The following is an 81576-nucleotide window of genomic DNA, read 5'->3' on the forward strand; positions in this document are numbered from 1 at the left end:
GTTCGGGCGCGCCTCCGGGGTCAGTCGTCGAGTGCGTCCGCTTCGGGATCGAGCTTCGCGATGGGGGCGAGCTTGACCAGCAGCTTGCGCTCCCCCACCGTGTCGAACACGACGTGCGCGATGCGCTTCGAACCGGCACCCGTGACGCCCGTGACCCGGCCCGCACCGTACTCGTCGTGCCGGATCCGATCGCCCGGAGCCAGCTCGAGGTCGCCGTTGTCGCGGACCGATCCGACGATCGTGTTCGGGAATCCGCCGCCCGCGGCCTGCGCGGCCTTGGCCTGACGCTTGCGCTCGCGCCACTGCTCGAGCGCCGACTGCATGTTGCCGCTCGCCGGTTCGGACACCGCGGCGGCACCCGATCCGCCGCGCCCGTAGCCGCCGCCTGCGCCGGATCCGAACGAGACCGAGGATTCGACGCCGCGTCCGGAGCCGCCCCGGTTCGGCCGGGCCCCCGAACGGGGTGCGTTCAGCGCGCGCGACTCGGTGCCGCCGCGGCCCGTGACCTCGCCCGGCGACTGGCGCCAGTCGATGAGAGCCTCGGGGATCTCCTGGAGGAACCGAGAGGGCATCGCCACCTGCACGTCGCCGAACTGGGCACGGGTGCTGGCCAGGGTCAGGTAGAGCTGCTTGCGAGAGCATCCCCCTTCGACGAAAGACTGCGTCATCGGCGTGCGGCTCGCGGTGCCTTCGCCGAAAAGGGGTTCCCTGGCGGGCGGCGCGGCAGCGGGCGGACCGGCGGGCCGGCGGACCGGCAGCGCGGCGGAGCGCATCGGGACGTATGGTCGGTACCGAATGCGTGCCGCATAGACTCGGCCGCATGAGCGATTCGATGCTGAATCCGTGGCCGGCGATCCTGGAGGACGCCCGCAACTACCCGAGCCCGCACAACTCCCAGCCCATCAAGGTGCGGCCGCACGCCGCGGTCGACGGCGGATCCGGCGCGGTGCTCCGTGCCACGGTCAGCTACGACCTCGACCTCGGACTCCCCGCCGAATCGTTCGGGATCCCATTCGGGCATGTCTGCGCCGGCGTCTTCCTCGAATCGCTCGCCGTCGTCGCGGCCGCCCACGGCTACGACGTGCGCGAGACCCTCGATCATGCCGAGATGGACTTCGACAGCCCGGAGCGGCAGCACCGCATCGCCGAGATCGAGCTGGTGCCCCGCGATCCGGACGACCCGGGCGAGGCGGCGCGCGATGCCGAGGCGCGGGCAGCCCTCGACCGGTTCCGCACCCGCCGCACCTCGCGGCGCCCCTACGACCGCCGGGCGGTGCCGGCCGAGGTGCGCGCTGCGGCCGCACGCATCTGCGCCGACGCCGGCTACGAGTTCCGCTCCACCGAGGACGCCGCGCTCGTGCGCCGGATCGTGCACGTCAACCAGGCCACCCTCTTCGACGATCTCGAGAACGATGCCGTCTACGGCGAGATCATGCACTGGCTCCGCTTCTCGAAGCGCGAGGCCGCCGCGAAGGCCGACGGACTCTCGGCCGAGGCGATGCTCATGCCCGGCCCGATCCTGCGCTACGCGATGGCGCACCGCGGGCTGTGGCGCGCACCGGTCATCGGCGCGCTGATCCGCAGCGTGTACCTGCGCACCATGCGCGGCGTGCACCAGCTCGGCTGGATCGAGGGGCCCTTCGGCGGCCCCTCCGACTACATCGAGGCCGGGCGCACGTTCATGCGGGTCTGGCTCGAACTGCACCGCCACGGCGTCGTGCTGCACCCCTTCGGCACCGTCATCACGAACCCGCGCTCGCACGCGCTGTTCGCCGAGGCGGTCCGGGCGGACGAGGCGGGGGAGCGGCTGGCCTGGATGCTGTTCCGCTTCGGCTACAGCGAGACCCCGCCGCTCGCGCACCGCCGGCCGGCCGCCGCCATGACCCTGGAAGGGGCACCCGCATGAAACGCGCAGCCGTCTTCACCTTCGTCTGGATCCAGGACCGCCTGGTCCGCATGTTCATGCCGCGCGTGAACACCCACAAGATCCTGCTCGCACCGGGGATCGAGCCGCTGCGCTGGACCCTGGGCCGCTGGCGGGCCTGGCGCACCTTCGAGCGCACGGCGAAGCGGGTGCCCGCCTACCGGGCGTTCCTTGGCGAACGGGGGTTCCCGACGCGGCTGCGCACCCGCGGTGGGATCGCGGCCGCGCTGCGGACGATCCCCGAGATGGACAAGGACAGCTACATCAAGCGCTGGTCGATCCCCGAGCGCTGCGTCGACGGCCGGATCCCGCGCCGCGGCGTGGTGGTCGACGAGTCGAGCGGCAGCTCGGGCACGCCGACGAGCTGGGTGCGCGGGCCGCGCGAGCGGATCGCGACGCGGCAGCTGCTGCAGCTCGGTTTCTCGAACACCGAGAGCAGCATGACGAAGCCGCCGTTCGTGCTCAACGCGTTCTCGCTCGGCGCGTGGGCGACCGGCATGAACGTGACCACCTCGCTCACCGACGTGACCATGATCAAGTCGATCGGGCCGGACGCGACGAAGATCATCGCCACGATGCGCGAGTTCGGCACCGGCTTCACCTACGTGATCCTCAGCTACCCGCCGTTCCTCAAGGCGCTGTTCGACGACGACCGCCTCGACTGGTCGCAGTACGACATCGTCGCGGCCTTCGGCGGCGAGGGCATCAGCGAGAGCATGCGCGACCACATCCTGCGCACGGCGCACGCGGCCTACGGCAGTTACGGGGCGAGCGACCTCGAGATCAACCTGGCGATCGAGACCGACCTCACCGTCGACCTGAGGAGGGCCCTGGTCGAGCACCCCGAGCTGGCGCACCGCATCAGCAAGCGCCACGAGTACGGCGTGCTGCCCATGATCTTCCAGTTCAACCCGTTCAACTACCAGATCGAGACCAACGCGGCGGGCGAGCTGCTCGTCACGATCGCGCGCGCCGAGAACCTGAACCCGCGCATCCGGTACAACATCCACGACCGCGGGCACGTGCTGCGGCTGCGTGAACTGGAGCCCGTGCTCGAGGAGCTCGGACTGCAGCACCTGAAGCAGCGCCAGATGCTCGACCTGCCGCTGCTGTTCCACTACGGGCGCAGCGACCTCTCGGTCGATTTCAACGGCGCCGTGATCGGGCCGGATTCGCTGCGCGACGTGATCAACGCCGACCCGGTGCTGCTGCACGCGATCGAGAACCACCGGCTCATCTCGTTCGAGGACGCGAACGGCGATCGGCAGCTGCATCTCGCCCTGCAGCTCACCGCCGACGCGGATCGGGACGCGCTCGACGAGGACGCGCTCGCCGCCGGGATCTTCGCCGAACTGCGGCGCGGCAACGGCGACTTCCACAATGCGATCCTCACCTCGGCCGATGCGATGCTGCCGACGCTCGCCTTCTATCCGTTCCGGACCGGACCGTTCGCGGGGGACGGCACGAAGCTGAAGAACGAGTACGTGGCGCACCTGGACTCGGATCAGGCTGCGGCCGCGGCGCTCGAACTCCACCGGATCGCGGTGCGCTGAGCGGGTCTGGAACGGGCCGTGCGCCGGGGCCGGTCCCGAGCCCCGGACGGCTGTCGTGGTCGCGGGACGGACAGGCTGCGGTGGTAGACTCGGGCACTGGTCGACTTATCTCGACATCGAGACATTTTTCTGCCTCGGACCCCCAATACTCCTAGCATGTAAGGACAGTACGTGGATCTGTACGAGTACCAGGCACGAGATCTCTTCGAACGATACGGGGTGCCGGTGCTCCCCGGGATCGTCGCGGACACTCCCGAGGAGGTGCGCGCGGCAGCCGAGAAGATCGGCGGCGTGGTGGTCGTCAAGGCCCAGGTGAAGGTCGGCGGGCGCGGCAAGGCCGGCGGAGTCAAGGTCGCGAAGACCCCCGATGAGGCGTTCGAGGCCGCGCAGGCGATCCTCGGCCTCGACATCAAGGGCCACACGGTCAACCGGGTCATGGTCGCCGCGGGTGCAGACATCAAGCAGGAGTTCTACTTCTCCGTGCTGCTCGATCGTGCGAACCGCTCCTGCCTCTCGCTGTGCTCCGTCGAGGGCGGCATGGAGATCGAGGTGCTCGCCGTCGAGAAGCCCGAGGCGCTCGCGCGGATCGAGATCGACCCGATCGCGGGCATCGACGCGGCCAAGGCCGAGGAGATCGCGCGCGCAGCGAAGTTCCCCGAGGAGCTCGTGGGCAAGGTCGTCCCCGTGTTCCAGAAGCTCTACGAGGTCTATGCGGGCGAGGACGCGACCCTGGTCGAGGTGAACCCGCTCGTGCTGACCGGCGCCGGCGACATCGTCGCGCTCGACGGCAAGGTGTCGCTCGACGCCAACGCCGACTTCCGCCAGCCCGGTCACGCCGAGCTCGAGGACAAGGCCGCGGAGGACCCGCTGGAGGCCAAGGCCAAGGCGCAGGATCTCAACTACGTGAAGCTCGACGGCGAGGTCGGCGTGATCGGCAACGGCGCGGGCCTCGTCATGTCGACGCTCGACGTCGTCGCCTACGCGGGCGAGAAGCACGGCAACGTGAAGCCCGCCAACTTCCTCGACATCGGCGGCGGTGCCTCGGCCGAGGTCATGGCCGCGGGCCTCGACGTGATCCTCGGCGATCCGCAGGTCAAGTCGGTGTTCGTCAACGTGTTCGGTGGCATCACCGCATGCGACGCGGTGGCCAACGGCATCGTCGGCGCGCTCGCCAAGCTCGGCGACGCCGCGAACAAGCCGCTCGTCGTGCGCCTCGACGGCAACAACGTCGAAGAGGGCCGCGCGATCCTGAACGAGGCCGCGCACCCGCTCGTGACCCAGGCCGCCACCATGGACGAGGGCGCCGACAAGGCCGCCGAGCTGGCCAACGCCCGCTGAACCGACGACGAGACTGACGAAAGAAGCAACAGAATGTCGATCTTCCTGAACAAGGATTCCAAGGTCATCGTCCAGGGCATCACCGGCGGCGAGGGCACCAAGCACACCGCGCGCATGCTCGCGGCGGGCACGCAGATCGTGGGTGGCGTGAACGCCCGCAAGGCCGGCACCACCGTGTCGCACACCGACGCCGCCGGCAACGCCGTCGAGCTCCCCGTGTTCGCCTCGGTCGCCGAGGCCATGGCCGCGACCGGCGCCGACGTCTCGGTCGCCTTCGTCCCTCCGGCCTTCACCAAGGACGCGGCCGTCGAGGCCATCGACGCGGGCATCGGCCTGCTCGTCATCATCACCGAGGGCGTTCCGGTCAAGGACTCCGCCGAGCTCTGGGCGCACGCCAAGGCGACCGGCAACAAGACCCGGATCATCGGGCCGAACTGCCCCGGCATCATCACCCCGGGCGAGGCGCTCGCGGGCATCACCCCCGCGACGATCACGGGCAAGGGCCCGATCGGTCTCGTCTCGAAGTCGGGCACCCTGACCTACCAGATGATGTACGAGCTGCGCGATCTCGGCTTCTCGACCGCCATCGGCATCGGCGGCGACCCGATCATCGGCACGACGCACATCGACGCGCTCGCCGCGTTCGAGGCCGACCCCGAGACGAAGGCGATCGTCATGATCGGCGAGATCGGCGGCGACGCCGAGGAGCGTGCTGCCGAGTACATCAAGGCGAACGTGACGAAGCCGGTCGTCGGCTACGTCGCGGGATTCACCGCGCCCGAGGGCAAGACCATGGGCCACGCCGGCGCCATCGTGTCGGGCTCGGCGGGCACCGCGCAGGCGAAGAAGGAGGCCCTCGAGGCCGCGGGCGTCAAGGTCGGCAAGACGCCGACCGAGGCTGCCGAGCTGCTGCGCGCGGCGTACAACGCGCTCTGATCCGAGAGATCCCCGCGCAGAGGGGGTGGGCACCGATCGGTGCCCACCCCCTCTGCGTTTCTGCGATTCAGGTCGCGTCGCCCGGAGCGGGATCCTGCGCGGACGCGGGTGCCGGTTCCAGCAGCGCGATGAACCGGCGGAGATCGGCGGCCATGTCGATATCGCGGTCGATCAGCCACGCGGTCTGCAGGCCGTCGGCGAGAGCGTGCACCGAGCGGATGATCCATGCCGGGTCGAGGTCGCCGCGGATCCGTCCGGCGCGCTGAGCGGCCTCCAGCTCGGCGATCGCGTATCCCTCGAGCCGGGCGGTGCGGTGGGCGAAGAACGCGCGCGCCGGGTGGTCGGGATCCGCGGCCTCGGCTGCGAGCTGCGCGTAGAGCTGCACGAGCCCGGGCACTGCGGTGTTGCGGCCGACGATCTCGAGCAGACCCTCGACGATGTCCTCGCTGGTGACGCGGTCTTCGTCGCGGGCGTCGCGGGCGGCCAGGATCGCGACGAAGAGCTCCTCTTTGCTGCCGAAGTAGTGCAGCAGCCCGGCGGGGCTCAGCTCGACCGCGTCGGCGATCTCGCGCACGGATGCCTTGCGATACCCGTGCTCGGCGACGACCCGGAGGGCGGCGTCGAGGATCTCCTCGCGCTTGGCGAGCCCCTTCGCGTACGCACCTCGACGAGCCATGGGTTCAGGCTAGCGGACGCGCGGGCATCGGATCACGAAAACCGATCGATGTTCGGAAATTGTGCGCAGCGCTCTTGCGCGGCCGGCGCGGAGGTGACAAAGTGGTCGCCGAATCCTCAAATGCGAACGATGTTTGGTTTTGGATTCCCCTTCGACCCGCTCAACGAGGAGCACCATGACCATGCCACCCACGGATCCGGCCACCGGCATCGCGCCGACCGGCACCATCACGACCGTGCCACCGGGCTCGGGAGAACCCGCGGCCAGCCCGCCCGCGAACCGGCTGCTGCTGCCGAGCCTGCTCGCGTCCTCACTGACCCTCTTCGCCACCTACGGCGGACTCATCGCGATCCTGCTGCCCACCCAGATCGCGCTGCTCGACGAACGGAACAAGGTGGCGAACCTCGCCGTCGTGACCACCGTATCGTTCGTCTTCACCCTGTTCGCCCAGCCGATCGCGGGCGCGCTCAGCGACCGCACCCGCTCGCGCTACGGCCGACGCATCCCGTGGATGGTGCTCGGCGCGCTGGTCGGCGGCGTGCTGCTGCTCGGGCTCGGGTCGCTGACGGACCTCTTCTGGATCACGGTGTTCTGGGTCGTGATCCAGGTCGCGCTCAACTTCCTGCAGGCTCCGCTGACCACGATCACCGCCGACCGTTTCCCGCGCTCCCAGCGCGGCGGCGCGAGCGCCATGATCGGACTGGGCACCCAGCTGGGCATGACCGTCGGCGTGATGCTCGCCGGAGCGCTCGGCAGCCGGGTCGGCATCGGCTACGCCGTCTTCGGCGTCGCGGTGATCGTCGTGACGGTGCTCTTCGCGCTGCTCAACCGGGACTGGTCGTCGAAGGACGCGGCGGTGGAACCGTTCCGCTGGGGAGCGTTCTTCCGCGGATTCTGGATCGATCCGCGCAGGCACCCGGACTTCGCCTGGGCGTTCGCCGCCCGGTTCCTGCTGATCCTCGGCTACTTCGTCGTCTCGGCGTACCAGCTCTACATCCTCACCGACTACATCGGGCTGTCGTTGAGCGATGCCCAGGGCGCGGTGGTGACGCTCACCCTCGTCGCCTTCGTCCCCACGCTGATCGCGATCGCGCTCTCCGGCTGGTGGAGCGACCGCGTCGGGCGCCGCAAGCCCTTCATCTACGTCGCCACCGTGTTCATGGTGATCGGGCTGGCGATGCCCCTGCTGATGCCGAACCTCACCGGCATGATCCTCATGAGCGTGATCAACGGCATCGGGTTCGGACTCTACATGTCGGTCGACGCAGCGCTGATGACCGAGGTGCTGCCGAGCGAGGGAACCTCCGCGGGCAAAGACCTCGGGATCCTCAACGTCGCGACGAACATCCCGCAGGCCCTGAGCCCGTCGATCGCCGCCCTGATCATCGGAACGTTCGGCGGCTACCCCGTGCTCTTCGTCTTCGGGATCGTGTTCGCGATCCTCGCGGCGATCGCCACCGCCCCGATCCGCAGCGTCAAGTAGCGTGAGCCGCACAGGACGCCTGCCGACCCCACCGGAAGGAACCCGAATGTCGAAACCGCACACCGACGCAGCGCAGGACGAGCGCGCCCTGCAGGCCCACCCCGAGGTGCGCATCGCCGAGGGCCTCGTCCGGGGTCGCTGGCGTCCGACGACGGGCGAGCGGGGGAACGGGCGGTCGGCGGCGTTCCTCGGGATCCCGTTCGCCGAGGCGCCGGTCGGCGAGCTGCGATTCGGCGAGCCGCAGCCGAAGGCGCCCTGGGGCGGCGTGCTCGACGCCGCCGAGTTCGGGGCCACGGCGCAGCGCGGCGATCCCGGGGTGACGCTGATCCCCGAGCCGAGCATTCCGGGCGACTCGACGCTCAACGTCAACGTGTTCACCCCGACGCTCGAGCCCGCGTCCGCCGGAGCCGGCCTGCCCGTGCTCGTCTGGATCCACGGCGGCGGGTACTTCGCCGGATCCCCGGCGAGCGTCTGGTACGACGGCCGCAACTTCAACCGCGACGGTGTCGTCACCGTCACCGTTTCGTACCGCCTGGGCTTCGACGGCTTCGGGGGGATCGGGGAGGCGCCGTCGAACCGCGGCGTGCGCGACTGGCTGCTCGCCCTCGAGTGGGTGCAGCGCAACATCGCGGCGTTCGGGGGAGACCCCGCACGCGTCACGATCGCCGGCCAGTCCGCGGGCGGCGGCGCGGTGATGACGCTGCTCGGCATGGAATGCGCGCAGCACCTGTTCCAGGGCGTGTACGCGATCTCGGGGGCGCTTGCCGATGTGTCGGCCGAGCGGTCCGAGGCGTTCGGTCGGAAGCTCGCCGAGTCCGCGGGCGTCGCCCCGACCCGGGCCGGCTGGTCGGCGGTTCCCGAGGACCGGGTCCTCGAATTGCAGAAGGCTGCGACCGCCATGACGCCGGACTCGATGAGCGAGATCATCGACGAGGGTCTCCCGCTCGGCCCGACGGTCGACGGCGAGCTGCTGCTGCGGCCCACCGCCGAGTCGTTCCGCCTCGGCGTCGGTGCCGGGAAGCCGCTCGTGCTGGGCGCCACCGATGACGAGTTCAGCATGGCTATGACGGATGCGGCGAAGGCGCTGCGCTGGGTGCCGAAGGGGATCCTGCTCGGCAAGCTCGGCGTGCCGAAGGCGGCGCGCGGCGCCTACCTCGCGGCCAACCCCGACGTCGTCGCAGCGGGGAAGGCCCGGCTCGCCGGCCGCGTGCTCACCGACCGGATGTTCCGCACCGCGATCCTGCGCATCGCCGAGGCCCGCGGCTTCGCGCCCACGTGGGTGTACCGCTTCGCGTGGCCGTCCGGCACCTTCGGCTTCGCCGAGCACTGCCTCGACGTTCCCTTCTTCTTCGACTGCCTCGACGGGCCGGCCATGGAACCGCTGGCGGGCCCGAACCCGCCGCAGGCGCTCGCCGACGAGGTGCACGCGGCGGCGGTCGCGTTCATCGCGGACGGTGACCCCGGCTGGCCGATGTACGACGGATCCGGCCGCATCGCGCGCGTCTTCGACACGCCCAGTCGGGACGCGCGCGACGCGTACGCCGCAGTCAGGCCGCTGCTGTGAACCGGACGGCGCCGACGACCCACCAGACCAACCCGACTCGCAAAGGACACGACATGACCGAATCACCGCGCGACCGACTCCCCGACCTCACGACGGAGGAGAAGGCGTCGCTGCTGAGCGGCGCCGACTTCTGGACCACGAAGCCGATCGAGCGGATCGGACTGCCCTCGATCATGCTGACCGACGGACCGCACGGACTGCGCAAGCAGGCGGAGGCGAGCGACCACCTCGGGCTGAACGACAGCGTGCCGGCCACGTGCTTCCCGCCGGCCTCGGGCCTGGGCGCGAGCTTCGACCCCGAGCTCGCCGAACGCGTCGGCGTCGCCCTCGGCGTCGAGTCCGCCATCGAGGACGTCGCGGTGATCCTCGGCCCCGGCATCAACATCAAGCGCTCGCCGCTGTGCGGACGCAACTTCGAGTACGTGTCCGAGGATCCGATCCTCTCGGGCGAGATCGGCGCCGGGCTCGTCCGCGGGATCCAGTCCCAGGGCGTCGGCGCCTCGCTCAAGCACTTCGCCGCGAACAACCAGGAGGACGACCGCATGCGCGTGTCGGCCGAGATCGACGCGCGCACGCTCCGCGAGATCTACCTGCGCGGATTCCAGCGGGTCGTCACCGATGCGCAGCCATGGACCGTGATGTGCTCCTACAACCGCTTGAACGGCGTCTACGCCTCCGAGCACCCCTGGCTGCTGACCGACGTGCTCCGCGGCGAGTGGGGCTTCGACGGCCTCGTCGTCTCGGACTGGGGCGCCGTGCAGGATCGCGTCGCCGGCGTCGCCGCCGGGCTCGACCTCGAGATGCCGTCGAGCGGCGGGCACACCGACTGGCAGGTCGTCGTCGCGGTCGAGAACGGCGAGCTCTCGGCGGAAGCGCTCGACACCGCCGCGGGACGCCTGCTCGACCTCGTCGGCCGGGCGCAGCAGCGCCCGCCGGTCGCAGGGCCGCTCGACGTCGACGCCCACCACGCGCTCGCGCGTGAAGCGGCCGGCCGCTCCATCGTGCTGCTCAAGAACGACCCGGTGGACGGCGCCGAGCCGCTGCTCCCGCTCGCCCCCGATGCCAGCCTCGCCGTGATCGGCGAGTTCGCGCGCACGCCCCGGTTCCAGGGCGGCGGCTCCTCGCACATCAACCCGACACGGGTGGACACGGCCTGGGATGCGCTCTCAGCCGAGGCGGGCGACCGCGCGGCCTTCGCCGCGGGCTTCGCCTTCGACCCGCGGACCCCCGCCGAGGAGCAGGCTCGGCTGCGCGACGAGGCCGCCGCGCTCGCCGCCGATCGCGACATCGCCGTGGTATTCCTCGGGCTCACCGAGCCCGAGGAATCCGAGGGCTTCGACCGCGAGCACATCGACCTGTCTCCCGCGCAGCTCGCGCTGCTCGACGCGGTGCTCGCAGCGAATCGTCGCACGGTGGTGGTGCTCTCCAACGGCTCGGTCGTGGCGGTCCCGTTCGCCGACCGGGTGCCCGCGATCCTCGAGGCCTGGCTGCTCGGCCAGGCCGGGGGATCCGCGACGGTCGACGTGCTGCTCGGTACGGTGAACCCCTCGGCCCGCCTCGCCGAGACGGTGCCGCATCGGATCGAGGACACCCCGGCGTTCGGCAACTTCCCGGGCTCCTTCGGGCGGGTGCAGTACGGCGAGGGGATCCTCGTCGGCTATCGCTGGTACGACGCCCGTCGCATGGACGTGGCCTTCCCGTTCGGCCACGGGCTCTCGTACACGAGCTTCGACTACGGAGAGGCCCGGGCCGCGGTGCAGGACGACGGCGGTATCCGGGTGACCGTGCCCGTCACGAACGCCGGCGAACGGAGCGGTCGCGAGGTCGTGCAGGTCTACGTCTCGATCGACGAGTCTGCCGTCGAACGAGCGCCGCGCGAGCTCAAGGCCTTCGCCTCGGTCGAGATCGCGGCGGGGGAGACCCGCGAGGTCGAGCTCGTGGTGCGCGCCGAGGATCTCGCGTACTGGGACATCCGCGTGGACCGCTTCGTCGTCGAACCGGGGATCTACCGGTTCGAGATCGGGGCATCGAGTCGGGATATCCGCGGCAGCGCGGCGATCGAACTCGCGGGGGAGTCGATCCTGCTCCCGCTGACCGAGGAGTCGTCGATCGCCGAGGTGCTCGCGCATCCCGTCGCGGGCCCCGTGGTCCAGGCCCGGCTCGCCGGAACGCGGGGGCAGATGGACGAAGCCATGGATGCCGGGATCATGGGCGACGAGGCCATCGAGAAGATGATGGCGTCGTTCCCCATCGGCCGCATCGCCGGGTTCCCCGGCATGGGGATCGACCGCGAGCAGGTCGCGCAGCTGATCGCGCTCGCGAACGCGCCGCAGGGCTGAGGCCCGGTCGGCGCACGCGGCCCGCGCGCCATCAGGGGGAGTGCGGGCCGCGCTCGTTAGACTGCACGCAGCATGAGATCAATTCTGACGGCGATCATCGCAGCCATCGAATCAGTCGCCGTCGCGCTCGCGGGCGGCCTCCTGGTCGCGACGTTCGCCATGGTCCTCTGGGGCGCGGGCTTCGGCTTCGCCGCAGACCCCGGCGACGTCGGCGGGGCGGTGGCCGGTGGCTGGCTGCTCGCGCACTTCGTGCCGCTGCACTTCTCGGTGAGCGCGCAGGCCGCGCTCGGACTGGGCCTCCCGGCGCAGGCGCTCCAGATCCCGGTCTCGCTGGCGCCGCTCGGACTGACCGCGCTGACCGTCGTGCTGGCCGCGCGCTCGGGCTGGCGGTTCTCGGCCCGTGGCGGTGTCGGGTTCGCCGCAGTGCTGGGCGGCAGCATCGGGTTCGGCGCCGCCGCCGCGGTCGCGGCGGCGTTCGCCGGGCCGGTGCTCGACGCGCCGCGCTGGGTCGCGATCGCGCTGCCCGCGGCCGTCTACGCGATCTCGAGCGGTGTCCCGTTCCTGGTGCGTGCGGCGACCGAGCCGCACGACTGGTGGCTCGCCGCGGCCCGGGGTCTCGGCAGGGTCCGCGAGTACCTCGGCGTCCGCAGCCTGCCCTCGTTCGGCTGGGCCATCGGCGCGGCGATCCGGATCGCCACCGCGTCGACCGTCGCGCTGCTCGGATTGGGTGCGTTCGGCGTGGCGGTCGGGCTCATCGCGGGCTACGTCGACAGCATCTCGCTGAGCCAGCAGTTGCAGCTGGACCCGCTCGGCGCGATTCTGCTCTTCGTGCTCCAGTTGGCGCTGCTGCCCGTCGCGGTGATCTGGGGCGCGACCTGGTGGACCGGGACCGGCTTCGCGATCGGTCAGGGGAGTTCGGTCTCCCCGTTCGGCACCTACCTCGGTCCGCTGCCGCAGCTCCCGCTGCTCGGCGCGCTCCCGCCGGAGTGGGCCGCCATCGGCGCCGCGGCCCCCGCCGTGGTGCTCGTGCTCGGTCTGGTGATCGGGCTGCTCGCGGCGCCGCGACTCGCCGGTCGCGCCCGCGGGCTCGCGGCGACTACCGCGGTGCCGGTGCTCGGCGGGATCCTCGCCGGGGGCGCCGTCGCCCTGCTCTCGCTCCTCGCTTCGGGCGCCGCGGGGCCCGACCGCCTCTCGGTCACCGGTCCCGACGCGTGGGCGGCCGGCGGATTCGCCGCGCTCGAACTCGGTATCGGCCTGTTGCTCGGCGTGCTGATCGGCCGTCGCGAGGTGCTGATGCGGGCGGTCGGCGAGCTGCGCGTGCCCGACCTCTCGGCGCTGCCGATCCCCGGTCGTTCATCGCGCGCCGGGGCTGTCGCCGACGGCACCGCCGAAGGCGCGGTGGCGCAGGATCCGAGCCCGGCGGATGCCAGCGGATCGGGGACGACCGGGGCGGACGCCGCAGGGCCCCTCGATCTGCCGCTGCCCGAGATCGATGCGCATGAGCTCGCCGCGAGCGAAGCCGCGATCGCCGCCGGATCCTTCGCCGATCAGGAGACCGCGCCGATCGATCCGCTCGAGGCCGACGAGCCCCTCGAACCGCGGGATCCCCCCGCGACGCACCCGGATTCGGGCACCGATCGGGACGCCGAAGAGGAAGCGCCGGCCACCGACACCGTCGCCGCGGATCAGGCCACCGTCGAGATCTCGGAGGAGGCCGTCGCCGCCGCGCAGGAGCAGCCCGAGACAGACGCGGCTCCGGAACCGGCCGAACCCGCGGACGCTCGGGACGAGGACGCGGACGAGCACGTCGACCCGCTGCTGCGCGCCTTCTCCTGGGACGCGGGATCGCCCGATGGCGGATCCGTCCCGGACGCGATCGAGCCCGGGCCCGAGAAGGGTCCGCGCGCACCGTTCCAGCTGCCGAAGGGGCTCCGCTCCCGGCTGCGCCGCGACAGTGTTGAGGACGATGACGCATCGCCGCACCACGGCGACGCCGACGGAGTACGGTAGGGCCGACGCGCGGATTCCTCGCGCGATCCGGCGCGCCGCGCGACGCCGAGCACAGCGAGCGGGAGTGAATCCATGAGCCAGCCCGGTACGGTCCAGGGCGCCCACCTGGTGGGGAGCATCAACTTCGACGATGCGGAGTCGACCATGCGCGTCGCCGCAGAGCACCTCGGCTCCCACCTGAAGCGGATCCCTGACGGTGAGGTGGGGGAGCGATTCCACTGGATCGCGTTCCAGCCCGATCGCATCGCGCAGGCTGCGGGTATCGTGCGGGTCGGCGACACCCCGATCCCGCTCCGCATGCTCGACCTGCGGCCGGTCGCGCTCGCAGAGGGCGTGCGCGCGGCCGACATCGAGCTGCCGCCGCTCGGGTACGCGGACGCCGCGCTCGACTCGTGGGCCGTCTTCGACCGGCTGCAGCGAGCAGGTTCGATCCCGTCCGGCACCCGCTTCCAGGTCTCGCTGCCGAGCCCGCTCGGCGTCGTCGGCAGCTTCGTCGCCGAGGCGGACCGGGCCGAGTTCGAGCCCGTCTACGAAGCGGCGCTCGCGGCCGAGCTCGAGCGGATCCTCGACGCGATCCCGCACGACCGGCTCGCGATCCAGTGGGACGCAGCGCTCGAGTTCGCCATCATCGAGTCGGCCGCCTACGCGGAGCGCGGCGGACGGTCCTACGAGTGGTTCGACGACGCCTGGGCGGGCACGAGCGAGCGCCTGGCGCGTCAGATCGACCGCGTGCCCGCGGACGTCGAGGTCGGCGTGCACCTCTGCTACGGCGACGTCGCCGAGAAGCACTTCGTCGAGCCCTCGGACAGCGCGAACCTGACGCGGTTCGCGAACCTGCTCGTGGACGCCGCCGAGCGTCCCCTGACCTGGCTTCACCTGCCCGTGCCGATCGAGCGGGACGACGCCGAGTACTTCGCGGCGCTCGCCGAGCTGGCGCTTCCCGAGCAGACGGAGCTCTACCTGGGCCTCGTGCACCGGGAGGACGGCGTCGCGGGCGCTGCGCGCCGGATCGCCGCCGCGCAGCAGCACGTCGGGCGCCCGTTCGGCGTCGCCACCGAGTGCGGATTCGGCCGCGCGCCCGAGGGCACCGCGGTGCCGCTGTTCGAGACCCACCGAGCGGTCGCCGCGGCCTGGTGAACCGGTGGGTCCGGGCGGGATTCCGCCCGGACCCACCGCCACGGCCCTGATCAGGCCTTGATGTAGCCGTTCGGGTTCAGCACGTACTTGCGCGCTGCGCCCTGATCGAACTCCGCGTAGCCGCGGGGTGCGTCCTCCAGCGAGATCGGGGTCGCGTTCACGGCCTTCGCGATCTGCACCTTGTCATGCAGGATCGCCTGCATGAGCTGCCGGTTGTAGCGCATCACGGGGCATTGACCCGTGGTGAACGACAGGGACTTCGCCCAGCCGAGGCCGAGCCTGAGCGACAGCGAGCCGACTTTCGCCGCCTCGTCGACGCCGCCCGGGTCGCCGGTCACGTAGAGGCCGGGGATCCCGAGCCCGCCGCCGGCCTCGGTGAGATCCATCAGGGAGTTCAGCACCGTCGCCGGGGCCTCGGTCGCCGAACCGGACCCGTGACCGCGCGCCTCGAAGCCGACGGCGTCGACGCCGCACTCCACCTCGGGCACCCCGAGGATCTGCTCGATCTGATCGCGCGGATCGCCCTTCGAGACGTCGACCGTCTCACAGCCGAAGGATCGCGCCTGCGCGAGCCGCTCCTCGTTCAGATCGCCGACGATCACGCAGGCCGCACCGAGCAGTTGCGCACCGACCGCCGCCGCGATCCCGACCGGACCCGCGCCGGCGATGTAGACGGTCGACCCGGGCCGGACCCCCGCCGTGTAGGCGCCGTGGAACCCGGTCGGGAAGATGTCGGAGAGCATCGTGAGGTCGAGGATCTTCTCGAGCGCCTGATCGCGGTCCGGGAACTTGAGCAGGTTCCAGTCCGCGTAGGGCACGAGCACGAACTCCGCCTGGCCGCCCACCCAGCCGCCCATGTCGACGTAGCCGTAGGCGCTGCCCGGACGGTCCGGGTTGACGTTCAGGCAGATCCCGGTCTTCCCCTCCTTGCAGTTCCGGCAGCGCCCGCAGGCGATGTTGAAGGGGACGGAGACGATGTCGCCGACCTTGATGAACTCGACGTCGGGGCCGACCTCGACGACCTCGCCCGTGATCTCGTGGCCGAGGATCAGGCCCTCCGGCGCGGTGGTGCGGCCGCGGACCATGTGCTGGTCCGAGCCGCAGATGTTGGTGCTGACGGTCCGCAGGATCGCCCCGTGGGGCACCTTGCGTCCGACGTTCGCCGGGTTGACGCCCGGCCCGTCCTTGAGCTCGAACTCGGGATAGGGGGTGTCGACCACTTCGACGACACCGGGCCCCTTGTACGCGACTGCTCGGTTTCCAGACATCTTCGTCCTCTCTGCAGATTTCGGCGGCTCCCGCCACCCCGAGCCTCTCCCCGGACCGGACGGCGCTCAACCGTCCCGAGGGCTGGGCCGGACCACCCGTTTGGGGAGGTGCTTCGGTCAGAGCGAGGCGACACCGATCGCGACGAGCTCGGCGCGCGAGGTCGATCCGGTCTTCTGCAGGAGCTTCGACACGTGGTACTTGACGGTGTTGGGACTGATGCTCAGCGCCTCGGCGATCGCCTTGTTGCGCTGCCCCGCGGCGACGAACCCCAGCACTTCGCGCTCGCGGGCCGTCAGGTCGGCGGTTCCCGATGGGGAGTCCCGCGGCGCGGGCGGATCGAGCGGGATCCGGATCCCGAGGGTGGAGCCCCAGCCGGAGGTGGAGTCGACGTCGAGCGCGCCGTCGAGCGCGATCACGCGCTCGACGATGGGCCGGAGCGCGTCGTGGTTCGCCGTGAGATCGCCCCGGCCGTCGTCGCGGATGCTCATGAGCAGGTGGAGGCCGTCGCAGTCCCACTGGATCCGCACGCGCCGCGCATCACCCGCGTCGATCAGTGCGAGGACGGCGATCCGCACGATCGAACGTGCCGTGTGCGCGACCTCGCCCGGGAGCGCGCGGCCCGAGCGCGGGGGATCCACGAACTGCATCTCGAGGTCGCCGAAGCGGACGAGCGGGCGGAGATCCTCGCGCAGCCGGGTGAACGCGGCCGTCACCGGCTCGAGCAGGCCCGCCTGCTGCTCGTCGACCCCGGAACGGAGCCCGATCAGCGCCTCGACCGCGAGGTCGACCGCCGTCGCGCGGGCTGCCCGATCGTCGAGCCGCGGGGAGCGCAGGACCGCGAGGAGGGATTCCAACGTCACCGCGTGCTGCGCCGCCTGCTCCTCGACCGTCTGCGCGTGCTCGAGGAGCATCGCCCGAGTAGCCGATGCGGGCACCGCGCCGTGGTCCGTCATGCGGTCAGCCTACCCGTCGGGAGAGTCGGGGATGCGGAGTGCGCTAGGCTGAATCGAATCCACGGGAGTCCCTGCGCGAGGGGCTGAGAGGGAGCACGCGAGCTCCGACCGTCAACCTGATCTGGGTCATACCAGCGGAGGAAGGAACCCTATGCGTTCGCATGCCCGTACATTCGCCGTGCTCGCCCTCACCGGAGCACTCGCCCTCACCGCGGCCGGCTGCACCGCGTCCGGCGGATCCGGCGAGAAAGCCGCCTCGGGCGAGGTCACCCTCGTCGTGCACAGCTCGTTCCCGAACAAGGAGTTCGCGAAGGCCGCGAGCAAGGCGACCGGCCTGCAGGTGAAGGTCGTCTCGGCCGGCGACGGCGGCGAGCTCACCAACAAGCTCGTGCTCACCAAGGGCGCCCCGATCGCCGACGCGTTCTTCGGCGTCGACCAGATCTTCGCGTCCCGGCTCATCGACGGCGGGATCACGGAGGCGTACACGCCGAAGGGCCTGCCCGCCGGTGCGAAGCAGCTCGCGGCCGACGACCGCGGATCGCTGACCGCCGTCGACTACGGCGCCACCTGCCTGAACATCGACACGGGCTGGTTCGCGAAGCACGGCATCGCGGCCCCCACGGGCTACGACGCGCTCACCGACGCGAAGTACAAGGATCTTGCCGTCGTGCTCGACCCCACCGCCTCGTCGACCGGCGGTTCGTTCCTCGTCGGCACCGTCGCGAAGTTCGGCGAGAACGGCTTCGCCGACTACTGGAAGCAGGTCGCGAAGAACGGCACCCGCGTCGAGCAGGGCTGGACCGAGGCCTACAACGGCCAGTTCACCCAGGGCGGCGGCACCGGCACCCGTCCGATCGTCGTCTCGTACGCGACCTCGCCCGCCTGGACGCTCACCAAGGACGGCTCGGCGTCCACCACGGCCGCCCTGCTCGACACCTGCTCCAACCAGGTCGAATACGCGGGCGTGCTGAAGGGCGCCGCCAACCCCGAGGGCGCGAAGAAGGTCGTCGACTACCTCGTCTCGCGAGAGTTCCAGGACACCATCGCGGAGTCCATGTACATGTTCCCCGTCGACGCCGGCGCGAACGTCCCCGCCGACTGGACGAAGTTCGCGCCGAAGCCCGCGAAGCCGAACGACCTGCCCGCCGCCGAGATCGGTGCGAATCGCGAGTCCTGGCTGAAGACGTGGAGCACGGCGACCGGCTGGTGAGCCGCTCGACCCGGCGAGCGGGACGCGCGGTCGGCACCGGCCGCGGGTGGGGGATTGCGGCGTGGACCGCCGCGGCCGCGATCCCGCTCGCGTTCCTCGCCGTCTTCTTCCTGCTGCCCGTCCTGTCGCTCATCGCGACGGGCTTCACGACCGAGGGGCGCTTCGACGCGTCCGGGATCCCCGCGGTGCTCGGCGAGCCCCGCACCTGGAGCGTCGTCGGGCAGACCCTCGCCCAGGCCGCGCTCGGCACGCTGCTGTCCCTCGTGCTCGGCGTGCCCGCCGCGTTCGTGCTCTATCGGCTCCGGTTCCGCGGCCGTGCCGCGCTGCGCGGCCTCATGACGGTCCCGTTCGTGCTGCCGACGGTCGTGGTGGGCGTCGCCTTCGAGTCGGTGTTCGGCGAGGGCGGTCCGCTCGCCGCGCTCGGACTCGACCGCACCCTGCTGGTCGTGGTGCTCGCCCTGGCGTTCTTCAACGTCACGGTCGTCGCCCGCACGGTCGGCGGATTCTGGTCGCAGCTGGACCCGCGCCCCGAGCAGGCGGCGCGCATGCTCGGCGCCGGCCCGGGCCGGGTCTGGTGGACGGTCACGCTGCCGCAGATCGCGCCCGCGCTCGCCTCCGCGGCGTCGCTCGTGTTCTTGTTCTGCGCCACCTCGTTCGGCATCGTGCTGATCCTCGGCGGGCGCAGCCTGTCGAACGTCGAGACCGAGATCTACCGGCTGACCGTGCAGTTCCTCGACCTGCGCGCGGCGGCCGTGCTGTCGCTGCTGCAGTTCGCGCTGGTCGCCGCCGTGCTGGTCGTGTCCGCCCGACTGCGCCGCAGGCGCGAGCAGACGGTCTCGTTGCGGCCGACCGCGGAGCGGATCCGGCGGGCCCACGCCCCCGCGATCGCGGTGGTCGCGGCGACCGTGCTGCTGCTGCACCTGCTGCCCATGATCGCGTTGCTCGTCGGGTCGCTGCGCGGCCGGACCGCCGGTGCCGATGGCGCTGCCGAGTGGACCCTGCAGAACTACACGAACCTGTTCGTGCCGCCCGCGGATTCCCCGATCGACGGATCCGTGGCCGACGCGCTCGCGACGAGCCTCGGCATCGCCGCGCTCGCCGCGACGATCGCGCTGCTGCTCGGCGGCCTGGTCGCGCTCGTGGCGTCGCGGCGTCCGAGATCCCGCGTTCTCGCCCGGGGGATCGAGTGGTTCGACGGCGCGATCATGCTGCCGCTCGGGGTCTCGGCGGTGACGCTCGGCTTCGGACTGCTGCTCACCATGAACCGGCCGCTCGGGATCGGGCTCGACCTGCGCACCTCGACGGTGCTGATCCCCATCGCGCAGGCGCTCGTCGCGCTGCCCATCGTGGTGCGGACCCTGCTGCCCGTGCTGCGCGGGATCGACCCGCGGCAGCGGGACGCCGCCGCCATGCTCGGCGCGGGCCCGCTGCGGGTGCTCGGCACGATCGACCTGCCGCTGCTCGGCCGGTCGGCGGGGCTCGCGGCGGGCTTCGCCCTCGCGGCTTCGCTCGGCGAGTTCGGCGCGACCTCGTTCCTGGTGCGTCCCGACACCCAGACCCTCCCCGTCGTGATCGCGCAGCTGATCGGCAGGCAGGGGAGCGACAGCTATGGCACTGCGCTCGCGGGCGCGGTCGTGCTGGGTGCGATCACGGCGGGGATCATGCTGCTGGCGGAGCGGTGGCGCGGAGAGGCGGCGGCAGAATGGTGACCGAGACGAAGGAGCGGCGCATGGCGGAAGCGGACGGGACGGAGCGGGCGGTCGGAACGCGCGGACTCTCCGTGGACCGCGCGACGGTGCGGTACCCGGGGACCGACGCGTCCGCACGGCCGGCGGTCGACAGAGCGAGCCTCGCTGTCGAGGAGCGCGAGATCGTCGCGCTGCTCGGACCGAGCGGTTGCGGCAAGTCGACCCTGCTGCGGGCGGTCGCGGGGCTCGAGCCGCTCGCCGGTGGCCGCATCGCGTGGGCGGGCGAGGACCTCGCCGGGGTCGCACCGCACCGGCGCGGCTTCGGGCTGATGTTCCAGGACGGGCAGCTGTTCGGGCACCGGAACGTCGGGGCGAACGTCTCCTACGGGATGGAATCTCAGCGGATGCCCAAGCCGGAGCGCGCCGCGCGCGTCGCCGAGCTGCTCGAGCTGGTCGGTCTGCCGGGGAGCGAGGGGCGGCGCGTGACGGAGCTATCGGGCGGTGAACGCCAGCGGATCGCGCTCGCGCGCTCCCTCGCGCCCCGGCCGCGCCTGCTGCTGCTCGACGAACCCCTCTCGGCGCTCGACCGCGAGCTGCGGACACGCCTCGCAGAGGACCTGGCACGGCTGCTGCGCGAGACGGGTACGACCGCGATCCTCGTGACCCACGACCCGGAGGAGGCCGAGGCGATCGCCGACCGCGTCGTCCGCATGCGCGACGGCCGTGTGCTCGCGGAGGAGAGCGCGGCGTGAGCGGACCGGGAATCGGGCCGGATCCCGGCGCGGAGGCGGTCGCGCGCGACCTTCTGGTGCGGACGGCTCTGCTGCGCGGACGCCCGCCGCGCGTGGTGCTCGTGGACGGTCGATCCGGATCCGGGAAGACCACGATCGCGGGTGCACTGGTGCCGCTGCTCGCTGGAGCGCTCGGTGCCCCCGCCGAGCTGCTGCGGGTCGAGGATCTGTACCCCGGCTGGGACGGGCTCGCGGCGGGCGCCGCCGCGGTGCCCGCGGCGCTGCGCACGGGACGCTACCGTCGCTACGACTGGATCGCCGGAGGCTTCGCCGAGGAATGCGGGATCGAGCGCGGCCGGCCGCTCGTGATCGAGGGCTGCGGCGCGCTCAGCGCCGAGAACCTGGCCGCCGCCCGGGCCTGGGCGGCGGGGTCGGGCACCGGCATCGGTGCCGTGCTGCCGGTGTGGATCGAGCTGCCCGCGGAGGAGCGCCGTCGCCGGGCGCTCGCCCGGGACGGCGAGGCGTTCCGGCCGTACTGGGACCGCTGGGCGAGCCAGGAGGACGCGCTCGCCGCGTGCACGCACCCGATCGCGCTGGCGCGCGAGATCCTGCACGGCGGGTGAGCCGGCCCGCCCGCCCGCCGAAGCGGCGTTCCGGAGCCGACGGCGCCGACCGCTGCTCCGGAGCGATCCGGATCAGTGCCCGTGCGCCTCGGAGCCCGCGGCCTCGTCGGCCGCGATCTGCTCGGCGTCGGCCGCGGGCGCGGCGCCCGCGCTCGCAGCCCGGCGCTTCGCGAGCGAGCGGCGCACCAGGGGCCAGCAGGCGATCAGCACGCCGGTCGCGATAAGGCTCGTCCAGACCTGGGTTCGGCCGCTCTCGGAGCTCAGCATCACGACGAGCACCGCGGCGATCGCGGCGATGAGGAGGATGTTGAGCCAGGGGTGGAGCCACATCTTCAGCTTCAGCCCGGCGGCCTCTTCAGCCGACATCTTCTGCCGCATGCGCATCTGCGTGAGCGCGATGAAGACGTAGACGAAGAGCGCGACGAGGCCGGCCGAGTTCATGATGAAGTCGAAGACGCCCGACTCGGGCGCCGCGAAGTTGACGAGGGTCGCCGCGACCGCGCCGATCGTGGAGGCGAACAGTGCGAAGGCGGGGACTCCCGAGCGCGTCCTGCGCATCATGAGGCGCGGGGCGTAGCCCTGCTCGGCGAGGGCAGCGAACATGCGCGACGCCGAGTAGAGGCCCGAGTTGAGCACCGAGATCACGGCGGTGAAGATGATGATCTGCATGATCGCGGCGGCGCCGGGGACGCCGAGCAGCGAGAACACGTAGGTGAAGGGTGCGGTCGCCACGTTCACGGGCTCGGGCAGCTCGTCCCAGGGGACGACCATCGTGATGATGAGCACGGCGCCGACGAAGAACAGCAGGATCCGCCAGATCACGGTGCTCGTGGCCTGCTTGATGCCCTTTGCGGGGTTCTCGGACTCGGCCGCGGCCATCACCGCGATCTCGGTGCCGAAGTACGAGAAGATGACGAGCGCGACGCCCGTGAACGCGATGCCGAAGCCGTTCGGGGCGAATCCGCCGTGCTCCCAGAGGTTCGGCACGGAGAAGGTCGACTGCGGCCACAGGCCGAGCGCGAAGAGCAGGCCCGCGCCGAGGAACACGACGATCGCGATGACCTTGATGCTGGCGAGCCAGAACTCGACCTCGCCGAAGGTGCGCACCGAGATCAGGTTGGCGCCGATGAACACGGCGATCAGGATCAGCGACCACGCCCAACCCGGCAGGAACGCGAACCAGGAGTGCAGGGTCTCGCCGCCGAGCACCGCCTCGTAGGCGAGCACGCCGACCCAGAAGTACCAGTAGAGCCAGCCGACGAGGTAGGCGGCCCAGTCGCCGAGCCCGACTCGGGCGTACTCCATGAACGAGCCGATCGCCGGCCGGGCCGCGGCCATCTCGCCGAGCATGCGCATCGCGAGGAACACGAGCAGGCCGCCGATGAGGTAGGAGATGATCGCGGCCGGACCCACCGAGCGGATGATGTTGCCGGATCCGACGAAGAGGCTCGCGCCGATGATGCCGCCCAGCGTGATCATGGTGACGTGCCGCGGGCGGAGCTTGGCCCCGTTCGACGGGGACGGAGCGGAAGCCGGTTCCTGCACGGGTGATGCCTCTTTCGGTTCGACGGCGGCGGGGTTCGCCGTGTGGCATGGTACCCGCGCGGCCGTGCGAAACGAAATTGAGATATCAGTTGCGCCGGACCGCTCGCCGGATCCCGAGGATCGCGCACCCGATCGCGGCGCCGACCGCGTTGAGCACGACGTCGGACAGATCCGGGACCCGACCGGGGATCACCGATTGGCTCAGCTCGATCGCCGCGGTCGCCGCGACGCAGATCGGCAGCGCGAACCACCACGCGCGACGGGGGAGCACCGCGGCGACCGCGAGGCCGAGCGGCACGAACAGCGCGATGTTGGCGAGATCCTCGATCTGCATCGTCGTGAGTGACGCATCGAAGCGGCCGAGCACCGCATTGATCGCGTCGACCGCCTCGATACGTGCCATCAGCACGAGACCGCGCGGTCCGAGCGTCGCGACGCCGATCCCGGCGACGACGAGCAGCAGGAAGACGACCGCGGCGGGACGGGGAGCGTGCTCGGTGCGGACGGTCGGTGCGTGAGCGGACATGCGGAACCTGCTTTCTTCGGCTGGGCGTGCGAGGCACCCACTCCCATGAGACCGCAGCGACTGTTTCGAGAGCGTATGCTCCGCGGCCCCGCTAGACTTGCCGCGTGCTGAACATCGCGGTGCTGATCTCCGGTGGGGGCAGCAACCTCAAGGCCCTGATCGACGCGACCTCCGAACCCGGTTTCCCTGCCCGCATCGCGGTCGTGGGGTCCGACACCGAGGCGCCCGGACTCGCCCACGCCGAAGCCGCGGGCATTCCGACCTTCGTCGTGCGCCCCGCCGACTCCGACACCCGCGAGGAATGGGGCCAGCTGCTCGCAGCCGCCATCCAGGAGCACGGGGTCGGCACCGGCCCCGAGCCCGGCCTCGTCGTGAGCGCCGGACTCATGCGGATCCTGCCGCCCGGTTTCGTGCGCCTCTTCTCGCCCGCGCTCATCAACACCCACCCCGCGCTGCTGCCGAACTTCCCCGGAGCGCACGCCGTGCGCGACGCGCTCGCCGCCGGCGCTCCCGAGACCGGTGTGACCGTGCACGTGATCGACGAGGGCGTCGACACGGGTCCCGTGCTGCGCCAGCGAACCGTCGTCGTGCGCGACGGCGAGACCGAGGACGAGCTGCACGAGCGGATCAAGCAGCTCGAGCGCCCCCTGCTCGTCGACGTCGTGCGCGACATCGCGACCGGAGACCTGAACCTTCCCCAATCGGCCGAATAGGAGACCGAACCTGATGGCAGTCCAGAGCCACGACCCCAGCCTGTACGAGCACCGCGATCTGATCCCGGTGCGCCGGGCGCTCATCTCGGTGAGCGACAAGTCCCGCCTGCTCGAACTCGCCGGGGCGCTCGCCGCCGCGGGCGTCGAGATCGTCTCGACCGGTTCCACGGCGTCGACGATCCGTGACGCGGGCCACCCGGTCACCGACGTCGCCGAGGTCACCGGATTCGCCGAGGCGCTCGACGGGCGAGTCAAGACGCTGCACCCCTCGGTCCACGCCGGCCTGCTCGCCGACCTCCGCCTCGCCGATCACCGCGATCAGCTGGCGCAGCTCGGCATCGAGCCGTTCGAGCTCGTCGTCGTGAACCTCTACCCGTTCGAGGAGACGGTGGCCGCGGGCAAGCCCGTCGCCGACGTGATCGAGAACGTCGACATCGGCGGCCCGGCGATGGTGCGCGCCACGGCCAAGAACCACGCCAACGCCGCGATCGTCGTGTCGCCCGAGCGCTACGACGAGGTCATCGAGGCGGTGCAGTCGGGCGGTACGACCCTCGATCTGCGACGCTCGCTCGCCGCCGACGCGTTCACGCACACCGCTTCGTACGACGCCTCGGTCGCGACCTACTTCCTCGAGCAGGAATTCGTCGGCTGGACGGGCGAGACCCTCGACGAGGCCGGGTTCGACGCGGACTTCGACGCCGATTTCGGCGCGGAGCAGGGCGCCGAGGCGCTGCTGGACGACGACGCGGACTTCGACGGCGAGGACGGGGCCGCGGGCTCGATCGACGCGATCTTCGCGATCGACCCCGAGGACCCGACCGGCACCACCGTCGGCCTCGAGGTCGGGGGCCTGCGCGACGCGGTGCTGCGCTACGGCGAGAACAGCCACCAGCGCGCAGCGCTCTTCACCGAGCCAGGCGGCACCGGGATTGCGCAGGCGACCCAGCTGCACGGCAAGGAGATGTCGTACAACAACTACGTCGACGCCGATGCGGCGCTGCGCGCCGCCTACGACCACGACCGCCCGGCGGTCGCGATCATCAAGCACGCGAACCCGTGCGGCATCGCGGTGGCGCCCGAAGGCGCGGCCGACGAGATCGCGGCGGCCCACGAGCTGGCGCACGCCTGCGACCCGGTGTCGGCGTTCGGCGGTGTGATCGCCGCGAACCGCACCGTCACGAAGGCCATGGCCGAGACGGTCTCCGGCATCTTCACCGAGGTGATCATCGCTCCCGGCTTCGACCCCGAGGCGCTCGCGATCCTCACACAGAAGAAGAATCTGCGTCTGCTCGTGCTGCCCGGCGACTTCGAGCCGAGTCCGCTCGAGCTGCGCCAGGTCTCGGGCGGCTTCCTGCTGCAGGACGCCGACCGTTCCTTCGCCCCGGCATCCGAGTGGGAGCTCGCCACCGGCGAGCCCGCGGACGCCGAGACGCTCGCCGAGCTCGAGTTCGCCTGGCGCGCCTGCCGCGCCGTGAAGTCGAACGCGATCCTGCTCGCGCAGGGCGGCGCCTCGGTCGGCGTCGGCATGGGCCAGGTCAACCGGGTGGACTCGTGCCGCCTCGCGGTCGAGCGTGCGGGGGACCGCGCCACGGGCTCGGTCGCCGCGTCCGACGCGTTCTTCCCCTTCGCGGACGGCCTGCAGGTGCTGCTCGACGCCGGCGTGCGCGCCGTCGTACAGCCGGGCGGCTCGGTGCGCGATCCCGAGGTGATCGAAGCCGCGAAGGCGGCCGGTGTGACGATGTACTTCACCGGGGAGCGCCACTTCTTCCACTGAGCTCCGTGCTCGCGCCGAGGGCGCCGGATCCTGCGGGAACCGGCGCCCTCGGCGTTCCTCCGGCGTCGGCCGACGGTACCGTCGGCTGACCCGGGAGGCACCCAGGGACGACGCGGAGCGCCCGCGTCGGTCCGTACCGTCTGAGGTATGGAGACACAGCCAAGCGACCTCGGGCTCATCGCCCGCGTCACCCACCTCAGCAAGCACTACGGCTCGGGCGAGCACCGCGTGGTCGCCCTCGACGACGTCTCGATCGGGATCCGACGCGGTGAGTTCACCGCGATCATGGGTCCGTCCGGCTCGGGCAAGTCCACACTCATGCACGTCATGGCCGGCCTCGATACCGCGGACACCGACGGCGGCGGGCGCGTCTGGCTCGGGGATCAGGAGATCACCGGCATGCGCGACGCCGAGCTCACGGTCCTGCGCCGACGCCGGGTCGGCTTCGTGTTTCAGGCGTTCAACCTGGTGCCGACGCTCGACGCGCAGGACAACATCACGCTCCCGTTCGAGCTCGACGGCCGTCGGCCGACGCGCGAGGAACGGGACTGGATCGACAGCATCGTCGACGCGCTCGGGCTGCGCGAGCGTCTCACCCATCGCCCGCATCAGCTGTCCGGCGGACAGCAGCAGCGCGTCGCGATCGCGCGCGCTCTTGCACGCCGCCCCGACCTGCTGTTCGCTGACGAGCCGACCGGCGCGCTCGACTCGCGCACCAGCCGCGAGGTGCTGGCGCTGCTGCGGGACGCGGCGCACCGTTCCGGTCAGAGCATCGCGATGGTCACGCACGATCCGATCGCGGCGAGCCACGCCGACCGGATCCTGTTCCTCGCGGACGGCCGCATCGTCGACGATCGCGGCCCCATGAGCGCCGAGGACATCTCGCGCACGATGCTCGGCATGGAAGCGGTGGCGCGATGAGCGGGCGCGGCTTCGGCGCGGCGGCCGGGGGTTCCGCCCGCGACCACGGTGCCACGATCGTCGTGGCGGCGCTCTCGGCGATGTTCGCGGCGACGCTGATCCAGACGGTCGGGATCCTGACCGCGGCGATCGATCCGCAGCTGGTCGAGGAATCGGGCACCATGCGGATGATGCTCTTCATCGTCGCGACCGTGTTCATCCTGATCGCGCTCTACGTCGGGTCGATCGTCACCGCCAACACGTTCTCCACGATCATCGCCGGGCGGGCGCGCACGATCGCGCTGCTGCGCCTCGTCGGGGCGAGCTCGCGCCGCGTGCGCTCGCGGGTGGCATTCGAAGGGCTCATGGTCGGCCTGATCGGCGCGGCGATCGGGTTCGCGGCCTCCTGGCTGCTCTGCACGGTCTTCGTCTCGGTCGCCCCGGGGCAGGGCTGGCTGCCGGCCGGGCACGACTACCCGCTGTTCGACCCGTTCGCGCTGGTCGGCGTCGCCGTGGTCGCGCTCACCACCTGGGTGTCGGCCTGGGTGGGTTCGCGGCGCGTGGGCGCGGTGTCGCCCATCGCGGCGACGGGGGCCTCGGTCGAGCTCGATCCCGAATCGGCGCAGCACCGCACCGGACGCACGGTGTTCTCGGTGATCCTGCTCGTGCTCGGCGCGGGCGTGCTGGCGCTCGGCGTGCTGGTCGGCCTGGTGTCGCCGCTCGGGCTGCTCGTCGCCTTCTTCGGCGGGCTCGCCTCGTTCACCGGCATCGCGATCGGGGCCCACTGGATCATGCCGCCACTGCTCCGCCTCTCGGGCCGACTGCTCGGGCGCGGGGTCACCGGCCGGCTCGCCGCGGCGAACGCGGTGCGGTTCCCCGAGCGGAGCGCCCGCGCCACGATCGGACTCGTGATCGGCGTGACGCTCGTCACGATGTTCGCGGTCGCGCTGCAGACCTACCAGCAGATGACCATGCAGGTGTTCGACGGCAACCCCGCGATGAAGGAGGCGCTCGAGAGCACCTTCGCGGTCACGATGGCGATCCTCACCGGTCTCGTCGGCTTCTCCGCGGTGATCGCGGCCGTGGGCATGGTGAACTCCCTCTCGCTCAGCGTGCTGCAGCGCACCCGCGAACTGGGCCTGCTGCGGGCCCTCGGATTCACCGGGCGTCAGGTACGCGGCACCATCACCGCCGAGAGCGCGCAGATGACCTTCGCCGCACTCGTGTTCGGGCTGCTGCTCGGCACCTTCTACGGCTGGGTCGCCGCGCAGAGCATGCTCGGGCAGCAGGCGGGGCTCATGCCGCCGTCGATCCCGTGGGGCATGATCGCCGGGGTCGCGGTGTTCGGCGCGGTGCTCGCGATGATCGCCTCGGCCGCACCCGCGCGCCGCGCGATCCGCGTCTCGCCGGTCGCCGCGCTCGCGGTGGACTGAGCGGCCGCATCCGCGGGTCGGAAAACGGGTATCAGAGTGGACGAGGAAGGGGCTGAGCGATGATCGTGCCTCGGCTGCTGCTGGCCTGGAGCGCCGGATACGATGGGGGTATGGATATTCTCAGGTCGATCCTCGTGGTGCTGCACATCGTCTGCTTCGGCGTGGTCATGGGCGGCGCGCTCGCCCAGCTGCCGGCCGTGCGCGAGGGTCGCGCGAAGATCTCGAACGGGCTGCTGCACGGCTCGCTCGGTCTGCTGGTCACGGGTCTGGCGCTCGTCGGCACCATCTACGGCCTCGGCGGTCACCCGAACAACATGAAGATCGGCGTGAAGCTCATCGTGCTGATCGGCCTCATCGTCCTGATCCTCGTGAACCGCAAGAAGCAGAAGATCTCGGGCGGCGTCCTCGGCGCGATCGCGGGCCTCGCGACGCTGAACGTCGCACTCGCGGTGCTCTGGCACTGAGCCCGAGCGCTCCGGCAACGCGGAAGCCCCGCCGTCCCTCGGGACGGCGGGGCTTCCGCGTTGTTCCGGTGCGGATCAGCGCCAGCGAGCGCCCCACTCCTGGGACTCGCCCGCGCCGGTGCGCGTCTGGGGCACGCCGAGCGGGTTGTCGTCGCGCAGCGCCGCGGGCAGGAACGCCTGGGTGACGTTCTGGTAGGCGACCGGTCGTACGAAGCGCTGGATCGCGGCCGTGCCCACCGAAGTGCTCGAATCGTTCGAGGTGGCGGGCCACGGGCCGCCGTGCTGCATGGCCGGGGTGACGGCCACGCCGGTCGACCAGCCGTTGAAGAGCACACGGCCGACCTGCAGGCTCATCGCCTCGACCAGCGCGGCGATCGCCTCGGCGTTCGCGGAGCCCGCGCCCTCGGCCTCGCTCAGGTGCAGGGTCGCGGTGAGGTTGCCCTCGAAGAACTCGGGCAGCAGCGCTGCGAGGTCGGTGCCGGCGGGGACCTCGACGAGGATCGACAGTGGGCCGAACGCCTCGTGGATGAGGCGCTCGTGTCCGGCGCGGAAGTCGTCGAGGGACACGGCGACGATGGTCGGCGTGGCCCAGCCCTGACCGTCCGCGTCGAAGCGGACGCCGCCCTCGACGACGGGACGGACGCCGGGGGTGCCGAGGATCGTGTCCCGGCGCTCGGCGAAGCTCTTCGCGATGCGCGGGTCGAGCAGGCGGTGCTCGGGGATGCCCTGCGCCGCCGCCGCGATGGGCGCCTCGAGCGCTTCGACGGAGGGGACGAAGACGAAGCCGGGCTTGGTGCAGAGCTGGCCCGCCGAGCCGGAGACGCTCGTGACGAAGCCGCTCGCGATGTCGTCGCCGCGCTCGGCGATCGCTGCCTCGGTGACGAACACCGGGTTGACGCTGCCGAGCTCGCCGAAGAAGGGCACGGGTGCCGGCCGCGCGGCCGCGATGTCGGCGAGCAGGCGGCCGACGGCGATGGAGCCGGTGAACGCACCGCCCTTGACGCGGGGATCCTTGAGGATCGCGACGCCGGCCTCGCGGCCGTGCACGAGCTGGAAGGTGCCATCGGGCATGCCGGCCCCGGCGAGCGCTGCGCTGACGACGGCCGCAGTGGCGTCGGAGAGTTCGGGGTGCCCCGAGTGCGCCTTCACGATCAGCGGGCAGCCGGCCGCGAGGATCGCTGCCGAGTCGCCGCCGGCTACGGAGAAGGCGAAGGGGAAGTTCGAGGCCGAGAAGTTGATGATCGGGCCGAGCGGGCGCAGCACGCGGCGCACATCGGGGCGGACACCGAGGGCGAAGGCCCCGTCGGCCTCGTCGATGCGGGCGTCGAGGTGGACGCCGGTCACCAGGGTGTCGGCGAAGAGGCGCAGCTGGACCGCCGTGCGGGTGACCTCGCCGCTGAGGCGGGCCTCGGTGAGGCCGGTCTCGCGCATCGCGATCGCGACCAGATCCGCCTTGTTCGCCTCGAGCGCGTCGGCGACCGCGACGATGGCGCGGGCGCGATCCTCGGGAGCGACGGCGGCGTAGGCGGGAGCAGCGGCCGCGGCGCGCGCGACGACTGCCTCGAGCTCGGGGGAGAGGGTTTCGGTCATTGCTGGGTTCCTCCACGGGGTCTAGTCGACTGCGGCGTCTGGCGGGCGAGTTCGGAGCGCAGCACGGGCTGTGCTGTGGCATGTGCAATTGTACTGCGAAGTTCTCGCGTGTGCGCGACTCGGCGCGCCCGCCGCCCAGTCTTCCAGCTTCGCCCGGAGGGCGGGGTGGCTGTTCTGACCTGCTCGCTCTCGGGTCGATGTGCATCGTGGGCGGATCGGCCGGCCTCGCGCGGGCTCGGAGTCGCACCTGCTGCTCGTATGATCGGACGATAGTTAGGTTAGGCTAAGTTAATGAACGTCTGATCTTTCGGCTTCGGCCGCACACGTTCGAAAGGTGCACTGTGTCCATCACTCCTCCGTCGAGACGCGGAGCCGGGAGGGCGCTCGGCGCCGTCGCCGCGCTCGCCCTGGCGATCCCCGGGGTCGCGCTGCTCGCGACGCCCGCCCCGGCCACCGCAGCCCCTGCCGCCGACCGCACGGTCCAGGGCCCGGGTGGCACTGCCTTCGGGGCGACCGCATCGCAGGCGCGGTGCGACATCAACGGGGACGGGGTGCCCGATCTCGCCGTCGGCACCTACGCGACCTTCGACACGAGCCCGGGAGCCACGGGCGCCTACGTACTGCTCGGAGCGGGGACGCGGACGACCGTCGGCACGACCCGGGTCGAGAACGAGCGCCCCGTGCGGATCATCGACACAGCCCGCAACATGATGGGCGGTGTCGACGTGCGCTGCGCGGGCGACGTGAACGGCGACGGCATCGACGATCTCGTGGTGGTGGCGCAAGCGGTCGGCGCGTTCATCGTCTTCGGTTCGACCGACTTCTCGGAAGTCCGTCTCGATTCGCTCGGCGACCGGGGTCGCACCGTGCTCGGATCGATCACCCGGGGCAACGGCGTCGGCGACATCGACGGGGACGGCCGCGACGAGGTCGCGGTCACCGACACGAGCGGCGTCGTCACGATCCTGCACGCCGAGCGGCTGCCGAACCAGTCGCAGCTCGCGGATGCGCCGGGCCCCCGGATCTCGGGGAAGGGGATCGACCTGGTCTCGGTGAGCCGCGCGGGCGATATGAACGGGGACGGACGCGAGGACCTCGCGGTCGGCGCCTCCTCTTGGAAGGCCCCCGGTGCGGAGCGCTTCGCGACGGGAGCCGTCTGGGTGATCACGGACTCGAGCGCCGATGTGCGAGTGGGTGCGGATCCGATCCCCGGGGTCCGGATCGACGGGCCGCCGCGCGGCTACGACCTGCTCGGTACCGCGACAGTCGGACTCGGCGACATCGACGGTGACGGGTACGACGACCTGCTCATCGGCGGCGAATCCGACGAGCCGAAGCCGGGCAGCGCGGTGGTCGTCACCGGTGGCCCCGACGGCGTCGACGTGCGGACGGACCCGCTCGCGACCGACGGACCGGCCGTGCGCGAGGCCGCTCCGCGGACGGGCGGGGCAACCGAGGCCTCCGCCACGGCGGCCGACGCTTCCGCGGCGGCGGCGCCCCGCGCGCGCGGCTGGTGGATCAACGGCATGGCGTCCGGCGACCACTTCGGGCACGGCGTGGGCGCGGTCCGGATGCAGGGCTGGTCGATGTTGCTCGTCGGCGGCATGGACGGATCGCCCGATCCCGCCCGAGAGGGCTCCGGCTACGCGGTGGCGGTGGATTCCCGCTTCCTCGCGGCGGGCAAGGCGACCGGTGCGAACCGCGTGCTCGAGACTTCCGGACTGGCTTCGACGTCGGTCCCCGGGGTCGAGCTCATCGCCGGCGAGCGCGCCGGGCAGCGGCTCGGCCGGGCCTTCGCGGACCTCACCGACGACCCTGCGGGGAAGCGGGTCACCTTCGCCGTGGGCGCCCCGGCGATCTTCAGCGACAGCGAGGATCCCGCGGTGCGAATCCTGAGCCTCGACACCGTGGCCCCCGTGAAGCCGGACCCGAAGCCCACACCGACTCCGACCGTCACGCCGAAGCCGACGGTCGAGCCGAAGCCGACCACGAAACCGACCGGGAAGCCGACGACGGGAACCCCGGGCGGTGCCGGGGCGGGCTCCGACGGCGCGGGGTCCGCCGATGCCTCCGGCGAGGCGGGCGCGAAGCGGCCGCTCGCCGAGACCGGTGCGGAGTCCCGGCTCGGGCTGGTCTGGGCGGCGGCCGTCGCGGCGGGCCTCGGAGCCGTGGGGCTCGGATCCGCCGGGCTGGTCGCGGTGCGCAGGCGCCGTGCGACTCACGAGGAAGGCTGATCCTGCTGCATCGCGACTTCGCGTGAGCGAGCAGACGCGCAGGGCGCGGCGGTCCGGTGCGAACCGGGCCGCCGCGCTCAGTCCTTGAGCGCGCGCTCCGAGATGCGCAGGTCGAGCCGGAAATCGACGGGCGCGTCCCCGAAGAGCAGCCGCCCGGCCGCCTGCGCGGACTCTTCGATCGCGCTCGCCACCGCCTCGGCGTGCGCGCGGGGTGCGTGCACGATCACTTCGTCGTGCAGGAAGAAGGCGAGGTGCGGGCGCGCCGAGAACACGGGTCCGGAGGCGGCCATCGGAGTCTCGCCGTGCACCGGATCGAACGCGAAGAGCCGCCGACGCAGCTCGCCCATCCAGGCGAGCGCCCACTCGGCGGCGGTGCCCTGCACGACGAAGTTGCGGGTGAACCTGCCGAACTCGCGGGCGATGCGGCGCGCGTGCTCCTCCTCGCGGCGTCCGGCTCCCGGCAGGCTCGCGGCGGCCTGCACGCCCTGCCACTCCTCGCCGGGCGGTGGGGAACTGCGACCGAGCCAGGTCGTCACGATGCCGCCCTGCTCGCCGATCGCTGCCGCGTCATCGACCAGCCGCATCGCCGCGGGGAACGCGCGGCGCAGCCGGGGGACCAGGCGGCCGCTGTCGCCGCTCGTGCCGCCGTACATCGCGCCGAGCACGGCGATCTTCGCGTCCTGCCGGGTGGCGACGGCCCCGCTCTCGACGATTCCCGCGTAGAGGTCGCGTCCGGCGCCCGCGGCGGCCATGGCGCGGTCGCCCGACATCGCCGCGAGAACCCGCGGTTCGAGCTGCGACACGTCGGCCGAGACGAGTAGGCAGCCGGGGTCGGCGCGCAGCGCGGGGCGCAGGCTGCGCGGGATCTGCAGCGCGCCCCCTCCGCTCGACGCCCACCGGCCCGTGACCACGCCGCCGGGCACGTAGACCGGACGGTACCGGCCGTCGCGCACCCACTCGTCGAGCCAGTTCCAGCCGTTCGCCGAGAGCAGGCGCGCGAGCTTCTTGTAGTGCAGGAGCGGCGGGATCGCGGGGTGCTCGTGCTCGGCGAGCTCCCAGCGCGATGTCGAGGACGCCTCGATGCCCGCAGCGCGCAGGGCGCGCAGCAGCTTCGGCGGGGAGTCGAGGCTCGCCGAGGGGTCGCCGAGCGCGGCGCGGACCTCTTCGCCGACGGCGAGGAGCGCCGCCGGCTTCGCGCCGGGAGCGGGCCGGGGGCCGAGCGCCTCGCTCAGGATGCGGTCGTGCTCCTCGGTGTCCCAGGGGACCCCGGCGGAGGTCAGCTCGACCGCGATGAGCGCGCCCACCGACTCGGCGGCGAGCAGCAGCGCGATGCGGTTCGGTTCTGCGGCGGAGTCGATGGCGGACCGCTGCCGGTCGAACTCGGCGAGCACCTCCGAAAGCGAGTCGGGCACCGTCGGACGGCGTGCGGACCCGGCCTCCAGCTCGAACAGTGCGGGCATCAGCGGAGCTCGCGGCTCTTCGACGGGGTCGGGCGCCACCGCCCACTGCGTCGCGGCGTGGAGGGCGGCCCGGTCGCGCACCAGTACCGAGTTGCGCAGGATCTGGTGGCAGAGCCGCAGATCGTGGCAGCGTTCGACGCGCACGCCTGCGGTCAGGAGCGCCGGATAGACGGCCGGGGTGTCGGCCCACACCCACCTGCGTGGCGCCTCGGCCTCGCGGGCGGCGACGAAGTTCGCCAGGCCGTCCGCCGGGATGGGTATCTCGGGGGAGCGCCCGCCCGATTCGTCGAGTTCGACCGCCGCCAGGCCGCCCGGCGCGGTGCCGGAGCGTCCCACCGCGCACCAGCGCGGGGACGGGGATTCTCGTGGGGGCATGTCGACCACCGTATCCCGCACCACCGACATCGGGTTCCGGTCGCACGCAGGCGTCAGCGCCCCCCCCCCGCGGAGATCTGCAGCATTTCGGAGCGGATACGTCGGAGGAGTCCGAAATCGTGCGGATCTCCGGGCTCATAGCCACCGTGCACGCAGAAGGCCCCGGATCCGCGAGGGATCCGGGGCCGTGCTTCGGACGGGGCTCAGCCGACCTTGGGCTGCTGCTGCGTGATGCAGTGGATGCCACCGCCGCGCGCGAACAGCGGGCGCGCGTCGATCCCGATGATCTCGCGGCCCGGGTACGCCTCGCGCAGGATGCCCTGGGCGCGATCGTCGGCGGGGTCCGCGAAGGCGCAGGCCAGCACCGCGCCGTTGATCACGACGTGGTTGATGTAGCTGTAGTCGACGAAGCCCTCCTCGTCGCGCAGCGCCTCGGGCGCCGGCAGATCCAGGATCTCGAGGCCGGCCGAGGTCTCCGTGTTCCAGCGCTCGGCGACGGTGCGGTTCTCGCGCGCGATCGCGTGGTCGGGGTGGCTCTCGGCGTCCTGGCGGTGCATGAGCAGCACCTCGGGATTCGGGAACACCGCGAGGATGTCGGAGTGCCCACGGGTGCCGAAGGTGTCGTGGTCCCGGTGCAGCCCGCGGGGGAGCCACAGAGCGCTCTCGGTGCCGATGGTGCGGTTCAGCTCGGCCTCGACCTGCTCCTTGCTCCAGCCCGGGTTGCGGCCCGGATCGAGCTGCACGGTCTCGGTGAGCACGACGCGGCCGGTACCGTCGACCTGGATCCCGCCGCCCTCGTTGGTCATCTCGGAGTCGATCAGTTCGGCCCCGGCCGCTTCGGCGACGATGCGTCCGATGTGCTGATCCTTGTCCCACTGAGCCCAGCTCTGGCCGCCCCAGCCGTTGAACACGTAATTGACGGCGCCGAGGCGGCCGTTCTCGCCGAGCACGAAGCTCGGGCCGATGTCGCGCATCCACGCGTCGTTGAGGGGAGCGGTCAGCAGTTCGATCTGCCCCGAGAGGTAGCGGCGGGCCACCGCCTCGTCGCCCGGGTTCACGACGACCGTGACCGGCTGGAACTCGCTCGCGGCGTTCGCCACGGCGGACCAGGTCGTGCGGGCCTCTTCGGCCTCCGCCTCGGTGTCTCCCAGCGTGTAGCCGGTGGTCGGCCAGGCCAGCCAGAGTCGATCCTGCTCGTGCCCCTCGATGGGCATGCGCCACGCGCTCATCGCACCCTCGTCCTTCATCGTGTCAGTGGTGTGTCGGAACAGTCTACGGGTCACCGGAGCGCTCGTGATCCTCGGTCGCGCCTGTGCCGCAGACCCTGCGGCGAGGTCTGTGTCCGTGCGCAGCGAGCTCCCAGCCGCGCCCCTTGCACAAATGTATTCATTTGAATATAGTTGGGGTATCGCACGCCCCACATCGTCGGGCGGCACCAGCAGAAGGAGCCCGTCATGGAGTTCGGAGTCTTCTCCGTCGGAGACCTCACCGTCGATCCCACCACCGGCATCATGCCGACCGAGCACGAGCGCATCAAGGCGCACGTCGCGATCGCGAAGAAGGTCGAAGAGATCGGCATGGACGTGTTCGCGACCGGCGAGCACCACAACCCGCCGTTCTTCCCCTCCTCGCCGACGACCACCCTCGGCTATATCGCCGCAGTCACCGAGCGGATCACCCTCTCGACCGCGACGACCCTCATCACCACCAACGATCCGGTGAAGATCGCCGAGGATTACGCCACCCTGCAGCACCTCGCCGATGGCCGCGTCGACCTCGTCATGGGCCGCGGCAACACGGGTCCCGTGTACCCCTGGTTCGGCAAGGATATCCGCACCGGGATCCCGCTGGCGATCGAGAACTACGCGCTGCTGCGCCGGCTCTGGACCGAGGACGTCGTCGACTGGGAGGGGCAGTTCCGCACCCCGCTGCGCGATTTCACCTCGACCCCGCGCCCGCTCGACGGGGTGCCGCCGTTCGTCTGGCACGGATCCATCCGCAGCCCCGAGATCGCCCACCAGGCGGCCTTCTACGGCGACGGCTTCTTCGCGAACAACATCTTCTGGCCGAAGGAGCACTACCAGCGACTGATCGCGATCTACCGCGAGCGCTACGAGCACTACGGGCACGGCGCGGCGAACCAGGCGATCGTCGGCCTCGGCGGCCAGTTCTTCATGCGCAAGAACTCGCAGGACGCGGTGAACGAGTTCCGTCCCTACTTCGACAAGGCTCCCGTCTACGGGCACGGGCCCTCGATGGAGGACTTCATGAACCAGACCCCGCTCATCGTCGGCAGCCCGCAGCAGGTGATCGACCGCACCCTCTCGTTCCGCGAGTGGGCGGGCGACTACCAGCGCCAGCTGTTCCTCATCGACCACGCGGGGCTCCCGCTGAAGACGGTGCTCGAGCAGCTCGACCTGTTCGGCGAGCTCGTGCTGCCGGTGCTGCGCGAGGAGTTCGCCAAGGGACGCCCGGCCGAGGTGCCCGAGACGCCGACGCACGCCAGCCGCCTCGAAGCGGCCCGGGTCGCAGCGGCGGCGGCCGAGGCCCAGGCGGCCGAGGCGCCCGTCGATCCCGCACTCGACGAGGACCGCTGGTGAGGGCCGGCAGCACCGGAGCGGCCGTCGCCGCCTGGGAAGCGCTGTTCGTCGCCCAGTCGACCCTGGCCCGACGGTTCGCCGCCGCGCCGGTCTGGCACGGGCGCACCATGCAGGAGTACGACGTGCTCTACCAGCTGAGCAAGCCGGGCGCCGAGCGCCTGCGTCAGTGCGACCTGACTTCGCTGCTGCTCATCTCGCAGCCGTCGCTCAGCCGGCTGATCGACCGGCTCGTGCAGGAGGAGCTCGTCGAACGCCGTCCCGATCCCGAAGATCGGCGCGGCACGATCCTCTCGCTCACCGGAGCGGGACTCGAACTGCAACGCCGCATCGGAGCGGGCCACGCCCGCGACGTCGCCGCCGCCATGCGCGAACGCCTCACGGCCGACGAGATCGAGACGCTCCGCACCCTCACCGAACGACTCGTCGCCACCGAAGAATAGACCGGAGAACAGCCATCGTGAACGCCACCCAGAGCAGTGCAACGGCCGCGGCCCCGCAGCGGGTCCGCCTGGTCGCGGTCTCGGGCGGGCTCGGCAGCCCGTCCAGCTCGAGGCTCCTCGTCGACCGGATCGTGTCGCACGCGCAGCGCTCGCTCGAAGCCCACGGGATCGCGGCCGAGACCGAGGTGATCGAGCTCCGGGAGCTCGCCGTCGAGATCGCCCACAACCTCGTCACCGGATTCGCCGAGCCCCGGCTGCGCGCAGCGCTCGACGCGGTGCGCGCGGCGGACGGCGTGATCGCGGTCTCACCCGTGTTCAACGCCTCCATCGCCGGCCTCTTCAAATCCTTCTTCGACCTCATCGAGCCCGGAGAACTGCGGGGGATCCCCATCGCGATGGGAGCGACGGGCGGCAGTGCCCGGCACTCCCTCGTGATCGAGTTCGCGATGCGTCCGCTCTTCGCCTACTTGCGATCCATCCCGATGCCCACCGGCATCTTCGCGGCCACCGAGGAATGGGGGTCGGCCCGGGGCAGCGATGGGATCGACGAGCGGTCGGCGCGCGTCGCTCGCGAACTCGTCGACGCGATCCGGCACCGCCTCTGGGCGGATGGCGGCGCGCGCTCCTCGGGCGGCGACGCCGTGCTCTCCGCGCTTCCGGTTCGTGGGGGAGACGAGGCGGACGGTGCCGCCGCTGGTGATTCGGCGGCGTCCGCGCCGGGTGACGACTCGACCGCGCGCATGGACGACGATCCCGCGGCGGCCGGTGCCCCGACCATCGCCGCGACGACGGCGGACTTCAGCCGCCGCTCGCTCCAGGACCAGGCGAAGCGCGAAGAGCACGACACCTTCGCCGACCTGATGTCGAAGTTTGCGGGAACCGAGGTCGGGGATTCCTGACCGGGGTATTCGTGACGCGCAGGTGACGGCACGGTGAACGAGCGGGATCGTCGAGCGGAAGCTTGGCGGTCCCGCTCGCGCGTCGGGTGCGGGACCGTCGTGTATCGCTGAGACTGGGTGCGTTCATCCCGCAGCACCTCAGCGCCTCGGAGGCCACCGTGACCCCGCACCGCAGCCGCTTCTCCCGTCGTCCCCCGATGATCCTGCCCGCGACCGTGGTCGCGCTGCTCACCGCGGCCAGCGCCTGCCTGCTGCTCCCCGAATCGACGAGCCCAACGGACCCTGCGCTCGGACTGTTCCTCGTCGCGATCCCGGCGTCCGCTGCAGCGGTGGTGCTGGCGATCCGCCCGCGCAGCTGAATCGGAGATCGCCACCACCACCAACAACACGGCGCAGCGGGATTTCGGAGATCTGCGGCATTTCGGACCATCCCGTCCGCTGCGTCCGAAATCCTGCAGATCTCCGAGATCGTCGGCTCCGCGCGGGACGCCGCACCGACCCCGGACACGCAGGAGGGCCCGCGCCGAAGCGCGGGCCCTCACTGTTCTCGGAACTGCGGGGATCAGCTGTCGAAGGTCAGCGCCCGGCTGATCAGCGACTCCTGCTCGACCGCGTGCACCTTGGCGGAGCCGGTCGACGGCGCCGCGGAGGCGGCACGCGAGACGAGACGGATCTTGTCGTTCGCGAGCTTCTTCGCGAGTTCGAGCGAGATGAACGGCCACGCGCCCTGGTTCTCGGGCTCGTCCTGCACCCACACGAGCTCGGCGCCCGGGTAGCCGGAGAGCACCGAGGTGAGCTCGGCGGTCGGCATCGGGTAGAACTGCTCGATGCGCACCACGGCGACGCGGGGATCGGGGTTCTTGTCGAGCGCCGCGCGCAGGTCGTAGTAGGTCTTGCCCGAGACGAGGATCACGCGGCGCACCGCGCTCTTGCTCTCGAGCTTCGGATCGTCGATGACGGGCTGGAACGCGCCGGTCGTGAACTCCTCGACCGACGACGTCGCGCCGCGCAGACGCAGCATCGACTTCGGGGTGAAGACGATGAGCGGCTTGCGGGGACGCGCGTACGCCTGGCGGCGCAGCAGGTGGAAATAGTTCGCGGGCGTCGAGGGGCGGGCGACCGTCATGTTGTCCTCCGCGCACAGCTGCAGGTAGCGCTCGATGCGGGCCGACGAGTGGTCGGGGCCCTGGCCCTCGTAGCCGTGCGGCAGGAGCAGCACGACGGAGGAGCGCTGGCCCCACTTCTGCTCGGCCGCGGCGATGTACTCGTCGATCACGGCCTGCGCCGTGTTCGCGAAGTCGCCGAACTGCGCCTCCCACAGCACGAGGGCGTCCTCGCGCTGCAGCGAGTAGCCGTACTCGTAGGCGAGCGCCGCGTACTCGGAGAGCAGGGAGTCGTAGATCCAGAAGCGGGCCTGATCCTCCGACAGGTTGAGCAGCGGGAGCCACTCCTGTCCGTTCGCGCGGTCGTGGAACACGGCGTGGCGCTGCGCGAAGGTGCCGCGGCGCGCGTCCTGGCCGGCGAAGCGCACCGCGGTGCCCTCCATCAGCAGGGAGCCGAGCGCGAGCAGCTCGCCGAAGCCCCAGTCGATGCCGCCCTCGCGGCTCATCTGCACGCGCTTGTTGAGGAGCTGCTGCAGCTTCTGGTGCACGGTGAAGCCCTCGGGCTTGTTCGCGTGCGCGTCGCCGATGCGCTCGACCACTGCGCGGCTGACCGCGGTCTCGACGGCGGTCGTCGCGGTCTCGGCGCTCGGCGGGGTGGCGACGCCGCTCTGGTCGATCACGGGGATCGAGCCGGTCTGCGCGGCGTGCGTCTCCATGAACGCTCGCTCGAGGCGGTCCTGGAAGTCCTGCTTCGACTTCTCGTACTCCTCCTCGGTGATGTCGCCGCGACCGACGAGCGCGCCGGTGTACAGGCGACGGGTGGAGCGCTTCGCCTCGATGAGGTCGGTCATGAGCGGCTGGGTCATCGACGGGTCGTCGCCCTCGTTGTGCCCGCGGCGGCGGTAGCAGACGAGGTCGATGATCACGTCGATGTGGAACCGCTGACGGAACTCGTAGGCGAGCTTCGCGACGCGGACGACCGACTCCGGATCATCGCCGTTCACGTGGAAGATGGGCGCCTGGATCGTCTTGCCCACGTCGGTCGAGTAGATGCCGGTGCGCGAGTCGCGGGGGAGGGTCGTGAATCCGACCTGGTTGTTGATCACGATGTGGATCGTGCCGCCCGTACGGTAGCCGCGCAGCTGCGACATCTGCAGGGTCTCGTACACGACGCCCTGGCCGGCCATCGCCGCGTCGCCGTGGATGAGGATCGGCAGCGTGGTGAACGATCCGATCGGCTTCAGGTCCTGCTTGGCGCGGACGATGCCCTCGAGCACGCCGTCGACGGTCTCGAGGTGCGACGGGTTCGCGGCGAGGTGGATCGGCACCTGGGTGCCGTTCGGCGCGGTGAAGACGCCGGAGGTGCCGAGGTGGTACTTCACGTCGCCCGAGCCGGCCTTCTGCATCTGCGCGCCCTCGAACTCGCGGAAGATCTGGCCGTAGGTCTTGCCCGCGATGTTGGAGAGCACGTTGAGGCGGCCGCGGTGGGCCATGCCGATGTCGACGCTGTCGACGCCGTCCTCGGCCGCGTCGATGAGCATGGCGTCGAGGAACGGGATCACGGACTCGCCGCCCTCGAGGCTGAATCGCTTCTGCCCGACGTACTTGGTCTGCAGGAAGGTCTCGAAGGCCTCGGCCTCGTTCAGCTTGTCGAGGATGCGCAGCTGCTCGTCGTGGCTCGGCTTCTCGTAGGGGACCTCGACCTTGCCCCGGATCCAGAGCCGCTGCTCGGGATCCTGGATGTGCATGTACTCGATGCCGATCTTGCGGCAGTAGGAGTCGCGGAGCACGCCGAGGATGTCGCGGAGCAGCATGGTGCGCTTGCCGCCGATGCCGCCGGTGACGAACTCCCGGTCGAGATCCCAGAAGGTGAGCCCGTGGTTCTCGATCTCGAGATCGGGGTGCGTGCGCTGCACGTACTCGAGGGGATCGACGTCGGCCATGAGGTGGCCGCGCACGCGGAAGGAGTTGATGAGCTCCTGCACGCGGGCGGACTTGTCGATGGCGCCCGAGATGTCGACGTGGATGTCGGAGGCCCACTGCACCGGCTTGTAGGGGATGCGGAGGGCGGCGAAGATCTCCTCGTAGAAGTCGTGCCCGCCCGTGAGGCGCTCGTGCACGATCTTGAGGAACTGGCCCGACCCAGCACCCTGGATGACGCGGTGGTCGTAGGTGCTGGTCAGGGTGATGGTCTTCGAGATGCCGAGGCGGGTCAGCACCTCTTCGGAGGCGCCCTGGAACTCGGCCGGGTACTCGAGCGCACCGGCGCCGATGATCGCGCCCTGGCCCTGCATGAGGCGGGGGACCGAGTGCACGGTGCCGATGCCGCCGGGATTGGTCAGCGAGATCGTGGTGCCCTGGAAGTCGGCGGCGCCGAGCTTGTTGTCGCGGGCGCGCTTCACCAGGTCCTCGTAGGCGACGAGGTAGTCGTTGAAGTCGAGGGTCTCGGCGCGCTTGATCGAGGGGACGAGCAGCGAGCGGGTGCCGTCGGGCTTCGGGATGTCGATCGCGATGCCGAGGCCGATGTGCGCGGGCACCACGATGGAGGGCTTGCCGTCGACGTCGGCGTAGGCCACGTTCTGGCTGGGGAAGTCCTTGAGGGTCTGGATCAGCGCCCAGCCGATGAGGTGGGTGAACGACACCTTGCCGCCGCGGCTGCGGCGGAGGTGGTTGTTGATCACGATGCGGTTGTCGATGAGGAGCTTCGCCGGGATCGTGCGCACGCTCGTCGCGGTCGGGATCGTGAGGCTCTGGTCCATGTTCTTGGACAGCGTGCGCGCCATGCCGCGGAGCGGGGTCACGGCGTCCTCGTCGACCGGGATGACACCGGTGATGGGCGTCGTGCGGGGGGCCTCTGCCGGGATCGGAGCCGAACGCGGCGCGACGTTGGTGGTGCGCGCGGGTTGGGTTCCGGTGGAAGCGGCGGGGCTCGCGGCCGCGGCTGCGGGAGTCGCGGGCGGGGTCACCGCCTGCGCGGCGGGGGCTGCGGTCTGCGGGGGAGCGGCGGCTCCCGTCGCGCCTTCTCCTGCGGCGAAGCGCTGGAGGATCGGCCACCAGGAGCGGTCCACCGAGTTCGGGTCGGCGCTGTACTGCTTGTACAGCTCCTCGACCAGCCAGGCGTTCGCACCGAAATCTCCTGCGGGGTTACCGTTCTCGGTAACCGGAGTCCGCTCAGCCAAACCGAATTCCTCTCGTTTCTGTAGCGCGCGCGGGGAGGCCCGCAAGCGCCTCGCATCGGTGGGGGCGCTCACCCGAATACCCTACGCCTATTCCCTGGGCGCCGTGGATCCGTCCGCGGTGCGCGGACAGGCGTTCATCCGGTATCCCGGACACCTGTCGGACGAGGAGGTCCCCCTGCTAGGATGAGCGCAAATGGACGCCCCAGCCCACTCTCAATCGGACCCTCCGAGTACCAACCGCGCTGAGGCGCGGATCCCCGTGCGAGGCCGTCGATGAACGACGTCATCGCTTTTGCACTCGGCATACTGCTGACCTTCGGAACCGGCGTGTTCGTCGCGGCCGAATTCTCCCTCGTCGCGCTCGATCGCCACGAACTCGAGCGGCGCCGCGATTCCGGCGAGCGCGGCCTCGACCGCGTGATCAACGCCCTCCGGCACACCTCGACGCACCTCTCCAGCGCGCAGCTCGGCATCACGCTCACGACGCTGCTCGCGGGCTTCCTGCTCGAGCCGGTGCTGAGCGCCTGGCTCGACGGCCCGATCGGGGCGCTCGGAGTCCCCGAGGCGCTGCGCCGCGCGATCAGCGCGCCGCTCGCGGTCGCCTTCGCGACGCTGTTCTCGATGGTGGTCGGCGAGCTCGTGCCCAAGAACTTCGCCCTGGCGAAGCCGCTGGGCACGGCGCGCTTCGTCGTCCCCATGCAGGCCGCGTTCACCGCGGTGTTCAAGCCGGCCGTCCTCGTGCTGAACGGCAGCGCGAACGGCGTGCTGCGCTCCATGGGGATCGAGCCGAAGGAGGAGCTCTCGGGCGCCCGCACGGCCGAGGAGCTCTCGTCGCTCGTGCGCCACTCGGCGAGCGCCGGCCTGCTCGAGGCCGACACCGCGACGCTGCTCGACCGCACCCTGCGCTTCTCGGAGCTCACCGCCGCCGACGTGATGACCCCGCGGCTCAAGGTCGAGAGCGTGCAGCGCCTCGAACCGGCGCAGGCGGTGCTCGAGCTCGCGGGGCGTACCGGCTTCTCCCGATTCCCAGTGATCGACGGCGACCGCGACGACGTCGTCGGTGTCGTCCACGTCAAGCAGGCGGTCTCGGTGCCGCGCGAGAAGCGCGGCGAGGTCCCCGCGGCTGCGCTCGCCGAGGAGGCCATGCGCGTCCCCGAGACCATGCGGCTCGACCAGCTCCTCGGCGAACTGCGCGGTTCCGGCTATCAGCTCGCCCTGGTCGTCGACGAGTACGGCGGGACCGCCGGCATCGTCACCCTCGAGGACCTGGTGGAGGAACTCGTCGGCGAGGTCGCCGATGAGCACGATCGAGCGCAGGCCGGCGTGGTCGGCACCGCGACCGAGCTCACCTTCCCGGCCGACCTGCGGCCCGACGAGGTCCGCGATCGCACCGGGATCGAGATCCCCGAGCACGACAGCTACGACACCGTCGCCGGCTACGTGCTGCAGCAGCTCGAGCGGATCCCCGTGGTCGGCGACGAGGTGCTGCTGCCCGAGGGCGGACGCCTGCGGGTGGAGCGCATGGAGGGGCGTCGCATCGCGCGCCTGCGGTACTTCGCGCCCGCGCCGGTGACCGACACCGGATCCGCGACCGACGAGGGGGAGGCCCGCGCATGAACGACTGGCTCGGAATCCTCTGGCTGGTGCTGCTGCTCATCGCCAACGCCTTCTTCGTCGCGGCCGAATTCGCGGTCATCTCGGCCCGACGCTCGCAGATCGAACCGAAGGCCGAGGCCGGCTCGAAGCGGGCGAAGACCGCGCTCTACGCGATGGAGCACGCCACCCTGATGCTCGCGACGAGCCAGCTCGGCATCACCGTCTGCTCGCTGCTGATCCTGAACGTCTCGGAGCCCTCGATCCACCACCTGCTGTCGGGGCCGCTGAGCTGGACCGGCCTCTCGACCGAGATCGTCTCCGTCGCGGCGTTCGTCATCACGCTGCTCGTGGTGTCCTATCTGCACGTCGTGTTCGGCGAGATGATCCCGAAGAACGCGGCGTTCTCGATGCCCGACCAGGCCGTGCTGCTGCTCGCCCCGCCGCTCGTCTGGATCTCCCGGATCCTGCGCTTCGTGATCGCGGGCCTGAACGCGACCGCGAACGGGGTCCTGCGCCTGTTCAAGGTCGAGCCGAAGAACGAGTCCAACAGCACCTTCACGCTCGAGGAGGTCGCGAACATCGTGAGCCACTCGACCCGCGAGGGCGTGCTCGAGGACCGCAGCGGAGCGCTCTCCGCGGCCTTCGAGTTCACGACGAAGCAGGCGAAGGACATCCTGGTACCGCTCGACCGCCTCGTCTCACTGCCGATCGGCGCGACGACCGAGGACGTCGAGGCCGCGGTCACGAAGCACGGCTTCTCGCGCTACCCGATGCGCGACGCCGACGATGCGCTGGTTGGCTACGTCCACATCAAGGATCTGCTGCGCCTGGGCGCCGATCGCATCGCGGAGCCGATCCCGCCGAAGCGGATCCGCGAGCTGCTCACCATGCACCCCGAAGCGGAGCTCGAGGGCGTGCTGGCGCGCATGCAGGCGCGCGGCGTGCACCTCGCTCAGATCCGCGACCGGGACGGCCTGATCCTGGGCATCGTGTTCCTGGAGGACGTGATCGAGGAGCTGGTCGGCGAGGTGCACGACGCCACGAGGCGTCAGCGGTTCGCCGACTGAGCCTCGTCCGCCGTCGTGAGCTGGACGGACGCGTCGATGCTGCCGGTCGAGCCGAGCATCAGCTGGAGCGCGGGGGGCAGGGTCTTCGGAATCTCGATCGACAGGTCGAGCCGATCGTGCCCCTCGCCGACCAGGTGCGGCGTGACCGAGACATTGGTGCCCACCGGAGTCTGACCCGCGATGGCGAGGCTGCCCGAGACGGTGACGGGATCCTCGTCGCCCGCGCGACGGAGCACCACGGCCTCGGTGAGCGAGAAGGTCAGCTCGGGGCCGTCGGCGAGCCGGGCGTCGACCGTGGCCGCGGTGATCTCGCTCGAACTGATCGTGATCCTGCCGCTGACCGTGACCCCGTGCTCGCTGAGCAGTTTGAGGTTCTCGGGCTTTGTGATGGTGAGGCCGGTGACGCGGTGCTCTGCCGCCGCCTGCTCGTCGAAGATGCCCGATCCGTTCTCGGCCCGCAGCGGGGGACTGACTGAGTTCGACGGGGCCTGGGCCGCCGCGCAGCCGACGAGGCACAGGGGCACCGCGAGCGTCGCAGCCACCTTGGCACGGGACGTGCGCGCAGAACGACGCATCTCTCCTCTTTCTCTCCCGGTGGGACCGACTCCGGAAGCCTAGGCGGGCGAGGTGGGAGCGTGCTGAGCGCCGCTCCCGCACCTCGCCGAGGGGTCGGCCGTCGTCGGGCGGCGGATCAGGCGGCGAGCAGTCGCTCGAGTTGAGCGCCGACGAGCGCGGACTCGATCAGGAACGCGTCGTGCCCGAACGGGGAGTCGATGCGGGTCGCGCGGTCGCCGTCGAGGCTGCCCGGCGCGTGCTCCGCGATGAGGTCCTGGCCGTCGATCGTGAACAGCCGGTCGCTGGGGATCCCGAGCACGAGGGTGGGGAGCTCGAGCCGCTGCAGCGCCGCGGCGACGCCGCCCCGCCCGCGGCCGACGTCGTGCGAGTTCATGGCCTGGACGAGGGTCACGTAGCTGCCGGCGTCGAAACGGCGGGTGAACTTGTTGCCGTGGAAATCGAGGTAGGACTCGACCGCGAAGCGACCGCCGCCGCCGAGGGGACTGACCGCCGACTGCCAGGCGCGTCCGAAGCGCTCGTCGAGCTCGGTGTTGCTGCGGTAGTTGAGCAGCGCGAGCCGTCGCGCCGTGGCGAGTCCGTGGTGCGGGCCGACGCCGTCGGGCGCGTCGTAGTAGTTGCCGCCGCGGAAGGCGGGATCCGAACGGATGGCCTCCAGCTGCACGAGGTTCAGCCCGATCTGGTCGGCGGTGGTCACCGGCGGGGCGGCGATCACCGCGAGGCGGTCGGCGCGATCCGGGTGGCTCAGCTGCCACTCGAGCGCGTGCATGCCGCCGACCGATCCACCAATGACCGCTCGGAATCGCGCGATACCGAGCTCGTCGACGAAGCGCGCTGCGGCGTTCACCTGGTCCCGGATCGTGAGGTAGGGGAACCGGCCGCCCCATTCGCGTCCGCTCGGGTCGAGCGATGCGGGACCGGTCGAGCCCTGGCAGCCGCCGAGCACGTTCGGGGCGATGACGCAGAAGCGGTCGGTGTCGAGCGCCTTGCCTGGCCCGACGATCTCGGCCCACCACCCGTCGGTCGGGTGCCCCGGGCCCGCGGGGCCGGCGAGGTGGCTGTCGCCCGTGAGCGCGTGGAAGACGAGAATCGCGTTGTCGCGCGCCGGGGCGAGCTCGCCGAAGGTCTCGTAGGCGATGCGAGCGCCGGGCAGGACCTCACCGGTCTCCGTGACGAAGTCGCCGATCGGCAGGAACTTCCGGGAGCCGACCGGGTCGCCGTCGCGCCAGGCCCCCGAGATCGGCGGGCGTCCGATGAGGGCGCGCAATTGCGCGTCGGTGATGAAGTCCGTCGGAAACGAGTCCTCGGGCGTCTGCCAGTCCATATCCTCCATCCTGCCCGGCTTCTCGGGCGGGCGAGCGAATGTTACGCGTACGCTGGGCGGCATGACCGAGACGAACACTGCGACCACCGTGCGCGAGCAGCTCGCCGCTCTGGAGGACCCCAGGGTCCGGGCCGTGAACGAGCGGCATGGGGACTCGCACGGGGTGAACCTCACGAAGCTCCGCGCAGTCGCGAAGGCCGCGGGCCGTGACGAAGCCGCGGCGGCCGAGCTGTGGGCGTCCGGGGACGTCGCGGCGCAGCTCGTCGCGATCCTCATGCTGCGGCCCAAGGACCGGGATGCCGACGGCTACGACGCGATGCTGCGCGAGGCCGGATCGCCGAAGGCGCACGACTGGCTCGTCGCCTACCTGGTCAAGAAGAGCCCGAGCGCGGAGTCGCTGCGGCTGCGCTGGATCGCGGACCCCGACCCGGTGGTCGCGAGCGCCGGGTGGGCGCTCACGACCGAGCGCGTGGCGAAGCGGCCCGAAGGTCTCGACCTCGACGGGCTGCTCGACACGATCGAGGCCGAGATGCGCGATGCGCCCGATCGTCTGCAGTGGGCGATGAACTCCTGCCTGGGAGAGATCGGGATCCGCGACGCCACCCGCAGAGCACGAGTGCTCGATATCGGCGAGCGCCTCGGCGTGCTCGAGGACTACCCGACGCCGCCCGGATGCGTGTCGCCTTACGTGCCGATCTGGGTTCCCGAGATCGTGCGGCGGAACGGCGGCTGACGGTCAGCGGGCGTCGCGCAGCGCGTCCACGGGCTCGATCCGGGCGGCCTTGAGCGCCGGGTAGGCCCCCGCCGCGAGACCGACGAGGGCGCCCAGGAGCACGCCGACGGGAGCCGCCCACGGCGCGATCGTCGGTGTCCACTCCTGCACGAGGCAGACGCCGAGCATCGCGAAGAGCCCGATCGCGACGCCGATGAGTCCGCCCAGCACGCCGGTGGTGAGCGATTCGAGGATGAACTGCCGCGCGATGTCCCGGGTGCGCGCGCCGAGCGCGCGCCGCAGCCCGATCTCGCCGCGCCGTTCCGAGACGGAGAGCAGGGTCACGTTGGCGATGCCCACACCGCCGCCCAGCAGCGCCACACCGCCGATGATGACGAAGATGACGTTGATGTCTGACTCGACGCTGCCCTGCAGCTCGCTGCCGGACTGTGGCGCCGCCACCTTGAAGGTCTTCGGAGCGTTCGGATCGAGCGCGATGGGCGCCTGCCGGGCGACCACCGGCCCCGCCCCGACGGCGATCCGGATGTCGAGGCTCTCGGGGGCGGCGAGTCCGAGCGCCGCTCGGGCCGTGCGTGCGGGCACGATGACGGAGTCGAGCGTGGCCTCGCGGGCGCCGACGCGATCCATGATCCCGATCACCGTGTAGGCGCGGCCGTCGATGAAGATCGCCGGCTGGCCGCTCACACGGTTCACCCCCAGCTGCTTCGCGGCCTTCGAGCCGAGGACGGCGACGCGATCGCCGCGCTCGTCGTGGCCCGAGTCGAAGAACCGGCCCGTCCGGATGTGCCCCTGCACGACGTCGATGTAGTCGCCGGACGCGGCGATGACCGGTGGTGGCGCCTGCGAGGCCTCGGCGGGGTCGTGGACCTCGACGGCCTCGACCGTCGGGGTGTTCGGCAGCTTCGCGTAGACCGAGGCGGCCTCGACACCCGCGAGACCGCTCACGCGCTCGGCGGCGTCCCAGGGGATCCGGCTCTGGGCGCGCTCCTTGCCGCCCGATGCCTTCGCGGTGCCGGGCTCGACGGTCACCCGGGTCGCCGCGACGGAGTCGAACTGCTGCGAGATCTGGCCCGCGGCGGTCTGCGAGAGTCCGATGGTGACGATGAGCGACGCGATGCCGAGCACCGTTCCGATCAGCGTGATCGCGAGCCGGGAGGGCCGCGATCCGATGCCCTCGAGCGACTCGTGCGCGAGGTCGCGCCAGGGGAGCCCGGTGTGGACCCAGCGCGCGGGGCGTCGGGCGATGCCGAACCGCCCGGGGCGCCGTGCTTCGCGCCCTTCGCGGGCCGCGCGGGGGCTCACGCGAGCTCCGAGAGGCGGCCGTCGCTGATGCGGACCCGGCGACGGGCCGCATCGGCGACCGCGGAGTCGTGCGTGATCATGACGATCGTCAGACCGTCGGCACCGAGCTCCGAGAAGAGCCGCAGCACGGCCTCGGAGTTCTCCCGGTCGAGGTTGCCGGTCGGTTCGTCGGCGAGCAGCAGGCGGGGCGAGGTGCTCACGGCCCGTGCGACGGCGACGCGCTGCCGCTCGCCGCCGGACAGGGTCGCGGGGGAGAACCCGACCCGATGCGCCAGGCCGACCCGATCGAGCGCCTCGCGCGCGAGCCGCTCCCGGTCGTTCGGATCCACGCCGGCGTAGACGGTGGCCAGCATCACGTTCTCGAGGACGCTGCGCGTGGGCATGAGGTGGAAGGACTGGAAGACGAAGCCCAGCGCCCGCCCGCGGAGCGCCGCGCGCTCGTCCTCGGTGAGCTCCGAGGTATCGATGCCCTCGAAGCGGTAGGTGCCGCTGCTCGGCCGGTCGAGCAGGCCGAGGGTGTTGAGCATCGTGGACTTGCCGGAGCCCGAGGGCCCCACGATCGCGAGGAAGTCGCCGCGCTCGAGCACGAGATCGACGCCGCGCAGCGCCTGCACCGCGGGCGGTCCGGGGAAGAGGCGGGTGACGTCGGCGAGCTCGACGATGGGGCCCGCGAAATCGGGATCGCCGACCGTCGTCGGCCGCTCGGTGCGCCGCTGCTCGCGGGCGCGCTTCGCCGCGCGGGACCGGGCGCGCGAGCGGACGCGCCGATCCTCCGCGTTCTCGCGGATCACCGGCCGACCACGACCTTGGCGCCCGCCTTGATCCGGGGATCCGAGGAACTGATCTCGACGTAGCCGTCGGCCGCGAGCCCGGCCTTCACCGTCACGGTGGCGGTCTCGTCGGTGCGGTCCTTGCCGTTCTGCTTCGAGGAGATGAGGAGCTCGACCCGGTTCTCTCCGCCGGATCCCGTGGACAGCGCCGCGATGGGAACGCTGAGCACCTCGCCCTTGGTCGACGCCACCGGGATCTTCAGCCGCACGTTGGTGCCGCGCAGCTGTTCGATCTGCTCGGAGCTGAGCTTGCCGGGGTCGAGGAACACGGTGTACCGGTCGCTCGACTTCGGGGCGTCGCCGCCCGCGCCGCTGTCGTCCCCGCCGCCGGATCCGGCATCGGCTGACGCGGAACCGTTCTGCCCCGAGCCCTCGGCCTTCGTTCCGGGCTTGTCGATCCGGGTCACGGTGGCCTTCAGCTCGGCGCCGCCCGCTGGGGCGAACGTGGCCGGCAGGCCCTTCGAGAGCAGCTCGGCGTCCTGTTTCGCGACGGTGCCCGTGACCGTGAGCGTCGCGCCGGACACCGTCATCGCGGTGCCCTGGAGCACGTCGCCGCGCTTCACCCGGACCTCGTCGACGCGCCGCGGCAGACTGCTGAGGAACAGCACCTCGGACGAGGGCATGGTCGGCATCGCCGCCTCCTGCGCCGTCACGAGCGCCTCGCGCGCCTTCTCGAGCTCGGCGGCTGCGGAATCGACCGCGGCCTGCTCCGCGCGCACGTCCTTCGATTTGGCCTCGATCGCCTGAGACAAGGTGACCTGGGCCTGGGTGAGCGCGAGCTCCGCGTTGCGAACGCCCGACTCGGCGTCGGTCGCTCCCTGCGCGCTATCGGGCACGACGGGAGCGGGGTAGCCGAGCCGCTCGTAGAGCGCCCCGATCGCGTTCGAGGTGTCGCCCTCGAAGACGTTGTTCGAGGTGTCGCCCGCCGACAGGCCGAGCGCGGTCAGCGCCTGCTTGAGCTGGAGCACATCGGGTCCGCGCTGTCCGATGCTCATGCTGCGGTACGCGGGAAGCTCTCCGGCGAGCACGATCACCGGGCGTCCCGCGATCTCGAGGGCGATGTCGCCGGCCTTGAGGATCTTGCCCGACTGGGGGACCTGCCCGGTCACGACGGCGCGCTCGGAGAGGCCGGCCGCGTCGATCTGCGCGTCGACGGCGTCGGCGTAGGTCACCTCGCCGCGGCTCACCACCGTGTTCTCGATCTTGCGCTCCTCGATCGGAGCGGTGACCGGGCCGGCCTTCGGCGGGGCGGCGCGTGCGGCGAGCTCCGCCGGGGACACGATGAACTGCATGAGCACGACGCCCGCGAGGAGCGAGAGTACGGCCACGCCCGCGATGAGCGCGACGAGGCGGGAGCCCGTCCACGGGCCCGAGAACCAGCGGCGCAGGCGGCCGGGGCGCGCGTCGTCGGCGCTGCCGGCGCCGGCCTCGCCGACGGCGTCCGCGCTCGGTGAATCCGTGCCGTCGGCACCGTCGGCACCGGGCTCCTCGGGCTCGCCCGCGAGCACGCGCGAGAACTCGTCGTTCCCACCGACCCCCTCGTGCTGTTCTGCTGAATTCCTCTGCTTCCGGCTCCGCACGACTACTTCTTCTTCACGCCGTACTGGGCGACGAGTGCCTTGAGCTGCTTCTCGTGCTCGTCGACGAACTTCTGCTCGGCCTTTCGGTTCAGCGCGGCGGCCTTGTCGTCGTACTGCAGCTTCTCGGCGCAGGTGACGTCGGCGACGGCGACCTCGATCTCGCGCTCCTGGAACTTCTTCTTCTCGGCCTTGCTGGGCTCTTTCCACACGCCGTTCTCGTCGGCGGGCTCGCCCTGGGACAGGACCTCGTTCCACTCGTCGTTGAGCTTCGACTGGACGTCGATCCGCTTTGCGGCGTCCGAGAAGCCGGCCTTGCTCATGCAATCGGCCCACTTGCGATCGAGCGCGTCGAGCGCGTCGTTGTTCTCGTACTGCTTCTGCCAGAACTCATCGACGGACGTGAACAGATCCGCGTACGCCGGATCCTTGCTCGCGGCCTCATAGCTCTGCTCACCCTGCACCTCGTGCTGGGCCTTGCCCTGGCAGCCGCTCTTCTTCCAGTCGTAGGGAATCGGCTCCGCGCCCTCCTCCTCCATCGCCGACATCTCCTCGGCGGTGGGCTGCGGGCCGTAGAGCGTATCGTTGTACGCCTGCTGCTCGGACTCGCTCAGCGACTCGAGATACTTCTGGTTGGGATCCTCGGGGATATCCTCTGAGGACTCCTCGGCTGCTGATTCGCTCCACGGACCGTCGACGATCCCGTAGCCGTACTGCTTGGCGAACTCCAGCGTGCCCATCTGCGGCCCCTCTTCGTCAGCAGGGTCGAACACGAAGCCGCTGTTCTGGAACGGCGCAGGCTTGTACTCGAAGCCCTCCTTGGTCATGCACTCGGCGATGACCTTCTCCATCTTCTTGTGGTCCGCCTCCATGCGGTCGTCGTTCCACTGGGACTCGTCGTAGAGCGCCGACAGGTACTTGCTGAGCGGGCCCTCCTCCGGCTCCTTCTGCTTTCCGTCACCGGAGCAGCCGGCGAGCGCGACGGTCGCCGCGAGTGCGGCGGCGATGGCGATGGTGGCGCGGGTCATGGCGGCCTCGTTCCTGGGGTGCGTCATGTCAGAGGTGGGGGGACCGGCGGCCGGGAACGGCGGGCGATCATCGCGCAAAAGTACCACGGTGAATGATGCGGAAAGGCCGAAATTCGGTGCCGAATACTCAGGATATTGGTATTCGTAACCGAATTGTGAATATCGCACGAAATTAGGTGCCGCTCGTCATCTAATTCGATGGCGAATCGTCTGGAAAAGCAGGTGGGCCCGGGGCGCTCTCGAATCGAGAGCGCCCCGGGCCCACCGGGGGCCGAGACCCGCTACGCGGTCGCGCGCGCCTCCGACACCGCGGCGCGGGCCGCGGCGAAGCCGGCCTCGAGGTCGGCCTTCAGGTCGTCGACGTTCTCGATGCCGACCGACAGGCGGACGAGGCCCGGCGTGACGCCCGCGGTGAGCTGCTGCTCGGGCGTCAGCTGCGAGTGCGTCGTCGACGCCGGGTGGATGATCAGGCTGCGGACGTCGCCGATGTTCGCGAGGTGGCTGAACAGCTCGACGTTCTCGACGAGGGCCTTGCCCGCGTCGACACCGCCCTTGAGCTCGAACGAGAGCACCGCGCCGACGCCCTTGGGGGCATAGCGGTTGGCCGCCGCGTACCAGGGGCTCGTCGGCAGGCCCGCGTAGTTGACGCTCGCGACGTCCGGGTGGTTCTCGAGCCACTCCGCGATCTCCTGCGTGTTCTGCACATGGCGCTCGATGCGCAGCGACAGGGTCTCGATGCCCTGGATCAGCAGCCAGGCGCTGTTCGGCGCGATCGCCGATCCCAGGTCGCGCAGCAGCTGCACGCGCGCCTTGATGATGTAGGCGAGGCCGTCGCCCACCGCGGCCGTGTACGAGGCGCCGTGGTACGACGGATCCGGCTCGGTGAGGCCCGGGAAGCGCTCGACGTTCTCCGACCACTTGAACGTGCCGCCGTCGACGATGATGCCGCCGAGCGTGGTGCCGTGACCGCCCAGGAACTTCGTCGCCGAGTGGATCACGAGATCGGCGCCGTGCTCGAACGGGCGGATCAGGTACGGGGTCGCGATCGTGTTGTCGACGATCAGCGGGACGCCGTTCTCGTGCGCGATGTCGGCGACGGTGCGGATATCGAGGATGTTGATCTTCGGGTTGCCGATCGTCTCGGCGAAGAACGCCTTCGTGTTCGGGCGCACCGCGCGCTGCCACTCGGCCGGATCGTCCTGGTTCTCGACGAAGGTGACCTCGACGCCGAGCTTCGCCAGCGTGTACTTGAACAGGTTGTAGGTGCCGCCGTAGATCGAGCTCGACGAGACGAAGTGATCGCCGGCCTGCGCGATGTTGAGGATCGCGAAGGTCGCCGCCGCCTGACCGCTGGCGAGGAGCAGCGCGCCGGTGCCGCCCTCGAGCGCCGCGAGGCGCTCCTCGACGACGGCCTGCGTGGGGTTCATGATCCGGGTGTAGATGTTGCCGAACTCGGCCAGCGCGAAGAGGTTCTTCGCGTGATCGGTGCTGTCGAAGACGTACGACGTCGTCTGGTAGATCGGCACGGCGCGCGAGTTGGTGGTCGGATCGGGCTGCGCACCCGAGTGGACCTGCTTGGTCTCGAAATGCCAGGCGGCGGAATCGGTCATGAGAGGCTCCCCTTTTGGATCGGTTGCAGCGAGCGTACGGAGTCGGCGCCGCAGGAGGGAAGCCTCCCGGACACCGGGCGTAACAGGCGCGATAGGCTGCACAGCGGGCCGGCAGCGGCCGAACACGAGGGAGGCGGCATGGCGGAGCGGCGCGTAGTGGTGACGGGCGCGAGTTCGGGGATCGGAGCCGCGACCGTGCGGCGGTTTGCCGAGCTCGGCTGGCAGACCGTCGCGGTCGCGCGGCGCGAGGATCGCCTGCGTGCGCTCGCCGCCGAGACCGGGGCGCACCCGATCGTGTGCGACGTCACCGACGAAGCGCAGGTCGCCCGCATGGCCGCCGAGGTGTCCGAGACGGGCGGCGCGACCGGGCTGGTGAACAACGCCGGCGGCGCGCTCGGCACCGAGTCCGTCGAGCGGGCGCTGAACGAGGACTGGCGGCGCATGTTCGAGGTCAACGTGATCGGCCTGCGCACGGTCACCGCCGCGCTGCTACCCTTGCTGCGAGCGGGTGCCCGAGCCGGCATCGACGCCGACGGCACGGGCTGGGCGTCGATCCTCAACCTCACCTCGACCGCGGGGCACAGCGCCTACCCGGGCGGCGGCGGATACAACGCCGCGAAGTACGCGGCGCACGCCGTCACCGAGGTGCTGCGGCTCGAACTCGCGGGCGAGCCGATCCGCGTGATGGAGCTCGCGCCGGGGCTCGTGCACACCGAGGAGTTCACCCTCAACCGCCTTCGCGGCGACACCGAAGCCGCCGCGAAGCCCTACGAGGACGTCATCCCGCTCGCGCCCGAGGACGTCGCGCAGGTGCTCGTCGGCGCCTTCGAGCAGCCGCCGCACGTCAACCAGGACCTCATCGTGATCCGCCCCGTCGCGCAATCGAGCGTGTTCCACACCCACCGCGGTCCGCTGGTGCCGAAGGCGGAGGCGTGAACATGGCCATGAACCTCGCGGAACTCGCCGACAGCGGCTACCTGGCGCGCGACTGGGCCGAGGCCCTCGAGCCGATGGGCGACCGCCTCGCGGAACTCGGGCGGTTCCTGAACGCGGAACGCGCCGACGGTCAGCAGGTGCTGCCCGCCGGCGACCGGATCCTGTCGGCGTTCCAGCGGCCGCTCGCCGACGTGCGCGTGCTCATCGTCGGGCAGGATCCCTACCCGACGCCCGGGCACCCGATCGGCCTCTCCTTCGCGACGGCGCCCGACGTCCGACCGATCCCGCGCAGCCTGCAGAACATCTACAGGGAGATGCGCGAGGACCTCGGCATCGAGCCCGCGCCCCACGGGGACCTCTCCGCCTGGGCCGACCACGGCGTCATGCTGCTGAACCGGGTGCTGACCGTGCGCGCAGGCACGCCGGCGTCGCACCGCGGCAAGGGCTGGGAAGCGTTCACCGAGCACGCGATCCGGGCGCTCGTCGCCCGCGGCGGTCCGCTCGTCGCGATCCTCTGGGGCAACGACGCTCGCTCGCTCGGGCCGATGCTCGGCGACGTGCCGAGGATCGAGAGCCCGCACCCGTCGCCGCTGTCGGCGTCGCGGGGGTTCTTCGGCTCGAAGCCGTTCAGCCGGGCGAACGCGGCGCTCGAAGCACAGGGCGCCGCGCCCGTCGACTGGCGGGTGGCGCCGGCCGCCGGTTGAGCGCGTTCGCTAGTGCCCGCCGCCCGTGTACGGGCCGAGCACCGCGAGCCGCTCCAGGTGCGACGCGAGCGCGAAGCGCGGATCGATGCCCGCGTCCGCCGGCGACGACCCGGTCGCGAGTGCGGCGGCGAACTCGCCGAGCCGCGGAGAGAACTTGAAGCCGTGGCCCGACAGACCCGCGACGGTGACGACGCGTCCGCTCGCGTTCACGTCGACGACCGGCAGACGATCGGGCGTGTAGGCGCAGTGGTGCACGCTCTGGCGCACGGGCTCGGGGTTCACGCCGTCGAACAGCTCGGCGGCGCGCTGCCCGATCTTGATCAGCTCCTCGCGGGTGTGCGACGTCGGCACCTCGGAGGGATCGCGGAACACGGGCCACTCGGGGTTCGTGCACGCCTTGAACGCGTAGCCGTCGAAGCTGGGGGCGCCGAAGAAGTGCACCGGGCCCGAATCGCGCAGGAACGCGGGGAACCGCTCGGGTACGAACGCGTCGGGGTCGCGCGGCATGAACCAGGTGAGACCCAGCACCTGCAGGCGCAGCAGGTCGTGCAGCTCGGGGGAGAGGCGACCCGACCAGGAGCCGGAGGCCACCACGACGGTGTCGGCGAGCCAGGATCCCTGGGTGGTGCGCACGACGACGCCGTCCGAACGTTCCTCGATCCCGAGCACGGCGGTGTTGAAGAACAGGCGCGCGCCGTTCCGCTCGGCGATGTCGAGCGCGCTCATCACGGCCACCTCGGGGCGGAGCCCGCCGCCGTGCTCGTCGAGCAGGCCGATGTCGCCGTCCTGCACGAGGTGCTGCGGGTACTCGCGACGCAGCTCCTCGGTCGTGAGGGTGCGGTGAGGGATCCCGAACTCCTGCACGGTGCCGAGCGCCGTGACGAGGTCGGGGAACCCTTCGGGGGCGATGCTCAGGCAGCCCGCCTCGAGGTAGATGCTGCGCCCCGACTCCTGCTCGAGCTCGCGCCACAGATCGCGCGAGCGCTGGATCATGCCCACGTAGGTGCCGCCCTCGTGCACCGCCGTGCGGAACACGCGGGATTCACCGGCGTAGGAGCCGTGCGAGTGCACGCGGCCGTACTGCTCGATGCCGACGACGTCGACGCCCTCGCGCTTGCTCAGCTGCCACAGGGCCATCGAGCCCACCGTGCCCGCGCCGATGACGACGACATTGGTCTTCTGCAGGTCCATTCGTTCCTTCTTCTCAGCTGCTCGTGTCGCTGTTCGGTTCGTCCGGCCGGACTCAGGCGAGGGCCGGCTCATCCCAGAGCTTCAGTTTCGTGCCGATGCCGCGCTCGACCGCGTTGCGGTACACGCGGGTGGCCCACGCGACGTCCTCGACCGGCATGCCGCCAACCGAGTAGATGAAGATCTCGTCGTCGTTCGTGCGGCCCGGGGTATCGCCGTCGATGATCTCGCCGAGATCCTCGAACTGCTCGGGGGTCATGCGTCCGTCGCGCACGCGGTCGACGAGGTGCATGCCCCAGATGCCGACGACGTCGTGGGCGTCGCCCGGGATCTCGGAAGCCCAGGCCTGGTAGATGCTGCGCGCGTCGGCGACGTGCCGGGCCTTGCGCACCAGGCTCTCCTCGACCGCCAGGTGCGCCGAGCAGAGCACGAGCGCGCCCGGCTTGACCCACGCATCCTCGACGGTGGGGTAGTTCTCGGTGCCGGAGGGGCTGGGGATCGCGATGCTGACGATGTCGCAGCCCTCGACCGCGCCGCGCAGCGAATCGACCTGCTCGATGGCGGTGAGCTGCGGGAACTGCTGCTGCGCCCACGCGATGTAGGCGTCGATGCTGCCCTGGCTGCGACCGAACACGCGGATAGTGTCGATGCCCGGACGGACCGCGATGAGCGCCTCGAGCGAGGTGCGGTTCATGGGCCCCGGGCCCGCGATGCCGACCACGCGGGCGTCCTCGCGCGCCAGGTGGCGCGCGCCGATGCCCGGGATCGCGCCGGTGCGGTAGGCGCTGAGCAGGTTCGCCGACATGTGCGCGAGCGGGGCGCCGGTGTCCTTGTCGTTCAGGGTGAACATGAGGATCGAGCGGGGGAGTCCGATCTTGCGGTTCTCGACGTTGGAGCCGTACCACTTGCACCCGGCCATCTGGAAGCTGCCGCCGAGGTAGGCGGGCATCGCCATGAAACGGCGGTCGGGGCCGTCGAGCGGCATGCCGGCGAAGGGAGACTCCTTCGGGAAGTAGATCTGGGCGCCGTGCAGATCGTTCTCGATGCCCGCCATGCGGTAGTCGCCGCGCTTGAACTCGACGAGCATCTCGCTCATGGTGTCGACGCAGGCGGCCATGTCGGTCACGCCGGCGGCGATCATGTCGGGTTCCGACAGGTAGAGGAATTCGATGGCGGTGTTCGGCACGGCGGTGTGTCCCTTCGCGGTCTGGTCTCGTGCATCCCGCCGGGCGTCGGCCGGCGGCGATGGAGGCGCTTCAGCCTAAGACTATCCACTTGGATAGTCAAGAGCGCGGGTGGGGACGCGGTGCGGATTCGGAGATCTGCAGGATTTCGGACGTGCAGGGCGCATGCCTCCGAAATGTTGCAGATCTCCGCGGCGATGGTGGCGGAGCTGGAGGCGGACCGACCTACGCGGAGGCGGCGACGAGCGCTCGGATCCGGTTCAGGGCCGGGGCCGCGTTCTCGGGCAGCACCAGCTGCTTGAAGACGATGCCGTCGAGCGCGAACCAGATCAGTTCGGCGAGCTCGGGATCCTCGACGCCGAGACGCGCCAGCTGGCGCGTGATCGCGTCGTGGTAGGCGCCGTAGTGGCGCTCCGCGAGCGAGCGGAGTTCGGGGCGCCGGCGCGACTCGAGCAGCAGTTCGTACTGGAACGACTGGATCTCGCTGTCGCGGTCGGCCAGCGACTCGATGCCGGCTGCGAACGCTTCGACGGTGAGCCCGCTCTCGAGCATGTTCGAGCCGCGCAGGCTCTCGTCGATCGCGAACTCCATGGCCTCGGCGATGAGCTGATCGCGGCTGCCGAAGTGGTGCCGGACCAGGCCGTGCGACACTCCCGCCTCGGCTGCGACGGCGCGATAGGTGAGCGCGCGCAGGCCTCCCGAGGCGACCACCACGATGGTGGCGTGCAGCAGGGCGGTACGGCCGGAGGCGTCGTTCATGCGTTCGAGCGTAGCGGTGGTGCGACGTCATCCTGGGCGAGGGACGAGTCACAGGATCCTGCGACTCGTCCCTCGCCCAGGATGACGAAGGGTGCGGAGCTCAGCGGTCGTCGACGACGCCGATGAGCTCGGTGCCGTAGGCGCCGGGCTCCGTGCCGTGGCCGATCTGGCGGTAGATCTCGGGCTTGCGGCGCTTCAGCGCGAGGCCCCAGACGACGCCGATGATGCCGGCCAGGACCACGATGATCGGCAGGACGTAGGTGCCGAACGTGGGCTCCTGCTGCCCGAGCTGCACGTGGAAGTTCGCGATGATCATGATGAACACCCAGGCGAGCAGGAGGCCCGAGACGAGCGGTGCCACGACCGTGGTCCAGAGCCCGAGCCCGCGCCGATCCCGGCGAAAGAAGCCGATGACCGCGGCCGCGATGACGGCCATGAGGAGTACGAGGCCCATGGCGCCGGTGTTGGTGAGCCAGGTGAACATGGTGAGCACGGGGTAGAGGAAGCTCTGCTCGCCGAGGGCCGCGGCGCCGCCGAACACCTCGCCGGAGAAGATGAACCCGACGGTGACGACCAGTGCGATGACCGTCTGCGTGACCGACCCGGCCCAGGGAGCGCCGTGCTTCGAGGTGCCCGCGAACCACGTGGGCAGCACGCCCTCGCGGCCGAGCGAGAAGAAGTAGCGGGCGACCGCGTTGTGGAACGACTGCAGCGATGCGAAGAGGCTCGTGAGGAACAGGATGTTCATGATGTCGACGAAGATCACGCTGACGTGGCTGTTCATGAACACGAACATCAGATCGGGGCCCGATTCCTGCGACTTCGCGACGATGTTCGACGGGCCGATGCCGACCGAGAACGCCCACGCGCTGAACGCGTAGAAGAGGCCGATGATCGCGACGGCGGCGTAGGTCGCCCGCGGTACGGTGCGCTTGGGGTCCTTCGCCTCCTCGCCGTAGATCGCGGCGCCCTCGAAGCCCATGAACGCGGCGACGCCGAAGACGAGCACGATGCCGAGCGAGGGGCCGAAGAGCTCGGCGGGATTCAGCGTGGTCGCGGTGACGCCCTCGGGCGCGACGGCGAGCGAGACGACGTCGAACACGATCACGACGAGGAACTCGAGGGCGACGAGCACGCCGAGCACCTTCGCCGAGAAGTCGATGCGATTCACGCCGAGTACGCCGACGACCACGATGCAGAGCAGGATCCACAGCCACCAGGGCGACGAGAATCCGAACTTCGCCTCGAGGAACATCGAGAGCTGGAAGCCGAAGAGACCGTAGACGCCGATCTGCATCGCGTTGTACGAGACGAGTGCGATGAGCGAGGCGCCGACGCCGATGGGGCGGCCGAGGCCCTGCGAGATGTAGGCGTAGAAGGCGCCCGCGTTGGTGATGTAGCGGCCCATGGCGGTGTAGCCAACCGCGAACATCGTGAGGATCACCGCGATCACGACGAAGCCGAGCGGGACGCCGAGGGAGCCGGTCACCGCGAAGGAGGTGGTGACGCCGCCCGCGACCACGGTGAGCGGTGCGGACGCGGCAATGATCATCAGCGTGATCGAGGGGGCGCCGAGCGTCCGGCGGCTGAGCCCCGGATCGTGCGTCGCCGGAGCGTCGGTGGTTGAAGCGGTCATGAGCAGGTCATCCTTCCCGCGCGCAGCGTCTTCGTCGCGCGCCGGCGTCGTCGCCGATGAGGTTCGAGTGCCCCCGAGTCTAGGAAGGCGTCGAAGGCATGGCCTGGTCGCTGCGCGCACAGGCCATGTCCGAAAGCGCTCAGCTTCAAGTAATGCGGTCGGCGGCCGCTCGGCGGTGCTCCGTCGAGCGGCCGAAACGGCTCAGACGCTCGCCGCGAACGCCGCGCGCACCTCGTCGTGGGGCAGCGCGAAGCTTTCGTGCCCGTCTCGCCCGACGGTGTCCTCGGCGGCCACGAGCGCGTTGACCACGGCCTCCTCGGTCGCCTCGACGACGGCCGCGTAGAGAGGATCGATCCGCCCCCAGGCGAGGTGCGAGAGCTGTTCGACGTCGGGGCCATCGGTGCTCATGCGCGAGCCGAGGGCCCCCGCGTTCGCCGTCGAGAACGCGAGGAAGATGTCGCCCGAGAAGTGGCTGCCCGTGGTGCCGGTGCGCGCGAGGCCGAGCGGGACCCGGCGGGCGAGCGCCGCGCACTGATCGGGGAGGAGCGGGGCGTCGGTCGCGACGATCACGATGACGCTGCCGGCGCCCGCGACCGCGCGGGCACCTGGGCCGGCCTCACGCTCGAACCAGCCGCTCGTCTCCATCGGATTCGGTGCCTGCGAGTCGCGCCCCAGCGGGCGGCCGGCGACCCGGAGCTCCGAACGGCTGCCGAAGTTCGCCTGCAGCAGCACGCCGACCGTCCAGCTGCGGTCGCCGATCCGCACCACGCGCGAGGAGGTGCCGGTGCCGCCCTTGAAGCCGTAGCAGTTCATGCCCGTCCCGCCGCCGACGTTGCCCTCGGCGACCGGGCCGCCGTTCGCGGTGTCGAGCGCCGCCGTCGCGTGCTCGGGGCTCACGTGCTCGGCGTTGATCGAGTTGAGGTAGCCGTCCCAGGTCTCGCCGACCACGGGGAGCATCCACGCCGCCGCGCTGCCCGGGTGGTGCTCGGCCATCCAGCGATCGATCCCGGAGTGCACGGCGCCGACCGCGTGCGAGTTGGTGATCCCGATCGGGGTCTGGAACTGACCGGACTCCTCGATCCAGCTGCGGCCGGTGAGCTCGCCGTTGCCGTTGAGCACCGCGACGCCCGCCGCGCAGGGGAGGCCCGCGTGCTCGCGCCCGCGGGGGAGGATCGCCGTCACCCCGGTGCGGGCGGGCGCCGGTCCGTCGGACACGATCGTACTGAAGCCGACCTCGAGGCCGGGAACGTCGGTGATCGCGTTCCATCTGCCGGGTTCGCCGTCGAACGGGATGCCCAGGTCCCGTGCGCGGATCGCGATGCCGGCTTGCTCGTCAGCGCTGAGCGAGTCTTCAAACATTGTTCAATCCTCTCGTTTGTGCTTACACTACCCAAAGGATTCACGAATCGAAAAAGTTCTGATCAGTGTTCAGCAACTCGCGGATCCCGCAGCATCGGACAAAGGAGTCGCCCTCATGACCGCCTCAACATCGCACTCGTCGCAGGCCCCGGAGGCGGGGCCGAGCGGGCGTCTCGCGACCGGCCGCCTCGGCACGTGGGACATCGTGTTCTTCGTGATCTCGGCGGCCGCACCCCTCACCGTCATCGCGAGCGGCGCCATCACCTCGTTCCGCATGGGCGGCATCGGCGCACCCGGCGCGATCCTCTTCTGCGCGGTCGTGCTGATCTTCTTCGCGCTCGGCTTCACCGCCATGTCGAAGAGCGTGCGCAACGCGGGCGCCTTCTACGCCTACGTCTCGCGCGGCATGGGCAAGCCCTTCGGGCTCGGCGTCTCGTCGGTCACGGTGTTCGCCTACATCTCGCTCGTGATCTCGTTCTACGGCTTCATCGGCTTCTTCGCGCAGTTCACCTTCAAGGAACTGCTGCACATCGACCTGCCCTGGGGCGTGTGGTCGCTCATCGCCGTCGCGATCGTGGCGTTCCTCGGCTACCGCAAGATCGACGTCGGCGCGAAGGTGCTCGCCGTGCTCCTCACCCTCGAAGTGGGGATCCTGCTCGTGCTGGCGGTCGCCGCCATCGCGAACGGCGGCCCCGAGCCCTGGAGCCTCGCCTCGTTCGAGCCGAAGAACGTGTTCTTCGCCACCGGCGCCGGTGCGCTGTTCGTCATGGGCTTCGGCGCCTACCTCGGGTTCGAGAGCACCGCGATCTACGCCGAGGAGGCCAAGCGGCCCGAGCGCACGATCCCGCGCGCGACCATCATCTCGGTGGCGTTCCTCGGACTGTTCTACGCGTTCACCTTCTGGATCCTGACCGTCGCCTTCGGCGCGAACGGGGTCGTCGAGATGGCGCGCAGCGACGCGTTCGAGACGATGGTCATCACGGGCACGGGCGACCTCGCCGGCGCCTGGGCGGCGTTCGTCATGAAGATCCTCATCGTCACGAGCTTCTTCGCCTGCCTGCTGTCGTTCCACAACGCCTGCACCCGCTACCTCTACTCGCTCGGCCGCGAGGGCCTGCTGCCGCGCGTGCTCGGCCGCACCAGCCGCACCAGCCAGTCGCCGGCCGTCGCGAGCCTCACGCTGAGCGGCTTCTCGGCGATCGGCGTGCTCATCGCCATCGTGCTCAACGCCGACCCGTTCCTGGGCCTCGCCCTGTGGACCTACGCCACCGGCGTGCAGGGGCTCGTGTTCGCCCAGGCCATGACCGCGATCGCGGTCGTCTGCTACTTCCTCAAGGATCGTCGTGGCCATAGTGTCTGGCGCGTCACCATCGCACCGATCCTCGGCGCGATCGGGCTCGTGGTCGGCTTCATCCTCATCGCGACGAACTTCGATGTCGTGACCGGGCTGCAGGGGCCCATCAACCAGATCCTGCTGCTGCCCACCCCGATCCTCTTCATCGGGGGGATCATCGTCGCGCTCGTGCTCAAGGCCCGCAAACCCGCCTACTATGCGGGGCTCACCGAGTCGGTGCAGGTCGTGCCGGTCGACGACGCCGGCTGGGACGTCTCGGCCGACGAGGACCGCGATTCCGTCGGGGCACGCTCCGAGCAATAGGCTGGCCCTGTGAATGCGACCGCGCGACGACGCCACGAACGACGGGATGAGATCATCCGCGCGTTCTGGCGGGTCGCGCGGTCGCGGCCGCGTCGCGCGATCAACGTGCGCGCGGTCGCGGCCGAGGCCGAGATGAGCCCGGCCAACGTGCTGCACTACTTCTCGACGCTCGACGAACTGCAGATGACCGCGGTCGCGGGCGCCCGCGAGGAGTTCGTCGAGCAGCGCAGGCGCGTGCTCGACCTGCCGCTCACCGCGACCGAGCGCATCTACGCCATGATCGAGGCCGGCGTCCCCGACACCATCAGCGACGAACTGCGCCAGGTGTACGAGAGCGTGGCGATCCTGGCCGAGCACTCCCAGTACATCGCCGAGCACCGCGCCCTCAACGAGCGCCAGGTGATGCTCTACCGCACCCTCGTCGAGATCGGCGCGGGCGTCGGGGAGTTCGCGCTCGCCTCGCCCGCGGGGATCATCGCCCGGAACCTCGTCGCGCTCGAGGACGCCTACGACCTCTACCCGCTCATCGGCGATCTGACGCCGCGCGAGGAATGCCGCGAGGCGGTGCGCAGCTACGCCGAGCTGGCGCTCGGGATCCCGCCCGAGCGGCGGCCCGGCTGACGCACGCCGAAACGCCACGGTCCCGGCGAGACCCCGCGAAGCTTCGCGGGGTCTCGCCGGGACCGTGGCGTTTCGGCGGTGCCGCTCCGGGGAGCAGGCCTGCGCCTTAGAGCGTGTTGCCGAGCTTGAAGCCCTTCTCGCCGTCCTCGTCGCGGGTGTACGAGAACCCGTCGGCGCCGATGGTGACGGCCATCTCGCTGTCATCGGTGCGGGCGACGACCGGCTGCGGGTTGCCGTCGAGGTCGAGCACGAGCGAGCCGTCGGTGTACCACGAGGGCACGACCGGGTTGCCCCACCAGTCGCGGCGCTGGTTGTCGTGCACGTCCCAGGTGACGACCGGGTTGTCGGGGTCGCCCGTGTAGTAGTCCTGGGTGTAGATCTCGACGCGGTGGCCGTCGGGATCGCGCAGGTACAGGTAGAACGCGTTCGAGACGCCGTGGCGGCCTGGGCCGCGCTCGATGCTGTCCGACTTGCGCAGCGAGCCGAGCTTGTCGCAGATCGCGAGGATGTTGTGCTTCTCGTGCGTCGCGAAGCACACGTGGTGCATGCGGGGGCCGTCGCCGCCCGTCATCGCGGTGTCGTGCACGGTCGGCTTGCGGCGCATCCACGCCGCGTAGACGGTGCCCTCGTTGTCCTGGATGTCCTCCGTCACGCGGAAGCCGAGGTTCTGCATGAAGCCGACGGCGCGCGGCACGTCGGGCGTGATCTGGTTGAAGTGGTCCAGGCGCACGAGCTCGCCCGGGATGTGCAGGTCGTAGCGCCACGACATCCGCTCGGTGTGCTCGGTCTGGTAGAAGAACTCGTAGGGGAAGCCCAGCGGGTCGATCACGCGCACCGAGTCGCCGATGCCCGTCACGAAACCGTTCGGGTTGCGGCGGACCTCGCACCCGAGCTCCTCGTAGAAGGCCACGGCCTTGTCGAGGTCCTCGGGGGTGCGCACGCGGTACGAGAACGCCGCGACCGCCGCGACCGGGCCCTTGCGGAGCACGAGGTTGTGGTGGATGAACTCCTCGGTCGAGCGCAGGTAGATCGCCTCGTCGTCCTCGGTCGTGACGTACAGGCCGAGCACGTCGACGTAGAACTCGCGCGATGCCGCGAGGTCGGTGACGATGAGCTCCATGTAGGCGCAGCGCAGGATGTCGGGCGCCTCGGACGTCGCCGTCGGGATCGGGTTGTCCGAGACGATCGGGGCCTCCTTGGTGACCCAGAAGCCCGCGGACTGCTTGTCTTCTTCGTTCAGTTTTGCCATGTTCGCTTCCTTGCGTGGTTCCCGTCATCCTGCGACTCGTTCCTCGCGCAGGGTGACGAGGGCGGGATGGGGGTTACTTGCCCGCGCCGAAGCGGGGCGAGTGGGCCTCGTTGAGGGTGATCTGGATCGACTGCGCGGTGGTGTAGAAGTCCACCGAGCGGTAGCCGCCCTCGCGGCCGAGACCCGAGGCCTTGACGCCGCCGAACGGCGTGCGCAGGTCGCGCACGTTGTTCGAGTTCAGCCACACCATGCCCGACTCGATGCCGTGCGCGAAGTTGTGCGCGCGCTTCAGGTTCGAGGTCCAGACGTAGGCCGCGAGGCCGTACTTGGTGTCGTTGGCGAGCTCCAGCGCCTCCTCGTCCGTGTCGAACGGGGTGATCGCGACGACGGGTCCGAAGATCTCCTCCTGGAAGATCCGTGCGTCGGGCTTCACATCGGCGAACACGGTCGGGGCGACGTAGTTGCCCTCGGGGAAGCCCTCGGGGCGTCCGCCGCCGGCTACGAGGCGGCCCTCGCCCTTGCCGATCTCGACGTAGCTCATGACCTTCTCGAAGTGCGAGGGGTGCACGAGCGCGCCGACCTCGGTGGCCGGGTCGGACGGCAGGCCGATCACGATGTTCTTCGCGCGCTCGGCGTAGCGGGCGACGAAGTCGTCGTAGATCGAGCGCTCGACGAGCACGCGGCTGCCGGCGGTGCAGCGCTCGCCGTTCAGGCTGAACACGCTGAACACGGTGGCGTCGAGCGCCTCCTCGAGGTCGGCGTCGGCGAAGACCACCGAGGGGCTCTTGCCGCCGAGCTCGAGCGACAGGCCCTTGAGGAAGGGCGCCGCGTTGGTCGAGATCATCGCACCGGTCGAGCTGTCGCCGGTGAACGAGATCAGGGGGACGTCGGGGTGCTTGACGAGCGCGTCGCCGGCGACGCCGCCCGAACCGAGGATCAGGTTGAAGACGCCGTCGGGCACGCCGGCCTCGCGGAAGATCTCGGGCCACAGCGCGGCCGAGAGCGGGGTGTAGCTGGCGGGCTTCAGAACGACGGTGTTGCCGGTCGCGAGGGCCGGCGCGAGCTTCCACGACTCCTGCATGAACGGGACGTTCCAGGGCGTGATGAGGCCCGCGACGCCCTTGGGCTTGCGGTTCACGTAGTTGATCTGGCGCCCGGGCACCTTGGTGACGTTGTCGTGCTCGGCGACGATGAGGTCGGCGAAGAACCGGAAGTTCTCGGCCGCGCGGCGGGCCTGGCCCTTCGCCTGGGTGATCGGGAGGCCCGAATCCCAGCTCTCCAGGAGCGCGAGCCGCTCGTCGCGGGACTCGACGATGTCGGCCACCCTGTGCAGGATCCGCGAGCGCTCGCGGGGGAGCATCTTGGGCCAGGGGCCCTCGTCGAATGCGCGCTTCGCCGCGGCGACGGCGCGGTCGACGTCGGCCTTGCTCGCCGAGGCGGCGGTGATGTAGACCTCGTTCGACACGGGCTCGATGACGTCGAACGTCGCGCCGTCCTGCGCGTCGACGAACTCGCCGTCGATGAAGAGCTGGATCTTCTCGGGGAGCCCCTCGGGCTTCTGGTGGGTCATGCGGTCTTCCTCCTCTGATGGGTGAGTTGGTCCTGGTGCGCCAGCACTGCGTCGAGCGTGGCGAGTCGGTGGTTACGGGCGGCGAGCTCGATCTCGAGCGGCGACGCCCCGTCCTCGATGAGGTCGAGCAGCCGTTCGTGCTCGTCGACCGATGCTGCTGCGCGGTCGGGGACGAAGCTGAACGACGAGTTCCGCAGCACCTTCATGCGGTTCCAGCCGCGGTGCACGAGGTCGAGGATGTGCGGGTTCGGGCAGCTCTCGAACAGTACGGAGTGGAGTTCGAGGTTGAGATCCGTGAACGCCTGCGGGTCGAAGCGGGTCAGGGTCTCGCGCATCTGCGCGTTGATCCGGCGGGCCCGTGCGATCTGATCGGCCGAGACGGTGGGCGCGGCCAGCGCGGTCGCGGATCCCTCGACGAGCGCGAGCGTCTGCATCGTGTGCAGGTACTCGGTTTCCTTGATGAGGGAGACCTGCGCGCCGACGTTCGCCTCGAAGGTGACGAAGCCCTCCGCCTCGAGGCGGCGGATCGCCTCGCGCACGGGCACCACGGACATGCCGAGCTCAGACGCGATGGGCGAGAGCACCAGGCGGTAGCCGGGCACGTACTGCCCGCTCTCGATGCGTTCGCGGACCAGGCGGTACGCCTGCTCGCTCTTGGGGACGACGGCCATGTCAGGACCCCGCCCCGGCGGCGCGGGAGGCGTCGTACTTGGCGCGCCACTCGGCGTTCATGGGGAACAAGCCGTCGACCGGGGCGCCGGCGGCGACCTGCTCGGCGACCCACGCGTCGGCCTCCTCCTGGGCCGCGGCCTCGGCCGCGACCTCCGCGAGTAGGAACGGCGGGATCACGATGACGCCGTCGCGGTCGCCCATGATGATGTCGCCGGGCTGCACCGCTGCGCCACCGCAGGCGACCGTCACGTCGACCTCCCACGGAACGTGACGGCGGCCGAGCACGCTCGGGTGGGCGCCCTGCGAGAAGACGGGGATGTCGAACTCCTGCACGGCGGCGAAGTCGCGCACGCCGCCGTCGGTCACGATGCCGGCGGCGCCGCGCACCTGGGCGCGCAGGGCGAGCACGTCGCCGACCGTGCCGGTCTCGGGGACGCCGCGGGCCTCGACCACGAGCACCTCACCGGGGTTCACGGTGTCGAAGGCGCGCTTCTGGGCGTTGAATCCGCCGCCGTGCTCCGTGAAGAGGTCGGGGCGGAACGGGATGAAGCGCAGGGTCTTGGCGGTGCCGAGGATCCGGTCGCCCTCGTGGTTCGGGTGCACGCCGTCGATGAAGATGTCGACGTAGCCGCGCTTGCGCAGCGCGGCCGAGACCGTGGCGACGGCGACGCCGTCGAGCTGCGCGCGGATCTCGTCGGTCAGAGCGGATGCCGCCGGGCCGTCGAGCGGGGTCGCGCGACCCGCGGCGACGGCCGCCGCGTGCTCGGCCTCGCTGCCCCAGGCCTCGATGCGCTGCAGGTCGTCGATCTTGGGACGGTTGCCGAAGTCGCCGAACGCGGTGGTGCCCTGCGTGACGGTGGTCGCGAGGCGGCCGGTGCTCGGGGCGCCGGGCGCGTTCGGCGCGTCGACCTCGACCTCGACGACGTCGCCGGGGACGACGACGGAGGATCCGGCGGGGGTTCCCGTGAGAATCACGTCGCCGGTCTCGAGGGTCATGTGCTGCGACAGGTCGGCGACGAGCTGGCCGAAGGGGAACTTGAGCGTGTCGCTCGTGTCGTCCTGCACGAGTGCGCCGTTCACCCAGGTGCGTACGCGCCAGTCGCCCTCGCCGATGCCGGCGGTCGGGATCGCGGCCGGGCCGATCGGGGTGAAGCCGTCGCCGCCCTTGTTGCGCACGTTGGAGCCCTTGTCGGCGGCACGCAGATCGTAGAGGCCGAAGTCGTTGGCCGCGGTGACGCTCGCGACGTGCTTCCAGCCGTCCTCGGGGGAGACCCAGCGGGCGGGCTCGCCGATCACGAGCGCGATCTCGCCCTCGAACGCGAGCAACTCGGTGCCGGCGGGGAGTTCGATGGTGCCGCCCGTCGGGGCGAGCGATGAGGCCGGCTTGAAGAAGTAGGAGGGGAACGCGGGCGTGCGACCGCGCTGCGCGATCCTCGACGGGTAGTTGAGGTGCACGGCGATGATCTTGCCGGGGGTGTCGATTCCGTAGGTCATGGTGTCTCGCTCACTTCGTTGTATCTCAAATCATATACGATCTTGCGGGCTTCGGGAAGGGGCGGACCGATCCCGCTGATTGAGGATTCGCCCGACCACCGGAGCTCAGTAGCTCGCGCGCTCGCCGCCGGCGGCACCCGCGAAGCGGTCCACGAGCGCCTCGGTCTGCCGCGCGAGGATCGCGACATCGGCCCCGACCGCGACGAAGCTGGCGCCCGCAGCGATGTAGCGCTCCGCATCGGCGGGCACGAACGCGTTGACGCCGACCGGCGTGCCCGCGGCACGGCCGGCCGCGATGGAGCGCAGCACGGCGTCGACGACCTCGGGGTGGCTCTGCTGGCCCAGGTGGCCCATCGACGCGGCGAGGTCGGACGGGCCGACGAAGAGCGCGTCGACGCCGTCCACCGCCGCGATGCGCTCGACGTCCTGCACGGCATCGGAGGACTCGATCTGCACGGTGAGGCTGATGGTCTCGCTCGCGCGGCCGAGGTAGCCGTCGACGCGGTTCCAGCGCGCGGAGCGCGCGAGCGCGGATCCGACCCCGCGGACACCGCCGAGCGGGTAGCGCGCAGCGCGCACGATCTGCTCGGCCTGCTCGGCGGAGTCGACCATCGGGATCAGCAGGTTCTGCGCGCCGAGGTCGAGGAACTGCTTGATGAGCACGGTGTCGCCGAACGGCGGGCGCACGAGCGGAGTCGCCGGGTAGGCCGACATGGCGTGCAGCTGGGCGAGCACCGATTCGAGGCCGTTGGGGGAGTGCTCGGCGTCGAGGAGCACCCAGTCGCAGCCGGATCCCGCGACGATCTCGGCGGTGACGGGGCTGCCGGCACAGGTCCAGAGGCCGATGAGCGCGCGCCCGTCGGCCCCGGCGAGACGGTCCCGGAACGTCGGGGGGAGGGTCAGAGGAACCGGCATGTCACCGACCCCAGTCCCTGGTACTCGGCGTGCACGGTGTCGCCGCGCTCCACCCACATGGGCTTGGTGAAGGATCCGGCGAGGACGACCTCGCCGGCCTCGAGCGACTGCCCGTGCTGCGCGAGCTTGTTCGCGAGCCAGGCGATCCCCATGGCGGGGTGGCCGAGCACGGCGCCCGCGACGCCCGAGTCCTCGATGGTCTCGTTGCGGTAGAGCAGGGCCGAGATCCAGCGCAGGTCGAGCTCGCCCACGGGGACCGGGCGGCCGCCGAGGACGATCGCGCCGGTGGAGGCGTTGTCGCTGATCGTGTCGACGATGGTGCGGCCCTCGAGCTCGATGTGCGCGTTGAGGATCTCGAGCGCGGGCACCACGTAGGCGGTCGCGTCGAGCACGTCGAAGATGGTGATGTTCGGGCCGACGAGCGGCTTCGCGAGCACGAAGGCGAGCTCGACCTCGATGCGCACGTTCGAGAACCGGTCGAACTCGACGACGGATCCGGATTCGATGACCATGTCGTCGAGGATCACGCCGTAGTCGGGCTCGGTGATGCCGGTCGCGAGCTGCATGACCTTGGAGGTGAGGCCGATCTTGTGGCCGACGAGGCGTCGGCCCGCGGCGATGCGGCGGTCGGTCCAGATCTTCTGGATCGCGTAGGAGTCCTCGATGGTCATGCCGGGGTAGCGGGTGGTGAGCTTCGGCACGATGGTGCGTTCGCGATCCGCGCGCACGAGTTCGTCTGCGATCGTCTCGATCTCTTCGGGGGTGAGCATTGAGCCTCCACTTCGTCGGGGTCAGTCAGATCGTATACGATCCCGCCCGGCCGGGGCCAGCGAGTCGGATTTTCGGCCGCTCGAACCGTTGCCGAAAATTGATCTCGCGACCGCTTGTGGTTTTTGTCAACGTTTGTAGAATGAAACGCGACGGCACACCGACGTGGCGTCCATCGCAGCCGGGGAACCTCGAGTTTCGGACAGGCGAGGTGGATACGCAGGCGGAGCCTCACCCCATACCTACCCGCATGTCCGAATACCGAGAGAAGTAGACATGATGAAGAAAACTCTGACGGGCGTCGCGGCGCTCGCAGCCGTCGCGCTCGCGCTCACCGGCTGCTCGTCCGACGGCTCCGGCGGCAACGGTGCCGCGGCCGGTGCGAGCGTGCCGCTCAGCATCGGCAACTTCCTGGACGTCACCAACTGGGATCCCGCGAGCGCCGACCTCGGCTTCGACGGCCCCTACCTGTCGGCGGTCTACGACGCGCTCCTCACCACCAACGAGAAGGGCGAGCCGCAGCCGGGCATCGCCAAGAAGTGGGAGGTGTCGTCCGATTTCAAGACCGTCACCTTCGACATCCGCACCGACGCGAAGTTCTCGGACGGCACCAAGCTCGACGCGGCCGCCGCGGTGACGGGCCTCGAACACCTGCAGAAGGGGCCGACCTCGCAGGAGGCCTACACGAACGTCGAGTCGATCGAGCAGACCGACGACCACACGATCGTCTTCCACATGAAGAAGCGCGACGACACGATGCTCTACCTCATGGGCCTCGGGCGCAGCTACCTCGCCTCGCCGAAGGCGATCACCGGCGGCAAGCTCTCCGAGAAGCCCGTCGGTTCCGGCCCCTACACGCTGGGCGAGAACAGCACCCCGGGCAGCGAGTACGACTTCGACAAGGTGAAGGACCACTGGGACGCGAAGCAGTTCCCCTTCGACCCGCTGAAGATCACCCCGCTGAGCGACGGCACCGCCATGCTCAACGCGATGGAGGCCGGCCAGCTGAACCTCATCTACACCGATAAGACCGGCAGCGACGCCGCGAAGAAGAACGACTGGAACGTCGCCAAGGGCCTCTCGATGTGGGCCGGCCTGCAGTTCGCGGACCGCTCGGGCGCCATGGGTTCGCCGATCGGCAAGCTCAAGGTGCGCCAGGCGCTCAACTACGCATTCGACACGAACGCGATGCACACCTCCATCGCGCAGGGCCAGGGCTACGTCACCAACCAGTTCTTCCCGGTCGACCAGACGGGCTACGTGAAGTCGCTCAACGACCGTTACAAGTACGACATCGCGAAGGCGAAGCAGCTGCTCGCCGAGGCCGGCTATCCGAACGGCTTCGAGATCAGCATGCCGATGGCCCCGCCGTTCCAGCCCTACCAGGCGATCACCGAGCAGACCTTCAAGCAGCTCGGCATCAAGGTGAAGTGGGACTCGACCGACTTCATGAGCTACATGGGCAAGGCCGGCAAGTACCCGATGTACATCGCGGTGATCGCGATGGATTCGAACCCGGTCGCGACCGTCGAGCGCCAGATCGCCAAGCCGCAGTGGTACAACCCGAACCCGGGCATCGACACCCTCGACGGCGTGCAGGCGCAGCTCGACAAGGTGTTCGCGGCCGCCCCCGGCGACGCGCAGAACACCGAGATCGAGAAGCTCAACGAGCTCGTCACCGACCAGGCCTACAACGCGGTCTGGGGTCAGAACGAGAACACCTACGTGAGCACCCAGGAATTCACCGTGAAACCGGTCATCGGCCTCATGTTCCCGACGCTCCGGCAGATCTCGACCAAGTGACCCCCGCGGGTCGGGGCCGCCACGGCGGCCCCGACCCGCGACCCCGCTTCCCACTCTCTTCTCATCGTTCGACCCGGGAGACCCGATGATCCCCTTCGTGCTCAAACGACTCCTCTTCGGAGTCGTGCTGCTGTTCGTGGTCGCGAGCGGCACCTTCTTCCTCGCGCACGCCGCGATCCCGAACCCGGCGCTCGGGCTGCTCGGCAGCAACGCGACCCCGGAGGCGGTGCAGGCGCTCACCGCGAAGATCGGAGCCGACCGCCCGATCCTGGTGCAGTACCAGGAGTGGCTCGTCCACCTGTTCCAGGGCGACTTCGGCACCTCCTGGAAGAACGGCCTGCCGATCGGCAAGACCCTCGGGATCCGGTTCCCGATCACCCTGTCGCTGGTGATCGCCTCGGTCGTCCTCTCGGCGGTGCTCGGCGCGGTGCTCGGCACCGCCGCGGGCCTGCGGCCCCACAGCTGGATCGACAAGGCCGTCAAGGCGGCCTCCGTGGTCCTGTTCGCGCTGCCCGGCTTCTGGGTCGCGGTCGCGCTCGTCATGCTCTTCGCGGTGCAGCTCAAGTGGTTCCCGGCCATCGGCTACGTCTCGCCGGCGGAGTCGCTGCAGGGCTGGCTCCGATCCATCACCCTGCCCGCCGTCTCCCTCGCGCTCGGCGCGATCGTCATGATCGCCGAGCAGCTGCGCAACGGCATCATCCACGCGGACGCGCAGGACTACGCCCGCACCCTGCGCAGCCGCGGGCTCCCGTTCTGGCGCGTCGCCCTGCACCTGCTGCGGAACTCGGCACCGGCCTCGCTCACCGTCCTCGCGCTCATGTTCGTCGGACTGCTCTCGGGCGCGATCATCGTCGAGCAGATCTTCGGTATCAAGGGCCTCGGCGAGCTGACCCAGTCGGCCTCGCAGAACGGCGACATCCCGACCCTGCTCGGGGTGACGGTGCTCACCGTCGTCTTCGTCGTCATCGTCAACCTCCTGCTCGACATCGTGCTCGGCTGGATCAACCCCAAGGTGCGTGTGAAATGACCACTTCCGCAGGCCCCATCCTCGACGCGGCGACGGTCGACGCGGTCGACACCCGTGGCGGCGACCGCGGATCCGTCTTCGTGCGGCTGATCCGCCGTCCCGCCGGTCTCATCTCGCTCGCGGTCCTCGCGCTCATCCTGCTCGTCGCGATCCTCGCTCCGTGGATCTCGCCCCACGACCCCAACGAGGTGATCCTCTCGCAGGCGCGGGCGCTTCCGAGCTGGACGCATCCGCTCGGGGGCGACAACACCGGCCGCGACGTGCTGAGCCGGCTCATCTGGGGCACCCAGATCACGCTGTGGGGCGCGTTCGTCTCGATCCTGACCTCGCTCGTGCTCGGTGTCCCGTCGGGTCTCGCCGCCGGCTACTTCGGCGGCGTCACCGACCGCATCGGCACCTGGATCAGCGACGCGCTGCAGTCGGTGCCCGGCATGATCATCCTCCTGATCGTCGGTGCGAACACGGGCAACGACCTCACGATCCTCATGGTCACCGTCGGCGTGTTCATGGCCCCCGGCTACTTCCGCCTCACGCGCTCCACCGTGCTCGCCGTGCGCGGCGAGATGTACGTCGACGCGGCGCGCGTCGCGGGGCTCACCGATCTGCGCATCATGTCGCGCCACGTGATCCGTCAGGTGATCGCACCGATCGTGATCCAGTCGGCCCTCACCGCCGGTATGGCGATGGGCATGCAGGCCGGCCTGCAGTTCCTCGGCATCGGCGGCGGCACGACCCCGGGCTGGGGCGCCGCGATGAACGAGGGCTTCCAGGTGATGCGCACCGCGCCGCTGCTGCTGCTCTGGCCGTCCATCGCGCTCGGCGTCGCGATCGCCGCGTTCGCGGTGCTCGGCTCCACTCTCGGCGACGTCATCAACTCGAAGCAGCCCGTGCTCTCGCGCAAGCAGCGGCGTGCGGTCGAAGCGGCGAACGCCGCGAACCGCGCCGCGCCGAAGTCCACCACGACCGGATCCATCTCGGTCGCCGCCGTCGACTCGGCCGTGCGGCTCGAGAACCTGCGGGTGAACTACGAGACCGCGGCGGGCGAGGTCGAGGTGGTGCACGGCATCACCCTCGACGTCGCCCCGGGCGAGGTGCTCGGCATCGTCGGCGAATCCGGATCGGGCAAGTCCCAGACCGTGTTCTCGATGCTCGACCTGCTGCCGAAATCCGGTTACTACACGGCCGACGCCATCTGGATCGGTGGCGAGGACGTGACCACGCTCTCGCGCAAGGACCGCGCCCGCCTGCTCGGCTCCGAGATCGGCTACATCCCGCAGGAGCCCATGACGAACCTCGATCCCTCGTACACGATCGGCGCGCAGCTCATCGAGCCGCTGCGCGCGGTGCACGGCATGGGGCGCGCCGAGGCGCGCGAGCGCGCGCTCGCGATGCTGGAGCGGGTCGGGATCGTGGATCCCGCTCGGGTCATGAAGTCGTACCCGCACGAGCTGTCGGGCGGCATGGCCCAGCGCGTGCTCATCGCGGGTGCGATCGCGGGCAAGCCGTCCGTGCTCGTCGCCGACGAACCGACCACGGCGCTCGACGTGACCGTGCAGGCCGAGGTGCTCGAACTGCTGCGCGAGCTGCAGCAGGAGTACCAGATGGCGCTCGTGATCGTCACGCACAACTTCGGCGTCGTCGCCGACATCTGCGACCGCGTCGTCGTGATGCGGTCCGGAGCCATCGTCGAGATCGACGACGTCGGACCGATCTTCGCCGACGCCGAGAATCCCTACACCCGCGAGCTCATCGCCGCATCGCTCGACGGGGCGGCCAGCCGTGTCGAGCTCGACCGCGAGGCTGTGCTCGCAGGTGCGGCACCATCGAGCACCGGAGCCACGATCGCCGCACGCGTCAAGACCGAGGAGGCCGGAGCATGACCGCATCCACCCCGCTGCTGCGGGCCGAGAACGTGATCGTCGAGTACGGCTCGAAGCGGCGCCCGAACCGGGTGCTGCACGAGGTCTCGCTCGAGGTGGGCCCGGGGGAGTGCGTCGGCCTCGTCGGCGAGTCCGGATCGGGCAAGTCGACGCTCGGCAAGGCGATCCTGGGCCTCGTGCCGGTCGCCGGCGGGCGCATCGAGTTCGACGGCCGCGACATCACGCACCTCACGGGGCGCGGACGGCGCGAGCTCGCCTCCGACATCCAGGTGGTGTTCCAGGACCCCTACGGCTCGCTGAACCCCATGATGACGGTGGGCGAGATCCTCGCCGAACCGCTCTCGGCGGTCGGGGCCACCCGGGCGGAGGCGCTGCGGACCGTCGGCGAGATGCTCGAGCGCGTCAACCTGCCCGCGACCGTGGTCGACCGCTACCCGAGCGAGTTCTCGGGCGGCCAGCGGCAGCGCATCGCGATCGCCCGCGCCCTCGTGCGCCGGCCTCGCCTGATCATCTGCGACGAGCCCGTCAGCGCGCTCGACCTCACGACCCAGGCGACCGTGCTCGATCTGCTCATCGACCTGCAGCGCGAGACCGGGGTCTCGTACCTCTTCGTGTCGCACGACCTCGGCGTCGTGCGCCGCATCTGCCACCGCGTCGCCGTGATGTACCGCGGCAACCTGGTCGAGATCGGCGACGGCGAACAGGTCACCCGGGACCCGCAACACCCGTACAGCAAGCGACTGCTGGCCGCGTCGCCCGTCGCCGATCCGGTGCTGCAGGCCGAGCGGCGCGGGGAGTGGCTCGCGCTCCGCGAGGCGGACGACGCCGTCGCGCGCTGAGGGACCGCGGTCTCAGCCGGGGCCGTCTGCCCGGTCGTCCACGACGGGCGGGCAGCCTGATTCTCGGAGATCCGCAGCATTTCGGACCCGTCGCTCAGATGCGTCCGAAATGCGGCGGATCTCCGATTTCGTTCGCGTGGTGCGCGGGGGAACACGGCGGGTGCACCGCGATAGCGTGGTGGGTATGGAGTTCCGTGCCTTCGCCGAGTACGCCGCCGTACTGGGGCTGCTGACCGGTACGGTGCAGCCCGAATCCCAGAACAACGACTACGAGTCGGGGCTCACGGAGATCGACGGCGGGACCTGGCATCTGCGTACGGCGCGGACCACCCCCACCAAACCCGGCGCGTTCCTCGCGTTCTGGCGCCGGGACGAGGTCGGCGAGACGGCGCCGTTCGACACCCGCGCGGTCGGGGCCGGACTCATCGTGCTCGTCGAGCAGGAGGGCCGCAGGGGCGCGTTCCGCTTCACCGCCGAGCACCTCGCCGCGCTCGGGATCACCGCCGGGCCGCGCCCGGGCAAGCGCGGCTTCCGCGTGTACCCGAGCTGGTGCGAAGACCTGAACGCGAGTGCGACGGCGGCGCAGCGCGCCCAGGCGCCTGCGTTCCGCGAGTACTGAGCGGGGCGGGCGGCGCTCGTCGTCGCCCGTCGGGTCAGCACCGGCGTGCCGATCCCGTCGGTCTCAGCTCCGCACCGGCCGGCCAAACTCCGCGGGCGCGAGCCGACCCACGAAGAGCACGCCGATGAGGGCGGCGGTGCCGGAGCCCGCGAGCACGGTCGCGGCCATCGTCAGGGCCGAGGTGCCGAAGAGCGCCGAGACGACCGGGACGAGCAGCGCGCCGACCGTGAACATCGAGGTGCCGAGCAGCGCCGAAGCCGTGCCCGCGTGACGGCCGTGGCCGCTGAGCGCGAGGGTGGTGCCGTTGGGGCCGCCGAGCCCGATCGCGCAGAGGAACAGCGCCAGCAGCACGAGATACACGGGTGCGGGAAGCCCGAGCAGCGTCGCCACCAGGAGCGCCGCGCCCACGAGGCCGGTGCTGATCTGCCCGGTGAGGTACACGCGGGTCGGACCGAGCCGGCCGACGAGCAGCCGGCTGATCTGGGATCCGGCCAGGTTCGCGAGCGCGTTCACGGCGAACAGCAGGCTGAAGACCTGCGGGGTGATCCCGAACTCGTCCTGCAGCACGAAGCTCGACATCGACAGGTACGAGAAGAACGACAGGCCGCCGAGGCAGGACGCCGCGAGGATCGCGGTGAAGAGCGGGTCGCGCAGCACCTCGGACATATGGGAGGCGGTGCCGCCGACGAACCCGTCGGAGTGCCGTCGCTCGGGCGGGAGCGTCTCGCGGAGCCCGAAGACGGCGACCGCGAGCAGGGCGACGCCGATCCCGCCGAGCACGAAGAAGATGCCGCGCCAGTCCATGAACCGGGCGAGCTGTCCGCCGAGCACGGGCGCGACGATCGGGGTGCTCGCGGTGACGATCGCGAGCATCGAGAGCATGCGCGAGAGCGCGATCCCCTGGAACAGATCGCGGGCGACGGCGAGACTGATCACCACCCCCGCCGAGCCGGCGAGCCCCTGGAGGAAGCGTGCGACGAGCAGCAGTTCGATACTGGGTGCGATCGCGCAGAGCACCGACAGCAGGGCGAAGCTCGCGACGCCGATGGCGAGCGGGCGCTTGCGCCCGAAGCGGTCGGAGAGGGGTCCCGCGATGAGCTGCCCGAGTCCGAGCCCGATCATGCACACCGACATAGTCGCCTGAGCGAGCGCGTCGGACGTCTGCAACTGAGCGGCGAGCTGCGGGAGCTGCGGCATGTACACGTCCATCGAGAGCGGCCCGAAGGCCTCCAGCGCCCCGAGCACGAGGGTGAGGCGCAGGAGGCCCATCGGGCGCTTCGATCCGGATCGCACGGCGGCCGCGGTCGTCGCGCTCACGGCTCGAGCACCCGGCGCCACCAGCTGTCGCGCGCGGCATCCGCAGCCTGCGAGACGACGGCGTCGGGCGAGAACCCGCTGAAGCCGTGGTAGCCGCCAGACCAGACGTGCAGTTCGGCGCTGCCGCCGGCCGCCCAGATACGGCTCGCGTAGGCCACGGCCTCGTCGCGGAACACCTCGGCGGCGCCGACCTCGACGAATGCGGGCGCCAGTCCCGACAGATCCGTCGCGCGAGCCGGGGCCCGGTACGGGTGCACGTGCTCGGTGCCGCGGTCGGTCCCGAGCATCGCGTCCCACCCGGTGTCGTTGTTGTTGCGATCCCAGGCGCCGAAGCCGTCGTACTGCCAGGCCGAGACCGTGTCGTTGCGGTCGTCGATCATCGGGGCTCCGACGAGCTGGCCCGCGAGGGCGATCCCGCGGTCGCGCGCCATGAGCGCCACGGCGGCGGCGAGCCCGCCGCCGGCCGATGCGCCGGTCACGACGATCCGGGAGGGATCTCCGCCGAGCTCGGCAGCGTGCGCGACGACCCAGGCGAGCGCGGCGAAGCAGTCCTCGGCCTGGGCGGGCGCAGGATGCTCAGGGGCCAGCCGGTACTCGACGCCGACGCCGATCGCGCCGTAGCGCTCGGCGAGATCGACCAGTTCGGACGTCTCGAAGAATCGGGTGCCGAGCACGTAGCCGCCCCCGTGGATCCCGAGCACGATCGGTCGTGCCCCGTCGAACACGCCGGCGGGTCGCACGATGGTGATCTCGACCTCGGGCGCTCCCTCGGGGCCGGGGATCGAGCGGTCCTCCCACGTCACGGCGCGACCCTCGACCTGCGCCTCCATCGGCGGGATGATGGTCGCGAAGTGCGCGCGGTTCTCGAGGATCGTGTGCGCGCGGAGCGGGATCCGCTCGACGAGGTCGAGGAAGAACGCGAGGCCGGGTTCGAGCGCGGGGTCGTAGGGCACGGGCATCGGCCGCGGATCCGGCGGAGTCGCGCGGCAGGGCGCACCGGCCGCGACCGTCGCTGCGGCCTCCGCGCCACCACCGGTCGTCGCGCCGCTCACGAAGCGTCTCCGTCGGAGTCGGCGGTGCCCAGCACGCGCGCGAGCCAGGAATCGCGTGCCGCGAGCGCCGCGCGGGTCAGCTCGCTGCCGGGCGCGTACACGTCGAAGCCGTGGAAGCCGCCCGACCAGACGTGCAGCTCGGCCTCGCCGCCCACGGCCCAGATCCGGCTCGCGAACGCGGTGTCCTCGTCGCGGAACATCTCGGCGGACCCCACCTCGATGAACGCGGGCGGGAGACCCGAGAGGTCGGTCTCGCGAGCGGGTGCGGCGGCGGCGGGAGCGGCGTCCGAGTAGGCGAGCTCCTCGCCGAGCACGAGCCGCCACGCGAGCAGGTTCGCGTCGCGCGTCCAGGTGCCGATCCCGTCGTACTGCAGCGACGAGACGGTGCGGTTGGTGTTGTCGAGCATGGGGCAGAGCAGCAGCTGGCCGGCGATCGCCGGACCCCCGCGCTCGCGGGCGAGCAGCGCGACGGCCGCCGCGAACCCGCCCCCGGCGCTGCCGCCCATCACGATCAGGCGATCCGGATCGCCGCCGAGCTCGGCGGCGCGCTCAGCGACCCAGACCGTCGCCGCGTAGTTGTCCTCGACACCGGCGGGGAAGGGGTGCTCCGGTGCGAGCCGGTACTCGACGTTCACGCCGATCGCGCCGTGGGTCTCGACGAGGTCGACGAGACGACCGTGCTCCCAGCTGCGGTGCCCGACGATCATGCCGCCGCCGTGGAAGTTGACGAGGAGCGGCAGGGGCCCGACGGACGGGCCGGTCGGGCGGAACACGGTGATCTCGAGATCGGGGGAGCCCGCGGGGCCGGGGATCACGAGCTCCTCCGCCGAGACGCCTCGGCCGGCGACCGCGCCCGCGCCGTCGGGGAAGTCCGGCCCGAAGGCGGCGCCTCCGTCGCGCAGATTCTCCTCGGTCAGGGGCGGCATCGGGTTCGCGGCCATCGCGTCGATCAGCGGTTGCAGTTCGGCGGCGAAGGGGACCGGGGCCACGCTGGGGGAGCCGTGCGCGACCGGTGGTGTCGTCGGGGGCGCACCGACCGTCGGCGCGTGAGCCGTCGGTACCGGGGACGTTGCTGCGGGCGCGGTCATGCTCACGGCCCTTCCGGATCGACGACGTCGCGGTCGGCCCAGAACGGGGCGACGCGCTCGCGGATCGTCGGCGCCCCGACCCGCTCGACCAGTTCGAGACTGCCGAGATTTGCCTCGAGCTGGGCGACGCTCGACGCCCCGAACAGGGTCGTCGCGGTCGCGGGGTGGGTGAGCGTGAACGCGATGGCGAGCTGCGCGGGGGTGGTCTCGAGCTCCTCGGCCAGGGCGACGAACGCCGGAACGTCGTCGATGATCCGCTGCCGGATCCCGCCGGGATCGCGCCCGACCTCGCGGTCGGTGGCGACCTTGCCGGCCAGGTAGCCGCCCTCCATCACGTCGGACGCCTGCATCGAGAGACCCTGCTCCCAGAGCTTCGCGAAGGGCGCACCGTCGGGGATCGAGCGGCGCGAGACGCTGTACTTGAGCTGGGCGATCGCGGGGCCGTCGACGCCCTCGGCGGCGGCGATGTCGATGAGCCGTTGCACGTTGCCCGCCGACCAGTTGTTCACGCCCCAGGCGCGGATCAGGCCGGCGTCGCGCAGGGACGCGAGGTTGAGCACGATGTCGCGCAGCTCGAGATCGTCGCGGCGCAGGTCGCCGAGGATCACGAGGTCGGCGTTCGGGCTGTCGACGCGGAACAGTGCGGCCTCGAGCTGCGCCCGGAACCCGGTCGCGGCGTCCCAGCCCTCGAGCCAGAGCTTCTCGGAGAGCAGGTACTCGTCGCGGGCGACGCCCGCGGCGCGGATCGCGGCGGAGAAGAGCACGTCGGTGAACGCCGGTGGGAATCCGGGGGCCGCGTAGACGCCGACGTCGAACAGGGTGATGCCACGGTCGATCGCGGTGCGCAGCAGGGCGACGGTGTCCTCGAAGTGCATGCGGTCGTAGACGTGCCACGAGCCGAGCGCGAAGACCGGTCTCTTATACCCATCG

At 70.8% G+C, this 81576-nt stretch carries 66 protein-coding genes, 1 pseudogene and 1 riboswitch; of the genes and pseudogenes, 35 read left to right on the top strand and 32 right to left on the bottom strand.

What is annotated here, in order from left to right:
* Nucleotides 1–20: 20 nt before the first annotated feature.
* Nucleotides 21–638, bottom strand: a pseudogene (locus tag BMH31_RS13665) (ATP-dependent DNA helicase PcrA); the annotation flags it as partial.
* Between the two features lie 182 nt (nucleotides 639–820).
* On the opposite strand from BMH31_RS13665, the gene BMH31_RS13670 reads away from it, so the two are divergent.
* The 4 genes from BMH31_RS13670 to sucD all read left to right on the top strand — a co-directional run bounded on the left by BMH31_RS13670 (nucleotide 821) and on the right by sucD (nucleotide 5751).
* Entirely contained in the window at nucleotides 821–1906 is a 1086-nt protein-coding gene (locus BMH31_RS13670) for a hypothetical protein (protein ID WP_099722660.1), read from the top strand.
* Nucleotides 1903–3477, top strand: a complete 1575-nt coding sequence (locus tag BMH31_RS13675) for a CoF synthetase (protein WP_099722661.1) — start codon at nucleotides 1903–1905, stop codon at nucleotides 3475–3477. The genes BMH31_RS13670 and BMH31_RS13675 overlap by 4 nt, the downstream gene beginning before the upstream one ends.
* A gap of 171 nt (nucleotides 3478–3648) precedes the next feature.
* Entirely contained in the window at nucleotides 3649–4815 is a 1167-nt protein-coding gene (gene sucC / locus BMH31_RS13680; protein ID WP_099722662.1) for an ADP-forming succinate--CoA ligase subunit beta, read from the top strand.
* A 33-nt stretch (nucleotides 4816–4848) separates the two neighbouring features.
* On the top strand, nucleotides 4849–5751 hold the full coding sequence (gene sucD, locus BMH31_RS13685; RefSeq protein WP_099722663.1) for a succinate--CoA ligase subunit alpha: 903 nt from the start codon (nucleotides 4849–4851) through the stop codon (nucleotides 5749–5751).
* A 67-nt stretch (nucleotides 5752–5818) separates the two neighbouring features.
* Here sucD and BMH31_RS13690 read toward each other — a convergent pair whose 3' ends face one another.
* Nucleotides 5819–6427 carry a TetR/AcrR family transcriptional regulator gene (locus BMH31_RS13690; protein WP_099722664.1) on the bottom strand — a complete coding sequence of 203 codons (609 nt, stop codon included), beginning with the start codon at nucleotides 6425–6427 and terminating at the stop codon, nucleotides 5819–5821.
* 175 nt (nucleotides 6428–6602) lie between these two features.
* Here BMH31_RS13690 and BMH31_RS13695 point away from each other — a divergent pair, with 175 nt between their 5' ends.
* The 5 genes from BMH31_RS13695 to BMH31_RS13715 all read left to right on the top strand — a co-directional run bounded on the left by BMH31_RS13695 (nucleotide 6603) and on the right by BMH31_RS13715 (nucleotide 14960).
* Entirely contained in the window at nucleotides 6603–7910 is a 1308-nt protein-coding gene (locus tag BMH31_RS13695) for an MFS transporter (protein WP_099722665.1), read from the top strand.
* Nucleotides 7911–7956: 46 nt separating this feature from the next.
* Nucleotides 7957–9474 carry a carboxylesterase family protein gene (locus BMH31_RS13700; RefSeq protein WP_099722666.1) on the top strand — a complete coding sequence of 506 codons (1518 nt, stop codon included), beginning with the start codon at nucleotides 7957–7959 and terminating at the stop codon, nucleotides 9472–9474.
* Between the two features lie 53 nt (nucleotides 9475–9527).
* Nucleotides 9528–11813 carry a glycoside hydrolase family 3 C-terminal domain-containing protein gene (locus tag BMH31_RS13705; RefSeq protein WP_099722667.1) on the top strand — a complete coding sequence of 762 codons (2286 nt, stop codon included), beginning with the start codon at nucleotides 9528–9530 and terminating at the stop codon, nucleotides 11811–11813.
* A 72-nt stretch (nucleotides 11814–11885) separates the two neighbouring features.
* Nucleotides 11886–13823 carry a DUF6350 family protein gene (locus tag BMH31_RS13710; protein ID WP_099722668.1) on the top strand — a complete coding sequence of 646 codons (1938 nt, stop codon included), beginning with the start codon at nucleotides 11886–11888 and terminating at the stop codon, nucleotides 13821–13823.
* A gap of 72 nt (nucleotides 13824–13895) precedes the next feature.
* On the top strand, nucleotides 13896–14960 hold the full coding sequence (locus BMH31_RS13715; protein ID WP_099722669.1) for a hypothetical protein: 1065 nt from the start codon (nucleotides 13896–13898) through the stop codon (nucleotides 14958–14960).
* 50 nt (nucleotides 14961–15010) lie between these two features.
* Here the strand turns inward: BMH31_RS13715 and fdhA are convergent, their stop codons facing one another.
* Together fdhA and BMH31_RS13725 are read right to left on the bottom strand one after the other, a co-directional pair.
* A complete protein-coding gene (gene fdhA / locus BMH31_RS13720; protein ID WP_099722670.1) occupies nucleotides 15011–16228 on the bottom strand; it encodes a formaldehyde dehydrogenase, glutathione-independent in 1218 nt (405 codons plus the stop codon).
* Between the two features lie 117 nt (nucleotides 16229–16345).
* On the bottom strand, nucleotides 16346–17182 hold the full coding sequence (locus BMH31_RS13725) for a LuxR C-terminal-related transcriptional regulator (protein WP_099722671.1): 837 nt from the start codon (nucleotides 17180–17182) through the stop codon (nucleotides 16346–16348).
* Nucleotides 17183–17233: 51 nt separating this feature from the next.
* Nucleotides 17234–17342, top strand: a riboswitch (TPP riboswitch).
* Here BMH31_RS13725 and BMH31_RS13730 point away from each other — a divergent pair.
* From BMH31_RS13730 to BMH31_RS13745, 4 genes are all read left to right on the top strand, one after another.
* Entirely contained in the window at nucleotides 17334–18392 is a 1059-nt protein-coding gene (locus BMH31_RS13730; RefSeq protein ID WP_099722672.1) for a thiamine ABC transporter substrate-binding protein, read from the top strand. It overlaps the preceding riboswitch by 9 nt.
* A complete protein-coding gene (locus BMH31_RS13735) occupies nucleotides 18368–20101 on the top strand; it encodes an iron ABC transporter permease (RefSeq protein WP_099722673.1) in 1734 nt (577 codons plus the stop codon). Before BMH31_RS13730 ends, BMH31_RS13735 begins: the two co-directional genes overlap by 25 nt.
* Before the next feature lie 20 nt (nucleotides 20102–20121).
* Complete coding sequence (locus BMH31_RS13740; RefSeq protein WP_099722711.1) at nucleotides 20122–20832, top strand: ABC transporter ATP-binding protein; 711 nt, start codon at nucleotides 20122–20124, stop codon at nucleotides 20830–20832.
* Nucleotides 20829–21434, top strand: coding sequence for a hypothetical protein (locus BMH31_RS13745; protein ID WP_241898302.1), 606 nt, complete (start codon nucleotides 20829–20831; stop codon nucleotides 21432–21434). The genes BMH31_RS13740 and BMH31_RS13745 overlap by 4 nt, the downstream gene beginning before the upstream one ends.
* Nucleotides 21435–21506: 72 nt before the next feature.
* Here BMH31_RS13745 and BMH31_RS13750 read toward each other — a convergent pair whose 3' ends face one another.
* On the bottom strand, nucleotides 21507–22979 hold the full coding sequence (locus BMH31_RS13750) for an amino acid permease (RefSeq protein WP_241898303.1): 1473 nt from the start codon (nucleotides 22977–22979) through the stop codon (nucleotides 21507–21509).
* Nucleotides 22980–23064: 85 nt separating this feature from the next.
* Nucleotides 23065–23505 (bottom strand): VanZ family protein, encoded by a 441-nt coding sequence (locus BMH31_RS13755; protein WP_099722675.1) that lies wholly within the window; start codon nucleotides 23503–23505, stop codon nucleotides 23065–23067.
* Nucleotides 23506–23609: 104 nt separating this feature from the next.
* Here BMH31_RS13755 and purN point away from each other — a divergent pair, with 104 nt between their 5' ends.
* The 5 genes from purN to BMH31_RS13780 all read left to right on the top strand — a co-directional run bounded on the left by purN (nucleotide 23610) and on the right by BMH31_RS13780 (nucleotide 28789).
* A complete protein-coding gene (purN, locus tag BMH31_RS13760) occupies nucleotides 23610–24218 on the top strand; it encodes a phosphoribosylglycinamide formyltransferase (RefSeq protein ID WP_099722676.1) in 609 nt (202 codons plus the stop codon).
* A gap of 13 nt (nucleotides 24219–24231) precedes the next feature.
* On the top strand, nucleotides 24232–25992 hold the full coding sequence (gene purH / locus BMH31_RS13765) for a bifunctional phosphoribosylaminoimidazolecarboxamide formyltransferase/IMP cyclohydrolase (RefSeq protein ID WP_099722677.1): 1761 nt from the start codon (nucleotides 24232–24234) through the stop codon (nucleotides 25990–25992).
* 147 nt (nucleotides 25993–26139) lie between these two features.
* Complete coding sequence (locus tag BMH31_RS13770) at nucleotides 26140–26913, top strand: ABC transporter ATP-binding protein (RefSeq protein WP_099722678.1); 774 nt, start codon at nucleotides 26140–26142, stop codon at nucleotides 26911–26913.
* Nucleotides 26910–28325, top strand: coding sequence for an ABC transporter permease (locus BMH31_RS13775; protein WP_099722679.1), 1416 nt, complete (start codon nucleotides 26910–26912; stop codon nucleotides 28323–28325). Before BMH31_RS13770 ends, BMH31_RS13775 begins: the two co-directional genes overlap by 4 nt.
* Before the next feature lie 110 nt (nucleotides 28326–28435).
* Nucleotides 28436–28789, top strand: a complete 354-nt coding sequence (locus tag BMH31_RS13780; RefSeq protein ID WP_099722713.1) for a hypothetical protein — start codon at nucleotides 28436–28438, stop codon at nucleotides 28787–28789.
* A gap of 75 nt (nucleotides 28790–28864) precedes the next feature.
* On the opposite strand, the gene BMH31_RS13785 is transcribed toward BMH31_RS13780, so the two are convergent.
* Nucleotides 28865–30379 (bottom strand): aldehyde dehydrogenase (NADP(+)), encoded by a 1515-nt coding sequence (locus tag BMH31_RS13785; RefSeq protein WP_099722680.1) that lies wholly within the window; start codon nucleotides 30377–30379, stop codon nucleotides 28865–28867.
* A gap of 341 nt (nucleotides 30380–30720) precedes the next feature.
* On the opposite strand from BMH31_RS13785, the gene BMH31_RS13790 reads away from it, so the two are divergent.
* Nucleotides 30721–32613, top strand: a complete 1893-nt coding sequence (locus BMH31_RS13790; RefSeq protein ID WP_099722681.1) for a VCBS repeat-containing protein — start codon at nucleotides 30721–30723, stop codon at nucleotides 32611–32613.
* A 77-nt stretch (nucleotides 32614–32690) separates the two neighbouring features.
* Here the strand turns inward: BMH31_RS13790 and BMH31_RS13795 are convergent, their stop codons facing one another.
* On the bottom strand, nucleotides 32691–34448 hold the full coding sequence (locus BMH31_RS13795) for a bifunctional 3'-5' exonuclease/DNA polymerase (RefSeq protein ID WP_099722714.1): 1758 nt from the start codon (nucleotides 34446–34448) through the stop codon (nucleotides 32691–32693).
* Nucleotides 34449–34651: 203 nt separating this feature from the next.
* Nucleotides 34652–35677, bottom strand: a complete 1026-nt coding sequence (locus tag BMH31_RS13800) for an agmatine deiminase family protein (RefSeq protein WP_099722715.1) — start codon at nucleotides 35675–35677, stop codon at nucleotides 34652–34654.
* Nucleotides 35678–35902: 225 nt separating this feature from the next.
* Here BMH31_RS13800 and BMH31_RS13805 point away from each other — a divergent pair, with 225 nt between their 5' ends.
* The 4 genes from BMH31_RS13805 to BMH31_RS13820 all read left to right on the top strand — a co-directional run bounded on the left by BMH31_RS13805 (nucleotide 35903) and on the right by BMH31_RS13820 (nucleotide 38746).
* Nucleotides 35903–37048 (top strand): LLM class flavin-dependent oxidoreductase, encoded by a 1146-nt coding sequence (locus BMH31_RS13805; protein ID WP_099722682.1) that lies wholly within the window; start codon nucleotides 35903–35905, stop codon nucleotides 37046–37048.
* Nucleotides 37045–37488 (top strand): MarR family transcriptional regulator, encoded by a 444-nt coding sequence (locus BMH31_RS13810; protein ID WP_099722683.1) that lies wholly within the window; start codon nucleotides 37045–37047, stop codon nucleotides 37486–37488. The genes BMH31_RS13805 and BMH31_RS13810 overlap by 4 nt, the downstream gene beginning before the upstream one ends.
* A gap of 17 nt (nucleotides 37489–37505) precedes the next feature.
* Complete coding sequence (locus BMH31_RS15600; protein WP_199068431.1) at nucleotides 37506–38387, top strand: CE1759 family FMN reductase; 882 nt, start codon at nucleotides 37506–37508, stop codon at nucleotides 38385–38387.
* A gap of 158 nt (nucleotides 38388–38545) precedes the next feature.
* Nucleotides 38546–38746: a hypothetical protein gene (locus tag BMH31_RS13820; protein ID WP_143469896.1), complete on the top strand. Its 201-nt coding sequence runs from the start codon at nucleotides 38546–38548 to the stop codon at nucleotides 38744–38746.
* A 203-nt stretch (nucleotides 38747–38949) separates the two neighbouring features.
* On the opposite strand, the gene BMH31_RS13825 is transcribed toward BMH31_RS13820, so the two are convergent.
* Nucleotides 38950–42669, bottom strand: coding sequence for a multifunctional oxoglutarate decarboxylase/oxoglutarate dehydrogenase thiamine pyrophosphate-binding subunit/dihydrolipoyllysine-residue succinyltransferase subunit (locus tag BMH31_RS13825; protein ID WP_099722685.1), 3720 nt, complete (start codon nucleotides 42667–42669; stop codon nucleotides 38950–38952).
* A 273-nt stretch (nucleotides 42670–42942) separates the two neighbouring features.
* Here BMH31_RS13825 and BMH31_RS13830 point away from each other — a divergent pair, with 273 nt between their 5' ends.
* Together BMH31_RS13830 and BMH31_RS13835 are read left to right on the top strand one after the other, a co-directional pair.
* Nucleotides 42943–44286: a hemolysin family protein gene (locus BMH31_RS13830; RefSeq protein WP_099722686.1), complete on the top strand. Its 1344-nt coding sequence runs from the start codon at nucleotides 42943–42945 to the stop codon at nucleotides 44284–44286.
* Nucleotides 44283–45332, top strand: coding sequence for a hemolysin family protein (locus tag BMH31_RS13835; protein WP_099722687.1), 1050 nt, complete (start codon nucleotides 44283–44285; stop codon nucleotides 45330–45332). The genes BMH31_RS13830 and BMH31_RS13835 overlap by 4 nt, the downstream gene beginning before the upstream one ends.
* Here BMH31_RS13835 and BMH31_RS13840 read toward each other — a convergent pair.
* Nucleotides 45314–45907 (bottom strand): hypothetical protein, encoded by a 594-nt coding sequence (locus tag BMH31_RS13840; protein WP_099722688.1) that lies wholly within the window; start codon nucleotides 45905–45907, stop codon nucleotides 45314–45316. The genes BMH31_RS13835 and BMH31_RS13840 overlap by 19 nt on opposite strands.
* 116 nt (nucleotides 45908–46023) lie before the next feature.
* A complete protein-coding gene (locus tag BMH31_RS13845; protein ID WP_099722689.1) occupies nucleotides 46024–47229 on the bottom strand; it encodes a homoserine O-acetyltransferase in 1206 nt (401 codons plus the stop codon).
* A 61-nt stretch (nucleotides 47230–47290) separates the two neighbouring features.
* Between BMH31_RS13845 and BMH31_RS13850 the strand changes: the two genes are divergently transcribed.
* Nucleotides 47291–47962 carry a DNA alkylation repair protein gene (locus tag BMH31_RS13850; protein WP_099722690.1) on the top strand — a complete coding sequence of 224 codons (672 nt, stop codon included), beginning with the start codon at nucleotides 47291–47293 and terminating at the stop codon, nucleotides 47960–47962.
* Nucleotides 47963–47965: 3 nt separating this feature from the next.
* Here BMH31_RS13850 and BMH31_RS13855 read toward each other — a convergent pair whose 3' ends face one another.
* The 5 genes from BMH31_RS13855 to BMH31_RS13875 all read right to left on the bottom strand — a co-directional run bounded on the left by BMH31_RS13855 (nucleotide 47966) and on the right by BMH31_RS13875 (nucleotide 54309).
* Nucleotides 47966–49264: an ABC transporter permease gene (locus tag BMH31_RS13855; protein WP_241898304.1), complete on the bottom strand. Its 1299-nt coding sequence runs from the start codon at nucleotides 49262–49264 to the stop codon at nucleotides 47966–47968.
* The gene (locus BMH31_RS13860; protein ID WP_241898312.1) at nucleotides 49261–49926 is read right to left on the bottom strand and encodes an ABC transporter ATP-binding protein; all 666 of its coding nucleotides are present in this window, start codon (nucleotides 49924–49926) and stop codon (nucleotides 49261–49263) included. Before BMH31_RS13860 ends, BMH31_RS13855 begins: the two co-directional genes overlap by 4 nt.
* A gap of 125 nt (nucleotides 49927–50051) precedes the next feature.
* Nucleotides 50052–51674: a hypothetical protein gene (locus tag BMH31_RS13865; protein WP_241898305.1), complete on the bottom strand. Its 1623-nt coding sequence runs from the start codon at nucleotides 51672–51674 to the stop codon at nucleotides 50052–50054.
* A gap of 2 nt (nucleotides 51675–51676) precedes the next feature.
* Nucleotides 51677–52699, bottom strand: a complete 1023-nt coding sequence (locus BMH31_RS13870; RefSeq protein WP_099722691.1) for a hypothetical protein — start codon at nucleotides 52697–52699, stop codon at nucleotides 51677–51679.
* Nucleotides 52700–52980: 281 nt separating this feature from the next.
* Nucleotides 52981–54309: a bifunctional o-acetylhomoserine/o-acetylserine sulfhydrylase gene (locus BMH31_RS13875; RefSeq protein WP_046456553.1), complete on the bottom strand. Its 1329-nt coding sequence runs from the start codon at nucleotides 54307–54309 to the stop codon at nucleotides 52981–52983.
* Between the two features lie 138 nt (nucleotides 54310–54447).
* Between BMH31_RS13875 and BMH31_RS13880 the strand changes: the two genes are divergently transcribed.
* Entirely contained in the window at nucleotides 54448–55245 is a 798-nt protein-coding gene (locus tag BMH31_RS13880; protein ID WP_099722692.1) for an SDR family NAD(P)-dependent oxidoreductase, read from the top strand.
* Nucleotides 55246–55247: 2 nt separating this feature from the next.
* Nucleotides 55248–55949 (top strand): uracil-DNA glycosylase, encoded by a 702-nt coding sequence (locus tag BMH31_RS13885; protein ID WP_099722693.1) that lies wholly within the window; start codon nucleotides 55248–55250, stop codon nucleotides 55947–55949.
* A 9-nt stretch (nucleotides 55950–55958) separates the two neighbouring features.
* Here BMH31_RS13885 and solA read toward each other — a convergent pair whose 3' ends face one another.
* The 5 genes from solA to BMH31_RS13910 all read right to left on the bottom strand — a co-directional run bounded on the left by solA (nucleotide 55959) and on the right by BMH31_RS13910 (nucleotide 62075).
* On the bottom strand, nucleotides 55959–57140 hold the full coding sequence (gene solA / locus BMH31_RS13890; protein WP_099722694.1) for an N-methyl-L-tryptophan oxidase: 1182 nt from the start codon (nucleotides 57138–57140) through the stop codon (nucleotides 55959–55961).
* 52 nt (nucleotides 57141–57192) lie between these two features.
* A complete protein-coding gene (locus BMH31_RS13895; protein WP_241898306.1) occupies nucleotides 57193–58323 on the bottom strand; it encodes a tyramine oxidase subunit B in 1131 nt (376 codons plus the stop codon).
* A 223-nt stretch (nucleotides 58324–58546) separates the two neighbouring features.
* Complete coding sequence (locus BMH31_RS13900; protein WP_099722695.1) at nucleotides 58547–59080, bottom strand: TetR family transcriptional regulator; 534 nt, start codon at nucleotides 59078–59080, stop codon at nucleotides 58547–58549.
* A 100-nt stretch (nucleotides 59081–59180) separates the two neighbouring features.
* The gene (locus BMH31_RS13905) at nucleotides 59181–60716 is read right to left on the bottom strand and encodes an APC family permease (RefSeq protein ID WP_241898307.1); all 1536 of its coding nucleotides are present in this window, start codon (nucleotides 60714–60716) and stop codon (nucleotides 59181–59183) included.
* Nucleotides 60717–60917: 201 nt separating this feature from the next.
* Nucleotides 60918–62075: a P1 family peptidase gene (locus BMH31_RS13910; protein WP_099722696.1), complete on the bottom strand. Its 1158-nt coding sequence runs from the start codon at nucleotides 62073–62075 to the stop codon at nucleotides 60918–60920.
* 115 nt (nucleotides 62076–62190) lie between these two features.
* Here BMH31_RS13910 and BMH31_RS13915 point away from each other — a divergent pair, with 115 nt between their 5' ends.
* Together BMH31_RS13915 and BMH31_RS13920 are read left to right on the top strand one after the other, a co-directional pair.
* Nucleotides 62191–63732, top strand: a complete 1542-nt coding sequence (locus BMH31_RS13915; protein WP_099722697.1) for an APC family permease — start codon at nucleotides 62191–62193, stop codon at nucleotides 63730–63732.
* 9 nt (nucleotides 63733–63741) lie between these two features.
* Entirely contained in the window at nucleotides 63742–64353 is a 612-nt protein-coding gene (locus tag BMH31_RS13920; protein ID WP_099722698.1) for a hypothetical protein, read from the top strand.
* Between the two features lie 106 nt (nucleotides 64354–64459).
* Here BMH31_RS13920 and hpaD read toward each other — a convergent pair whose 3' ends face one another.
* From hpaD to hpaH, 6 genes are all read right to left on the bottom strand, one after another.
* The gene (gene hpaD / locus BMH31_RS13925; RefSeq protein ID WP_099722699.1) at nucleotides 64460–65602 is read right to left on the bottom strand and encodes a 3,4-dihydroxyphenylacetate 2,3-dioxygenase; all 1143 of its coding nucleotides are present in this window, start codon (nucleotides 65600–65602) and stop codon (nucleotides 64460–64462) included.
* Between the two features lie 73 nt (nucleotides 65603–65675).
* Nucleotides 65676–67172 (bottom strand): 5-carboxymethyl-2-hydroxymuconate semialdehyde dehydrogenase, encoded by a 1497-nt coding sequence (hpaE, locus tag BMH31_RS13930; protein WP_099722700.1) that lies wholly within the window; start codon nucleotides 67170–67172, stop codon nucleotides 65676–65678.
* On the bottom strand, nucleotides 67169–67843 hold the full coding sequence (locus BMH31_RS13935; protein WP_099722701.1) for a GntR family transcriptional regulator: 675 nt from the start codon (nucleotides 67841–67843) through the stop codon (nucleotides 67169–67171). The genes hpaE and BMH31_RS13935 overlap by 4 nt, the downstream gene beginning before the upstream one ends.
* A 1-nt stretch (nucleotide 67844) precedes the next feature.
* The gene (locus tag BMH31_RS13940) at nucleotides 67845–69338 is read right to left on the bottom strand and encodes a fumarylacetoacetate hydrolase family protein (protein ID WP_099722702.1); all 1494 of its coding nucleotides are present in this window, start codon (nucleotides 69336–69338) and stop codon (nucleotides 67845–67847) included.
* A gap of 105 nt (nucleotides 69339–69443) precedes the next feature.
* Nucleotides 69444–70253, bottom strand: coding sequence for an aldolase/citrate lyase family protein (locus BMH31_RS13945; RefSeq protein WP_099722703.1), 810 nt, complete (start codon nucleotides 70251–70253; stop codon nucleotides 69444–69446).
* Nucleotides 70238–71023, bottom strand: coding sequence for a 2-oxo-hept-4-ene-1,7-dioate hydratase (gene hpaH / locus BMH31_RS13950; RefSeq protein ID WP_099722704.1), 786 nt, complete (start codon nucleotides 71021–71023; stop codon nucleotides 70238–70240). The genes BMH31_RS13945 and hpaH overlap by 16 nt, the downstream gene beginning before the upstream one ends.
* A 274-nt stretch (nucleotides 71024–71297) precedes the next feature.
* On the opposite strand from hpaH, the gene BMH31_RS13955 reads away from it, so the two are divergent.
* The 5 genes from BMH31_RS13955 to BMH31_RS13975 all read left to right on the top strand — a co-directional run bounded on the left by BMH31_RS13955 (nucleotide 71298) and on the right by BMH31_RS13975 (nucleotide 77189).
* The gene (locus BMH31_RS13955) at nucleotides 71298–72824 is read left to right on the top strand and encodes an ABC transporter substrate-binding protein (RefSeq protein WP_241898308.1); all 1527 of its coding nucleotides are present in this window, start codon (nucleotides 71298–71300) and stop codon (nucleotides 72822–72824) included.
* Nucleotides 72825–72909: 85 nt separating this feature from the next.
* Nucleotides 72910–73851 (top strand): ABC transporter permease, encoded by a 942-nt coding sequence (locus BMH31_RS13960; protein ID WP_099722705.1) that lies wholly within the window; start codon nucleotides 72910–72912, stop codon nucleotides 73849–73851.
* A complete protein-coding gene (locus tag BMH31_RS13965) occupies nucleotides 73848–75731 on the top strand; it encodes a dipeptide/oligopeptide/nickel ABC transporter permease/ATP-binding protein (protein ID WP_099722706.1) in 1884 nt (627 codons plus the stop codon). The genes BMH31_RS13960 and BMH31_RS13965 overlap by 4 nt, the downstream gene beginning before the upstream one ends.
* The gene (locus tag BMH31_RS13970; protein WP_099722707.1) at nucleotides 75728–76570 is read left to right on the top strand and encodes an ATP-binding cassette domain-containing protein; all 843 of its coding nucleotides are present in this window, start codon (nucleotides 75728–75730) and stop codon (nucleotides 76568–76570) included. The genes BMH31_RS13965 and BMH31_RS13970 overlap by 4 nt, the downstream gene beginning before the upstream one ends.
* A 184-nt stretch (nucleotides 76571–76754) precedes the next feature.
* Nucleotides 76755–77189: a MepB family protein gene (locus BMH31_RS13975; RefSeq protein ID WP_099722708.1), complete on the top strand. Its 435-nt coding sequence runs from the start codon at nucleotides 76755–76757 to the stop codon at nucleotides 77187–77189.
* Between the two features lie 63 nt (nucleotides 77190–77252).
* Here BMH31_RS13975 and BMH31_RS13980 read toward each other — a convergent pair whose 3' ends face one another.
* From BMH31_RS13980 to BMH31_RS13995, 4 genes are all read right to left on the bottom strand, one after another.
* Nucleotides 77253–78506, bottom strand: coding sequence for a multidrug effflux MFS transporter (locus BMH31_RS13980; protein WP_241898309.1), 1254 nt, complete (start codon nucleotides 78504–78506; stop codon nucleotides 77253–77255).
* Nucleotides 78503–79558 (bottom strand): alpha/beta hydrolase, encoded by a 1056-nt coding sequence (locus BMH31_RS13985; protein ID WP_241898310.1) that lies wholly within the window; start codon nucleotides 79556–79558, stop codon nucleotides 78503–78505. The genes BMH31_RS13980 and BMH31_RS13985 overlap by 4 nt, the downstream gene beginning before the upstream one ends.
* Entirely contained in the window at nucleotides 79555–80547 is a 993-nt protein-coding gene (locus BMH31_RS13990) for an alpha/beta hydrolase (RefSeq protein WP_241898311.1), read from the bottom strand. The genes BMH31_RS13985 and BMH31_RS13990 overlap by 4 nt, the downstream gene beginning before the upstream one ends.
* Nucleotides 80548–80648: 101 nt before the next feature.
* Nucleotides 80649–81576 (bottom strand): aldo/keto reductase (locus BMH31_RS13995; protein WP_099769566.1); only part of this gene is annotated, 928 nt, incomplete at its 5' end.

This window comes from Leucobacter sp. OLIS6 (assembly GCF_002752355.1).
In the GTDB taxonomy this organism is placed as follows: Bacteria; Actinomycetota; Actinomycetes; order Actinomycetales; family Microbacteriaceae; genus Leucobacter.

What these genes read in the sequence shown, in the direction of transcription:
- BMH31_RS13670 (WP_099722660.1), top strand. Translation starts at nt 821, where the DNA reads ATGAGCGATTCGATGCTGAATCCGTGGCCGGCGATCCTGGAGGACGCC.
- BMH31_RS13675 (WP_099722661.1), top strand. Translation starts at nt 1,903, where the DNA reads ATGAAACGCGCAGCCGTCTTCACCTTCGTCTGGATCCAGGACCGCCTG.
- sucD (WP_099722663.1), top strand. Translation starts at nt 4,849, where the DNA reads ATGTCGATCTTCCTGAACAAGGATTCCAAGGTCATCGTCCAGGGCATC.
- BMH31_RS13690 (WP_099722664.1), bottom strand. Translation starts at nt 6,427, where the DNA reads ATGGCTCGTCGAGGTGCGTACGCGAAGGGGCTCGCCAAGCGCGAGGAG.
- BMH31_RS13695 (WP_099722665.1), top strand. Translation starts at nt 6,603, where the DNA reads ATGACCATGCCACCCACGGATCCGGCCACCGGCATCGCGCCGACCGGC.
- BMH31_RS13700 (WP_099722666.1), top strand. Translation starts at nt 7,957, where the DNA reads ATGTCGAAACCGCACACCGACGCAGCGCAGGACGAGCGCGCCCTGCAG.
- BMH31_RS13705 (WP_099722667.1), top strand. Translation starts at nt 9,528, where the DNA reads ATGACCGAATCACCGCGCGACCGACTCCCCGACCTCACGACGGAGGAG.
- BMH31_RS13710 (WP_099722668.1), top strand. Translation starts at nt 11,886, where the DNA reads ATGAGATCAATTCTGACGGCGATCATCGCAGCCATCGAATCAGTCGCC.
- BMH31_RS13715 (WP_099722669.1), top strand. Translation starts at nt 13,896, where the DNA reads ATGAGCCAGCCCGGTACGGTCCAGGGCGCCCACCTGGTGGGGAGCATC.
- fdhA (WP_099722670.1), bottom strand. Translation starts at nt 16,228, where the DNA reads ATGTCTGGAAACCGAGCAGTCGCGTACAAGGGGCCCGGTGTCGTCGAA.
- BMH31_RS13725 (WP_099722671.1), bottom strand. Translation starts at nt 17,182, where the DNA reads ATGACGGACCACGGCGCGGTGCCCGCATCGGCTACTCGGGCGATGCTC.
- BMH31_RS13730 (WP_099722672.1), top strand. Translation starts at nt 17,334, where the DNA reads ATGCGTTCGCATGCCCGTACATTCGCCGTGCTCGCCCTCACCGGAGCA.
- BMH31_RS13740 (WP_099722711.1), top strand. Translation starts at nt 20,122, where the DNA reads ATGGCGGAAGCGGACGGGACGGAGCGGGCGGTCGGAACGCGCGGACTC.
- BMH31_RS13755 (WP_099722675.1), bottom strand. Translation starts at nt 23,505, where the DNA reads ATGTCCGCTCACGCACCGACCGTCCGCACCGAGCACGCTCCCCGTCCC.
- purH (WP_099722677.1), top strand. Translation starts at nt 24,232, where the DNA reads ATGGCAGTCCAGAGCCACGACCCCAGCCTGTACGAGCACCGCGATCTG.
- BMH31_RS13770 (WP_099722678.1), top strand. Translation starts at nt 26,140, where the DNA reads ATGGAGACACAGCCAAGCGACCTCGGGCTCATCGCCCGCGTCACCCAC.
- BMH31_RS13775 (WP_099722679.1), top strand. Translation starts at nt 26,910, where the DNA reads ATGAGCGGGCGCGGCTTCGGCGCGGCGGCCGGGGGTTCCGCCCGCGAC.
- BMH31_RS13780 (WP_099722713.1), top strand. Translation starts at nt 28,436, where the DNA reads ATGGATATTCTCAGGTCGATCCTCGTGGTGCTGCACATCGTCTGCTTC.
- BMH31_RS13785 (WP_099722680.1), bottom strand. Translation starts at nt 30,379, where the DNA reads ATGACCGAAACCCTCTCCCCCGAGCTCGAGGCAGTCGTCGCGCGCGCC.
- BMH31_RS13795 (WP_099722714.1), bottom strand. Translation starts at nt 34,448, where the DNA reads ATGCCCCCACGAGAATCCCCGTCCCCGCGCTGGTGCGCGGTGGGACGC.
- BMH31_RS13800 (WP_099722715.1), bottom strand. Translation starts at nt 35,677, where the DNA reads ATGAGCGCGTGGCGCATGCCCATCGAGGGGCACGAGCAGGATCGACTC.
- BMH31_RS13805 (WP_099722682.1), top strand. Translation starts at nt 35,903, where the DNA reads ATGGAGTTCGGAGTCTTCTCCGTCGGAGACCTCACCGTCGATCCCACC.
- BMH31_RS13830 (WP_099722686.1), top strand. Translation starts at nt 42,943, where the DNA reads ATGAACGACGTCATCGCTTTTGCACTCGGCATACTGCTGACCTTCGGA.
- BMH31_RS13835 (WP_099722687.1), top strand. Translation starts at nt 44,283, where the DNA reads ATGAACGACTGGCTCGGAATCCTCTGGCTGGTGCTGCTGCTCATCGCC.
- BMH31_RS13840 (WP_099722688.1), bottom strand. Translation starts at nt 45,907, where the DNA reads ATGCGTCGTTCTGCGCGCACGTCCCGTGCCAAGGTGGCTGCGACGCTC.
- BMH31_RS13845 (WP_099722689.1), bottom strand. Translation starts at nt 47,229, where the DNA reads ATGGACTGGCAGACGCCCGAGGACTCGTTTCCGACGGACTTCATCACC.
- BMH31_RS13850 (WP_099722690.1), top strand. Translation starts at nt 47,291, where the DNA reads ATGACCGAGACGAACACTGCGACCACCGTGCGCGAGCAGCTCGCCGCT.
- BMH31_RS13870 (WP_099722691.1), bottom strand. Translation starts at nt 52,699, where the DNA reads ATGACCCGCGCCACCATCGCCATCGCCGCCGCACTCGCGGCGACCGTC.
- BMH31_RS13875 (WP_046456553.1), bottom strand. Translation starts at nt 54,309, where the DNA reads ATGACCGATTCCGCCGCCTGGCATTTCGAGACCAAGCAGGTCCACTCG.
- BMH31_RS13880 (WP_099722692.1), top strand. Translation starts at nt 54,448, where the DNA reads ATGGCGGAGCGGCGCGTAGTGGTGACGGGCGCGAGTTCGGGGATCGGA.
- BMH31_RS13885 (WP_099722693.1), top strand. Translation starts at nt 55,248, where the DNA reads ATGGCCATGAACCTCGCGGAACTCGCCGACAGCGGCTACCTGGCGCGC.
- solA (WP_099722694.1), bottom strand. Translation starts at nt 57,140, where the DNA reads ATGGACCTGCAGAAGACCAATGTCGTCGTCATCGGCGCGGGCACGGTG.
- BMH31_RS13900 (WP_099722695.1), bottom strand. Translation starts at nt 59,080, where the DNA reads ATGAACGACGCCTCCGGCCGTACCGCCCTGCTGCACGCCACCATCGTG.
- BMH31_RS13905 (WP_241898307.1), bottom strand. Translation starts at nt 60,716, where the DNA reads ATGACCGCTTCAACCACCGACGCTCCGGCGACGCACGATCCGGGGCTC.
- BMH31_RS13910 (WP_099722696.1), bottom strand. Translation starts at nt 62,075, where the DNA reads ATGTTTGAAGACTCGCTCAGCGCTGACGAGCAAGCCGGCATCGCGATC.
- BMH31_RS13915 (WP_099722697.1), top strand. Translation starts at nt 62,191, where the DNA reads ATGACCGCCTCAACATCGCACTCGTCGCAGGCCCCGGAGGCGGGGCCG.
- hpaD (WP_099722699.1), bottom strand. Translation starts at nt 65,602, where the DNA reads ATGGCAAAACTGAACGAAGAAGACAAGCAGTCCGCGGGCTTCTGGGTC.
- hpaE (WP_099722700.1), bottom strand. Translation starts at nt 67,172, where the DNA reads ATGACCCACCAGAAGCCCGAGGGGCTCCCCGAGAAGATCCAGCTCTTC.
- BMH31_RS13935 (WP_099722701.1), bottom strand. Translation starts at nt 67,843, where the DNA reads ATGGCCGTCGTCCCCAAGAGCGAGCAGGCGTACCGCCTGGTCCGCGAA.
- BMH31_RS13940 (WP_099722702.1), bottom strand. Translation starts at nt 69,338, where the DNA reads ATGACCTACGGAATCGACACCCCCGGCAAGATCATCGCCGTGCACCTC.
- BMH31_RS13945 (WP_099722703.1), bottom strand. Translation starts at nt 70,253, where the DNA reads ATGCCGGTTCCTCTGACCCTCCCCCCGACGTTCCGGGACCGTCTCGCC.
- hpaH (WP_099722704.1), bottom strand. Translation starts at nt 71,023, where the DNA reads ATGCTCACCCCCGAAGAGATCGAGACGATCGCAGACGAACTCGTGCGC.
- BMH31_RS13955 (WP_241898308.1), top strand. Translation starts at nt 71,298, where the DNA reads ATGATGAAGAAAACTCTGACGGGCGTCGCGGCGCTCGCAGCCGTCGCG.
- BMH31_RS13960 (WP_099722705.1), top strand. Translation starts at nt 72,910, where the DNA reads ATGATCCCCTTCGTGCTCAAACGACTCCTCTTCGGAGTCGTGCTGCTG.
- BMH31_RS13965 (WP_099722706.1), top strand. Translation starts at nt 73,848, where the DNA reads ATGACCACTTCCGCAGGCCCCATCCTCGACGCGGCGACGGTCGACGCG.
- BMH31_RS13970 (WP_099722707.1), top strand. Translation starts at nt 75,728, where the DNA reads ATGACCGCATCCACCCCGCTGCTGCGGGCCGAGAACGTGATCGTCGAG.
- BMH31_RS13975 (WP_099722708.1), top strand. Translation starts at nt 76,755, where the DNA reads ATGGAGTTCCGTGCCTTCGCCGAGTACGCCGCCGTACTGGGGCTGCTG.